Here is a 111,903-nt window from a genome sequence, read left to right as displayed (position 1 = left end):
CCTCGGGCCCAACGCGGGGCTGAGCCACCCGCACGCCGTGCTCGTCTCCCGCTCCCTCACCGGCATGGCGCAGACCGCCGCGGTGCACTGGATCCGCAACCCGGGCACCGGCGGCCGGGCCGAGGCCCAGCGCCAGATCTTCCGTTTAGCTTGGGGCGGAATCTCGATCATCGACGAGGACTGGCAGTAGCGCCCTCCTAGACTGGCCGGGACGCATCCCGCAGCCCCGACCAGGAGGAACCATGGAAATCAAGATCGGTGTTCAGCACGTCGCCCGGGAGATCGTCGTCGACTCCTCGCTCGAGGCGCCGGAGGCCGTGGAGCTGATCACCGCGGCCATGTCCTCCGGGTCCCCCCTGACCCTGACGGACACCAAGGGCAACGTGACGGTCGTCCCCGCGGGCGTCATCGGCTACGCCGCCGTCGGCGCGGAGCAGAAGCGGGCGGTCGGCTTCACCCCCTTCACCAAGGACGACTGAGACCCCGTCCGCCCGGCACGGCGGACCCGGCCCGGCGACCGCACGGAGCGTGCGCGGTCGTCGGGCTACACTGTTGAGTGCACTGGATGACCGGTCGTACCCGCGATCCCACGAACGACAGACACCTACTCGCCCCCGCTCCCCGCGAACAGGCCCCCACGGCGGCCTCGCGCAGGACCGGACCCGGGCGCCACGCTCCCGTGGCCCGCCCGGTCGAGGCGGCGCACGCTCACGATCGGCTTCCACCCAACGCACGCCCCCCGACGCCCGCCAGCACGGCGGCCCGGAGGCCGGACCCCGAGGTCCCCTCCCTTCAGCGGGCGTGCCCGAACGAAGGAAACCGACCGTGACCGACCACATCACCGACACCGCACCGGACGCCGCCGCGCCCGACGACGGGACCGTCCTCGACGGCACCCCCGCGGTGGTCGTCGAGACCACCGAGCACCCCGAGCCGCTGCCCCAGGACTTCGCCGAGTTCGGGGTGCGCCAGGACATCGTGGACTCCCTCGCCGCCGAGGGCATCGTCCACCCCTTCCCCATCCAGGCCATGACCCTGCCGGTGGCGCTGTCCGGGCAGGACATCATCGGGCAGGCCAAGACCGGCACGGGCAAGACCCTCGGCTTCGGCATCCCCGTGGTGCAGCGCGTCGTGGGCCGCGGCGACGCGGGGTGGGACCAGCTGAAGAAGCCGGGCGCCCCGCAGGCGCTCATCGTGGTGCCCACCCGAGAGCTCGCCGTCCAGGTCGGCCACGACCTGGCCACCGCCGCGCGGACCCGCGACGCCCGGGTGGCCACCATCTACGGCGGCCGCGCCTACGAGCCCCAGATCGAGCAGCTGCAGGCGGGCGTCGAGGTCGTCGTCGGCACCCCCGGCCGGCTCATCGACCTCAACCGGCAGCGCCACCTCGACCTGTCCGCGGTGCGGGCCGTGGTGCTCGACGAGGCCGACGAGATGCTCGACCTCGGCTTCCTGCCCGACGTCGAGAAGCTGCTCTCGGCCGTGCCCGAGGTCCGGCAGACGATGCTCTTCTCCGCGACGATGCCCGGGCCCGTGGTGGCGATGGCCCGCCGCTACATGACCAAGCCCATGCACATCCGGGCCGCCGCGCCGGACGAGGGCGCCACCAAGAAGGACATCCGCCAGGTCGTCTACCGGGCGCACCACCTCGACAAGGACGAGGTCGTGGCCCGGATCCTGCAGGCCGAGGGCCGGGGGCGCACGATCGTGTTCACCAAGACCAAGCGGGCCGCGGCCAAGCTCGCGGACGAGCTGATCACCCGCGGCTTCGCCGCCGCCCCGCTGCACGGCGACCTGGGCCAGGGCGCCCGCGAGCAGGCGCTGCGCGCGTTCCGCAACAACAAGGTCGACGTGCTCGTGGCCACGGACGTCGCCGCCCGCGGCATCGACGTCGAGGACGTCACGCACGTCATCAACTTCCAGTGCCCCGAGGACGAGAAGACCTACCTGCACCGCACCGGCCGCACCGGCCGCGCGGGCAACAAGGGCACGGCCGTGACGTTCGTGGACTGGGACGACATCCCGCGCTGGCGGCTGATCGACAAGGCCCTGGAGCTCGGAATCCCCGAGCCCCGCGAGACCTACTCCTCCTCCGAGCACCTGTACGAGGAGCTGAGCATCCCGAAGGGCACCAAGGGCCGGCTCCCCCGCTCCAGGCGCACCCACGAGGGGCTCGGCGCCGAGGTCCTCGAGGACCTCGGCGAGCCCGGCGGGCGCAAGAGCGGCCCGCGCGGCGAGGGCCGGGACGGGCGCTCGCGCGACCGCGGCGACGGGCGCGGCGACGGGCGCGGCGACGGGCGCGGCTCCGGTCGCGGCGACCGCGGCGGCTCCGGCCGCGGTGAGGGCCGCGGCGGTCGCGGCCGCCGCGACGACGCCGCGACGTCGTCCGCTCCGCGCGAGGACGCCCGGGCGCCCCGGGCGGCGACGCGCGAGACGGCTCCCGAGGCGCCCCGGGAGACCTCGGTGGAGCGCACCTCGGACGGCACCACCCGGCGCCGCCGGCGCCGCCGCAGCGGCGCGGCCTCGCCGGAGCAGAGCGGCACCGCCGGCGAGTGAGCCCCTTCGCCTTCGACGCCGAGGGCCCCGACGCGGTGGTCGCCGCGGAGAACCTGGATCTCCTGCGGCGGCTGCCCGGCGGGGCCTTCCGCATGATCTACGTGGACCCGCCCTTCAACACGGGCCGCACCCAGCGGCGGCGGGAGTCCACGGTGACCCCGGCCGCCGCCGGGGAGGGCGACCGCACCGGCTTCGCCGGCCGCTCCTACACGACCGTGCTGGGGGCCCTGCGCAGCTACGACGACGCGTTCGCCGACTACTGGGGGTTCCTGGAGCCCCGTCTGCGGGAGGCGTGGCGGGTGCTGGCCGACGACGGGACGCTGTACCTGCACCTGGACTACCGGGAGGTGCACTACGCGAAGGTGATGCTGGACGCGATCTTCGGGCGGGAGTGCTTCCTCAACGAGATCATCTGGGCCTACGACTACGGCGGGCGCTCCCGCCGCCGCTGGCCCGCCAAGCACGACAACGTCCTGGTGTACGTCAAGGACCCCGAGCGGTACCTGTTCGACAGCGCCGAGGTGGACCGGGAGCCGTACATGGCCCCGGGCCTGGTGACCCCGGAGAAGGTGCGGCTGGGCAAGCTGCCCACGGACGTGTGGTGGCACACCATCGTCTCCCCCACCGGCCGGGAGAAGACCGGCTACCCCACGCAGAAGCCCGTGGGCCTGGTGCGGCGGATGGTCGCCGCGAGCTCCGCCCCCGGGGACTGGGTCCTGGACTTCTTCGCCGGCTCCGGGACGCTCGGCGCCGCCGCCGGGCAGCTGGACCGGCGGTTCGTGTGCGTGGACCGCAACCCGGAGGCGATCGAGGTCATGCGCGCCCGCCTGCCGGGCGCGACCGTGTGGGACTGAGCACGGGTTCGCCCGGCGGCGGCGGGAGCCTCAGGGGTAGCGCACGGGGACCCCGGAGCCGGCCTGCTCCTCGATCCGCACGAGCGACTGGACGGACGTCAGGTTCTCCCCCAGCCGGTTGGGCTTGCCGGCCCCGTGGTAGTCGCTCGAGCCCGTGACCACCAGGTCGTGCTCGGAGGCCATCCGGACGAGCCGGGCCCGGGCGTCGTCGGGGTTGTCCCGGTGCGCGACCTCGAGCCCGCCGAGGCCGGCGTCGATCATGGCCTCGAAGACCTCCGGGCCGACCACCCGGCCGCGGGCCGCGGCGAGCGGGTGGGCGAACACGGGCACGCCGCCGGCGGCCCGGACGAGGCGCACCGCGTGCACCGGGTCCGGGGCGTAGTGGGGGACGTAGTAGCGGGAGCGGCTGTGCAGCACCGAGGCGAAGGCGGCGGTGCGGTTCTCCACGACCCCCACGGTGACGAGAGCGTCGGCGATGTGCGGGCGGCCCACGGTCGCGCCCTCGCGCACGTGGTCCAGGACCACGTCCCAGTCGATCGGGTAGTCCTCGGACAGCAGCTCGACCATGCGCTCGGCCCGGGTGCGCCGCGAGCAGCGGGAGGACTCGATCTCGGCGAGCAGCCGCGGCTCCCGCGGGTCGTGCAGGTAGCTCAGCAGGTGCACCGAGATCCCGTCCTCGGTGGTGCAGGAGATCTCCATGCCCGGGACGAAGGCGACCCCGAGCGCCACCGCGGCGTCCCCGGCCGCCTGCCACCCGGACGTGGTGTCGTGGTCGGTGAGGGCGAAGACGTCCAGGCCCGCCGCGTGCGCCGCGCGGGCCACGTCCGCCGGGCTCTCCGTGCCGTCGGAGTCGGACGAGTGGGTGTGCAGGTCGATCTTCACCCGCTCCACGATACCGGTCCGGGCCGGACGGCCCGCCGCCTCCCGTGGCACGATGAGACCGACGACGCGAGGAAAGGAATCATGACAGAGCACAGCACCACACCCCAGGACGCGACGCAGCCGCTCTCGGACCGGGTCGAGAACCGGTCCCAGCGCCCCGACTCCGCCGCCTTCCAGCAGTTCATGGCGTCCCAGTGGGCGGAGGCGGAGCCCACCGAGGTGGAGCGGGCGCCGGTCGCGGACTTCGCCGCCGAGCGGCGCCGGCGGATCTCCGAGCGGTTCCCCGGCGAGCGGCTCGTGCTCCCCGCCGGGCCGCTCAAGGTCCGCTCCAACGACACCGACTACCGCTTCCGGCCGCACTCCGCGTTCGCGCACCTCACGGGTCTGGGCGTGGACCACGAGCCCGACGCCGTGCTGGTGCTCGAGCCCGTCCAGGAGGGCGCTGGCGACGGCGGGGGCCACCACGAGGCCACCCTGTACTTCCACCCCATGGCCGGCCGGGACTCGAAGGAGTTCTACGCCGACGCCAAGAACGGCGAGTTCTGGGTGGGTCCCCGTCCCACCCTCGAGGAGCTGGGGTCCGCCTACGGGCTGCGCACCCGGGACCTCGGGGGCCTCGAGGACGCGGTCACCAAGAACGCCGGGCCCACCGCCCTGGGCGGCCTGCGGGTCCGGCTCGTGCGCGAGGTGGACCTGAACGTCGACGCCCTGGTGGACACCTCCCGGATCAACACCGGGGTGGACCTCGAGTCCTCGGACGCCCTCGACGGCGAGCTCGCCGAGGCGCTCTCGGAGCTGCGGCTCGTCAAGGACGCCCACGAGGTCGGGCAGCTGCGCGAGGCCGTGGACGCGACCATTGCGGGCTTCACCGACATCGTGCACGTGCTGCCGGCCGCCGCGGGCCACCGCCACCGCGGCGAGCGCATGGTCGAGGGCGCCTTCTTCGCCCGCGCCCGCACGGACGGCAACGATCTCGGCTACGACACCATCGCGGCGTGCGGCAACAACGCCACGGTCCTGCACTGGATCCGCAACACCGGGCGGGTGATCCCCGGGGAGCTGATCCTCGTGGACGCGGGCGTGGAGGCCGACTCCCTCTACACCGCGGACATCACCCGCACCCTGCCGGTGAACGGCCGCTACTCGGAGGTGCAGCGGCGGATCTACCAGGCGGTCCTGGACGCCGCCGACGCCGCGTTCGACGCCGCGGTGCCCGGCAACCGGTTCCGGGACGTGCACGCCGCCGCCATGGAGGTCCTGGCCCGGCGGCTGGAGAGCTGGGGCCTGTTGCCCGTGCCCGCGGAGGTCTCGCTCTCCGCGGCGGGCCAGCACCACCGGCGGTGGATGCCGCACGGCACGAGCCACCACCTGGGCCTCGACGTGCACGACTGCGCGCAGGCCAAGCGGAAGCTGTACGTGGACGGGGTCATCGAGCCCGGCATGGTGTTCACCATCGAGCCCGGCCTCTACTTCAAGGCGGAGGACCTCGCGGTGCCGGAGGAGTACCGCGGGATCGGCGTGCGGATCGAGGACGACGTCCTGATCACCGAGGACGGCAACGTCAATCTCTCGTCCGGGCTGCCCCGCACCCCGGACGAGGTCGAGGCGTGGATGACCGGTCTGTGGCACGCCCGGGAGGGCGTCGACCCCAGCTGAGCCGGCGGCCGCCGGCCGTCAGCGGGAGGCGTCGGTGGACGTGCTCCCGCCGGCCGGCGGCCCGGACCGGTCCGGGGCCGCGTCTCGACCGGAGGTGCCCTGCCCGGTGGTGCCCTGTCCGGAGGTGCCCTGTCCGGCGGCGTCCCCCTCGGGCTCCCCGGCGGGGAGCCTGATGCCGTACTGGGGCCGGCCGTCGGGCAGGTCCTGGAACATCGCGGAGCGGCCGGGCGCGTCGGCCTGCTCGCCCTGGCCCGCCCCGGGGACCGCCGGCGCGGGACCCGCGGGTCCGCCGGCCGGCTCCGGGGCGGCGCCGTGGGAGGGCCGCTGCCACGGGGCCCCCGCCGGGGGCCGCCCCGGCGTCCCGGGCTGCGGGGGGCCCTGCCGCATCCCCTGCGGGGGGCCCTGCTGCTGGCCCTGCTGCGGAGCGGGCCGCGGCGCGGGAGCCGTCCGCGGCAGGCTCTGCAGCCCGCGCAGCCCCTGGAGCACCTGCTGGGCGCGCTGGGCGACCTCGGGGGCGGCCACGACGTCGTAGGACGTGGCGACGATCTGGTTGGTCGAGGTGAAGTCCCGCTTCCCGCGCTGCATGGCGTAGGTGATGGTGGCGAGCAGCATCCAGAAGGCCCCGCCCATCAGCACCGACACGAGCAGCGTGGACAGCCACTGCTCCCCGCCCAGCAGCGACAGGATCATCCCGAGGAACGCGCCGAAGACCATGCCGTTGAGCGCGCCCTGGCCCGCGACCTTCGGGTAGCTCAGCCGGCCGGTCACCTGCTCCACGGACTTCAGGTCGTTGCCGACGATCGCGATCCGGTCCACCTCGAACTGCTCGTCCGCCAGGTGGTCCACGGCCTTCTGCGCGTCGGCGTACGTGGCGTAGCGCCCGATCACCTCCCCGCGGGGCAGACCGCGGACGGCGGGACTGGCGGGGGGCAGGGACCGTGGCGAGCTCATGCCCCCATTCTCCCCCATCCGCTCCCCCGCCGCGCTCCGACCCGGGCCGTGCCCCGGGCCCCGGCCCCGGGAGGGGGCCCGGGGAGCCGGTGGGTAGTCTTGTACGGTGAGCAGCCACATCGACAAGATCTTCATCGCGCGCCTGATCGGCCTCGACGTGTTCGACCCCCTGGGGGACCGTCTGGGGCGGTTGCGCGACGTCGTCGTGCTCATGCGCGGCAGTTCCCGGTACGGCCGCTCCTCCCGCCGGCCCCTCGTGGTCGGCCTCGTGGTGGAGGTCCTCGGCAAGAAGCGGGTGTTCGTGCCGATGACCCGCGTGACCAGCATCGACGCGGAGAAGATCATCAGCACGGGGCTCGTGAACCTGCGCCGCTTCGAGCAGCGCGGCGCGGAGACCCTCGCCGTCGGCGAGGTCTTCGACCGGACCGTGGTGCTGCGCGACGGCTCCGGCTCCGCCACGGTCGAGGACATGGCGATGGAGCGCAAGCGCAACACCGGGGACTGGCTGATCACCCAGCTCTTCGTGCGCCGCACCGGCACCGGCGGGGGCCTGATGCGCCGCCGCAACGAGACGCTGATCATCGACTGGGAGGACGCGGGGGACCCCTCCGCCGCGGGCCACCAGCCGGCCACCCAGTGGGTCGCCTCCCACGAGGAGCAGCAGCCCGCCGACCTCGCGGACGAGCTCCACGACATGTCGGCCAAACGCATGCTCGAGATCGCCCACGAGCTCCAGGACGACCGGCTCGCCGACGTCCTCGAGGAGCTCCCGGAGGAGGACCAGGTCTACATCCTCACCAACATGGAGCCGGACCGCGCGGCCACGGTGCTCGAGGAGATGGAGCCCGACGACGCCGCCGACCTGCTCAACGAGCTGCCCGAGGCCCAGGCCGAGGAGCTGCTCGCGCGGATGCAGCCCGAGGACGCCGAGGACGTCCGGCGCCTGCTGGAGTACGAGGAGGGCACGGCCGGCTCGCTCATGACCCCCGTGCCGATCATCCTGCCGCCGGAGGCCACGGTGGCCGAGGCGCTCGCGCACATCCGCCAGGAGGAGCTCAGCCCCGCGGTGGCGGCGGCCGTGATCGTCTCCCGCCCGCCCCTGGAGACGCCCACCGGCAAGTACCTCGGCATGGTGCACACCCAGAAGCTGCTGCGGTATCCCCCGCCCGAGGCGGTGGGCAACCTCATCGACCGCTCGTTCGAGCCGGTCTCCGACCTCGCCTCCCTGCAGGACGTCGCGCGCGAGCTCGCGACCTACGACCTCACGATCATCCCGGTGGTCAACGACCACGACCGGGTGGTCGGGGCGATCACGATCGACGACGTCCTCGACGCCCTGCTGCCCGAGGACTGGCGCACCGCCGACGACGGGACCCCGATCCGGAAGGTGGGCAAGCGGTATGAGTGAGCGCGAGCCCCGGCGCCCCCGCGTCGCCACCCGCGGCAACGCCCTCGACCAGCCGCGCGAGCACCGGCCCGGACTGCTGGACCGGTTCCGGCCGAACCCCGACGCCTTCGGGCGGATGACCGAGGGCTTCGCCCGGTTCATGGGCACCCCGCAGTTCCTGCTGTGGATGACGGTGTTCGTGGCCCTGTGGCTGGGCTGGAACACCATCGCCCCCCGGGAGCTGCAGTTCGACTCGAAGGACCTCAACTTCACGCTGCTCACGCTGATGCTGTCACTGCAGGCCTCCTACGCGGCGCCCCTGCTGCTGCTGGCGCAGAACCGGCAGGACGACCGGGACCGGGTGACCCAGGAGGAGGACCGCCGCCGGGCGCAGCAGAACCTCGCCGACACCGAGTACCTGACCCGGGAGATCGCCTCGCTGCGGATCGCGCTGCGCGACGTCGCCACCCGCGACTTCGTGCGCTCGGAGCTGCGCTCGGTGCTCGAGGAGATCCTGGAGTCCCAGGACGACGCCCCGGACGCCGACGAGCCGGGGGCCCCGCCGCGGCGGGGGCCCCGGCGCAGGAGCCGCAACCCCGACCGCCCCACCGCCCCCGAGACCCGAGGGATCCCCCGTGCCTGAGCCCCGCCCCGACGACGTCCTCACCCCCGAGACCCTCGACCCCGCCCTGCGCGCGGCGCTCGACCGCGTGCTCGACCCGGAGCTGCGCCGGCCCGTGACCGAGCTGGGGATGATCCGCTCCGCCCGCCTCGACGCCGCCGGCCACGCCGCGGTGCACGTGCTGCTGACCATCAGCGGCTGCCCCCTCCGCTCGACCATCGAGCGGGACGTCCGGGACGCCGTGGGGACCGTGGCCGGGGTGCGCACCGTGGACGTCGAGATCGGGGTGATGACCCCCGAGCAGCGCACCGCGCTGAAGGACCGGGTGGGCCACACCCGGACCGTCCCCTTCAACGACCCGTCCTCCCTGACGCGGGTGCACGCGGTGACCAGCGGCAAGGGCGGTGTCGGCAAGTCGACGGTCACCGTGAACCTCGCCGCCGCGCTCGCCGCGCGCGGCCGGTCGGTCGGCATCGTGGACGCCGACGTCCACGGGTTCTCCGTGCCCGGGCTGCTCGGCATCGACCGGGCGCCCACGCAGGTGGGGGACATGATCCTGCCCCCCGTCGTGGACGTCCCCGAGGAGGCGCGGGAGGACTCCGGGCGCCCCGGGGTGCTCAAGGTCATCTCGATCGGGATGTTCGTGGACCCGGACCAGCCGGTGGCCTGGCGCGGGCCGATGCTGCACCGCGCCGTGGAGCAGTTCCTCACGGACGTGCACTTCGGCGACCTGGACCACCTGTTCCTCGACCTCCCGCCGGGCACGGGCGACATCGCGATCTCCGTGGCCCAGCTGCTGCCCTCCGCGGAGGTGCTCGTGGTCTCCACGCCCCAGCAGGCGGCGGTCGAGGTCGCCGAGCGCTCCGGGGCGCTCGCGGTGCAGACCGGCCAGAGGGTGGCCGGGGTGGTGGAGAACATGGCGGGCATGCCGATGCCGGACGGCAGCGTGCTCGAGCTCTTCGGCGCCGGCGGGGGCACCCGGATCTCAGAGTCCCTGACCCGGCGGCTGGGCTACGACGTGCCGCTGCTGGGCGCCGTGCCCCTCGACGTCGCCCTGCGCGAGGGCGGGGACGCCGGCCGTCCGGTGGTGTGGTCCGCGCCGGGCTCGCCCGCTGCGGTCGCCCTGCGCGCGGTCGCCGACGCGATGGGCGCCCGCCCGCGCGGGCTCGCCGGACGGCCGCTGGGCCTGGGGCCGCGCTGACGCACCGCCGGCCCCGCGGGTGCGGGGGCCGGCTCAGGTGGCCTCGGTGTCGAAGGGGGCCCGTTCGCCGGGGGCCAGGCGGGTCAGCACCGGGCCGGGGCGCGGCCGGGGTGCGGCGGGCGCCGCCGGCTCGTCGTCCTCCAGGAGGGCCTGGCGCACGATGGTGCGGGGGTCGTACTGGCGGGGGTCGAGCCTGCGCCAGTCGACGTCGGCAATCTCCGGCCCGAGGGTCTCCTTGAGCTCCTCGGTGGCGCCGGTCGCGTAGCGCTTGGCGGCCTTGACCAGCTCCTTGAGCTTCTCCGCGTACTCCGGCAGCCGCTCCGGCCCGATGATGAACAGGGCCAGGAGCACCAGGATGATCGCTTCGCCGCCGTTGATGCCGAGCACAGGAAGTGATTTTACCAGTCCGGGAGCCGGTGGCCGGTCAGCCGAAGATCTCGCGCAGGCCGACCAGCACGGTTTCGACGACGCCGGGGTCCCCCGGGGACGGCTCCACCACGCGCCCCCGCTCGTCGGCCACGACGAGGCCCACGGTGTGGGCCATCGCGGACGGTCCGGAGTCCCCCGAGACGGTGTAGACGACCTCGTCCCCGACGAGCACCGCCCGCCACGGCGGCCCGGCGTCCACCCACAGCGGGACGCCCTCCACGGCGACGCGCTCGAGGCCCTCGGCGCTCACGGGCAGCCCGGTCAGCCCGTCCATGGGATTCTCGCGGTCGATCCCCCCGCGCTGCTCCACCACGACGACCTCGTCCTCGCCGCGGTGCAGCCTGACGGCCACGACCGGGTGCCCGGACAGGGTGCCGCGGGTCATCGAGCCCACCCGGTAGCCGTCCGCGGCCAGGGTGGGCAGCGTCCAGCCCTCCGTGCGCAGCAGGTCCGCGGACACCTCGTCCGCGTGCAGCACTCCGTGGGTGCCGTTCCAGGCCGAGACCGGCACCCGTTCCTCGGCGCTGTGCGCGGACTGCATCACGACCGTGCGCCCGACCGCGTAGCCGGAGCCCAGGACGAGGGTGAGCACCGCGCTCACGGTGGCCGCGGCCACGGGCACCGCGCTGCTTGGGCGAGCCGGCGCGGTGCGGTCCGGGCGGGGCATCGGTCCTCCTCGTGCGGTGGTCGGGGCGGCGCGCTCCGGGTGGGCCCGTGCCCGGCCCCGAGCCGCGGTCGGCGTCGGGAGCGGGTGCACGGACAGCTCCGTGAGGAGGCCCGCGGACAGGTCCGTGGAAGACGTCGTGATCGTCTCCATGATCGACCGGGAAGCTGGATGCCGACTGGACGGTGGCCGGACGGACGGGCCCAGCCGGTAGGATGGCGCGCATCCACTACAGCGACGAAGGGCGGACCATGGGCGCGGACAAGACGACGAGCTGGTCGTACGCCGAGGCGTTCGCCGCCGAGGACGAGCTCGCCTACCGCGCCCGGGAGCGGTCCCTCGCCCTGCGCATCCCCCCGGTGACCCCGGGGACGGCCGCCGCCCTGACGGTGCTCGCCGCGGCGGCCCGGCCCGCCACCGTGGTCGAGGTGGGCACGGGGGCCGGGGTATCCGGTCTCGCGCTGCTGCGCGGTCTGCCCGGCACGTCCGTGCTGACCACGATCGACACCGACATCCGGGCGCTGCGCGCGGCCCGCGACACGTTCCGGGAGGCCGGTATCCCGACGAGCCGGACCCGCACGATCCCCGGCCGCGCGTCCCTCGTGATGCCCCGGCTGAGCGCCGGCGCCTACGACCTCGTGTTCCTCGACGCCGACCCCGAGGGGACCCTCGACTACGCCGAGGAGGCCGTCCGGCTGCTGCGCCCGGGCGGGATGCTCGTGGTCAACGACGCCCTGTCCCAGGACAAGGTGGCGCAGCCGGCCAACCGCGAGGAGAACACCCGGACGATGCGGGCCGTGCACCGGCTGTTCCGGGAGGACGAGCGCTTCAGCACCGCCCTGCTGACGACCGGCTCCGGGCTGCTGCTGGCCGTCCGCCGCTGACCGGCCGGGTCCCGCCGTCCGCGCCGGTGGTCACTCGGTGACGCCGGCCAGGCACTCCTTGAGCTCCGCGGCCTCGGCCGGCTTCAGCTCGACCACCAGCCGTCCGCCGCCCTCGAGCGGCACCCGCATGATCAGGCTCCGCCCCTCCTTGGTGACCTCCATCGGTCCGTCACCGGTTCTCGGCTTCATGGCCGCCATGTGGGAACTCCTCTTCCTCGATTGGTGTGGCTCCCATCCTATCCGAGCCGCAACCGTGGACCCGGACCACCCCGGCGCCCGGGGGTCCGCGTCGGCGTGGCCGGCCCGGGGTGCGGACGGGATCAGGGCGGGTAGTCCCCGCCCCCGGGCAGCTGCTTCCAGTGCCACAGCCAGCCGACCCAGACGAGCTGGAGCAGCGCGCCGAACACCACGCAGGCCACCCGGTAGGCTCGCGAGTCCGAGACCGCGGCCAGCGGCAGGGCGAGGGGGAACAGCGGCAGCAGCAGCCGGAAGGTGCTGCTCTGGGGGTGCAGGAAGAGGAGCAGGTACACGGCGTAGCTCGCCAGCCACACGCGCGTGAGCAGGTCCAGCCGCTCCCGCACCACGCGGGTGCGCAGCAGCACCGTCCCGCCCGCGACCAGCAGCACGGGCGCGGCGAGCCCGAGCACGGGGCCGAACAGCCCGGCGGCGGCCTCGAACCAGGGCACCACCGGCTCCAGCCCGCCCCCGCCCCGCCACGCCGTCTCGGTGTCGGTGTACGCGGTCGGCTCGCCCGTGACGGCCCACGCGATCGCCGGCCAGGCGAGGGCCGCGCCGCACGCCAGGACCGCGAGGCCGAGCAGCCCGTCGACGGCGTCCGCCGCGCGGCGCAGCTCCCCGGCCCGGTGCCGGCGCACGGAGCGCACGAACCACGTGATCCCGAGGGCCGCCGCGAAGGGGACCCCCGCCGGGCGCGTCAGGCACATCAGGAGCACCACGGGGACGGCCGCCAGGTGGTTCCCTCGGGCCACCAGCAGCAGGGCGCCCGCGAGCAGCAGCAGGTGCAGCGACTCGGCGTAGGGGACCTGCAGCACCGGCGCGACCGGGCTGAACGCGACGAACGCGACACCCCACAGGGCGGTGGCCGGAGGGGCGAGCCGGAGGAACAGCCGGTGGACGAGCAGGACGGCGCCCAGGCTCGCGGCCAGGGACACGGCCGACGCGGCTGCGTCCCATCCCGCACCGGTGACCGCCGAGACCGCCCGCACGACCAGCGGGAAGACCGGGTAGAACGCCCAGGCGTTCTCCTGCACCTGCCCGGCCGCGTCCCGGGGCAGGGACGCGGGATAGCCCTCCCGGGCGATGCGCTCGTACCAGTCCGAGTCCCAGGTCCCGGTGAACTCGAGGTAGCCCAGGGCGCCGTCCCCCCACGGACCGGGGCCCTGCTGCCGGCCCACCGTGGTGAACACGGCCCAGGCCCAGAGCCGGGAGGCCGCCCAGACCAGCAGGGCCCGCGCCCACCAGGGGGCCCGGGCCCACCGGAGGGCCACGGCCGTCCGGCCGCTCACGCCCCCGGCACCGGGCGGGACGGCGGGTCCTCCGGCGGCGGCAGCCGGTCCGCGAGGTGGGCCAGCACGGCGTGGACCTCCGCGGGGTCGTAGCCGCGGCGCCGGACGGAGAACGCGATCCGCTCCACGTCCTCCGCCGTCGGGTGCTCGGGCAGCACGAGCGGCGCGCCGGGGGCGCGCGCCACGGCGATCCCGTCCCGGGCAGGCACGACCCGCTCGGCGAGCCGGTCGCGGCCGAGGACCACGACGCCCACGACCGTGAGCAGCAGCACGAGCCCGGACAGCACCACGAGGATCTCGGTCATGCCCTCCAGGCTATGCGCCGCCGGGCGGGCCGGGGCGCCGCAACATTTCTACGGACGGGTAAGCAATTAACACGATTGCAACGTGTTCGGCATCACGCAGAACGAATCTGGGATATCTTTCCGGTATGTCACACGCCACTCCGCCGGCCGCCGCCCCGGCCTCCTCCACCGCGGGGACGGCCGAGGCCCTGGTCCGCATGTCGCACGTCAACAAGCACTTCGGGGACCTGCACGTGCTGCGGGACATCAACCTGGAGGTGAAGCGCGGCGAGGTGGTGGTCGTGATCGGCCCCTCCGGCTCCGGCAAGTCCACCCTGTGCCGGGCCATCAACCGGCTCGAGAGCATCGACGACGGCGAGATCCTCATCGACGGGAAGCGGCTGCCCGAGGAGGGCAAGGCCCTCGCGAAGCTGCGCGCCGACGTCGGCATGGTCTTCCAGTCCTTCAACCTCTTCGCCCACAAGTCGGTCCTGCAGAACGTGACCCTGGGGCCCGTCAAGGTGCGGGGCAGGTCGGCGGCCGAGGCGAAGAAGCAGGCCATGGAGCTGCTGACCCGGGTGGGGGTCGACAACCAGGCCGAGAAGCTGCCCGCGCAGCTCTCCGGCGGCCAGCAGCAGCGCGTCGCCATCGCCCGCGCCCTGGCCATGGAGCCGAAGGTGATGCTCTTCGACGAGCCCACCTCCGCGCTGGACCCCGAGATGATCAACGAGGTCCTCGACACCATGGTGGCCCTCGCGAAGCAGGGCATGACGATGATCGTGGTCACCCACGAGATGGGCTTCGCCCGCAAGGCCGCCGACCGCGTGGTGTTCATGGCCGACGGCATGATCGTCGAGGAGAACACCCCCGAGGAGTTCTTCACGAACCCCCGCTCCGAGCGCGCCCAGGACTTCCTCGGCAAGATCCTCGGCCACTGACCGTCCCCCGTCCCTCCGACCCACGCCACCACCTCCACAGCAAGGAGCACACCATGCGCAGCAGCAAGCCCCTCGGACTGGCCGCGATGGCCGCGGCCGCGGCCCTGACCCTCACCGCGTGCGGAGGTGGCGACGACGGCGGGTCCGGTGCGGAAGGCGAGGGCGGCGGCTCGGGCGAGTCCGTGCGGATCGGCATCAAGTTCGACCAGCCGGGCCTCGGCTTCCGCGACGGCAGCGAGTACACCGGCTTCGACGTCGACGTCGCGAAGTACGTCGCCACCGAGCTCGGCTACTCCGAGGACCAGATCGAGTGGGTGGAGTCCCCCTCCGCCAACCGCGAGAACATGCTCGCCAACGACCAGGTGGACATGATCTTCGCGACCTACTCGATCACCGAGGAGCGCGACCAGACCGTGGACTTCGCCGGCCCCTACTTCGTGGCCGGGCAGGACCTGCTGGTGACCGCCGACGAGTCCACGATCGCCGGCCCGGAGGACCTCGAGGGCAAGAACCTGTGCTCGGTGACGGGCTCCACCTCGGCCGCGAACATCCAGGAGGAGGTCCCCGGGGTGAACCTCGTCGAGCAGCCCGGCTACGCCGACTGCCTCACGGCGCTCGAGTCCGGCCAGGTGAACGCCGTGACCACCGACGACATCATCCTCGCGGGCCTCGCCTCGACCGACGCCAACCAGGGCAAGTTCAAGGTGGTCGGCAACACCTTCTCCGAGGAGCGCTACGGCGTGGGCCTGCCCGACGGCTCCGACCAGTGCGAGGCGGTCAACGAGGCCATCACCAAGATGATCGACGAGGGCGCCTGGGAGGAGGCCGTCACGGCCAACACCGAGGGCGCCGACTACACCTACAACGCCGAGCTCAACCCGCCGGAGCCCGAGCCCTGCGGCGAGTGACCCCGGACGCGTGAGCACCCCGTGGCCGGCCGGCGACCGGCCGGCCACGGGACCGCGACCGCGCAGCACGCCGACCGATCCGCGACGAAGGGGCCTTCCGTGACCCAGGACCTGCCCGATCCCCGGGAGCTCCCGTGAACGACTACCTGACCGACTTCGCCAGTCTGTTCGCCCAGTACGACGTGCCGGGTGCGTTCTGGGTCAACCTGCAGCTGACCTTCTGGGCCGCGATCGGCTCGGCGGTCCTCGGCGCCCTGGTCGCCCTGATGCGCATCTCCCCCATCGCGTCCCTGCGGCTGCTCGGCACCACGTACGTGAACCTGTTCCGCAACACGCCGCTGACGATCATCCTCGTGTTCCTGGTCCTGGGCGTGTGGAGCCAGCTCGGCATCAACCTCTCCTCGGACTTCAACCGGAACTTCTTCCTCTACGCCGTGATCGGCCTGAGCCTCTACCACGCGGCCTTCGTCTGCGAGGCCATCCGCTCCGGCGTCAACACGGTGCTGGCCGGGCAGGCCGAGGCGGCCCGGGCCATCGGGCTGAGCTTCCTGCCCGCGGCCCGGCTGATCGTCTTCCCGCAGGCGCTGCGCGGGGCGATCACCCCGCTCGGCAACACCCTGATCGCCCTGACGAAGAACACGACGGTGGCCGCGGCCGCGTCGGTCACCGAGATCTCCTCCCTCATGAAGACCATGATCGAGTTCCGCCCGGACGTGATCATCGCGATCTTCCTGGTGGTGGCGCTCGGCTTCGTCCTCATCGTCGTCCCGGTGGGCCTGCTGACCACCTGGGCCTCCCGGAAGCTGGCGGTGAAGCGCTGATGGCCAAGACCCAGAACGTCCTCTTCGACGTGCAGGGGCCGCGTGCCCGCCGGCTCACGCTGCTCTTCAACGTGGCGGGAGTCCTGCTGATCGCCGCGCTCGCCTGGGTCGTGCTCGGCGCGCTCGCCGAGCAGGGCCAGCTCGACGCCGACCGGTGGACCCCGCTGCTCACCGCCCGGGCCTGGGAGAACTTCCTGCTCCCGGGGCTGTGGGAGACCCTGCGGGCCGCGCTGCTGGCGGTGGCCCTCTCGATCGCCTTCGGCCTGGTCTTCGGTCTCGGCCGGCTCTCCCAGCTGGCCCCGGTGCGCTTCGTCTGCACCGTGGTGGTCGAGTTCTTCCGGGCCGTGCCCGTGCTGGTGATGATGATCTTCTTCTACCTGGGCATCGGCCGCGCCGGCCTGGTGGAGCCCGCCAACGTGCCGTTCTGGGCCGTGGTGCTGGGCCTGATGTTCTACAACGGGTCGGTCATCGCCGAGCTCATCCGCTCCGGCGTGCACCAGCTGCCCAAGGGCCAGCGCGAGGCGGGCCTGGTCATCGGGCTCACGCCCTCCCGGTCCCTGCGGATGATCGAGCTCCCCCAGGCCCTCACGGCGATGCTGCCCTCGATGGTCAGCCAGTTCGTGGTGATCCTCAAGGACACCGCGCTGGGCTACATCATCACCTACCCGGAGCTGCTCGCGAGCGCCCGCCGCCTGGGCTCCGGGGACGGCAACATCCTGCAGACGCTGTTCGTCGTGGCGCTGGTCTTCGTGCTCATCAACTACCTGCTGACCCTGCTGGCCGCGTGGCTGTCGCGGTTCCTCAGCTTCCGCACCGCGGGCCGGACCAAGCCGGCCGAGGGGCCCATGGCCGCCGAGGAGACGACCGTCTGACGCCGCTCAGGCCGTGAGCCACGCGGCCAGGGCCCGGCAGCACTCCCGGACCGCGTCGGCGCTCACGTGCTCGTCGTCCGTGTGGGCCAGCAGGGCGTCGCCGGGGCCGAAGTTCACGGCGGGCACGCCCATCTGCGAGAAGCGGGCCACGTCCGTCCAGCCGTACTTGGGCTTGGGCTCCTGGCCCACCGCGGCCACGAACGCGGCGGCCGCAGGACGGTCCAGGCCGGGCCGCGCCGCCGGGGAGAGGTCCGTGAGCTCGATCTCGTAGCCGGCGAACACCTCCCGCACGTGCGCCACGGCGTCCTCGGGGCTCTTGTCCGGGGCGAAGCGGTAGTTGATCTCCACGTGGGCGGTGTCCGGGACCACGTTGCCGGCCACGCCGCCGCCGATCCGGATCGCGTTGAGCCCCTCGCGGTACTCGAGCCCCTCCACCGCCACGGTCCGCGGCTCGTAGGCCGCCAGACGGGCGAGGACGTCGGCCTGCTTGTGGATCGCGTTCTCCCCGATCCAGGACCGCCCCGAGTGGGCGGCACGGCCGGTGGTGGTGATGCGGAAGCGCATCGTGCCGTTGCACCCGCCCTCCACGGTCCCGTCGGTGGGCTCGAGCAGCACCGCGAAGTCCGCCTCGAGCAGCTCGGGGGCGTGGCGCTGGAGCCGGCCCAGCCCGCTCGCGTCGGCGTCGACCTCCTCGTGGTCGTAGAAGACGTAGGTGATGTCCCGGTTCGGCGCCGTCAGGGCCGCGGCCAGGACGAGCTGGACGGCCACGCCGCCCTTCATGTCGGTGGCGCCCCGGCCGTAGAGCACCCGGTCGCCGTCGGCCCCCGTCCACGTGGAGGGCACGGTCCCCCGGGCGCCGGGCGCGGTCGGCAGGGGCACGGTGTCGAGGTGGCCGGCGAGCACCACCCGCTCGGCGCGGCCGAGGTCGGTGCGCGCCACCACGGCGTCCCCGTCCCGGTGCACGGTGAGGTGCGGGAGCCGGCGCAGCGCGGCCTCGACGGCGTCGGCGAGGGGGCCCTCCGAGCCCGAGACGGACGCGATGTCGATGAGGGCGGCCGTCAGGTCGGCGGGGTCCGCGGCGAGGTCCAGCTCCGGTGCGATCATGGCTGCCAGCATAACGGGGCGGCCGCAGCCGCCCGTCGGCCCCGCCCCGGCGTCCCCCGTAGGATGGAGGCCATGACTTCTTCCACCTCTCGTCCCGCCTCCGGACTCGGCCTGGCCACCGTCGTGGCCTCGGGCCCCAAGGAGGGCACCGTCCTCGACGTCTGGTACCCCACCCCGTCCCTCTCCGACGCGGTCGACACCTCCCTCGACGCGGACCTGCGGCTCGCGGCCACCGCCGACCCCGACCGCAACGTCCGCAGCGAGATCGTCGAGACCTCGATCGACCTCGACGCCGCGCCCGCCGACGCCGCGGACGCCTACCTGCGCCTGCACCTGCTCTCCCACCGCCTCGTGCGCCCCAACACCCTGAACCTCGACGGCGTGTTCGGCCTGCTCGCCAACGTCGCCTGGACGGACCGCGGGCCCGTGCTCGCCGAGGAGCTGACCTTCGCGCTGCTCCGCATGAAGGCCTCCGGCGGGCACGTGACCGTGCACAGCGTGGACAAGTTCCCGCGGATGGTGGACTACGTGGTCCCCGCGGGCGTGCGGATCGGCGACGCCAGCCGGATCCGGCTCGGCGCCCACCTCGCCGAGGGCACCACGGTGATGCACGAGGGCTTCGTCAACTTCAACGCCGGCACCCTGGGCCAGTCCATGGTCGAGGGCAGGATCAGCGCCGGCGTGGTCGTGGGCGACGCCACGGACGTGGGCGGGGGCGCCTCCATCATGGGCACCCTCTCCGGCGGCGGCAAGGAGCGGATCACCGTGGGCGAGCGCGTGCTGCTCGGCGCCAACTCCGGTGTCGGCATCTCCCTCGGCGACGACTGCGTGGTCGAGGCCGGCCTCTACGTCACCGCCGGCACCCGGGTGAGCGTGCACTCCGACGGCGAGCGGTCCACGGCCAAGGCCTCGGAGCTCTCGGGCCTGTCCAACCTGCTGTTCCGCCGCAACTCCCTCACCGGCGCCGTCGAGGTGCTGCCCCGCGCCGGCGGGACCGTGGAGCTCAACGCGGCGCTGCACGCCAACTGAGCGCGGCGGGCCCCGACCCGCCCCCCGACGCCGCGCAGGACGGGCCCGCCCCGCCCCGCGCGGCGTCGCCCGTCCACCCACCTCTGCCCGCCCGTCGCCCCCGCCCGTCCTCCCGTCCGCCCAGGAGCGCCCGTGTCCTCCCCCGTCCCCGGCCGCCGCAGCAGGTCGCTGCGGCTGCCGCTGTTCGTGCTCCTGCTCGTCGGCGCCGTGCTCGCGGCGGGGGTCCTCGTGGCCGTCGAGCTGCGCGCGGGGCGGCCCTCGGCAGGGGAACCCCGGTGCGTGGTCGCGAGCACGGACGGGGACGGGCAGCGGCAGCGACACGCCCTGTCCGCGGAGCAGTCCGCCAACGCCGCCCTGATCACCGCGGAGTCCGTGGCGCGCGGCACCGACCCGTACGCGGCGGTCGTGGCCCTGGCGACCGCGATGCAGGAGTCGCAGCTGGTCAACATCGACTACGGGGACCGGGACTCCGTGGGGCTGTTCCAGCAGCGCCCCTCCCAGGGCTGGGGCACGGTCGAGCAGATCATGGACCCGGCCCACGCCACGGCCGCCTTCTACGACGGCCTCGCCGAGCTCGACTACCGGACGATGTCCGTCACCGACGCCGCCCAGGCGGTCCAGCGCTCCGGGCACCCCGAGGCGTACGCGCGGCACGAGGGCCTCGCCCGGGCCTTCGCCGGCAGCCTGACCGGCGCCACGGAGGGCTCGCTCAACTGCGTGCTCCACGACCCCGAGCACCCCGGGGACCCGCGCCGGGCGGCCGACGCCCTCCGCGGCGCGTTCCGCACGGCGGTGCCCGCCCCGCGCACGGACGGCGACCGGGTGGTCGTGCCGGCGCCCGCGGAGCCGGCGGGCTGGACCGCGGCGCACTGGGCGGTCGCGCGGGCGGACGCGCTGGGCGTCGCCGAGGTGTCCTTCGACGGGCGCAGCTGGGTCCGGGCGGACCAGCGCACCGCCCGTTTCGCGCCCGCCCCGGGGTGGGTGGACGCCGCCGAGGCGCACCCGGAGGGCGCTCCCCCGCCCGACGACGTCGTGGTGGTCCTCGCGAGCCGCTGACGGGACCGCCGCGGCCCGGCCGATACGCTGGGGCCATGAAGATTCTCGTCACCGGGGGAACCGGCTACATCGGCTCGCACACCGTCCTCGCCCTGCTGGGGGCCGGGCACGACGTCGTCGTGATGGACAACCTCGCGAACTCCTCGCGGACCTCGCTGGAGCGGGTCGAGGAGCTCGCGGGACGCTCCGTCGAGGCGTTCGCGGAGGTCGACCTCCTCGACCCCGCGGGACTCGACGCCCTGTTCGCGGAGCACCGCCCGGAGGCCGTGATCCACTTCGCCGGGCTCAAGGCCGTCGGCGAGTCGGCCGAGCTGCCCCTGTGGTACTACCGCACCAACGTGGCCGGCACCCTCAACCTGCTGGACGCCATGGGGGCCCACGGCTGCCGGTCCATCGTGTTCTCCTCCTCGGCCACGGTCTACGGCGCCCCCGAGGAGATGCCGCTGACCGAGAAGCAGCCCATGGACGCGCAGAACCCGTACGGGCGGACCAAGGAGCACATCGAGGACATGCTCGTGGACCTCGCCGCGTCGGACCCGTCATGGAACGTGGCCCTGCTGCGCTACTTCAACCCGGTGGGCGCCCACGAGTCCGGGCGGATCGGCGAGGACCCCACGGGCGTGCCGAACAACCTGCTGCCGTTCATCGCCCAGGTGGCCGTGGGCCGGCGCGAGACGCTGCGGGTCTTCGGCGCCGACTACCCGACCGCCGACGGGACGGGCGTGCGCGACTACATCCACGTGGTGGACCTCGCCGACGGGCACCTCCGGGCCCTCGACCACATCGCCGAGCACGGCGGGGTGCGCACCTGGAACCTGGGCACGGGCAAGGGCTACTCGGTGCTCGAGGTGCACGCCGCCTTCGAGCGGGCCTCCGGGCGCAGCATCCCCTACGAGATCGCGGACCGGCGGCCCGGCGACGCCGCGGTGTCCTACGCCGATCCGTCGACGGCCCTGGCCGAGCTGGGCTGGTCCGCCGACCGGGACCTCGACACGATGTGCCGGGACCACTGGAACTGGCAGCGGAGCAACCCCGAGGGCTACGCCGCGGGTGCCTGAGCGCCGGTCCGGCCCCCGGGGCTCACCAGCCCCGGGGCCGGACCACGTTGGGCGGGGCGTCGGCGAACAGGGCGGCCACCCGCCGCTCGTCGTGGCCGGCGATGCCCGTGCCCACGCGGGTGAGCCAGAACGTCAGCTCGGGGTGCTCCCGGGCGAAGGCCACGAACGCCGCCGCCTCCCGCTCGAGCGCCGGGAGCCCGCTCATGCTGTCGATCGCGTACGAGCGTCCCTGCAGGCCGTGCCCCCGGCCCGGGACGGCGCCGAAGCGCTCGACGGCCGTGCGCGCCGCGCCCGCGAGGTGGGCGCCCCGGGCGTTGGAGCCGAAGACGAAGACGTCGTCCGGGCCGAGCTCGGTGATCCGGTCCGGGGTGTGCCGCTGCTCGCTCATGCGACCACGCTACCGGGGCGGGGGCCGGCGCGGAACGGCGGACGCCGGGCCCGCGCCCCGCCAAGGGGACGGGCCCGGCGTCCGCCGGTGCCGGGACTGCTCAGCGCTGCGGGTAGTGCCGCTCGCCCTCGCCCACATAGAGCTGGCGCGGGCGGCCGATCTTGGTCTCCGGGTCCTCGATCATCTCCCGCCACTGGGCGATCCAGCCGGGCAGCCGGCCGATCGCGAAGAGGACGGTGAACATCTTCTCGGGGAAGCCCATCGCCTTGTAGATGAGGCCCGTGTAGAAGTCGACGTTCGGGTAGAGCTTGCGCTCCACGAAGTAGTCGTCGGCGAGGGCCTTCTCCTCGAGCCGCATGGCGATCTCGAGCTGCTGGTCGTTGCCGCCCAGCTTCTCGAGGATCTCGTGGGCGTAGTCCTTGACGATGCGGGCCCGGGGGTCGTAGTTCTTGTAGACCCGGTGGCCGAAGCCCATGAGCCGGGCGCCGGACTCCTTGTTCTTGACCTGCTCCATGAAGTCCTCGGGCGTGACGCCCTGCGTCTCGATCCGGTTGAGCATCGCGAGCACGGCCTCGTTGGCGCCGCCGTGCAGCGGGCCGTACAGGGCGTTGATGCCCGCGGAGACCGAGGCGAACATGTTGGCGTGGGAGGAGCCCACGAGCCGGACGGTGGAGGTGGAGCAGTTCTGCTCGTGGTCCGCGTGCAACATCAGCAGCACGTCCAGGGCCTTCGCCATGGCCGGGTCGATCTCGTAGTCCTCGGCGGGCACGCCGAAGCACATGCGCAGGAAGTTCTCCGTGTAGCTGAGGTCGTTCTGCGGGTAGAGCATCGGCTCGCCCTTGGACTTCTTGTACGCGTAGGCGGCCAGGGTGGGCACCTTCGCGAGCAGCCGGATGGTGGAGATCTCCACCTGCTCCTGGTCGAACGGGTCGAGGGAGTCCCCGTAGAACGTGGACAGCGCCGAGACGGCCGAGGACAGCACGGGCATCGGGTGGGCGTTGCGCGGGAACCCGTTGAAGAAGCTCTTGAGGTCCTCGTGGACCATGGTGTGCCGGCGGATCCGGGTGTCGAAGTCCTCGAGCTCGGACGGCGAGGGCAGCTGGCCGTAGATGAGCAGGTAGGCGGTCTCGATGAAGCTGGAGTGCTGGGCGAGCTCCTCGATCGGGTACCCCCGGTACCGGAGGATGCCGTTGTTGCCGTCGATGTAGGTGATGGCGGAGCGCGCGTTCGCCGTGTTCATGAACCCGGGGTCGAAGGCGACGTTGCCGGTCTCCTTGAGCATGTTCGTGATCGCGTAGCCGCGGTTGCCCTCGGTGGCGTCCTGGAGGGGCAGCTCGAGGGGGCTTCCGTTCCCGTAGTCGAGCCGGGCCGTCCCGGTCTTCTGTGCAGACTCAGTCATGTTCGTCCTCCGCGAGTGGATGTCGGTGTCCGGTGCCCGTGGTCGCCGCGCCGGGCGCCACCGTCGGCGCAGCACGGCCGTGTCCCGGGACACAGCGATCGTCAGGGTCCAACCTACCTGCTCCGTCCGCGCCGCGACCAATCCCGGCGCCGCCGGGGACCGTGTCAGGCGCGGCCGAGCCGCTCCGCGGCGGCGTCGATGCGCTCGTCGGTGGCGGTGAGGGCGAGACGAACGTACCCCTCGCCGGCCGTGCCGTAGAACACCCCGGGGCCCACCACGACGCCGCGCTCCGCGAAGCGCTGCACCGTGGTCCAGGTGTCCTCCCCCGCCGTGCACCACAGGTACAGCCCGGCCTCGGAGTGCTCGACCCGCAGCCCGAAGGCCTCGGCCGCGGGGACGAGCCGCTCGCGGCGGGACCGGTAGAGCGCCTTCTGGGCGGTGACGTGGGCGTCGTCGCCCAGGGCCGCCCGCATGGCCTCCTGGATCGGGGCGGGCACGATCATCCCGGCGTGCTTGCGGGAGTTGACGAGGCTCGCCATGAGCCGGGGGTCGCCGGCGAGGAACGCGGCCCGGTAGCCGGCGGCGTTGGACTGTTTCGACAGGGAGTACGCGGACAGCAGCAGGGAGTGGTCCCCGCCGCTGACCCGGGGGTCGAGCACCGACGGGACCGGGGTGCCGCCCTGCTGGACGTCCCAGGCGCCCCAGCCGAGCTCGGCGTAGCACTCGTCGGAGGCGACCACGGCCCCGAGGGCGCGGGCCTGGTCGACCACCCGCCGCAGCGACGCCGCGTCCCGGACGATGCCGGTGGGGTTGGCGGGCGAGTTCAGCCACACCATGCGCACGCGGGAGCGCACGTCGTCGTCGAGCTCGTCGAGGTCGTCCGCGGCCACGGCCTCGGCGCCCGCGAGCTGGGCCCCGATGTCGTAGGTCGGGTAGGCGACCGTGGGCCGCACGACGACGTCGCCGGGGCGCAGGCCGAGCAGCAGCGGCAGCCAGGCGACCAGCTCCTTGGAGCCGACCGTGGGCATGACCGCGGCGGGGTCCAGGCCGGTCACGCCGCGGCGCCGCGCGTACCAGGCGACGACGGCCTCGCGCAGGGCGGGGGTGCCGTGGGTGGTCGGGTAGCCGTGGGCGTCGGCGGCGGCGGCCAGCGCGTCCTGGACGACCAGGGGCGTGGGGTCCACGGGCGTGCCGATGGACAGGTCCACGACCCCGCCGGGGTGCTCCGCGGCGACGGCGCGGTACGGCGCCATCGTGTCCCACGGGTAGTCGGGCAGGGCGAGACCGAAGGACCGGTCCCCCTGCGTCACAGGGCGACGTCCTGGTTCTGCGGCGGCAGCGCCGCGATCATGGGGTGGTCCGTGTGCGTGTTGCCGAGCTTCGCGGCGCCGCCGGGCGAGCCGAGGTCGTCGAAGAACTCGACGTTCGCCTTGTAGTAGTCGGCCCACTCGTCGGGGGTGTCGTCCTCGTAGTAGATGGCCTCGACGGGGCACACCGGTTCGCACGCACCGCAGTCCACGCACTCGTCGGGGTGGATGTAGAGCGAGCGCTCCCCCTCGTAGATGCAGTCGACGGGGCACTCCTCGACGCAGGCCTTGTCCTTCACGTCGACACAGGGCTGGGCGATGACGTAGGTCACGGCGGTTCGAACCTTTCTCCTGGGATTGCTCCGACCAGTCTAGTCACGGCGCCCTGGCTAGGATGACAGCCATGGAGCATCCGACATCCGGCTCAACATCGCCGTCCGGGACGTCATCTTCGGCGCTGGGCCTGCTCACCGGCCTGCCCGCTGGTACGCGCGTGAGCGTACGCTACGCCCTGCCCGCCGACGACGCCTCCGGGCTGCCGCTCACCGACGCCCTGGGCGAGCTGCTGGCCGCGGACGAGGAGTCCGTCACGGTGCGGACCCGCCGGGGGGACGTGCTGATCGGCGCCGGCGGGATCCGGGCCGCCCGGGTGGTACCGCCCGCGCCGCCGCGGCGCCGGCCTCGGGGTGCCTGAGCACCGGGCACTGCGCCATCGGGCGCCGCGGGGCTCAGCCCGCGCCGGTCCTCCGCCGCCGGGCGCGCAGCCACCGGGCCGTGACGAGCACGGACAGCAGGGTCGTCGCGAAGACCAGCCCGAACCAGGCGAGGCCCAGGATCCCCACGGGCGTGCCGGGGTCCGTTACGACGATCACGGAGCCGTCCCCGCCGTAGGCGAAGAGCCAGGAGACGAGGTAGCCGGTCAGCCCCGGCACGGCGGCGGCCCACACGCGGCGGGTCGCGGTGCCGACCCACAGGGACACGCTGAGCAGCAGGGCGGTCGCGAAGAGCAGGCCCCACGGGAGCCACCACCCGGCGGGCGCGTACCAGACGGCGCTGTGCAGGACCGTGGCCACGGCCGCCGCCACGGCCCCGGCCGCGACGGACGTCACGAGGGCCGAGAGCACGGAGGCCCGGGCGTGACGGGGCGTCTCCTCCTCCGCGGCGACCGCGTCCGGGTCCCCGGCGAGCAGCCGGTAGGTCTCGAGGGCGCTGAAGGGCTGCCACACCCCGTTCGAGAGGGCGAAGCGCGAGCCGTCCCCGGAGAGCACCAGCTGGGTGGCGTGGGCGGCCATGGCGTCCCGCTTGCGCCCGGCGGAGCCGTGCACCGCGGCCTGCGGCCGCGGGTCCTCGGACTGCGCCTCGCCCTCGACGGCCCACACGAGGGGGGTGCGCCAGGGGTCGATGGGCTCCCCGTCGGCGTCCGCGCCCGGACGGGCGGCGAGCTCGGCGCCGCGCACCGCGACGGCGGAGGTGCGGACGTGGTCGGGGTGGCCGTAGCCGCCGTCGTCGTCGTAGGTGACGAGCACGTGCGGGCGCACGGCCCGGACCGCGGCGGCGACGTGGGCGGCGGCCTCGTCGGCCGCGGCCGCGGTGAGGCTGTGCGGCGAGGAGTCCTCGGCGGGGGCGGCCCGCCCGTCCGGGCCCCAGGACATGCCGGAGTCGTGGTAGTGGCCCGTGCCGCCGGCGAAGCCCACGGCGGGGTCCAGGGCCGGGGGCTCCCCCGCGAAGAAGCGCTCGGAGACGCCCAGGCGGGCCGCGGCGTCGTCGAGCTCGCCGACCCGGTGGCGGCCCAGGGCCGTGCCGTCGTCGGTGCACCCCGGCCGGCCGACCTCGAGGGTCTGCAGCGGCTCGGGGATGACCTCGCCGCGCTCGCCGCGGGTCATGGTGAGCAGCACGACCCGCGCGCCGAGCTCCGCGTAGCGGCCCATGGTGGCGCCGGTGGCGATGGACTCGTCGTCGGGGTGGGCGTGCACGAACAGGAGCCGGGCGTCCTCCGGGCGCAGGCCCGGGGGCAGCAGCCCCGGCAGGGCGTCCTCGCGCACGAGGACGCCCTGCTCGGGGTAGTACGGGACGGGCTGGGTCACGGCCGGGCCTGCTGCGCGGTGCTGCTGCGGTCCGGGGTCAGGCGCGGGCCCGGGCCCGGTGCGCCTTCATCCGCTCGTTGGCGTCGAGGATCACCTTGCGGATGCGGATGGCGTCCGGGGTGACCTCCACGCACTCGTCCTCGCGGGCGAACTCGAGGGACTCCTCGAGGGTCAGCTTGCGCGGGGGCGTGAGGTTCTCGAAGGTGTCGGAGGAGGCCGCACGCATGTTGGTGAGCTTCTTCTCCTTCGTGATGTTCACGTCCATGTCGTCGGCACGGGAGTTCTCGCCCACGATCATGCCCTGGTAGACCTCGGAGGTGGGCTCCACGAAGAAGGACCCGCGCTCCTGCAGGTTGATCATGGCGAACGGGGTGACCACGCCGGCGCGGTCGGCGATCATCGAGCCGTTGGTGCGGTACTCGATGTCCCCGGCCCACGGCTCGTAGCCGTCGGCGTAGGAGGACGCGATGCCGGCGCCGCGGGTCTCGGTGAGGAACCGGGTGCGGAAGCCGATCAGCCCGCGGGCGGGGACCTTGAACTCCATCCGCACCCAGCCGGTGCCGTGGTTGGCCATGGCCTCCATGCGGCCCTTGCGCCCGGCCATCAGCTGGGTCACGGCGCCGAGGAACTCGTCGGGGACGTCGATCGTCATGTGCTCGTAGGGCTCGTGCACCTTGCCGTCGACGGTCTTGGTCACGACCTGGGGCTTGCCCGCGGTCAGCTCGAAGCCCTCGCGGCGCATCTGCTCCACCAGGATCGCCAGGGCCAGCTCGCCGCGGCCCTGGACCTCCCAGGCGTCGGGGCGCTGGGTGGGGAGCACCTTGAGCGAGACGTTGCCGACGAGCTCCTTGTCGAGGCGGTCCTTGACCTGACGGGCCGTGACCTTGGTGCCCTTGGTGCGGCCGGCCAGCGGGGAGGTGTTGATGCCGATGGTCATGGAGATCGCGGGGTCGTCCACCGTGATCAGGGGCAGCGGCTGCGGGTTCTCCGGGTCGGTGAGGGTCTCGCCGATGGTGATGTCCTCGATCCCGGCCACGGCCACGATCTCGCCGGGGCCGGCGGAGTCGGCCGGGACGCGGTCCAGGCCCTTGGTGGCCAGCAGCTCGGAGATCCGCACGTTCTTGAGCTCGCCGTTCGCGCGCGCCCAGGCCACGGTCTGGCCCTTCTTGAGGGTGCCGTTGAAGATGCGCAGCAGGGCGAGACGGCCCAGGAACGGGGAGGCGTCCAGGTTGGTCACGTGCGCCTGGAGCACGCCCTCGGGGTCGTAGGAGGGCGCGGGGACGTGCTTGATGATCGTCGCGAACAGCGGCTCGAGGTCCTCGTTGTCCGGCAGGCCGCCGTTCTCGGGCTGCGTCAGGGAGGCCCGGCCGTCACGGCCCGCGGCGTAGACCACGGGCACGTCCAGGACGGCGTCCAGGTCGAGGTCCGGCTCGTCCTCGGAGATGTCCGAGGCCAGGCCCAGCAGCAGGTCCATGGACTCGTGCACGACCTCCTCGATCCGGGCGTCCGGGCGGTCGACCTTGTTGACCACGAGGATCACGGGCAGCTTGGCCTCGAGGGCCTTGCGCAGCACGAAGCGGGTCTGCGGCAGCGGGCCCTCGGAGGCGTCCACGAGCAGCACGACGCCGTCGACCATGGACAGGCCGCGCTCGACCTCGCCGCCGAAGTCGGCGTGGCCGGGGGTGTCGATGACGTTGATGGTGATGGTCTCCCCCTCGGCGGAGGGACCGTCGTAGAACACCGTGGTGTTCTTGGCGAGGATCGTGATCCCCTTCTCGCGCTCCAGGTCACCGGAGTCCATCACGCGCTCCTCGACCTCACCGTGGGCGGAGAACGCGTGCGTCTGCTGGAGCATCGCGTCCACGATGGTGGTCTTGCCGTGGTCGACGTGGGCCACGATGGCCACGTTGCGGAGGTCGGCGCGCTGGGCGGTGGTGGAGGTGACAGGCATACGCGTGGGTCTCTCTTCGGGTGGAGATGCGGGGGGAGGTGCAGCCCTCCCGATGGGTGCGGCCGGGGCGCCGCCGCGCACCCGGAGGGACCCGGGCGGGAGCGCCCGCTCAGCGGGCCGTAGACCATTCTACCCCGCGGCGCCGCCCCGGCGGCACCCCGGGCGGCTGTGACCCCGCCGACTCCCCCGTCCGCCCGTCCGGCGCGACCCCGGCTCCGCGCCGCGCACGGGGCGCCCGGTCACCAGGAGGGCAGCACCGGCAGCGGGCCGTCGGCCTCGACGTTCTCGCCGTCGCCGCGGGCCAGCCACTCGAGCAGGCCCTCCCGGTCGGACTCGACGCGCAGGGCGCCGTCGCCGATCACCCACTCGTCGCGCTCCTCCGTCACCAGCGTCATGCCGGGGGCGCCCTTGGCGCGCATGGTGCGCACGGCGGCCTCGAGGGCGTTGAGCAGCGAGTCGGGGTCGGCCTCCTCGATGGTCCAGGCGGTGTCGAGGTCGTGGTGGTGGACGACGACCTCGGCGATGCGCAGCGCCACGATCGAGGTCGCGGGGATCACCTTGCCGTGCAGGTGCACCTCCTCGACCGCGAGCTCCCCGGTCAGCCGCTGGGCCTGCTCGGCGAAGTAGGCGGCCGACTCGCGCGCCTTCCCGACCAGCTGCTGGCGGGGCAGGGCGGCCAGCTCGGCGATGTCCTGGTTCCGGGCCTCCATCGAGGCGTAGGGGGCCTGCTCCTGCCCGGTCACGGCCCAGTCGACGAGCTTGACGAGGGCGCGCCCGTTGGAGGCGAGGTGGGCGACGACGTCGGCGCGGCGCCATCCCTCGCACAGCGAGGGGGCGGCCAGCTCGTCGTCGGACAGGGACGCGGTGGTGGCCAGGAACATCTCGGTCTCGCGGCCGAGGCGGGAGAGGTCCGAGTGCAGGCGGGCGGGGTTGATCATGGCCTCACCCTATCGAGCGCCTGGTGAGCCGGACCACCTCCCGGGCCCCGGGACCCATACCGGCTTCGTCTCGGCTCAGAGCGCCGGCAGCCGCGCGAAGGCCCGCTCGGCGGCCTTGCGGCGGGTCGCCGAGAGCTCCTCGAACGGGTCGAGCACGAGCTCGGCTCCCCCGGCCCGGCGCACGCGCCCCCAGGTCCCCACGATCCGCCCGCCCGCCACGAGGGTGGGCTTGAAGACCCCGTTGCCGCCGGGGACGATCCGGGTCGCGTGGGCCGGGGCCAGCACGTGGGACCGGTCCCCGTAGCCCAGGACGTACTCGTCGAAGGGCGGCAGCAGGAAGACCCCGGCGGCGCGGTGCCCGCCGGGTGCGGGGCCCTCGAGCACCTCGGGGGCGCACCACAGCTCGCGGCCGGCGCGGTCGTGCACCGCCACGACACCGTCGGCCCCCGCCAGCGCGGCGCGCACCGCGGAGCGCGGCAGGGCCGCCCACCGGGCGGCGTCCGCGACGGAGGCCGGGCCGTGGCCGCGCAGGTACCGGCGCACCCAGCGGGCGACGACGGGCGGGGTGCCGCCGGCGGCCGCCCCGAGCACGGCCGCCTCCTCCCCCGCGGCGGGGACCCAGTCCGCGACGGGCACCACGAGCTGGTCCCGGCCGTCCGCGGTCAGCGGGCCCAGGCACAGGGTCGCGTCCAGGTGCAGGGCGAGCATCAGGTGGTAGGCCCGGCCCGGCTCGCCCAGCAGCCCGGCCTCCTCCCACGCGGCGTGCAGGCGCTCACGGGGCTGCGGGCCGCGGCGCAGCGCGGCGAGGGCGGTCTCCCGGGCCGCGTCGAGCCGCTCGTCGATGCCCAGGACCCGGCGCCGGGCGGCCGTCGAGGCGACGGTGCGGGGACCCAGGACCGCCAGCCACGCGCGCAGGTCCTCGGCGGGCACCAGGTGCAGGGTCCCGCGCATGGGCCACGTGCGCACGATCCGGCCGTCGTCGAAGGACTGCCGCAGGCCGTCGAAGCCGCCGGCCCGCCGCAGGGCGACCGACACCAGGGCGCCGGGCAGGTCCTGGGCCTGGACGGCGCCGAGGGCGCGCACCACGTCCTCGGGCGCCACGTCCTCCGGGCGCACGAGCCCGTGGGCCGCGAGCCGGGCGAGGCCGATCTCGCGGTCCGTCAGGACGGCCGGGGAGCTCACTGCAGAGCCCGTCCCCGCTGCTCGGGCAGGGCGAACGCGGAGAGGGCGGCCACGAGGAAGGCGGCGCCGAAGACGGCGAAGACGGTGACGACGTCGTAGCGCTCCCCGCCGAGCGCGAGCAGCGCCGGCACGGCCAGCGGGGCCAGGATCGAGGCGACGCGGCCGAACGCCGCCGCCGCCCCGGTCCCCGTCCCGCGCAGCGCGGTGGGGTAGAGCTCGGGGCCGATCGCGTACAGGGCCCCCCACGCGCCCAGGTTGAAGAAGGACAGCGCCATGCCGGAGCCGATCACCTGCCACGGGAGCACGATGCTGCCCATCGAGACGATGCCGAAGAGCAGGGCGCTCACCGCGGAGCCACCGAGGAACACGGCCAGCGTGATCCGGCGGCCCCAGACCTCGATGAGCCAGGCGGCCGCGGCGTAGCCGGGCAGCTGGGCGAGCGTGATGACCAGGACGTAGCCGAAGGAGGTCGTCAGCGTGAGGCCCTGCTGGAGCAGCAGGGTGGGCAGCCAGGTGAACGCCCCGTAGTAGGCGAAGTTGATGCAGAACCAGACGGTCCACAGCGCCGCCGTGCGCCGCCGCAGGGTCGGGGCCCAGATCCCGCCCGCGTCCTCCGCCGGGCGCGGGCCGGCCGCCTCCGCCGCCCGGGCCTGCTCGGGGGTCTCGGCCCGGGAGCGGCCCAGCGGCCGCGCCCGCTCGAACCGGCGCACCGCGGCCTCGGCCTCGTCCGTCCGGCCCCGGTGCTCGAGGAAGCGCACGGACTCCGGCAGGGCCCGGCGCACCACCACGGCGTAGAGGGCCGGCACGAGTCCGACGACGAGCGCCCAGCGCCAGCCGTCCGGGGAGGACGGCACCACGAAGTAGCCGACGAGGGCGGCGAGGATCCAGCCGACGGCCCAGAAGGACTCGAGGACCACCACCACGCGGCCGCGGATCCGCCGGGGCGCGTACTCGGAGACGAGGGTGGAGGCGACGGGCAGCTCGGCGCCGAGGCCGAGGCCCACCACGAACCGCAGGATCACGAGCGCGGCGAGGGACCCGACGAGCGCGGACGCGCCGGTGGCCGTGCCGTAGACCAGCAGGGTCAGGGCGAAGACCTGGCGCCGACCGAGCCGGTCGGCCAGGAGTCCGCCGAGGCTGGCGCCCACGGCCATCCCCACGAAGCCGATCGAGGCGAGCAGGGACAGCTCCCCGGAGCCCAGGCCCCACTCCTGGGCGAGCGCGGCCATCACGAACGAGATCAGGCCCACGTCCATGGCGTCCAGGGCCCAGCCGACGCCGGAGCCGACGAGCAGCTTCCTGTGCTCGGTGGTGAACGGCAGCCGGTCCAGCCGCTGGGAGCGCGTCGGGGCGGACGCGGCGGCGCCGGGCCGCTGGCTCTCGTGCATGCTCCGGTCCTTCCCTCGCTGCGCGGTGCTGCGACCACTGTAGGCGCTCGGGCCCGCGCCGGCCCCCGGAGGCCCCCGCCCTAGACTGGAGGGGTCCCACCACCGGCCGGCGAGGGAGCTGACTGTGTCCACGGTTGCCATCTATCTCGTCGTCGCCTTCGGGGCCGGTGCCCTGGCCGTCCTCGCGCGGCTGCCGCCCCTGATCGGGTTCCTCGCGGCCGGCTTCGTGCTCAACGGCCTGGGCGTGGAGCGGCTCCCCGCCCTCGACCAGCTGGCCGACGTCGGCGTGACCCTCATGCTGTTCGGCATCGGCCTCAAGCTCGACGCCCGGTCGCTGCTGCGCCGGGAGGTCTGGGGGACGGCCGGGATCCACATGGTCCTGAGCACGGCGCTCGGGGCGGGGCTCCTGGGCCTGCTGATGCTGGTGGGGCTGCAGCTGCCGGGCGAGAACCTCCGCGCGCTGCTGCTGGCCGGGTTCGCCCTGTCCTTCTCGAGCACGGTCCTGGTGTTCAAGGTCCTCGAGGAGCGCAGCGAGACGACGTCGCTCTACGGGCGCGTGGCGATCGGCATCCTCATCATCCAGGACGTCGCCGCCGTCGCGTTCATCACCGTCACCAGCGAGCACCCGCCGAGCCCGTGGGCCCTGGCCCTGGTGCTGCTGCTGCCGGCGGCGTGGGTGTTCCGCCGGATCTGGGACGGCATCGGCCACGGGGAGCTGCAGGCCCTGTTCGGCGTCGCCATGGCCCTGGTCCCCGGCTACATCGCCTTCTCGGCCGTGGGCCTGAAGGGGGACCTCGGGGCGCTGCTCGTCGGCATGCTCCTGGCCTCGCACGCCAACGCGGGCGAGCTGTCCCGCACCCTGTTCACGCTCAAGGACCTCCTGCTGGTCGCGTTCTTCGTCTCGATCGGCTTCCACGGGATGCCGACCCTCGAGATGCTCGCCATGAGCGTGCTGCTCCTGGGCCTCCTGCCGGTCCAGGCGATGCTGTTCGTGCTGCTGCTGTGGATGTTCGGGCTGCGCCGCCGCACGTCGCTGCGGACGGGCCTCGCGCTGGGCAACCACTCGGAGTTCGCCCTCATCGTGGGGGCCATCGGCGTCTCGGCCGGGATGTTCGACGGCGACTGGCTGGTGATGCTCTCCGTGGCGGTCGCCCTGAGCTTCGTGGTCTCGGCCCTGGTCAACCGGCGCGGCTCCTCCCTGACCAGCACCCTCGCCCGGCGGCTCCCGGAGCACCCGGACGACCGGCTGCACCCGGAGGACCGTCCCATCGACATCAGCCACGCCACGGTGCTCGTGCTCGGCATGGGCCGGGTGGGGCAGGCGGCCTACCGGGAGCTCTCCGAGGAGCACGGCTTCTCCGTGGTGGGCATCGAGAACGCCACGGACCGCGTGGAGCGGCTGCGGGCGCAGGGGATCGACGTCCAGGAGGCCGACGCGACCGACCAGGAGTTCTGGGAGCGGGTGATCGCGACCGGCCACGTGCAGGTCGCCGTGCTGGCGATGCCCTTCCACGGCTCCAACCTCGTGGCCCTCCAGCAGCTGAGCGCCACGGGCTTCGACGGGGTCGTGGCCGCCGTGGCGCAGTACGACGACGAGGTGCAGGAGCTGCGCGGGCACGGGGTCCGGACGGTCTTCAACCTCTACAGCGGCGCCGGCATCGCCCTGGCCGCCGAGACCGTCGAGGCCCTCGGCCGCCGGCCCGACTGACCGCGCCGGTGCCGGCGGGCGCCGGCCCCGTCAGCCCCGGCGCGCCAGGGCCCGGCGGACGAGCTTGTGCAGCTCCTCGACCCACAGGACGAGGGACGCCATGCCCACCGCGACGGCCCAGTGGGCGAGGTCCAGGGGTGCGGTGCCGAAGGCGACCTGAAGCACCGGAACGTGCACCACGAGCACCTGCAGGGCGGCGGCGAGGGCCAGGGCACCCCACAGCCAGGGGTTGACGAACAGCCGGTGGAAGGCGCTCGCGAGCTCGGAGCGGGAGTTCAGGGCGTTGAACAGCTGGGCGAGCACGAGCGTGGTGAACCCGGCGGTGCGGGCCACGTCGAGGGAGTCCTGGCCGGGCACCAGCCCGCCGGGGAGGAAGATGTCGATGGTGAGCAGGGTCGAGGCGCCCATCACCAGGCCGAGCAGCGCGATCCGTCCCCACATCGGCGCGTCGAGGATCCGTTCGTCGGGCCGGCGCGGCGGGCGAGCCATGACGTCCTCGATCTCGGGGTCCACGCCCATGGCCAGGGCCGGACCGGAATCGGTGACGAGGTTGATCCACAGGATCTGGGTGGCCAGCAGCGGCACGGCGATCGCGCCGTCGGCCGCGTCCGTCAGCCCCAGGGCGCCCGCGAGGAGCACGCCGAAGAACACGGTGGCCACCTCCCCCAGGTTCGAGGACAGCAGGTAGCGCAGGAACTTGGTGATGTTCTCGAAGATGACCCGGCCCTGCCGGATCGCCACCACGATGGTGGCGAAGTCGTCGTCGCCGAGGATCATCCGCCCGGCCTCCTTGGTGACCTCCGTGCCCGTGATGCCCATGGCCACGCCGATGTCGGCGGCCTTGAGGGCCGGCGCGTCGTTGACGCCGTCCCCGGTCATGGCGACGACGTGGCCCTGGGCCTGCAGGGCGTCGACGATCCGCAGCTTGTGGCCCGGGGCCACCCGGGCGAAGACCGAGACGTCCCGCACGGCGTCGAGGAAGCCGTCCCCGGTGAGCTCGTCCAGCTGCGCCCCGGTGAGCGCGGGCGCTCCCGGGGGCACGATCCCCAGGTCCGCGGCGATCCGGGCGGCCGTCACCGGGTGGTCGCCGGTGATCATGATCGTGCGCACCCCGGCGGCCCGGGCCTGCGCCACAGCCGCCGCGGCCTCCTCCCGCGGCGGGTCGAGGACGCCCACCACGCCGAGCCAGACCAGGTCCCGCTCCGCCGCCTCGCCGAGCTCCGCGGCCTCGCGCTCCCGGACCCGCCGGCCGGCGACCGCCAGGGTGCGGAACGCCTGCCCGGACAGCTCCTCGACGGCCGCGGCGGCGTCCCGGCGTCGCGCGGCGTCGAAGGGCTCGACGACGTCCCCGACGCGCACCCCGGTGCAGCGGTCCATGAGGACGTCCGGGGCGCCCTTGGTGAACAGGTAGCAGTGCCCGGAGTCCGTCTCGATCTCGAGGGTGGACATCATCCGGCGCTCGGAGGTGAACGGCATCTCCTGGGCCCGGGCGAAGTCGTCCGCCCGGTCGGCGGCGCCGTAGAGCTTGTGCACGGCGGTGAGGAACGCCGCCTCGGTGGGGTCGCCCTGCACGGTCCACACGCCGGCGGCCTCGTTGAGCTGGGCGTTGTTGGCGCGCGCCCCGCCCACCAGCACGCCCCGCGCCTCCTGCAGGACCTGCGCGGCGGGCGCGCCCCCGGTCACGACCCTGGCCTCGCCCTCCGGCGAGTACCCCGTGCCGGAGAGCTCCACCGTGCCGGACGGGGTCATGAGCACCTTGAGGGTCATCTCGTTGCGGGTGAGCGTGCCGGTCTTGTCGGAACAGATCACCGAGGCCGCGCCGAGCGTCTCCACGGAGTGCAGGTCCTTGACCACGGCCTGCCGGCGGGCCATCGCCCGCACCCCGATGGCCAGGACCAGGGACAGGATCGCGGGCAGGCCCTCCGGGACGGCCGCGACCGCGAGGGAGACGCCCAGCAGCAGGACGGTCACGAGGTCCTGCACGCCGCGCACTCCGTTCACCAGGACGACCGTGGCCATGACCACCACGGCGACGCCGACCACGATGAGGCCCAGCGACCGGGAGACGGCCGCGATCTCGCGCTGCAGCGGCGAGGGCTCGGCCTCCGTGCGCTCCAGCATCTCGGCGATGGCGCCCACCTGGGTGTCCATGCCCGTGGCCACGACCACGGCACGGCCCACCCCCGAGGCCACGGCCGTGCCCTTGTAGACCATGTTCCGCCGGTCCCCGAGCGGGGCCGGGGCGGGCAGCACGGCCGGGTCCTTGAGCTCCGCCTCCGACTCCCCGGTCAGGGACGCCTCCTGCACGCGCAGGGACGCGGCGGAGAGCAGGCGGGCGTCCGCGCCCACCGCGTCGCCCTCGGCGAGGGCCAGGACGTCGCCGGGCACCAGCTGGGCCGAGGGGAGCGTGGTCAGGCGCCCGTCCCGCACCACGGTCGAGTTCGCCGCCGTCAGCACGGCCAGCGCCGCGACCGCGTCCTCGGCGCGCCCCTCCTGGACGCGGCCCAGCACCGCGTTGGCCACCACGATCACGGCGATGACCACCGCGTCCACCGGCACCCCGCGGGCGCCCTCCGCGACCCAGGCGGCCACGGACACGGCGATCGCGGTCAGGAGCAGGTAGATCAGCGGGTCCTGGAACTGGGCGAGGACCTTGCGCCACCGCGGCACCCGCGGGGCGGTGCGCAGCTCGTTGGGCCCGTACCGGGCCAGCCGGGCCCCGGCCTGCTCCGCGCTCAGCCCGAGGGCGGGCTCCACGTCCAGCTCGGCGAGGAGCTCGCCCGCCGCGCGGAGGGACGGGTCCTGGTGCACGATCTCGGTGGCCACGCCCCCATTCTCGTCCCGCCGGCGGCAGCGCGGGCCCCGTGACGCCGCCCGGCGGGCTCCCCGGACTAGGCTCGCGGCATGAGGGCCCGGATCGACCGCTATCTGCTCAACGTCGCGGGACCCCGCCGCACGCCCGCGCTCAACCGGCACCTCGCCTACCTGCTCGCCCTGGTGGCCGGGGTGCTCAACTCCGTGGGCTTCGTGGCCGTGGCCGTGTACACCTCCCACATGACGGGGCTCACCGCGATGGTCGCCGACCACCTCGTGCTGGGCGACCTGCGGCTCGTGGCGGTCGGCGTCCTGGCCGTCCTCGCCTTCACGGCCGGGGCCGCGTGCTGCGCGCTGATGTTCAACTGGGCGCGGCGCCGCGGGCTGCACAGCCGCTACGCCAACGTCCTGCTGCTCGAGGGCCTGCTCATGCTCGTCTTCGGCCTGCTGGCCGAGAGCCTGACCTGGGCGCACCGGGACCTGCTGTTCGTCCCGGTGCTCGCGTTCACCATGGGCCTGCAGAACGCGGTGATCACCAAGATCTCGGGCGCCCAGATCCGCACGACCCACGTGACGGGCATGGTCACGGACATCGGCATCGAGCTCGGCAAGTTCCTCTACCGCAACCGGCTCGCGGACGCGGACCCCGTGACCGGCGACGCCGGGAAGCTCAGGCTGCTGGCCGCGCTCGTGGGGCTGTTCTTCGCCGGCGGGGTGCTCGGCGCCCTGGGCTACCTGGCCGCGGGCTTCCCGGTCCTCGTGCCCACCGCGCTCACCCTGCTCGTGGCGGCGTGGCGCCCGCTCGCCGCGGACCTGGGCTTCCGCCGCTCCCCCACCTCCTGAGCCCGGGCGCCAGGACGGTGCCTCAGGCGCCCCGCTGCACGGCCTTGCACAGCTGGACCAGCCGGCCGACCTCGCGGTGCGGGGCGCCGGTGGGGCGGCGCGCCTCGTCCCGGGCCGCCACGGCGCACCGGACGAGCGTCCAGGCCCGGAGGCGCTCCTCGTCGGCGCCGGCCGCCAGGGCGAGCGCCTCCATCCGGTCCGCCAGGGCCGCGGCCAGGGCCCCGCCGTGACCGGCCTCCTCCGTGCGGTGCCACAGGGCGGGGACCAGCGCGAACTCCGGGGTGCCGACCACCGCGTCGGCCCCGACGGCCAGCCACGGGGCGCGCACCGACGCACGGACGGCGCCGTGGTGCAGGTCCTGGTGCACGAGCGCCGCGTCCAGCTCGTCGCGCCGGAGCCGCTCGAGGCTCCTGACGGCCTGGAGCCGGAAGCGGCGCGGGAACCGGACGTCCAGGTCCACGGCCCCCTCCAGCTCCGCCTGCCACCGCCAGGCCGTCTCCGACAGGCGCGGGAACGGGGGCCGCGGCGGCCGGGCGAGGACCCGGGTCAGCTCGCCGAGCACGCGGCAGGCCTCGAGCACCGGCAGCTCGTGCAGGTCCCGGTCGGCGGTGCGCTCGAGCAGCAGCGCCCGGTCGGCCGGCTCCGCCCGGAGCAGCCGCACGGCCCCGCGCCCGGCCCACACGCGCAGGGCCAGGTGCTCGTGCTCGGCGCCGGGCCGCGGCGGGGAGAGCCGCAGCAGGGCCGGCTCCCCGGCGCGGGTGCGCACCGGCAGGACCAGGGCCCCGCCGTCGTCCCGCGCCCGCCCGTCGGGCACCAGCTCCCACGCGGCGGTGTACCGGTCGGCGAGCCCGGCGGGGACACCCGCCGGGCGGCCGCCGGCACCCGGGGCACGCGCGGAGGAGGTCGTCACCGGACCATTCTGGCGCACCCGCCGTTCGCTAGACTGCGAGCGCCCACCCCCGCCCAGGAACGGAGCCGACCCGGTCGTGAACGAGCTGCTGTTCGCCTTCGGCCTGACGCTGTTCGCGGGGCTGGCCACGGGTGTGGGCGCGTTCCTGGCCCTGGTCACCCGGCGGACCGATGCCAAGTTCCTCGCGGTGAGCCTCGGCTTCTCGGCCGGGGTGATGATCTACGTGTCCATGATCGAGATCTTCGTCAAGGCCCAGGTGGCCCTGGTCGCGGAGCTCGGGGAGCGCTCGGGGGCGTGGGCCACCGCCGGCGGGTTCTTCGCGGGGATCCTCCTGATCGCGGTGATCGACCGGCTGGTGCCCACGCGCGTCAACCCCCACGAGTACCCGCACGACGACGCCGGACGGCAGCGCCGGCTCCTGCGGATGGGGACGATGACCGCGGTGGCCATCGCGATCCACAACTTCCCGGAGGGCTTCGCGACCTTCGTGGCCGCGATGCAGGAGCCGTCCGTGGCGATCCCGGTGGTCGTGGCCATCGCGCTGCACAACATCCCGGAGGGGATCTCCGTGGCGGTGCCCATCCACCACGCCACGGGCAGCCGCCGGAGGGCGTTCCGCTGGGCGTTCCTCTCGGGTCTGGCGGAGCCCGTCGGCGGGGTGCTCGGCTACCTCGTCCTGCTGCCCTTCCTCGACGACGTCCTCTTCGGCGTCGTGTTCGCGGGCGTGGCCGGGATCATGGTCTTCATCTCCCTGGACAAGCTGCTGCCCACGGCCCAGGAGTACGGCGAGCACCACCTGTCGGTCTACGGGCTGGTCGCCGGGATGGCGGTCATGGCCGTGAGCCTGCTGCTGTTCGTCTGAGGCGGACGCGGCGCCCGGGCCGGGTCACGGCGGTGTCGGGGCGGCCGGGAGGCCCGCCGCCCGCCCGGCCTCGGCGAACGCGGCGGCGAGGCTCGCCCGGGACGCGTGGGCGTTGAGCCCGCTGGGGCTCGGCAGCGCCCACAGCTGCGCCCCGGCCAGTTCCCGGTCCTGGCGCCCGAGCCGGGCTCCCGGGTCCGCGAAGGCGTGCCGGTAGGCGGTGACCCCGGCGACCGCGACGACGGCGGGGCGCAGCCCGGCGACGAGCTCGGCCAGCCGCTCCCGGCCGGCCACGAACTCGGCGGGGTCCAGCTCGTCGGCCCGGGCGGTGGCCCGGGGGACCAGGTTCGTGATGCCGAGACCCCGGCCCAGGACGTGCTCCCGGTCCTCCGCGCTCATCCCGGCCGCGCAGTCCACGAGCCGGCCGGTGAGCCCGGCGTCGTGCAGGGCCGGCCAGAAACGGTTGCCGGGCCGGGCGAAGTGCGCCTGCGTGGCCGCGGCCCACAGGCTCGGGTTGATGCCGCAGATCAGCAGCCGCACGTCCGGGCCGAGCAGGTCGGGCAGGGTGGCGCCCCGGGCGGCCTCCAGGTCCGCCCGGCTCGGCCGGGCGCCGCCGGTCGCGTTCGGGGAGGCCATGACCTCATGCTAGGCCGCGCCCCCGCCGCTGGGCACCACGGGCCGGCCGCGGGCGCCCGCCGGGCTACCGTGGAGGCCATGCCCCGACCGACCGAGCTCACCGTGCCCACCGAGAGCGGGCCGGGACGCCTGCTGGTCTCCCCCGCCGAGCACCCCGTCGCGCTGCTGTGGCTCGGGCACGGCGCGGGCGGGGGCGCCGGCGCCCCGGACCTCACCGCCCTCGCCGACGACCTCCCCCTCCACGGCGTCACGGTCGTGCGCCACGAGCAGCCGTGGGTGCTCGCCGGCCGGAGGATCGCTCCCCGTCCGGCCGCCCTCGACACCGGGTGGCTGGCCGCCGCGCCGGCCGTGACCGGCCTCGCGGACGGACTGCCCCTGGTCGTCGGGGGCCGCAGCGCCGGGGCCCGGGTGGCGTGCCGGACGGCCGCCGCCGTGGGCGCGTCCGCCGTCGTCTGCCTGGCCTTCCCTCTGCACCCGCCGGGACGCCCGGAGCGCTCGCGCGCCGAGGAGCTGCTGCGGCCCACGGTCCCCGTGCTCGTGCTGCAGGGCACGCGGGACGCCTTCGGCTCCGCGGACGAGGTCGCGGTTGCCGCGGACGGCGCGCCGGCCGTCGACGTCGTCCCGGTGGAGGGCGCCGACCACGCCCTGGCGGTCCGCCGGTCCGGGCCCGTGAGCCAGGAGGACACGCTCGCGCTGGTCGCCGCCGAGGTGCGCCGCTTCCTCCGGCGGACGCGCACGACCCGCTGAGCACCGGCGGGACTTCAACGGCGCGCCGACCGGGACTACCGTGAGAAGCACAGGGTCACCGCGACCCGTCCGCGACCAGGGAGAGAACCGTCATGGCCCGCACCCCAGCATCCTCCGACCCGCTCCGGCCCGATCCCGCCCCCGGGGACGAGCCGCGGACCCCCGCCGCGGACGCGTCCGCCGCCGACGCGTCCGCCGCCGACGCGTCTGCCGCGGACCGGCCGGCGCCCGGCCGGGAGCCGGCCGTCCGGCCGCAGACGGCCACGGACCCCGCCCTGGACGGGCATCAGAAGCAGGGCGTCTCGGGCGCCGCGTGGACGGCCCTGATCCTCGGCCTGCTGATCCTGATCCTGCTGCTGGTCTTCATCCTGCAGAACAACGTCCCGGCGGACTTCAACTACCTGGGCTGGCAGTTCAGCCTCCCCCTCGGCGTCGCCATGCTGCTCGCGGCGGTCGCCGGCGCCCTCATCATGGGTCTCGTCGGCTCCGTCCGGCTCTTCAAGCTGGGCCACCGGGTGCGCAAGCTCGAGAAGGAGCGCGCCGACATCAAGCGCGCCCTGCGCTGACCCCCGCCGCCGCCTCGGCGGTCGCCGTCGGTCGCCGGCGGGTGTCTCATGACGTCAGTACCGGGTCGGCCCATTGCGCGGGCGGCAACAGGCAGTAGCCTGACAGCACCCCGAACGACAGGACGGTTCCCATGAGCTCCCCCGCACTCCCCGACGACCGCCCGGCCCCCGAGGCCCTCGAGGTGGTCGCCCCCGCGACCGTCGTCGACCTCACCAGCGGCACCGCCCAGATCACGCCCGTGCTGGTCGACGGCGAGGCGCGCTACGCCGTGGACCTGCCCGACCAGCCCCTGGACGACGACGACGTGGCGAGCCTCGCCGTCGCGCTGCAGGCGGCGCAGTCCGGCCCCGCCGTGCTCGTGGACGTCGAGGACTACCTCGAGGCGGCAGCACCGCCCGAGGACGCCGCCGAGACCCCGCGGTAAAGGCCCGGTTCGGTCCGCCGGCACGACGAAGACCTCCGACCGCGACGTCGAGAACGCCTCGACGTCGCGGTCGGAGGTCTTCTCCGCGACTGGAGGAATGACCTGCCGCACCGCGTGCGAGTCGCATCCGGGCGGACCGCTCCGCATTCCCTAAAGTGATGAACGGATCCCCCGCCCCCACCGGAGAGACGGCCATGTCACCGAACCCCCCGCAGAACGTCCGCCAGAAGTCGGCCTTCGGGCGCCTGGGACTGGTCGCCCTGTCCCTGGCCCTGGTCACCGGGTGCACCACCCCCGACAGCGGCGGGACCGACGAGCCCGACGCGCCGCCCACCGCCTCGTCCTCCCCGACGACCGGGGCCACCGGCACCGCGGAGGCGACGCAGCCGGCCTCGCCGACCCCGTCGACGACCCCCGGGGCCACCCCGCCGCCCATGCCCGGGGCGCTGCCGGACCAGGACTTCACCTACGACGAGGCCTACGCGGCCTGGCAGGACGGCATGCCCTACTACGACGCCTTCTGCATCCACTACGAACCCGTCACACCGGCCGGGGTGTCGCAGTGCGAGGGCATCGAGAACGGCACCGTCGACAGCATCACCGGTGAGCCCCTCGGGCAGTAGTCAGGACGTGCCGGGCCGCGTCGAGCAGCCCTCGCGCCTGAGGACAGCACCCGGCCACAGACCCCGCCCGAGCGGCCGAAGATCCCCCACCGAGACCGAACGGAATGTGTCGCGTCGCCGGTGCGGGACAATCGTCGTGTGGACGATCTGCACGTGCCCCCGGGCCCCGGCGCGCCCCGCGGCCTCAAGGTGCCGGCGGGTGAACTGGTCGAGCAGTTCTCCCACGCCTCCGGGCCGGGCGGCCAGGGCGTCAACACCACCGACTCCCGGGTGCAGCTCTCTCTCGACCTGGCCACGACGACGGCCCTGAGCGACGTGCAGCGCGCACGCGCCCTCGATCAGCTCGCCGGCAGGCTCTCGGGCACGGTGCTGACCGTCAGCGCCGCCGAGCACCGCTCCCAGCGGCAGAACAGGAGTGCGGCGAGACAGCGTCTCGCCGCACTCCTGCGCGGTGCCGTGGTTCCGCCGGTGGTCCGGCGAGCGACGCGACCCACCCACGGCTCGCGCCGTCGTCGGCTCGAAGGAAAACGCCGGCGCTCCGAGACCAAGCAGAACCGCAGGCGCCCCGGGCCGGAGTAGCCTGCGCCGGCGCGGAGCACCCGCCGGGCTCAGACGTTGAAGCGGAACTCCACCACGTCGCCGTCGCGCATGACGTAGTCCTTGCCCTCGATCCGGACCTTGCCGGCGGCCTTCGCGTCGGCCATGGAGCCGGCGGCGTCGAGGTCCTCGAAGGAGACGATCTCGGCCTTGATGAAGCCGCGCTCGAAGTCGGTGTGGATGACGCCGGCGGCCTGCGGGGCGGTGGCGCCCACGGGGATGGTCCAGGCGCGGGACTCCTTGGGCCCGGCGGTGAGATAGGTCTGCAGCCCGAGGGTGTGGAACCCCGTGCGGGCGAGCTTGTCGAGACCGGCCTCGTCCTGGCCGGACATCTCCAGCATCTCCTTGGCCTCCTCCTCGTCGAGCTCCACGAGTTCGGACTCGAGCTTCGCGTCGAGGAAGACGGCGTCGGCGGGCGCCACGAGCTCGCGCAGCTCCTGCTGCTTGGCCTCGTCGCCGAGCACCCCGTCGTCGGCGTTGAAGACGTAGATGAACGGCTTGGCGGTGAGCAGGCTGAGGTCGCGCAGCTGGTCGACGTCCAGCTTCTCCTTCTCGGCCGCCCCGAAGATGGTGTCCCCGCGCTCGAGGATCGTCTGCGCCTGCTGCATGGCGGCGAGCTTGGCGGGATCGGCCTTCTTGATCTTGACCTGCTTCTCGAGGCGCGGGATCGCGTTCTCGAGGGTCTGCAGGTCGGCCAGGATCAGCTCGGTGTTGATGGTCTCCATGTCCGAGGCGGGGTTGATCTCGCCGTCGACGTGGATGACGTCCGGGTCGTCGAAGGCGCGGACCACCTGGGCGATCGCGTGCGCCTCGCGGATGTTGGCGAGGAACTGGTTGCCCAGGCCCTCCCCCTCGGACGCGCCCTTGACGATGCCGGCGATGTCCACGAAGGACACGGTCGCGGGCAGGATCCGGTCCGAGCCGTGGATCTCCGCGAGCCGGTCCAGCCGCGGGTCCGGCAGGTTGACCACGCCGATGTTCGGCTCGATGGTCGCGAACGGGTAGTTCGCCGCCAGGACGGTGTTGCGGGTCAGCGCGTTGAACAGGGTGGACTTGCCGACGTTGGGCAGTCCGACGATTCCGATAGTAAGAGCCACGGGAGACCATCCTACCGGGCACGGGGCCGGCACGCCGTGCCGCCCCCGGGGCCCGTGGCCGAGGTCGTGGGCGTGTCGTGGCCCGAGGGGCTTCCGGGACGGCGCGCGGTGGAGCAGAGTCGGAGCATGACGTCCTCCCCGACCTCCCGCATCTCGCCGCACACGGGCCCCGCCGACCCGACGGCCGGTTCCCCGGCCGTCGACGTCTCCGGCGTCCACAAGGGCTTCGGGCGCGGCGAGCAGCGCGTCCGCGCCGTGGACGGCGTGAGCATGCGCATCGAGCGCGGCGAGGTCGTCGCGCTGCTCGGGCCCAACGGCGCCGGGAAGACCACCCTCCTCGACATGGTCCTGGGCTTCACCGACCCCGACGACGGCACCGTGCGCACCCTCGGCGCCGCCCCGCGCGAGAGCGTGCGGGCAGGGCGGATCGGCGCGGTCCTGCAGACCGGGGGGCTGCTCGACGACCTGTCCGTGCGCGAGACGGTCGCTATGGTCGCGACGCTGCACCGGGACCCGCTGCCCGTGGACGAGGCCCTGGGCCGGGCGGGGGCCGCCGGGTTCGCGCGGCGCAAGGTCTCCAAGTGCTCGGGCGGCGAGCAGCAGCGGCTGCGCTTCGCGCTCGCCCTGCTGCCCGAGCCGGACCTGCTGGTTCTCGACGAGCCGACCGCGGGCATGGACGTCGGCGCCCGGCGGGAGTTCTGGGCCGCGATGCACGCCGAGGCGGAGCGCGGCCGGACGGTCGTGTTCGCCACCCACTACCTCGACGAGGCCGAGGAGTTCGCCGCCCGCACCGTGGTGCTCAAGGGCGGGCGGGTGGTCGCCGATGCCCCCACCGCCGAGGTGCAGGCCCTGGCGGGCCACCGCGTGGTCAGCTTCCGTTGGGAGGGGCCCGGGCCCGTCGTCGTCCCGGGGGCGACCGCGCTGGAGCCCGCCGGCGGACGCCGGCGGCTCACGGGCCCCGACACGGACGCCATCGCCCGCCACCTGCTGACGACCACGGCCGCGAGCGAGCTCGAGATCACCCACGCCGGACTCGAGGAGGCCTTCCTGGGCCTCACCGCCGACTGACCGGCCCCGCCCGGCCCGTCCCGACTCCCCGTCCCTGCTCCCTCGTCCCCGGAGGACCAGCACCATGAGCATCGCCTACGCCGCCCACGACCTGCGCCGCAACGTGCGCATGGTCGAGAACACCTTCTTCATCGTGGTCCTGCCCGCCGTGCTCTACGTGATGTTCACGGCGCTGGGGGACTTCTCCGACCTCCCGGTGGGCCACGGCAACGCCGGCGGGTACAACATGATCTCGATGGCGGTCTACGGGGCGGTCACCGCGACCACCTCGATCGCCGGCTCCGCCGCCGTGGAGCAGGCCCGCGGCTGGGGCCGGCAGATCGGGCTCACCCCGGCGCCGCGGCACGGGTACGTGCTGTCCAAGGTGGCCGTGGCCCTGGCCATGGCCGTGCTGCCCGTCCTCGTGGTCTACGCCGTGGGCGCCCTGACCGGTGCCGAGCTGGGCGGCTGGCGCTGGCCGGCCACCGCGGCGATCGTCGTGGCCGGCTCCTCGGTGTTCGCCCTCTACGGCCTGGCGGCCGGGCTGCTGTTCCGCTCCGAGTCCGCCGTGGGGGCGGCCTCCGGGATGCTCGTGGTGCTCAGCTTCTTCGGCAACCTGTTCGTGCCGCTCACCGGGGTGATGCTCGACATCGCGCGCTTCACCCCGCTCTACGGTCTGGCCGGGCTCGCCCGCTATCCGCTCGTGGAGGGCGACGTCGTGGCGACCAGCGGACCGCCGGTGGAGTCCGACCCTCTCTGGGCGCTGCTGCTCAACACCGGGCTCTGGACGGTGGTCTTCGCGGCCGTGGTGCTGCTCGCCGTGCGCCGCACCACGGTCCGGCGCTGACCGGGCCACGTTCCGGAGAGCGGGGCGGTGAGCGCCGCTGCCGTGCGGTGTCCGGGTGGCGTGCCACACTGCTGGGCATGACCGTCAGCCTCGTCGTCGTCCTCGTCCTGCTCGCCCTGCTCGTGGGCGCCCTTCTGGGCGCCGCCGTGGCGCGGGCCCGAGCCGCCCGGGACGCCCGGGCGGCGGAGGAGGAGCAAGCCGGGCTCCAGGCTGAGCTCGCCGCCGTCCAGGACCGGCTCGTCGACCTGGCCTCCGAGCGGGCGGCGGCCGTCGAGGCGCGCGCCCAGCTCGAGGACCGGCTGCGGGACGCCGACGCCCGCTCCGTGCAGGACAACAACGTCCTGCGGGCCCTGGCGCCCGTGGCCCACCAGCTGCGCTCGGTCGAGGAGCACGTGACGGCGCTCGAGCGGGACCGCGCCGAGCAGTACGGGGGCATCACCCAGGCGCTCGCCCACACCCGCGAGGTGGGCGACCACCTGCGCACCGCGACCACCTCCCTGTCCTCCGCGCTGCGCTCGGGCTCCGCGCGCGGCCTGTGGGGCGAGGTGCAGCTGCGCCGCGTGGTCGAGTCCGCGGGCATGACCGCGCACGTCGACTTCCGGGAGCAGGTCGCCTCCAACGGCACCACCGCGGACGGCGAGCGCAGCGCGATCCGCCCGGACATGGTGGTGCACCTGCCGGGGGGCCGCGACATCGTCCTGGACGCCAAGGCGCCCATGACCGCCTACCTGCGTGCTCAGGACGCCGAGGACGACGCCGGGCGGCGGGCGCAGCTGGCCGGTCACGCGAAGGCCGTGCGCGGGCACGTGGACGCGCTGGCCTCGAAGAAGTACTGGGAGGCGCGGGACGCCTCCCCCGAGCTGGTGCTGTGCTTCCTGCCCGCCGAGTCGGCGCTCTCCGCGGCCCTGGACGCGGACCCGACCCTGCTGGACCACGCCGCGAGCCGCAACGTGGCGCTCGTGTCGCCGGTCTCGCTGCTCGCCTCGCTCAAGGCCGTGGCGTTCACGTGGCGGCAGAACGGGCTCACGGAGAACGCCAAGGAGCTCTTCGACCTCTCCCGCCAGCTCTACGAGCGGCTGGGCACGGTCGGCAAGCACCTCGACGACATGGGCCGGTCGTTGCAGAAGTCGGTGGAGACCTACAACCGGCTGACGGGCTCCGTGGAGACCCGGGTGTTCCCCACGGCCCGGCGGATCAACGACCTCGACCCCACGCTCGCGGAGGACGATCGGCTCACCACGCGTCCGCTCGTGGTGGCGCCGCGCCCGCTCACGGCGCCGGAGTTCACCGAGGCGGCGCAGCTGCCGGAGGCGGTGCAGCTCCCGGAGACGGCGGAGCGCCCGGGCCGCACCGACCCGGGCGGCGGCGTGCCGGGGCAGCTCGACGAGCGCGCGGCGGGCTGAGCGGACGGGTCCGCCCGCAGCTCAGCGGGTGGGGCGGGCCCTGCGGCTCAGCGGGTCGGGCGAGCCCCTCGGCCGCCGAGCCGGTGGGAGGTGTCCCCGGCCGCGGTGAGCCGGGCGCGCAGCTCCTTGGGGAGGGAGAACAGCACGTCCTCCTCGGCGGTGACGACCTCCTCGACCTCGCCGTAGCCGTAGTCCGCGAGCAGGCGCAGCACGTCCTTGACGAGGACCTCCGGCACGGAGGCGCCGCTGGTGACGCCCACGGTGGCGACGCCCTCGAACCAGGACTCGTCCACCTGGTTCGCGAAGTCCACGCGCTCGGCGCGGCGGGCGCCGTACTCGAGGGCGACCTCCTTGAGCCGCACGGAGTTCGAGGAGTTCGCCGAGCCCACGACGATCACGAGGTCCGCGTCCGGGGCGATCTTCTTGATCGCGGTCTGCCGGTTGGAGGTGGCGTAGCAGATGTCGTCGCTGGGCGGGTCCTGCAGGGAGGGGAAGCGCTCGCGCAGCTTCTGCACGGTCTCCAGGGTCTCGTCCACGCTGAGGGTGGTCTGGGAGAGCCAGACAACCTTGTCCGGGTCGCGGACCACGACCTGGCCGACCTCGTCGGGGCTGTTCACCACCTGGATGTGCTCGGGGGCCTCACCGGCGGTGCCCTCGACCTCCTCGTGGCCGTCGTGGCCGATCAGAAGGATGTCGTAGTCGCTCTTCGCGAAGCGCACGGCCTCGCGGTGGACCTTGGTCACCAGCGGGCACGTGGCGTCGATGGTGCGCAGCTCGCGGGACTTCGCGGACTCCACCACGGCCGGGGAGACGCCGTGGGCGGAGAAGATCAGCAGGGACCCCTCGGGGACCTCGTCGGTCTCCTCGACGAACACGGCGCCCTGCTCCTCGAGGGTGCTCACCACGAACTTGTTGTGCACGATCTCCTTGCGCACGTACACGGGGGCGCCGTAGTGCTCGAGCGCCTTCTCCACGGCGATGACCGCGCGGTCGACGCCGGCGCAGTAGCCGCGGGGGGACGCGAGCAGGACCTTCTTCGGTCCGGCCACGGGAACGGCGGCGGCCACGTCCTCCGGCGAGCGCCGGGAACGGGGGACGGTGGGCATGGAGAGCGCAACGGTGGTCGGCATGGCCTCCATGCTACGCGGTGGGGCGGGGCCCGCGCCGTGATCCGCCCGACACGAGGATGGCCCCGACGAGGCCCACGACGCCCGTGATCCCGGCGGCCCAGGCGGCCGTGACCATCTGCTCGCCGAGGGAGCCGGTGAGCAGGAGGACGGCCCGGTCGGCGGCGAGCCGGACCACGGGGTCGCCGCCGAGCATGCCGGAGGCCCGCTGCACGCCCTGCTCCACGAGCAGCCACACGACGCCCAGTCCGGCCAGGGTCCCCAGCCCCAGCACGGCGAGCACGGCGAAGCGGTGCCGGGTCACGAGCAGCGCGAGCACGGCGAGCACCGCGGCGGTCCACGTGAGCGGGACGGCCAGGTCGGTGACCCGGGTCCCCGCCTCGATCAGGCGCCCGGTGTTCGATCCCGGGACGGTGATCCGGCTCTCGCGCTCCGCCAGGCCGACGTCCACGCCGACGGCCCGCTGCACGGCGGCGTCGACCTCCTGGAGGACGGGGGCGATGTCCAGCACGAGGTCCTTCGGCGGCTCCTCCACCGTGCCGTCCACGGGGACGTTGGCCTCGTGGGTGCGGGTGAGCGCCTCCGTCCACGCGCGCTGGTAGGCGGGGTCGGAGGTGAGGTCCGCGGCGACGTCGGCGGCCCGGCGGGCGGCGTCCTCGAGCATCCGGTCGAGGAACCCGACGCCGGTGGCCCGCTCCCCCACGATCCGGTCGGCCACCTGCCCCACCGCGGTGCGGGCCAGCTCCTCCTGGAACGGCCGGTCCTCGGCGAGGGTGCCCACCACCCGGGTGAAGCCGTCGCGGGAGACCAGGGTGTCCTGGGCCCAGTGCAGGGGCACGAGCAGCGCCACGAGGGACGCGGCGGCGAGGCCGAGGACGGTGCCGAGGCCGGTGCGCAGGACGGTCGTGGCGCGTCGTCGGGGGCGATGCGCGGAACGGGGCGCGGAGCGGTGTCCGGGGGCGGGGGGTGCTGAGAGGCTCACGGAACCACTGTACGCACGGGCGGAGCGCGTGCACGGCTGTCCGCGTCGGGTGGTAAGCATGAGGCATGACGTATCTGGAGCCGCAGCAGGACGCCCCGGCGGGCGGCGAGCGGGAGCTGCCGCAGCGGGCGGACCGGACCACCCCGGAGAACCCGTGGCCGCTGCGGATGCTCTCCGAAAACCTGCACGCCTACATCGCCCGCTGCGCGCCCACGTGGGTCGAGGGACAGATCATCGAGCTCAACCGGCGCGCCCGCGTCACCTACGTGACCCTGCGGGACGTCGACGCCGAGATCTCCGTGCCCGTGACCCTCTTCGCCAACGAGACCGCCCACCTGGACCGTCCCCTGGAGAAGGGGATGCGGGTGGTCGCCCAGCTGAAACCGGACTTCTGGGCCAAGACCGGCCGGCTGTCCATGCTGGGCCGCGGCATCCGCCCGGTGGGCCTGGGCGACCTGCTGGAGCGGCTCGAGCGGCTGCGGCGCGCCCTCGCCGAGGAGGGGCTCTTCGACGCCGCCCGGAAGCACCCCCTGCCCCTGCTCCCCCGCCGGGTCGGCCTCGTCACGGGGCGCAACTCCGACGCCGAGAAGGACGTCATCCGCAACGCGTCCCTGCGCTGGCCGGCCGTGGACTTCGAGGTGCGGGAGGTCGCGGTCCAGGGCTCCGGCGCGGTGCGCGCCGTGACCCAGGCGCTGCGCGAGCTCGATGCCATGGCCGAGGTGGACGTCATCGTGATCGCCCGCGGCGGCGGCTCCTTCGAGGACCTCCTGGCCTTCAGCGACGAGTCCCTGATCCGCGCCGTGGCGGCCGCCCGCACCCCGGTGGTCAGCGCCATCGGGCACGAGAACGACCAGCCGCTGCTCGACTGGGTGGCCGACCTGCGGGCCTCGACCCCCACGGACGCCGGCAAGCGGATCGTCCCCGACGTCGTCGAGGAGCGCGCCGGGGTGGCCCGGGCCCGGGCGGGCCTGGACCGCGCCGTGCGGGGCTTCCTGGACCGGGAGGCCGCCGGTCTGACCGCCGTGCGCACCCGGCCCGTCCTGGCCCAGCCGGAGGACATGATCCTGCTCCGGGAGGAGGACGTGGACCGGTGGCGCACCCGGGCGCTGTCCGCCGTGGACTCCCGGACGCTGCGGGAGCGGGACGCCGTGCGCTCCCTGCGCGCCCGCGTGCGGGCGCTGTCCCCCCAGGAGACGCTGCAGCGCGGCTACTCCGTGGTCCTGGACGCCTCCGGCGCCGTGGTCACCGACGCCGCCGCCGTGCGCGCCGGGGACCTGCTGGGGGTGCGCCTGGCCGCGGGCGAGCTCGGCGTGCGCACCGAGACCGTCTCCGCCCGGCGCCCGGGCGAGCACCCCGGCTCCCCCTGACCCACCGCGGCACCGGCACCACCGCCGTCCCCGACCGTTCCGAACGAGAGGCGCCACCCATGGCGAGCACCGACCACCCCGCAGCACCCGACCTGTCCGACATCGCCGGCCTGGGCTACGAGCAGGCCCGCGAGGAGCTCGTGCAGGTCGTCTCCCGGCTCGAGGCCGGGGGCACGTCCCTCGAGGAGTCCCTCGCGCTCTGGGAGCGCGGCGAGGCCCTCGCCACCCGCTGCGAGCAGTGGCTCGACGGCGCCCGCGAGCGGCTCGACGCGGCCCGGAGCCGGCGCGCGGACGCCGACGGGGGCGACGGCGAGGAGGGCACCGGGCGCGGCTGAGCCGGCCCCGCCCGGCCCGCCGTGGCGCGGGTCAGAGCTCGGAGAGGCTCCGGCGCGCGTCCTCGACGTCGTAGCCGGGGTCCGGCCAGTCGAGCCGCAGGCCCGCGAGCGCGGAGATCAGCAGGTCCTGGACCACGGCCCGGGCGTACCACTTCCGGTCGGTGGGCACCACGTACCAGGGCGCGTGGTCGGCGTCGGTCGCGTCGATGGCCCGTTCGTAGGCGGCCATGTAGGTCTCCCACCGGCTGCGCGCCTCGAGGTCCGAGGGGTCGAACTTCCACTGCTTCGTCCGGTCGCTCATGCGGGCGAGGAGGTTCTCGCGCTGCTCGTCCAGGCCCAGGTGCAGGAAGACCTTGAGGACCACCACCCCGTCGTCGGCGAGCTCCTGCTCGAAGTGCCGGATCTCGGTGTAGCGCCGCTCGAGCTGCCGGTCGTCGAGCACGTCGTGCACCACGGGCACGAGCACGTCCTCGTAGTGGGACCGGTCGAACGCGCCGATCACCCCGGGCCGGGGCAGCTGGCGCCGCACCCGCTGGAGGAAGTGCTGGGCGGCCTCCTCCTCGGTGGGCCGGCCGAAGCCGTGGGTGTGCACGCCGTGCGGGCTGAGCCCGCCCAGGACGTGCTGGATGACGCCGCCCTTCCCGGAGGTGTCCATGCCCTGCAGCACGAGCAGCACCCGGTGCCGGGCGCCCACCGTGGCGTTGGCGTAGATCTGGCGCTGCAGCCGGGACAGCTCGGCGTCCCGGGCGGCCCGCAGCGCGGTGCCCTGCTGCTTCTTCCCCCGGAACCCGGGGGTGGAGCCGGTGTCCACCGCGTCCAGGGACAGGCCCGGCCGGGCGCGCAGCAGGGGCCGCACGTCCTGCTCGAACCCGGTGCCGGGGCTCTGGTCGGATGCGCTCATGCGGGACCTCCTGGGAGTGCGGGGCGGGCCGCGGGGCGCGGCCCGCCGGTCACTGGCGGTAGCTGCCGAGGAACTCCTCGATCCGGTCCAGCGCCGTGGCCAGCATCTCCACGGACGGCAGGGTGACGAGGCGGAAGTGGTCGGGCTCCGGCCAGTTGAACGCCCGGCCGTGGCTGACGAGGATCTTCTGCTCCTTGAGCAGGTCGAGGGCGAACTTCTCGTCGTCGACGATGTTGAACTTCTCCACGTCGAGCTTGGGGAACAGGTACAGGGCGCCGTCGGCCTGCCGGCAGGACACGCCGTCGATCTCGTTGAGCCGCCGGTGGGCCAGGTCGCGCTGGGCCTTGAGCCGCCCGCCCGGGAGGATGAGGTCGTTGATGGACTGGTAGCCGCCGAGCGCGGTCTGGATCGCGTGCTGGGCCGGGACGTTGGCGCACATGCGCATGTTGGCGAGCAGCTTGATGCCCTCGATGAAGCTCTCGGCCTTCCAGTTGGGCCCGGTGATCGCCAGCCACCCGGCGCGGTACCCGGCCACCCGGTAGGCCTTGGAGAGCCCGGAGAAGGTCAGGCACAGCACGTCCTCGCCGGTGAGGGTCGCGGTGTTGATCATCTCGGCGTCGTCGTAGGTGATCTTCTCGTAGATCTCGTCCGAGAACAGGATCAGCTCGTGCTCCGCGGCGAGGTCCACGATGGTCTGCAGCACCTCGCGGGAGTACACCGCGCCGGTGGGGTTGTTCGGGTTGATGATCACGATGCCCTTGGTGTTGGGGGTGATCTTCGCCGCGAGGTCCTCGAGGTCCGGGTTCCAGTCGTTGTCCTCGTCGCACCGGTAGTGCACGGGGGTGCCGCCGGACAGGGCCACCGACGCCGTCCACAGCGGGTAGTCGGGGGACGGGATGAGGATCTCGTCGCCCGGGTTGCACAGCGCCTGCAGCGTCATGGTGATGAGCTCGGAGACGCCGTTGCCCAGGTAGACGTCGTCGGTGTCGAGGTTCATGATCCCGCGCGTCTGGTAGTACTGCACCACGGCCGTGCGGGCCGAGTAGATGCCGCGGGAGTCCGAGTAGCCCTGCGCGTTGGGCAGGTTCTTGATCATGTCCACGAGGATCGCGTCGGGTGCCTCGAAGCCGAACGGCGCGGGGTTGCCGATGTTGAGCTTGAGGATCCGGTGGCCCTCCGCCTCCATGTGCTCCGCCTGCTCCAGCACGGGGCCGCGGATGTCGTAGAGGACGTTCTTGAGCTTGTCGGACTGCTTCACCACTGACATGCGGTACACCTTACCCCCGGGGTGCGCGCCGTCCGGGGCACCCGTCGGTGCGCCGATCAGGTGTCGTCGCCGCCCTCGAGCCAGTACCGCGCGGCCTCCTCGGGCGTGTACGGGTCGCGGGCGGAGGTCATCCGGGTCATCAGCACGAGGTCCTCGGTGCCGATCTGCGCGGAGACCCCGTCGACGACGTCCGCGGCGGCGTCCGGCAGGTCCTCGGCGGCCACGGGGACCACCCGCTGCGGGACGAAGTTGTTGAGCGGGTCGGCCAGGACCACGAGGGCGTTGTCCTCGATGGCGGGCGAGGCCGTGAACAGGGCCGCGGCCTGCACCCGGTCCTCGAGCAGCGCGTCCACGAGGTCGTCCTGGTCGCCGAACGGCACGAACCTGCCGGGCACGCACTCGTAGGCGTCCTCCAGTCCCTCCGGGCCGTAGGAGCGGCCCGCGAAGTCGAGGTCGGTGCCCAGCGCCAGCTCGTCGCACACCGGGCCCAGGTCCCCCAGGTCGGTGAGCTCGTGCTCCACGGCGGTCGGACGGGTCACGACGACCGCCACCGTGTTCTCCGCTGGGGCCGGCTCGAGGGTCCGCAGCCCCTCGGGCAGCACGTCCTGCACCCCGGCCAGCACGTCGTCGTCGTCCGCGCGTTCCTCCCCCAGTCCCAGCAGCTCGGAGAGGTCCTCGGCGAGCCCGCCGTCCTCGGCGTCCGGGGACGGCGTGGGGGTGGGCGTCGCCTCGCCCGTGGGCGCCGCGGAGGCCGGGCCCACCGGTGCCCGGCCGCGCAGGTGCAGGTAGAGGTTGCCGGAGTAGTCCGCCGCGACCTCCACCTCCCCCCGCTCGAGGGCCCCGAGGTAGTCGGCGCGCTCGGTCCCGGCGTCGACCACGCTCGCGTCGAAGCCCGCCTCCCGCAGCCGCCCGGCGTAGACGTGGGCGAGCACGGCCGTCTGCCCGGTGGGTCCCGCCGCGATCCGGACCGGCTCCGCGGCGGGGGACGCCGCGGTGGTCGGCGGCTGCTCCGGGGCCCCGCCGCCGCACCCGGTGAGCGCGGCGACGGCGAGCAGGCCCGCGGCGACGCGACGGCGGCTCACCGGCCCTCCCCCGGTCCCGCCGGGCCCGCGGCCACGAGCCCGGCCAGCTCGAGGCCCACGGGCACGAGGCTGACCAGGGGCAGCTGCGGCAGCGCCGCCAGGGGGAACCAGCGGGCCTCGTCGGAGGAGCCGTCCTGCTCCGACGTGAGCGTCCCGCCGGTGATGTGGGCGCGGTAGATCACGCGCAGGGCGTGGAAGGGCCGGTCCCGGCCGTCCAGCCGCTCGCCGGCGCCCATGTGGCGGCTGTGCACGCCGAGCAGCTGGTCGAGCTCCACGGTGAAGCCGGTCTCCTCGTGCACCTCCCGCAGCGCGGTCTGCGCGGGCTGCTCCCCGATCTCCATGCCGCCGCCGGGCAGGCTCCACGCCCCCCGCAGCGTGGGGTGGCGCGGGTTCCAGTGGCTGAGCAGCACCGCCCCGTCCTGGACGATCACGGCGTAGGCACCCACCCGGGTGTCCATGGGGAAACTCATGCCCCCCATTCTAGGAACGCCCGGGGCGGGGCGCCGACAGCGCGCGCGGCGGGCGGGCCGGTGGATCGGCTCCCGGGGATAATGGGCGCGTGAGCATCGTCGACAACGCCGTCTACCGGGGCGGGCAGCGCATCGCGTCCCCCGCCACGCTCGAGGAGACCTACCGGCTGCTCGCCCGGCTGCGGACCGAGGACCCCCGCTGCACCGAGGCCGGGGAGCACTGCGTCCTCGTCTGGATCGGCCTGTACCGGCCCTCCGCGGACGAGCTCGACTCCCTGGCCGAGCAGTTCGGCCTGCACGAGCTCGCCGTGGAGGACATCCGGCAGGCCGAGCAGCGGCCCAAGCTCGACCGCTACGGGAGCACCCTGTTCACGGTGCTGCGCCCCGCCGTCTACCAGGACGCCACCGAGACGGTCGACTTCGGGGAGATCCACATCGTCACGGGACCCGGCTTCGTGATCACCGTCCGGCAGTCCGAGCACGGGCGGGTCGGGCGGGTCCGGGCCCGGGTGGAGTCGCAGCCCGCCCTGCTGGTGACCGGCGCGGAGGCCGTCCTCTACGCGGTGCTCGACCAGACCGTGGACGACTACTACCCGGTGGTCGAGGGGCTCGAGAACGACATCGACGAGATCTCGGACGCCCTGTACTCCGGCTCCGGGGACGGCGTCGTCTCCCGGCGCATCTACCAGCTCACCCGGGAGGTCAGCGCGTTCCACCGGGCGGTCGCCCCGCTGGAGCTGGAGCTGCGGCAGTTCCTCGAGGAGCTCGCCGGAGCCGGCGCGCCCCGCGAGCTGCAGCACGGCCTGCGGGACGTCCTGGACCACCTGATCTTCGTCAACAACAAGGTCGAGTCCTTCCAGGCGTCCCTCACCAACGCCCTCATGCTGGACTCCACGCAGCTCGCCGCCCGGCAGAACGAGGCCGCGATCGAGCAGAACGAGCAGATGAAGCGGATCTCGTCCTGGGCGGCGATCCTGTTCGCGCCCTCGATCATCGGCTCCGTGTACGGGATGAACTTCCGGTTCATGCCGGAGCTGTCCTGGGTGTGGGGCTACCCCATGGCCCTGGGGCTGATGCTCGTGACGGGCGTGGTGCTGTACTTCGTGTTCCGGTTCAAACGGTGGCTGTGACCGCCGTGGTCACAGCTGTCCGCGCTCGCGGCGGGCCGAGTCGGACAGGCCCCGGCGGTTGCGCAGCACCCGCTTGAGCACCCACCACGCGAGGAGGACCGCCACGGTGACGACCACGATCCGGGAGAAGATCCCGGCGTACTGCTCGGCGACGTGCCAGTTCTCGCCGAGGTAGAACCCGGCGAGCACGAAGATGGTGTTCCAGATCAGGGAGCCCGCCGTGGTGAGCAGGACGAACGCGCCGAAGGACATCCGCTCGATGCCGGCGGGGACCGAGATCAGCGACCGGAATACGGGGATCATGCGCCCGAAGAAGACGGCGGCCTTCCCGTGCCGCTCGAACCACGCCTCGGTGCGGTCGAGGTCGTGCAGGTCGACCAGGGGCATCCGGTCCACGATCACCCGCAGCCGGCGGCGGCCGAGCGCGGCGCCGATCCAGTAGAGGGCCACGGCGCCGACCAGCGAGCCCAGGGTCGTCCAGAAGATCGCCCCGCCGAGCGAGAAGCTGCCCTGGCTCGCCGTGAACCCGGCCAGCGGGAGGATCACCTCGGACGGCAGCGGCGGGAAGAGGTTCTCGAGCGCGACGAGCAGCCCGGCGCCCGGGGCGCCGATGGCCTCCATGACGCCGACGGCCCAGTCGGCGACCCCGCCCAGCGTCTCGGCGCCGGAGTCCTGGGCCCCGGTGATCCGGGCGGCCAGGACGGCCGCGTCCGGGGCGGCGGTCAGGTCGGGGGCGGCGGTCAGAGCGGGGCTGGGTGCAGTCATGGGTCCTCGGCGGTGGGCGGTGGGCGGGGCGGGGGCCCGGCGGGTGCGACCACCATTGTGCCCGACGCACCTCCGGGTCGGCTGGACGGCTGACGGGTCGCGGACGTCGTTCGTTACGCTTCCTCCATGCTCCTCCCCGTCCCCCTCCTCCTGTCCACCCCCGTGCCGGCCCTGGACCCGGTGTGGGAGTTCTGGCTCGACAAGCCGCTGCGAATCCTGCTGGTGCTGCTCGGCGCCTCGATCCTGGCCGCCGTGGTGCGGCTGCTGATCCGCCGGGTCACCGGGGGGATCGCGAAGGGCACCCGGTCGCGGATCGTGCGCCGGATGGAGCGGGGCAGGCCGCGCTGGGTCGAGGACGCGGGCCTGGCCGGCGCCCGGCAGTCCCAGCGCGCCCACACCATCGGCTCGGTGCTCTCGTCCGTGGGGACCGTGGTGATCTGGGCCGTGGCCCTGGTGATGATCATCTCGGAGCTCGACTACGACATCGGCCCGGTCCTGGCCTCCGCCGGCATCGCCGGCGTGGCCCTGAGTTTTGGGGCGCAGTCCCTCGTGAAGGACTACCTGTCCGGGATCTTCATGGTCGCCGAGGACCAGCTCGGCATCGGGGACGTCGTCGACCTCGGCGAGGCGAGCGGGACCGTGGAGTCCGTGGGGCTGCGCGTGACCCAGGTCCGGGACGTCAACGGCACCCTGTGGCACGTGCGCAACGGGGAGATCCTGCGCGTGGGCAACCAGTCCCAGGGCTGGGCCCGCTGCGTGCTGGACCTGCCGGTGCCCTACGACACGAACATCGAGCTGGTCACGGAGCTGATCCTGCACGAGGCGGGGCTGCTGCGGGACGACCCGAAGGTCGGCGAGTACATCACCGAGGACCCGGAGGTGTGGGGCGTGGAGGCCGTGACCGGGGAGTCCGTCACCGTGCGCGTGGCCGTCCGCACGGTCCCCCTCAAGCAGTGGGACGTGGCCCGGGCGCTGCGGCTGCGGATCAAGAAGATGCTCGACCGCGAGGGCCTGCACGTGCCCCTGCTGAACCAGACCGTGATCCGGCAGGCCGGGGTCGCGGCGCCCGGTCCGCCGGAGACGGGACAGGTCCGGTCGGTCCGGCGCGATGTGCCAGGATCGGACGCATGAGCATCGTCAAGATCAACGCCATCACCGTCCCGGCCGACTCCGGCGACGAGCTGGGCCGGCGCTTCGCCGCCCACAGCGGCTCCATGGCCGGGGTCGCGGGCTTCGAGGGCTTCGAGCTGCTGCGGCCCACGGACGGGCGCACGCAGTGGCTCGTGCTCACCCGGTGGGCCGACGAGGACTCCTACGACGCCTGGCGGTCCTCGCAGGACTTCGCCCGGTCCCACGGCGGCCCCGCCGGGGAGGGCGAGCGCCCCCGGCCCGTGGGCACCGCCTCGGAGCTGTGGTCCTACACGGTGGCCGTCGAGCAGCAGGCCCCCGGACAGCGGTAGGCGCCCTCAGCGCCGGCCGCGGCCGCCGGACCGGCGGCCGCCCTTGGGCCCGCCGCGACCGGACCGCGCCCCGCCCCGGGGCGCGCCCGCCCGCCGAGCCCCCTGCGGGGGCTGTCCCCCACGGCGCGACGACGGCGCCCGGGCCGGTCCCGCCTTGGCGGCAGGCCGGTCCTCCGCGGCCGGGGACGCCGGTGCGGGAGCGCCCCGGGAGCTGTTGAGCCCCCTGCCGCGGACGACGCCCACGAAGTCCTGCACGAGCTCTTCCTGCTCCTCCGGCAGGTCCTGCGGCCACACCAGCGCCACGGGGACCGTGGCGGCATCGGGCACCACGCGGTGGACGAGGTCCTTGCGGTGGTGCAGCCGGGCGAGCGACATGGGCACGACGACCAGCCCGAGCCCCGCGGCGACGAGCTCGACGGCGTCCCGGGCGTGGCGCATCGGGGGCAGCGGCGCGTCCGCGGCGACCGCCTCCGGGGACCGCAGCCGGTGGCGCTCGGGCAGGGTCGCCGGCTCCTGCAGCAGCACCTCGTCCACGAGCTCCGCGACCGGCACCTCGTCGAGCAGGGTCAGCTCGTGGTCCCGGGGCAGCACCACGACCTGCTGCTCCGCGTAGAGCTCCACCGCCCGGTACTCCTCGCGCAGCGTGGCGAGGTCGTCGACCCCGGGGCGCGGGTGCGCAGGCAGCCGCACGAAGCACGCGTGGGCGCGCCCCGCTCCCAGCTCCTCCTGCCACGCGTCCGTCTCGAGCGGGCGCTCGGCGAGGACGCGGCCGGGGTTGCGGTCTCGCCACCGGAAGAACCACTTGCCGGGCATCACGCCGGGGACGAAGGCGACCGCCAGGTCTGCCGTCTCGCCGGCCTCGTCGGCTGCGGGGTCGTGGGGTCCGGGCGCGTCGTCCATGCCGGTCAATCTACCCACTGCCGGCCCTGCTCCCCGACCACCGGCGGGGACCGCCCCGGACGCGCCGGGCACCCGAGATGCGAAACCGGCGCGGGATGTATACGATGGAACGGTTGCTCCGGGGCTATAGCTCAGTTGGTAGAGCGTTTCGTTCGCAATGAAAAGGTCAGGGGTTCGATTCCCCTTAGCTCCACCGGAGACGAAGGCCCCCGCTCGGCAGGACGCCGGACGGGGGCCTTCGTCGTGCGCGGGCCGTCGTCGTGCGGACCGGTCCGGCCGACCCGTGGGTCCGCCGCGACGTCCCCGCGGCCCCCCGGGACCTCACCCGCACGGCGCCGGCGGACCGGGAGCCGCTCGCTAGTTCCCGTAGAGGACGTGCTCGAAGTTCCACCCGTTGCCGATCCTGCGCCCGGTGCCGCTGTTGGCCCAGCGCGGCGTGCCGTTGCTGCGCCCCTCGTGGCGGTACCAGAACAGGTCACCGTCGAACGCCACCGCGTAGACGATCCCGCCTCCACCGCCGAAGACGTGGGCGAAGTCCCACCCGTTGCCGACCTTGCGCCCGCGGCCGTTGTTGGCCCAGCGCGCCGTGCCGTCGCCGCGTCCCTCGTGGCGGTACCACAGCAGGTCCCCGTCGTGCTCCACCGCGTAGATGATCCCGTCGCCGCCGGAGAAGACGTGGGCGAAGTCCCACCCGCTGCCGATCTTGCGCCCGCGGCCGTTGTTGGCCCAGCGCGGCGTGCCGTTGCTGCGCCCCTCGTGGCGGTACCAGAACAGGTCACCGTTGCCCTGCACCGCGTAGAGGAATCCGCCGCCGCCGGAGAAGACGTGGGTGAAGTCCCACCCGCTGCCGACCTTGCGCCCGCGGCCCCGGTTGGCCCAGCGCGCCGTGCCGTCGGTCGCGCCCTCGTGGCGGTACCACAGGAGGTCCCCGTCGTGCTCGACCCCGTAGACGACCCCGGCGCCGCCGGCGAAGACGTGGGCGAAGTCCCACCCGCTGCCGACCTTGCGCCCGGTGCCGTTGTTGGCCCAGCGCGGCGTGCCGTTGCTGCGGCCCTCGTGGCGGTACCACAGCAGGTCCTTGTCGCCCTCGACCCCGTAGATGACGCCGTTGGTGCCGGGAGCGGCGGCAGCCGTCGTCGGAACGGCCCCGACGGCGACGGCGGAGGCCACGGCGGTGCCTGCCGTCAGCAGTCCGCGGCGGGACATCACCAGGGAGATCCCGGACGGGGTCGGTCCGTCCTGCTGGGTGTGCTCGGTCATCACGCACTCCTCGGGTGCTGGAAGCCGTCCCGGCGGCCGTCCTCACCGGCCGACCGGGCAGTCGACTCCGGGCCGGGCAACGCGCAAGAACGCGAACGGCCCCTCGACTGCGACCATCGTCCCCCTGTCCCCGTGACCCGGGCATGACTACTGCGACGGAACCGGACAGGCCCGCCCCGGCCGCCCGCCGCCTGCGGGTGCGGACGGGCCGGGACGGCTCCGGCGGATCGGGACGCTCCCCGGCCGAGCCCCTCGGGGGGCGTCCGCGCGGTGGCTTTCGCGCGATGGCGTCCGGAGCCCGCCGGGAGGCGTCCGCGCGGTGGCCTCCGGAGCACCGCTCAGGCGAGGTCCTCCCGCAGCTGGGACAGGAGCACTCCTACCACGTCCACCCCGCCGTCGGTTCCGGCGCGCAGCCGGAGGACCTCGGCGCCGTGCAGCGCCCCCACGGCGTAGCGGTCGGCACCGGAGCGCCCGAGGGCGGCCGCCGTGCCCGCGAGCCACCGCTCCACCACCGCGGCGTCCATGATCCGGCCCAGCTCGTCCTGGTAGTCCTCCGCGTCCCGGGCCGCACGCCGCAGCTGCTTGCCCGGCCGGTGCCCGGTCCGGCCGAGGACGGCGTCGACGTAGCGCACGCGCTTGACGGCCTTGCGGACGTCGTGCAGGTGCTCCAGCTGCCCCTCGCCGCCCGGTCCGCCGGCCTGCTCCGCCTCGGCCACGCGCACCACCTTCCGCAGGGCCCGGTGCACCAGTGCGTCGGCGACCTCTCGCCCCGAGAGCCGGGTGCACTCCTCGGTCAGCGGCGGATGGGCGGCGAAGTCCTGGACGTCCGCCAGGAGCCGCAGGTGCTCCCGGCCCGTGACGTGCCGGCGCACCTTCGCGGCCGCCGTCCGTGCCTGCTCCTCGGCCCGCTGCCGCAGGCTCTCCGCCGCGGCCGGCCCCACCCGGCCCTCGAGGGCCTCCACGCGCCCGGCCAGCAGCTCCGCCGTGACCTCCGCGTCCCGCGCCGCGGACAGCGTCCGGGCGAGCTCCCGCAGCCGGGCGTCCAGCTCCTCCGCCGCCGCGCCGTCGAAGAACGGCTCGGCCGCCCTGAGCACGCTGCGCAGGGAACGGGACGTCACGCGCATCTGGTGCACCGCGTCCGGGACGTCGAGGCGGACCCTGAAGTCCCAGAGCACCAGCTGGTCGGCGAGCTCCCCGAGCACCGCGCGCAGCACGTCCGGCCCGGCCGCCGGCTTCCCCTTCTTTCCCGCCTTCTTGTTCTTGTTCTTCTTGTTCTTCTTGTCCTTCGTGCCGTTCCCGGCCTTCTTCCCGCTCTTGCTCTCCGGCTGGTTCTCGTCCTGCTCCCGGCCGGACCCCGCCGCGGCGTCGTCGTCCTCGCCGAGCGCACGGGCGATCTTCGCCCGGGAGGTGGACGGCTTCCCGCCGGCCGCGAAGACCACGGCCTCGACCGCGCCGAAGATCTGCTCCTGGCGCTCCTCGGGCACCGTGCCGTCGAGGAGCTCGACCTCCCACTCCGACCAGGACCGCGCCGTGCCCGTGCGCTCGTCGACGGCGTCCACGACGTCCACGGCGAGCTCCGCGACCGCCGCCCCCGTGCTGTCGCTGATCCGGTGCACCTGCCGGACGGTGCGCAGGGTCGCCACCGGCCGCAGCTCCTGTTCCCCGGTCAGCCCGGCGAGGAGGTTCCGCACGGACGCGGGCATCCGGTCCGGGGTGCGCAGCAGCGGCACCTGCAGCTCGTGGCGTCCGTCCGCGCCCTGGAACTTCACGTGCCACCCGTCGTCGGCCCCGCCCCGGCGGCGGCGCAGCGCGACCAGGCGCCGCCCCAGGGCCATGTCCTCGGTGTCGTGGTAGACGGCCTCCATGCGGTGCTCCACGGGCTCCGCGGAGACGGTGCACCCCTTCAGCGTGCTCCAGTCCACCCGGGCCTCGGCGCCCTCCGGGAACTCGTACTTGCGCTCGACCTCGCGGTGGGCGACGGCGGTCATGGGTGTCCTCCTGGTCGGGGCCACCGGCCGCCGGAACCGGCGGCCGGCCGTTGCGGCGATGATACCGGGGCCGTGCACGGCCCCCGGGAACGCGAACCGCCGCGCGCCCCGGCGGGAGCGTGCGGCGGTGCGTGCGGCCCGGTCGACCGGGCCGGATGGCGCGTGCGCTCAGGCGCGGCGCCGCTTGAGGACGTCGTCGAGGTCGAGGGCGGCACGGCCCTGCTCCTCGCCCGTGCGCACGGCGTCCTTCAGGCTCGCGGAGCGGGCGGCTGGCTGCTCCGGCACCGGCAGCGGCTCCGGCTCCGGGCGCTGGACCACGGGGGCCTCGGCGTACGTCGGACGCGGCACGGGCACCGGCTCCCACGTCCGGGCCGCGGCGGCCGGCGCGGACTCGCGGGCCACGCGGAGCGCCTCGGCCCGCAGCTCCTCGACCGTGAAGGCGGCGGGTGCGGGCATCCGGGGCTGCTCCTCGGGGGTGGGCAGGTCGAGGTCCTCGGCCGCCCGGCGCGACTGCTCGCGGACCTCCTCCGCCACGGCGTGCTCGTTGTCGAACAGGGCGACGTCCTCGCGGGGGGCGTGCGGCTCCGCCTCCGCCTCCGGCGCCCGGACCGCGGGGCGCGACGCGCGGCGGGCGGCCCGGTCCTGGACGGCCAGGTAGCGCAGGGACAGGACGGAGCCGATGCCGAGCAGCAGCAGGAACACGGGCCACGGCCAGCTCACCGCGGCGGAGAAGGGTGCGACCACGGCGGTGACGAGTGCGGCCAGGAGGGCGGCGCACCCGGCGAGGAGGATCACGGCGCGGTCCCGCCTGATGCGCAGGTGCCCTCTGCCGGTGCGTCCGGGGTCGCCGTCGGCGGGCCGGGGGACGGTGTCGGTGGTCGCCATGCTGTTCCTTCGTCGGCGGGACGCGGGTGGGGGCTGCTCGATCGGCGCGGGGAGACCGTCGGGGCCGGCCGTCTCGGCCGGCGCCTCGACGGGGAGCTCACGGCGGCGCTGCAGTCGCGGCACGACCCAGAACAGCGACAGCGCGCACACCACGGCCAGCACGGCCGAGCTGCTCACCCAGATCATGGTCGCGGTCCTGCCTTCGTGGTCGCCGGATCGAGCGGACGGGAGACGCCGGCGCGCTGCGCCGGCGTGTCCGGGGCCCGGGCTCGGGCCGTGAGGAACAGCCTACTACCGCGGGGGCGCGCCTGTGGGTATCCCTGTGGACACGCCGGGCCGGGTCACTGCCACACGGCGGGGCGGTCCGATCCCGTGAACCGGCGGACGAGTCCCTCGGGCGCCTCCGGCGCGGTGAGCGCGAAGCTGCGGTGGTCCGTCCAGCGCCCGTCGATGTGCAGGAAGTCCTTGCGCAGCCCCTCGTCGCGGAACCCGAGCTTCTCCACCACCCGCAGGGACTTGGTGTTCTCCGGCCGGATGTTGATCTCGATCCGGTGCAGCCCGAGGCCCTGGAAGCAGTAGTCGGTGGCCATGGCCACCGCCATGGGGGCCACGCCGCGTCCCGCCTGGTCCCGGTCCACCCAGTACCCCAGGGTCGCGGACAGGAACGACCCCCACGAGATCCCGGAGACGGTCAGCTGGCCGACGAGACCGAACCGCTCCGTCCCCGGGACCCGCTCCGTGATGAGGAAGGGCAGGGCCGTGCCCTGCCGGGCCTGCTGGTCGAGGGTGCGCACGAACTGCCCGAACGTGGGCGGGGCCCCGCCGGGTGCGGGGTTCGTGGCCTCCCACGGGTCGAGCCAGTCCCGGTTGCGGGCACGCACGACGTCCCACTCCCGGCGGTCCCCCCGGGCCAGCGGACGCAGCCGGAGGTCCCCCCAGGAGACGGTGACGGGCCACCGGAACTGTCCGGCCACGGGAGCGCGGTCTCTCAGCCGACCGGCAGGGTCCGGGTGTACTCCCTGAGCCACTCGCACAGCTCGGGCCCGAGGTCCTCGCGCTCCGAGGCCAGGATGATGTTGGCCTTGAGATAGCTGAGCTTGTCGCCGGTGTCGTAGCGACGGCCCTTGAAGACCACCCCGTACACCCCGCCGCCCTCGCCCTCGCGCTGGGCGAGGGTCTGCAGCGCGTCGGTGAGCTGGATCTCGTTGCCGCGCCCGGGGGCGGTGTTCTCCAGCACCTCGAACACCTCCGGCACCAGCACGTAGCGGCCGATCACGGCCAGGTTGGAGGGAGCCTCCTCCGGGGCCGGCTTCTCCACCAGCCCGTTGATCCGCACGTAGTCCTCCCCCGCCACCGCGGTGACGTCCGCGCAGCCGTAGGCGCTGATCTGCTCCTGCGGGACCTCCATCAGCGCGACCACGGAGCCGCCGGTGCGCTCCTGCACGGCGATCATCTCGGTGAGCAGCTCGTCCCGGGCGTCGATCAGGTCGTCGCCCAGCAGCACCGCGAAGGGCTCGTCACCGATGTGGATCTTCGCCCGCAGCACCGCGTGCCCCAGTCCCTTGGGGTCCGCCTGGCGCAGGTAGTGGATCTCACCGAGCTCGGAGGCGTGCTCCACCGCCCGCAGCAGCTCGGTCTTGCCCGACTCCTCGAGCTGGTGCTCCAGGGCCGGGACCCGGTCGAAGTGGTCCTCCAGCGCCCGCTTCGAGCGCCCGGTGATCATGAGGACGTCCTGGAGGCCGGCGTCGACCGCCTCCTGGACCACGTACTGGATGGCCGGTCGGTCCACGACCGGCAGCATCTCCTTGGGCATGGCCTTCGTCGCGGGGAGGAACCGGGTGCCGAGCCCGGCGGCAGGAATGACGGCCTTCCGGACCGTCCGGGGGTTGCTGTTTCCACTCATGCGCTCAGGCTAACGGATCGGGGGCTCCCACCAGCGGATTCCCGCCCGGGCACGCTTGCCCGCCGCGGTGGGGCGCGGCTAGCCTCGCACCACCGGCCCGACAGGGCCGGCGCGTCCGGGCGCCTCCCGGGCGGAGCGTCGGACGAGGAGCGGACACGACGATGACCGACCCCCGCGGTCCCGCCGAGGCCAAGGCCCGGTTGCGCCGGCAGCTGGTGGCGGCCCGCGCGCGGCGCTCCCGGGCCGCCCGGGAGCACGCCGCCGTGGCGTTCGACCGGCACCTGGCGGAGCTGCTGACCGACCGCCCGCACCTCGACGTCGCCGCGTACCTGCCGCTGGCCACGGAGCCGCCCCTCGAGCCCGCCCTCGTCACGGCCCACCACCGCGGCCACCGGATCTGGGTGCCCGTGTGCGAGCCCGGGCGCCGGCTCTCCTGGGCGCGGTGGACGCCGGACACCCCCGAGCGGTCCGGCGGCGCGGGCGGACTGCGCGAGCCCGTGGGCGCCCGCCACGGCGCGGAGGTGATGCACGCGGTGGGTCTGCTGCTGGTGCCCGCGCTCGCCGTGGCGCCCGGCGGCGCGCGGCTGGGCTTCGGCGGCGGCTACTACGACCGTTTCCTCGCCACGCTGCCGCGCACGGCGCACCCGGAGCTGCGCGCCGTGGTGTGCGTCTTCGCCGACGAGGTCCTCCCGGCCGGTTCCGTGCCGGTCGAGGAGCTCGACGCCCCCGTGCCGCTGGCCCTCACGGAGAACGGGACCGTGCGGCTGGACGGGCCCGCCGGTCCGGCGCGGGGAACACGGTAGAATCGGCAGTCGACCCCTTCGAGTGCCAGCGAGCGCGCTCGTCGACCCTTCCCAGGAGGACCCATGCCCGTCTACGCCTACGCCTGCAAGGACTGCGGCCACGCGTTCGACATCCGCCAGTCGTTCAGCGAGGACGCCCTGACCGTCTGCCCGGAGTGCGACGGGGGCCTGCGCAAGAAGTTCAACACGGTGGGCGTGGTGTTCAAGGGCTCCGGCTTCTACCGCAACGACTCGCGCTCCGGCGGCGCGGACTCGGGCGCCTCCACGTCCTCCACCGCCGAGCCGGCGGCGGCCCCTGCAAAGACCGCGACCCCGGCGACCGCCGGCGCGGGCGCGTCCTCCTCGTCCGCCTCCGCGACCGCGGGCGGGTCCTCCGACTGAGCCGGTCCCCGGACGCCGCCCCGGCGTCCGCACTGCACGGGAGGCTCCTCCCGGGCGGCGCCGCCCGCCCCTCCCCAGGCGGCTCCGGAACGGCGGGCTCCCGGGCACCCGCCCCGTAGCGTGCCCGGCATGAGCCGCCGCCCCCGGACCGTCCGACGCCGCTACCCGCTGTCCCTGCACCTGCGCTCGGCGCTGTCCCGGCGCCGCCGGCTGGTGGCCGCGCTGCTCCTCGGGCTCGCGGTGGGCCTGGTGGTCCTGCGGCTCGGCCCGCCCCAGACCAGGACGGTGCCGGTGGTCACCGCTGCCGAGGCGCTGCCCGCGGGCACGGTGGTCTCCCCGGAGCGGCTCGCGGTGGCCGCCTATCCCCACGGGCTGGCGCCGGAGGGCGCCGTGGCCGACCCCGCGGAGCTGTCCGGGCGCGTCCTGGCGGGCGCCGCGGGCCCCGGGCAGCCGCTGACGGAGACCGCGCTCGTGGGCCCGGGCCTGCTGACGGGACAGGGCGGGGGCGTCACGGCGGTGACGCTGCGCATCGACGACCCCGGTGTGCTGCGGCACGTGCGCGCGGGCGACCACGTGGACGTCGTCCACCTGCCCGACGGTGCCGCGCCGGGCGGGCGTCAGGTCCTGGGCCGGGGCCTGCCCGTGCTGTGGGTCTCCTCCGCGGGCCCCGGCGGGGACGGCGGTCTGCTCGCCGGGCCCGGCGCCTCCGAGGAGGAGGGACTGCTGGTGGTGGGGGCCCCGCACGAGGGCGCCGCGCAGCTCGCGGGGGCGGGCGGCACCGGGCGCACCACCGTGGTCCTCGTCCCGGCGCCGGTCAGTCCCAGTGCGGAGGCCTCTGGGCCCTGAGCCAGTCCTCGTGGGCCCGATCGGAGGCCTCGTCCGCCCGGTCCTCGTCCGTCCCGGGCGCCCGCCCGTCCAGGCCGGGCAGGCGCGGCTCCGCCCCGGTGGACGTGCCGTCGGTGAACGTGCCCCCGGTGGCACGCCGCGGCCCGCGCCTGCGGGGGCGCGGGGCGTCGGGCACGTCCCGCCCGGGGGCGCGGTCCGGCCCGGCGGGCCCGCGGGCCCCGCCGGGCGCCGGGCCCGGCTCAGCCGGCACGGTCACCTCGCTGCGGGGCGGCGGGCAGGCCGAGATAGCGCCGGATCAGCTCGGCGACGGTGTCCGGGTCGGTGAAGACCTCGATGGTCCACAGCGTGAGGTAGTTCCAGCCGGTGCGCTCGAGCTGCTGGGGCCGCAGCCGCGAGCGCTCCCGCACGGACAGGGCGGCGTTCTCCGGCGAGCCGTCGGACTGCCCGGCCACGGGGATCCGCAGCGGCCGGTCCTCGGCACGGGCGCGGCCCGGGACCACGGCCCCCGCGGACAGCGACTCCGTGCCGGCCCAGGCGACCAGGTCGAGGACGCCCGCGTAGTCCAGCCGCACCGTAGCCCCGCGCTCCGCCAGCCGGCGGGCGAGGTCGACCACCAGGGCGTCGTCGTGGGTGTCCCGGGCCTCCTCCTCCCCCGGCGGCGGGCCGCCGAGGTGCGCGGCGAGCACACGGGCGAAGTCCCGCGCACCGTGCTGGAGGCCCTTGCCCTCCATCTCCCCCGGGTGCAGGGAGGTCACGATGCGGGTGCTGTGGCGGGCCCGGGTCATGCCGAGCACGAAGTGCTGGCGGCCGTGCCGCTCCGACAGCGCCCCGAGGTACGGCACGGTGCGCCCGTTGGCCGTCTTGCCGAAGCCCAGCGAGAAGATGACGGTGTCCCGCACGATGCCCGCCGCCCGGTGCAGGTCGACCACCCGGAAGGGCTCGGGGCCGGGGGCGAAGAAGGCCGCGGCCGCGGGCTCCTCGCGCATCCGCTGCCGGACGGCCTGCGCGATCCGCGCGGCGTGCACCGCGCTGGCCGTGACCACGGCCAGGGACCGGCGCGGGTGGCGCGCGGCGTGCTCGAAGACGAGCTCCACGACGCGCCGCACCTCGGCGGCGGGCGCCTGGATGCCCTCGATCCCGGCGGTCAGGGCGCCCACGCCGTCCGGGACGTACTCGACGTCGAGGACGGGGGTGGCCCCGGTGACGGACTCGCCGTGCGGGAGCCTGCTCAGGCGCCCGCCGTAGAACTGCTCGTTGAGGTGGCGGAAGACCTGCTCGTCCATGGACCGGTACACGGTCCGCAGCGTCCGCTCCGGCACCACGCGGGAGAGGGCGTCGAAGGCGCTGTCCACCTCGACCACCGGCTGGGCGCCCGGGGCGGGCACCGCGGTGGGCGCCACCGTGAACGGCTGCGGGCGGCCCAGGTGCGGGTCCCCGAACGCGATGACCTGCCGGCACCGGGTCAGCGCCGGCAGCACCGCCGCGAGCGGGGAGCTCTCGGCGTCCAGCACCACCACGGCGTCGAAGTCGTGGTCCTCGGGCAGCGCCGCGGAGAGCACCAGGGGGCTGGCCGTCCAGACGGGCACCAGCGAGCCGATCAGCTCGCCCGCCGAGGCGCTGACCTCCTCGAGCGGGGCGGCCCCGTCCCGGAGCATGCGGCGCAGGGCGGCCGCCGCGCGCGGGGAGCGCCGGACGGTGCGCTGCCAGCGGTCGGCGAGCTCCCAGAGGAGCCGGCCGGCCCCGGAGGCCACGTGCGCCGCGTCGGCGCGGCGGAACACGGACTCCACCTTGCGCAGGGTGTGCCCCTCCGGCATCGCCAGGAAGTCGTCGCCGGTGATCATGGCCTCGAGCGTGGACTGCCACCACGCGAGGTCGAACTCCCCGGGGACCTCCGCGCGGGGCACGGTGCGCCGGACGAGGTCGTCCACGAGCTCGCCGAGGCCCTGGCCGCGCAGCTCGTCGAGCAGGACGGTGCGCTCGGGCAGCACGGCGAGGTTCTCCTCGTCGTTGATGAGCCCGTCCAGGGTCTCGCGCAGCCGGTCGATCGGCAGCCCCAGGAGGTCGGCGCCGGTGGACGAGCCCTCGAGGGCGATGGCCAGTCCCTCGAGGTCCTCCACGAAGCGGGCCTGCACGGCCGCGAGCTCCTCGACCCGCTCGGAGACGACCGGGTGCGTGGACGAGGTGGCCCACTCCCGCCACCGCTCCCGCTCCGACTGCACGCGCAGCAGGGCGGCATGCAGGTCCGAGAGGTGCACCCCGTGCCGGATGTACTCCTTCGCGGCCTTGCGCAGCCGTGAGCGCTGCAGCCCGGTCATCTCGATCCCGTGCTCCCGCCGCCAGCCGGACCCGGCGGTCGCCGCGACCAGGTCCGTCACGGGCCGGTCGTAGATGTCGGGAGTGAAGCGGGTCAGGGAGTCCTGGACCTCCTGCAGCAGCCGCAGCTGCCGGCCCCACTCGGGCACGGTCGTGCCGCCGCGCAGCCCGCTGGTGGCCAGGACGTGCCGCATCCCGGTCTCGAGGGTGGTGAGCTCCAGGAGGAGGGACTGGGCCAGCCGGTGCGCCTGCCGGGCCTCGTCCTCGTTGACCAGGCGCGCCCCGGTCCAGGGCCCGGCCAGGGTCCCGGCGTCGAACGCCCCGAGCTCGGCGGCGCGCTCGAGCCGGGCGACGGCGTCGCCGCGCTCCGTGACGGCGTCGAGCACGGAGCGCGGGAACCGCACGGCCGTGGCGGGCGCCGGCCGGCGGGAGGTCAGCTCGGCGAGCGCCTGCACGGCCCGGTACGGGGAGACGGACCACCGGGGCCGCACGGTGTGCAGGGACCGCACGTGCTCGGCGAGCTGGTCCCGGCTGGTGCGCAGCGTCTCGTGCAGCTCGGCGAGGTCCGGGCGCTCGGCACGCTCGTTGCGGGCCACCGCCCGGACGAGCTGCTGGGCCACGTCGGCGTCGCTGAGCTGGGAGGACAGCGGCAGGACGGCGGTGCCCAGGCCCAGCCCGTCCATCCGCCGCCCGAACGCGGCGAGCGTGGTGCGCCGCTCGCCCAGGACCAGGACGGTCCGGCCGGCGGCCACGAGGGTGCCCACCGTGTTGACGGCGGTGTCGAGCTGCCCGGTGCCGGGGGCCGCGGTCACCACGAAGGAGTGGCCCTGGGCGGCGAGGTCGAGGACCTCCTGCTGGGGGCCGTCGGCGTCGAGCAGCAGGAGCTCGTCGGCGGGGTCGCGCTGGTCCAGCGGGGGCGCGTCGTCCGTGATCTCCTCGACCTGGGGGATCCGTCCGACCGCGGAGTCCTTGAGCCGGGCGAGGTCCCGGACCACCGCGGTGCGGGCCACGACCGACAGGTCGGCGGGCCGGTCGTGCAGATCGGCGAACGTGGAGACGAGCAGCTTGTGCTCGACGTGCATCCCGGGCACCGCCCCGGCGAGGGTGCGCAGGGTCTCGAGGGCGGGGGCCGGGTCGAGCCGCCGGGTGCCGTAGGCGAGGCGGGCGAGCTCGCCGGAGGTCAGGTCCACGCCGTGGTCCGCGGCCAGCCGGCGGACCATGGCGGGGTTGAGCCGGGCGGGGCCGACGAGCTGGAGCTCGAAGTCGTCGAGGTCAGGGCGCGGCTTCAGGGCGAGGGGCGCGAGCAGGACGGGGGCGATCCAGCGGCGCTGTCCGGCGCCGGTCGGGTCGGAGCCCCGGGGCCGGGCGAGCCAGGACGCGGTGCCGGCGGCGAGGTACGCGGCGTCCAGCCCGTGGTTGACCGACAGCTCGTGGGTCTTGGTGCGCAGGGACCGGGCCGCGCGCACGGCGTGCCCGTAGGCCTCGGGGTCGTGCACGATCGTGGACAGGCGGGTGGGGCGGCCCATGAGCAGCTGCGCCTGCCCCGAGGAGTTCGCCTCGGTGAGGTCGATGCAGACGTTGTCGACCTGGTTGAAGTCCAGCAGCGTGTCCGGGCCGGTGTAGGCGTCCATCTGGCGGGTCCAGGGCTGCAGCGAGACGCGCGGGGGCTGCGCCCGGGAGGTGTCCGACTCCTGGGGGGTGCGGTCGGATCCGATCGACATGGTTCTCCTCCTGCGCCTCGACCCGGGGGCCGGGCACCGCTCACGCACGGGTCGAGCGGTCCGTGCGGACCGCTCGACCCCGGCTGCTCGTGTACCGCCCGTGCGGGGCGGGCCCTGGGCCCGCCCCCGGGCCTACTCCCACTCGATGGTGCCCGGGGGCTTGGACGTGACGTCCAGGACCACCCGGTTGACCTCTTCGACCTCGTTGGTGATGCGGTTGGAGACGCGGGCCAGCAGGTCGTAGGGCAGGCGGGACCAGTCGGCGGTCATCGCGTCCTCGCTGGAGACGGGACGCAGCACGATGGGGTGCCCGTACGTGCGGCCGTCGCCCTGCACGCCCACCGAGCGCACGTCCGCCAGGAGCACGACCGGCATCTGCCACACCTCGTCGTCGAGCCCGGCGCGGGTCAGCTCCTCGCGGGCGATGGCGTCGGCGCGGCGCAGGACCGCGAGGTTGGCCTCGGTGACCTCCCCGATGATGCGGATGCCCAGCCCGGGGCCGGGGAACGGCTGGCGGCCCACGATCTCGTGGGGCAGGCCGAGCTCGCGCCCCACGGCGCGGACCTCGTCCTTGAACAGTGTGCGCAGCGGCTCCACGAGCTCGAACTGCAGGTCCTCGGGCAGCCCGCCCACGTTGTGGTGGCTCTTGATGTTGGCGGCGCCCTCCCCGCCGCCGGACTCCACGACGTCGGGGTAGAGGGTGCCCTGGACGAGGAAGCGCACGGGCTCGCCCTCCTGGGCGGCGGTCTTGGCGACCTCCTCGGCGGCGGCCTCGAAGGAGCGGATGAACTCCCGGCCGATGATCTTGCGCTTCTGCTCGGGGTCGGTGACGCCGGCGAGCGCGGTGAGGAAGCGCTCCTTCTCCTCGGCCACGTAGAGGTTGACGCCGGTCGCGGCCACGAAGTCCTGCTCGACCTGCTCGGCCTCGCCCTCGCGCAGCAGCCCGTGGTCCACGAACACGCAGGTGAGCTGGTCGCCCACGGCCCGCTGGACCAGGGCGGCGGCGACGGCGGAGTCCACGCCGCCGGAGAGACCGCAGATCACGGACGCGGAGCCGACCTGCGCGCGGATCCGCTGGACGTGCTCCTCGATGATGTTGCCGGTCGACCAGGTGGGCTCGACCTGGGCGCCGTCGAAGAGGAAGTGCTCGAGCACCTGCTGCCCGTGCACGGAGTGCTTGACCTCCGGGTGCCACTGCACGCCGTAGAGCCGGCGGGCGTCGTCGGCGAACGCGGCCACCGGGGTGGTCTCCGTGGAGGCGAGCACCTCGAAGCCTGCGGGGGCCTCGACGACCGAGTCGCCGTGGCTCATCCACACGGTCTGGGTGCCCGGGGAGCCCTCCAGGATGGAGGCCGTGGGGCCGCCGACGGCGGTGGCGGTGGTGGCCCCGTACTCGCGGGCGCCGGTGTGCGCGACGGTCCCGCCGAGGGCCTGCGCCATGGCCTGGAAGCCGTAGCAGATGCCCAGGACGGGCACCCCGGCCTCGAAGAGCGCCGCGTCCTGCTGCGGCGCGTCCTCGGCGTAGACGGAGGAGGGGCCGCCCGAGAGGATGATCGCCGCCGGGTTCTTGGCGAGGATCTGCTCGGTCGACCAGGTGTGGGGGACGATCTCGGAATAGACACTGGCCTCGCGGACCCGGCGGGCGATCAGCTGCGCGTACTGCGCGCCGTAGTCGACCACCAGGACCGGGCGCTGCTCCAGATCGGTGCGGGTCTCAGCTGTTTCGGTCACGCCCTCCATCCTAGGCCAGGCGCGGGGAGGGCTCAGTACCGCTTCGCGGCCTTCGGGTTGGCGCGCAGCTCGGCGGTGGTGGAGGCGTGGATCTTGCGCTCCACCACGAAGGACAGGAACGGCACCACGCCGCCCAGGGCCATCACCACGAGCTGCGGGAAGGGCCAGCGCATGAGCGTCCAGATCCGGAAGCAGGAGATGAGGTAGACCACGTAGAACCAGCCGTGCACGATGAGGATCCACGTGGAGATGTTGACCCCGCCCGCGAGGTTCTCGAGCTCGAGGTCCTGCCAGCCGAGGGCCACGGTCTCCCCCGTGGCCCGGTCGGTGCCGCCCGCGACGAGGTCGTAGCCCAGTCCGTAGCGGGTGATCATCTCGGCCACGAGCAGCAGCAGGAAGGTCCCGGAGATCCACGCGCAGACCATGTAGAAGCCCAGGGCCCCGCGGATCTGGGCCTCGGTGCCCCCGAAGCGGCGGCGCGGCTGCAGGGCGGCCGCCCGGCGCGGGACGCGGCCCGGGGACGCCGCCTCCGCGGGGCGGGCGTCCGGCGGGAGGGAGACCCGCACCCCGTCGGTGCGGTCCTTCGGGGCGGGGGTCGGCTGCGTGGGTTCAGTCATGGTGGGCTCCGGTCCTGTCCTGGGTCCTGTCGTGGGTGCTGGGCTCGCCCGCCCGGGCGCCGGGCTGGTCGTCGAACCAGTAGTACTCCCCCGCCTCGGGGTCGTAGTAGTAGTAGCGCCCGGCCGCCTCGTCGTAGTAGTACTCGCCCTCGAAGTAGAAGTACTCCTCGGGGTTCTGCTCGCGCTGCCACTCGTCGCGCACGAACCGCCACCAGATGTAGAGGGCGAACCCGGCGAAGACCACCCACTCGACCGCGTAGAAGAGGTTGAGCAGGTTCACGGACTCGTCCGTGGGCTGCTGGTCGATGTCGAGCCGGGACAGCCCCGGGTCCAGCAGCGCGGCGTCCGGGGCAAGGGCCCCGTCCGCGGCGAGCTGGAACGGCGCGGACGCGGGGTTCTCGGCGAAGGCGGCCAGGTACCCGGACCACAGCGGGGCGTCCCAGCGGTTGGTGAGCTGCGCCGGGGACACCGTGCCCACCTGCCCCGCGGGCAGGTCGGCGCCGGGCACCGGGCCCTCGGCGGGCAGGTACCGGCCGACGACGTCGACGGCGCCCGCCGGCTCCTCCGGCACGGTGGCGGGGTCGGCGGTCCAGCCGCGGGCCACCGCGAGGGTGAGCTCCCCGCCGGCGTCCGGCCACAGCTGCCGGGTGTCCGGGACGTCGAGGGCGGTGACGGCCCACCAGCCCTCCGTCCCGTCCTGCAGCCGGCCCGGGACCAGGACGGTGGACCCGTCCTGGTAGTCGCCGGTGACGGTGACGAGCTGGTCGGCCTGCGCGGCGGTCACGGGGGCGCCGGCCTCGGCGGCCTCGGTGAGCGGGACGGCCACGTCCTTCGCGGGGTCCGCGACCGTGCGGGACTGCTCGCTGGACTCCAGCTGCCACTGGCTCAGCAGCACGAAGCCCACGGCCAGCCCGAGGCTCACGATCAGGGCGAGGATCGAGCGGGGGCGCAGGGCGGTCGTGAGCACCCGTCAAGGCTAGTGCGCCTTCCTGGGCGTTCGCCAGTTGCGGCGGGGGCCCGTGCCGGGCCGGCGGGGCGCGGCACGGGCCCCGCGGGGCGGTCGCGGGTCAGCCGCGGATGACCACCTCGGCGCGCTGGAACTCCTTGAGCTCCAGGTACCCGGTGGTGGCCATCGAGCGGCGCAGCGCGCCCACGAGGTTGGAGGTGCCGTCCACGTGGCGGGACGGCCCGAAGAGCACCTCCTCGAGGGGGCCCACGGTGCCCACGCGGGTGCGGAGCCCGCGCGGCAGCTGCCCGTGGTGCGCCTCCGCGCCCCAGTGCCAGCCCTGCCCGGGCGCCTCCTCCGTGCGGGCCAGCGCGGTGCCGAGCATCACGGCGTCCGCCCCCATGGCGAGCGCCTTCACGATGTCCCCGGAGACCCCCACGCCGCCGTCGGCGATGACGTGGACGTAGCGCCCGCCGGACTCGTCGAGGTAGTCGCGGCGGGCGGCCGCGACGTCGGAGATCGCCGTGGCCATGGCCGCGTGGATTCCCAGGGTGTTCTGGATGCGCATGGACGCGCCGCCGCCGAAGCCCACGAGCACGCCGGCCGCGCCCGTGCGCATGAGGTGCAGCGCCGGCGTGTAGCCCGCGGCGCCGCCCACGATGACCGGGACGTCGAGGTCGTAGATGAACTTCTTGAGGTCCAGCGGCTCCTGGTTGCGGGAGACGTGCTCCGCGGAGACCGTGGTCCCGCGGATCACGAAGACGTCCACGCCGGCGTCCAGGACGGTGCGGTAGTGCTCCACCGTGCGCTGCGGCGTCAGGGACCCCGCGACGATGACGCCCGCCTCGCGGATCTGCGCCAGCCGGGCCGTGATCAGCTCCGGCTGGACGGGCGCCTCGTAGAGCTCCTGCATCCGGCGCGTGGACGCCGGGGCGTCCTCGCCGGAGAGCGCCGCGATCTCGTCGAGCACCGGCTGCGGGTCCTCGTAGCGGGTCCACAGCCCCTCGAGGTCCAGCACGCCCAGTCCCCCGGCGCGGCCGAGGGCGATGGCCGTCTCCGGGGACGTCGCCGAGTCCATCGGGGCGCCCAGGAACGGGATGGAGAACCGGTAGGCGTCGATCTGCCAGTCCGTGGACACGTCCCGGGGGTCGCGGGTGCGGCGGGAGGGGACGAGGGCGATCTCGTCCAGGGAGAAGGTGCGGCGGGCGCGTTTGGAGCGGCCGATCTCGATGTCGTAGCTCATGGTGTCCTTTCCGAACGGTGCTGCGGACGGTCGCTCAGCGCTGGTAGTTGGGTGCCTCGACGGTCATCGTGATGTCGTGCGGGTGGGACTCCTTGAGCCCGGCCGGCGTGATCCGCACGAACCGGCCCTGGTGCTTGAGCTCCTCGACGGTGTGGGCGCCCACGTAGAACATCGTCTGGCGCAGGCCGCCGTCGAGCTGGTGGACCACGGCCGAGAGCGGGCCGCGGTACGGGACCTGGCCCTCGATGCCCTCGGGGATGAGCTTCTCGTCGCTGGCGACGTCGGCCTGGAAGTAGCGGTCCTTGGAGTAGGAGGTGTTCTTGCCGCGGGACTGCATGGCCCCCAGCGAGCCCATCCCCCGGTAGGTCTTGAACTGCTTGCCGTTGACGAAGATCAGCTCGCCCGGGGACTCGTCGCAGCCCGCGAGCAGGGACCCGACCATCACGGAGTCCGCGCCGGCCACGAGCGCCTTGCCGATGTCGCCGGAGTACTGCAGGCCGCCGTCGGCGATCAGGGGCACGCCCGCCGGGATCGCCGCCTTCGCCGCCTCGTTGACGGCGGTGATCTGGGGGACGCCCACACCGGCGATGATGCGGGTGGTGCAGATCGAGCCGGGGCCCACGCCCACCTTCACGGCGTCCGCGCCGGCGTCCACGATGGCCTGCGCGCCGTGGCGGGTGGCCGCCTGCCCGCCGATGACGTCCACGTGCGCGGCGGCGGTCTCCGCCTTGAGCCGGGCGATCATGTCCAGCACGCCCTGGGAGTGCCCGTTGGCGGTGTCGATGAACAGGGCGTCCACGCCGGCCTCGACGAGGGTCATGGCCCGCTCGAAGCCGTCGCCGAAGAAGCCGACGGCGGCGCCGACGCGCAGCCGGCCCTCGTCGTCCTTGGTCGCGTAGGGGTACTGCTCGGCCTTGGTGAAGTCCTTGATCGTGATCAGGCCGGTGAGCCGGCCGGCGTCGTCGACGAGCGGCAGCTTCTCGATCTTGTTGGTCGCCAGGAGCCGGTGCGCGTCGTCCTTCGCCATCCCGACCTTGCCGGTGATCAGCGGCATGGGCGTCATGATCTCGTGCACCCGGCGCCGCGGGAACTCGCTCTCCGGCAGGTACCGGGTGTCGCGGTTGGTGATGATCCCCAGCAGCTTCTGCTCGGCGTCCACGACGGGCAGCCCGGAGACCCGGTAGTAGCCGCAGAGCCGGTCCAGCTCCTCGAGGGTCGCCTCCGGGGAGATGGTGACGGGGTCGGTGATCATCCCGGACTCGCTGCGCTTCACCCGGTCCACGTGCTCGGCCTGGTCCTGGACCGAGAGGTTGCGGTGGATCACGCCGATGCCGCCCTGGCGGGCCATCGCGATGGCCATCGAGGACTCGGTGACGGTGTCCATGGCGGCGGAGAGCAGCGGCACCTCCAGGTCGATGCGCCGGGACAGGCGGGTGCGCGTCGACGCCTCGGACGGGATGACGTCCGTGTTGCCGGGCAGCAGCAGCACGTCGTCGTAGGTCAGCCCGGTGAACCCGAACGGGTCCTCGGACAGGGCGGTGGGGACGGCGGTATCCGACACGGTGGGGCCTTTCAGCTTCGAGGGAGTCGCGATCATTCTACGGGCCGGGTCCCGGCCGGCGGACGGCTGTGGCCGCTCTCACGACCCGGCGGGGAACCCGGCCCCGTCCGCGCGCAGGGCCTCCTCGACGCGCTCCGCGAACAGGGGCGCCAGGCTCCGCACGTACTCGACGGTGAGGTGGTTGTTGTCCCAGTACGTGAACACGTTGCCGATGACCGGGACGCAGGTGCCGTCCGGGCAGATGAGGTCCCCCATGTCGACCATCGTGACCCGCGGCAGCTCGGCCACCGGGGCCAGCGGGCTGTCCGGGCCCAGGATCACGTGGGAGGCGGCGCACTCGGGGGCGTCGGCCCCGTGGTCCGCGGCGCAGCGCGCGGGGACGAAGTCGAACCGGGCGTTGTCGCGCAGGCCGAGGACCTGGATGCCGCGCTCCGCCAGCCCGCGGATGCGCTGCTCCATCCCGGGGGTGAACTGCTCCTGGTCCTCGTCCGTGCTGCGGGTGCCCTGCACCAGCACCAGGTCCGGGTCCACGGCCTCCACCACGGGGTCGGCGCCCTCGAGCCAGCGCGCGCACGCCTCGTGGTCGGCCACCTGCTCCTCGGGCAGGGCGTACAGGCAGTTGCCGCGGATGTAGGTGACCACCCGCCAGTCGTTGCGCTCGGCCAGGAGCTCGACGGCCGGGATCCACTGGTGCACGTGGCTGTTGCCGATCACCAGCATCGTGGCGGCGGGCTCGGGGTTCGGGACGGTGTCGAAGCACCACTGCCGGAAGCGCTCGCCGACCCCCGTGCCGGGCGGGCAGGGCTCGCCGAGCGACGGCTTGGCGTACGGCTCCCCGGTGATCACGGGGACGGTCTCGGCATCCGGGTCGCCCTCGTACCGGAAGCCCGGCAGCAGGGCCGCCGCCCCGGGGTTGTTGCGGTCGGCCGACGCCGCGATCTCCACCGCCCGCCGCTCCTCGGCCACCCGGGCCGCGGTCACCGGGACCGCGACCACCGCCAGGCACACCACGATCACCGCGGCCAGCCGCAGCCGGGACCGCTCGGGCCAGGCCCAGCGCTTGAGCGGGTCCTCGACCAGCCGGGTGGCCAGCACCGCGAGCACCAGGCAGACCACCACGATCGCGACCCCCGACCGCGGACCGGCCATGGGCCGGTCCCGCAGCACGAGGTAGGTGATCAGCACGGGCCAGTGGATCAGGTAGAGCGCGTAGGCGGAGTCCCCCAGCCGCACCAGCGGCGCCGAGGCCAGGATCCGGTCCAGCCCGAAGCGCGACCCGGAGCGGCCGGCCACGATGATCGCCGCCGCCGAGAGCAGCGGCCACAGCGCGATCCACCCGGGGAACGCCCCCTCCACGTCGACCAGCACCCCCACCGAGACCATGCTCGCCAGCCCGGCCCAGCCCAGGACCACCCGCAGCCTGCGGCCGGGCCGCAGCCAGGGCACCGCGAGGGCCAGCAGGGACCCGAGGGCGAACTCCCACAGCCGGGTGCGGGTGTCGAAGTAGGCGAACTCCTGCTGGACGGCGGTGCTGTGCACCGACCACGCCAGGGAGGCCGCGAAGACCACGCCGAAGACGACCGCCAGCACCGGCACGGGGCTCCACCGGGTCCGCCGGGAGATCAGCCAGGCCGCGGCAAAGACCAGCGGCCACAGCAGGAACACCTGCCCCTGCACCGACAGGGACCAGAAGTGCTGGAACGGCGAGGCGGTCGAGTGGTCGGCGGCGTAGTAGTCCACCGCGTTGAGCGCCAGCGCCCAGTTCTCCGCGTAGAACACCGAGGCCAGCGCCTCGGCGCGCCACTGCCCGGCGTCGTAGCCCGGGTAGAACAGCTCCACCAGCACCAGGGTGCCCAGGATCGTGAGCACCGCCAGAGGCAGCAGCCGCTTGAACACGTGCAGCCAGTACCGCCCCAGCGCCAGAGGCCTCCCCGCCTCGAGCTTGCGCACGAAGGACAGCGTGAGGAAGAAGGCGGAGATCAGCAGGAAGACGTCCACTCCCCCGGAGACCCGCCCGAGGAACACGTGGTAGACCACCACGAGCAGCACCGCCACCGCGCGCAGGCCCTGCACCTCGGGCCGGAAGCCCGAGTACCGTCCTGCCCGCCGCCGGGCCGCGTCCCCGCGGTCGGCGGTCCCGGCGGACGGCTGCGGAGCGGCGGCGTGCACGGTGGCCACGGGGGCACCTCCAGGAGGGAGCGTCCCGGACGCGGCCGCGGGGCGGCGCCGGGAGGGGGAGCGGGGGGATGCGGAGCAAGGGGATGCGGAGCAAGGGGGCGGGGCCGGGGGCGCCCGTCGCGACCTTATCGCACGCCCGGCGCCGCGCGCGGCACCCGGCGCCGGGCGCCCGGCGCCCCGTCACCGGGCGGCGCCCCGCGCCGGGGAGCCGGCGGCCGGGGACGGGCGGTCGTCAGGGACGGAGGCCGTCGGTGGCGAGGGCCTCCCGGAACCGCTCGCCGAAGACCGGGGCGGCGCTCTCGGAGTAGACCCGGCTGAGGTGGTCGTCGTCCCAGTACACGTAGACGTTGCCGACGACCGGCGGGCACCGCCCGGCCGGGCAGATCAGGTCGGTGAGGTCCAGGGTCGAGTAGAGCGGCAGCTCGCGGGCGAGCGGGAGCGCGGGATCGGGCGTGCCCACCATGGGGTGCTCGAAGGTGCACCGGGGGTCGTCCTCCCCGTTCGCCACCGCGCACTCGGCCGGCGCCTCCGGGAAGCGGGGGGTGTCGCGGATCCCGACCACGGGGATCCCGCGGTCGGTGAGCTCGCGGATCCGCTGCTCCAGCCCGGGCCGGAGGAACTCCCCCTCCAGGTCGGTGAAGGTCGACTGGACGACGACGAGGCCGGGGTCGGCGGTGCCGATCATCTGCTCGGCGCCCTCGAACCACGCCCGGCAGCTCTCCGAGCCCGGCTGGTCCTCGGCGGCGGCGTAGAAGCAGCCCGGCTGGATCCAGGTCAGCACCCGCCACCGCTCGGCCTCCGCCAGGGGCCGCAGCGCGGGGAGCCAGTGCTGCAGGTGGCTGTTGCCGAGCACGAGCACCGTCCGCTCGGGGGCCTCCTGCGCCACGCTCTCGTGGCAGAAGCGGAGGAGCTCCTCCGGCAGGTCGAGGTCCTCGGGGCAGGCCTCGCCGAGGGAGGCCGGCTGCCTCGGCAGGTCCTCCGGCAGGGGCAGGGTCGGGGCGTCCGGGTCGCCGCGGAACTCGAAGCCGGGCTCGAGGACGGCGGCCCCGGGGTTGTTCCGGACGGCCTCGGCCTGGATCCGCTCGGCACGCCGGTCCTCGACCTGCTGCCAGGCGAGCACGGGGGCTGCGACCAGGGCGAGGCAGAGCACCACGACCCCGGCGAGGCGCCGCTTGTTCTGCTCGGGCCAGGCCCACTTCTTGAACCGGTCCTCGACCAGCCGGGTGGCCAGCACGGCGAGCACCAAGGAGACGACGATGATCACCACCCCCGACCGCGGCCCGGCCATGGGCCGGTCCCGCAGCACCAGGTAGGTGATCAGCACGGGCCAGTGGATCAGGTACAGCGCGTAGGCCGAGTCCCCCAGCCGCACCAGGGGCCGCGAGGCGAGGATCCGGTCCAGTCCGAACGGGGACCCGGAGCGGCCGGCCACGATGATCGCCGCCGCCGAGAGCAGCGGCCACAGCGCGATCCACCCGGGGAACGCCCCCTGCACGTCGACCAGAACCCCCACCGAGACCATGCTGAGCAGCCCGGCCCAGCCCAGGGCCACGCGCGCGGTCCGCGGCGGCTTCAGGTAGGGCAGGGCGAGGGCGAGCAGCGACCCGAGGGCGAACTCCCACAGCCGGGTGCGGGTGTCGAAGTAGGCGAACTCCTGCTGGACGGCGGTGCTGTGCACCGACCACACCAGGGAGGCCAGGAACACGGTGCCGAACATCGCGACCAGGACGGGAACCGGCCGGAGGCGCCCCCGCCGCGTGAGCAGCCAGGCGGCGGCGAAGATCAGCGGCCACAGCAGGAACACCTGCCCCTGGACCGACAGGGACCAGAAGTGCTGGAACGGCGAGGCGGTGGAGTGGTCGGCGGCGTAGTAGTCGACGGAGCTCAGCGCGAGCGCCCAGTTCTCCGCGTAGAGCACCGAGGCCAGCGCCTCGGTGCGCCACTGCCCGGCGTCGGAGCCGGGGTAGACGGCGGCCACCAGGAGGAGGGTGCCGAGGATGGTGAGCACCGCCAGCGGCAGCAGCCGCTTGAACACGTGCAGCCAGTACCGCCCCAGCGCCAGCGGCCTCCCCGCCTCGAGCTTGCGCACGAAGGACAGCGTGAGGAAGAAGGCGGAGATCAGCAGGAACACGTCCACGCCCCCGGAGACCCGGCCGAGGAACACGTGGTAGACCACCACGAGCAGCACCGCGACGAACCGCAGTCCCTGCACCTCGGGGCGGAACCCCGAGTACCGGGCCACCCGCCGGGCCGTGTCCGGCTCGACGCCCCCGGGGCCGTCCGGGGAGGTGGCCCCCGGGTCCGGGCGCGGGGCACCGGCCTGCACCGTGCTCACGAGGACACCTCCTGGAGGAGCGTGCCGGGGAGCCGGGTCTCGAGGGCCGGAGCCATCGTCCGCGCGTAGGTCCACGTGAGGTGGTGCGGGTCGAAGAAGACGTGCACGTTGCCCACCACGGGACGGCACAGTCCCTCCGGGCAGATGAGATCGGTGAGGTCGAGCGAGGAGAAGCCGTTCCGGTCCAGGAGGGCGTCGGCCGGGTTGACGGGCGCCAGGACCTGCTCGACGGGCACGCGGCACCGGTCGGCGTCCTGGCCGTGGCGCACGGCGCACTCGTAGGGGTTGAAGTCGAACCGGGGGTTGTCCCGGAAGCCGACGACGTCGATGCCCTGGCCCGTGAGGCGGTCGACCAGCTCCGGGAACCCCCCGACGAGGGCCTCGGCGGGACCGTCCATCCGGGCCGCGTAGGTCGAGGTCGTCATGACCGCGTCCGGTGCGAGCCGCTCCACGTACTCGATCGCCGCGTCGTTGCCCTCGTGGCACGCGTCCCCCTCCGGGCGCACCGCGAAGGCGCAGCCCGGCTGCAGCACGGCGACGAGCTGCCAGTTGCGCTCCTCCGCGAGGGGGATCACCGCGCCCATGAACTGCTCCATGTGGGAGTTGCCGACCACCGCGATCGTCCGCTCGGGGTCCGGCAGGGCCGGGGTCTGGCGGCAGTACTGCTCAAGGACCTCCTGCTCGGGGGCGAACGCCCCCGAGCAGGGCTCGGGCAGCCCGACCCACTCGTCGCCCAGCGCGGAGGCCAGGGGCAGGGTGGGGGCGTCCGGGTCGCCCCGGAACTCGAAGCCCGGGTCCAGCACCGCCGCCCCGGGGTTGTTGCGGGCGGCGTCCTCCGCCAGCGCGGCCGCCCGCCGTGCGTCGGCCTGCTGCCACACCAGCACCGGCACCGCCACGAGCGCCAGGCTCACCGCCACCGACGCGGCCAGCCGCCGCTTGTCCCGCTCCGGCCACGCCCACCGCTGGAACGGGCGCTCCACCAGCTTCGTGGCGGCCACCGCCAGCAGCAGGGAGACCAGGATGATCGCGACCCCCGACCGCGGCCCGGCCACGGGCCGGTCCCGCAGCACCAGGTAGGTGATCAGCAGCGGCCAGTGCACCAGGTACAGCGCGTAGGAGGCGTCCCCCAGCTGCACCAGGGGGCGGGAGGCGAGGATCCGGTCCAGGCCGAGGGGCGAGCCGGAGTGCCCGGCCACGATGATCGCCGCCGCCGAGAGCAGCGGCCACAGGGCGATCCAGCCGGGGAAGGCGCCCTGCACGTCGATCAGCACCCCGACCGAGACCATGCTGAGCATCCCGGCCCAGCCCAGCACCACCCGCGCCGCCCGCGGCGGGTGCAGGTACGGCACCGCGAGGGCCAGCAGGGACCCGAGGGCGAACTCCCACAGCCGGGCCCGGGTGTCGAAGTAGGCGAACGCCTGGTCCGTGGCGGTCGTGTGCACCGACCAGGCGAGGGAGGCCGCGAAGACCAGCCCGAAGAGCACCGCCAGCACCGGCACCGGCCGCCACCGCCCGCCCCGGCACACGAGCCACGCCGCCCCGAACACCAGCGGCCACAGCAGGAACACCTGCCCCTGCACCGACAGGGACCAGAAGTGCTGGAACGGGGACGCCGTGGAGTCGTCGGCGGCGTAGTAGTCCACCTCGGCCAGCGCCAGCGCCCAGTTCTCCACGTAGAGGACCGAGGCCAGCGCCTCCGTGCGCACCCGGTCGATCCGCGCCTCCGGGAAGAACCACCACGCCAGCACCAGGGTGCCCAGGATCGTGAGCACCGCCAGGGGCAGCAGCCGCTTGAACACGTGCAGCCAGTACCGCCCCAGCGCCAGCGGCCTCCCCGCCTCGAGCTTGCGCACGAAGGACAGGGTCAGGAAGAACGCCGAGATCAGCAGGAAGATGTCCACTCCCCCGGACACCCGGTCCAGGAACACGTGGTAGACCACCACGAGCAGCACCGCGACGAAGCGCAGCCCCTGCACCTCCGGACGGAACCCGGCGTAGCGGGCCACCCGCCGTGCCGTGTCCGGCTCGACGCCGGTGGGCGTGCTCTGCGCACCGAGGGTCGTCATGGGCATCTCCTGGGAACACCGTGCCGCCGGGGGCGCGGCAGTGGTCGTGCGGACCCCCGCACTCTACCGGAGGCGCCGGGGCGGCCCCCGGAGACGGCGACGGACCCGCCCCACCGGTGGTGGGACGGGTCCGCGGGGCGAGCCGGCTCGGCGCCGGCCGTCAGTGCCGGCCGTCAGTGCTGGTGGCCGTGGCCGTGCCCCTCGTCGTCGGCGGGCTTGTCCGTCACGAGCGTCTCGGTGGTCAGCACGAGCGCCGCGATGGACGCGGCGTTCTGCAGCGCCGAGCGGGTGACCTTGACGGGGTCGATGATGCCCGCGCCGACCATCTCGACGTACTCGCCGGTGGCGGCGTCGTAGCCGTGCCCGGCCTCGAGCTCGGCGACGCGGGAGGCGACCACGGCCCCGTCCTGACCGGCGTTCTGGGCGATCCAGTACAGCGGCTGCCGCAGCGCGCGGCGGACGATGCCGAGCGCGGTCGCGGCGTCCCCGGTGAGCCCGAGGTCGGACTCGTCGAGGACCTTCGCGGCCTGCACGAGGGCGGTGCCGCCGCCGGCGACGATGCCCTCCTCGAGGGCCGCGCGGGTCGCGGAGACGGCGTCCTCGATGCGGTGCTTGCGCTCCTTGGCCTCGACCTCGGTGGCGGCGCCGACCTTGATCACGGAGACCCCGCCGGCCAGGCGGGCGAGCCGCTCCTGGAGCTTCTCGCGGTCCCACTCGGAGTCGGTGCGCTCCACCTCGGCGCGGATCGTCGCGACCCGGTCCTGGATCTCGGCCGGGGTGCCCCCGCCGTCGACCAGAGTGGTGGTGTTCTTGGTGACCGTGACGCGCCGGGCGGTGCCCAGCTGCTCCAGGGTGACCTGGTCGAGGCTGATGCCCAGCTCGCTGGTGATGAGCTGGCCGCCGGTGAGGACGGCGAGGTCCTGCATGATCGCCTTGCGGCGGTCGCCGAAGCCGGGGGCCTTGAGGGCCACGACGTCGAGGGTGCCGCGCAGCCGGTTGACCACGAGGGTGGACAGGGCCTCGCCCTCGACGTCCTCCGCGATGATGGTCAGCGGCTTCTTGGCCTGGAGGACCTTCTCCAGCACGGGCATGAGCTCCGGCACCGAGGAGATCTTGCCCTGGTACAGCAGCACCAGGGAGTTCTCCATGACCGCTTCCTGGCGCTCGGCGTCGGTCACGAAGGACGGGGACAGGTAGCCCTTGTCGAACTGCATGCCCTCGGTGACGTCGAGCTCGACCTCGGTGCTCGAGCCGTCCTCGATCGTGATGACGCCGTCCTTGCCGACGGTCTCGAAGGCCCGGGCGATGAGCTCGCCGATCGCCGGGTCCTGCGCCGAGATGGTCGCCACGTGGGCGACGTTGGTGCCCTCCACCGGGCGGGCGTTCTCGAGCAGGCGCTCGGAGACGGCCTCGACGGCCTTCTCGATGCCGCGCTTGAGGCTCAGCGGGTCGGCGCCGGCGGCCACGTTGCGCAGGCCCTCCTTGACGAGCGCCTGGGCGAGCACGGTGGCGGTGGTGGTGCCGTCGCCGGCGACGTCGTTGGTCTTGGTCGCCACCTCCTTGGCGAGCTGGGCGCCGAGGTTCTCGTACGGGTCGTCGAGCTCGACCTCGCGGGCGATGGTCACGCCGTCGTTGGTGATCGTGGGGGCGCCCCACTTCTTGTCGAGCACCACGTTGCGCCCGCGCGGGCCGAGGGTGACCTTGACGGTGTCGGCGAGCTTGTTGACGCCGTTCTCGAGGGACTTGCGGGCGGCGTCGTCGAACGCCAGCTGCTTGGCCATGGGCGAAGAGCTCCTTCTGGGGTGGCTGGGGTCGCCAGCGGGTTTCGGGGTCTGGATCGGCGAAGGGTGCCCGTCGCGGGCCCGCCGGAACAGCGGGGCGTGCGGCGGGCACCCTTCGTCAGGACTGCGCGGTCTGCGCCGGGTCGGTGCGGCCCGGTCTACTTGACGACGACGGCGAGCACGTCGCGGGCCGGGAGGACCAGGTACTCCTCGCCGTTGTACTTGACCTCGGTGCCGCCGTACTTCGAGAAGATCACGACGTCGCCCTCCTGGACGTCGACCGGGATGCGGTTGCCGGAGTCGTCGACACGACCGGGGCCGACCGCCAGGACCTTGCCCTCCTGGGGCTTCTCCTTGGCGGTGTCCGGGATGACGAGACCGGACGCGGTGGTCTGCTCAGCGGCGAGCGGCTGGACGACGATGCGATCCTCGAGAGGCTTGATGGAGACCGACACGATCTCTCCTTGTCTGTAGGGGTGGAAAACGGTGGGCGACCGCGGGCGGAGCCCGCCGTCGAGCTTCGGGCCGATCGGCGCACCGACCGTCGTCGCGGTGCCGGTCGATCGCCTGGCCCTTAGCACCCTCACCCGGAGAGTGCCAAGGCCAACTGTAGGAGCGGGCTGGCAGTCGGTCAAGGCGAGTGCCAGCGCGCCGACCCCCGCGGGAACCTCCGGCGGGAATTAGGTCACGCCGGTGTTCGCCAATGATTTGCCTCACGCCCGCCCGACCCTCTAGGTTGAGCGGTAAGGCAACCCTTACCTCGGCCGAGCAGCGGTGCCCTCCTCGACGTCCCCGCGCATCCGTGCGCAGGTCCGTCGCGCCCATCGGATCCCGCCGGCGTCCTCCACCCCGGAGCACGCCGGCGTCCTCTGCACGAAGGAAGACCATGAACCGCACCCAGCACCCGGCTGCCCTCCTGGCCGTCGCCGGTGTCCTCGCCCTCACCGCCTGCGGCACGGCCCAGGGCGACGAGGCCGCCTCCGCGGAGTCGTCCGCCCCCTCCGCCGCCACGGTCGAGGTCGAGGACAACTACGGCACGCAGACGGTCGAGGCCCCGCCGGCGTCCGTCGTCGCCACCGACAACCGCACCTTCGAGACGCTCGCCGAGTGGGACGTCGAACTGGCGGCGGCCCCGCGCGCCCTCATGCCGGACACCATCGCCTACGCCGACGACGAGTCCGTCGTCGACCTCGGCAACCACCGCGAGCCCGACCTCGAGGCCGTCGTCGCCGCGGACCCCGACCTCATCGTCAACGGCCAGCGCTTCGCCGACTACCGCGAGGACTTCGCCGACCTGGTGCCGGAGGCCACCATCGTCGAGCTCGACCCGCGGGAGGACGAGCCCTTCGACGAGGAGCTGAAGCGGCAGACCTCCGTCCTGGGCCAGATCTTCGACCGCGAGGACGAGGCCGAGCAGATCAACGGCGACTTCGACGCGGCGATGCAGCGCGTCGTCGACGGCTACCGGCCCGGCGACACGGTCATGGCCGTCACCGTCTCCGGCGGCGAGATCGGCTTCATCGCCCCGGGCAACGGACGCACCCTGGGCCCGCTGTTCGAGATCTTCGACTTCGCACCGGCCCTCGAGGTCGAGGGCGCCAGCGACGACCACCAGGGCGACGACATCTCCGTCGAGGCGATCGCCGACTCGAACCCCGACTGGATCCTCGTGCTGGACCGCGACGCCGCGATCTCCGCCGAGGACCCGGAGTACACCCCGGCGCAGGAGGTCATCGAGAACGCCGCGGCCCTGCAGAACGTCACCGCGGTGCAGGAGGGCCAGGTCGTCTACATGCCCCGGGACACCTACACCAACGAGGGCATCCAGACCTACACCGAGTTCTTCGACACCCTGGCCGACGCCATGGGCGCGCAGGACTGACCCATCGTCCGGACGGCGGTGGCGGGGTCCGCCCCACCACCGCCGTCCGCCGGGCACGAGGCCGGAGGAAGGACTGACCCCATGTCGACGATCGTGTCGAGACCCCCCGCGGCGAGCAAGGGCTCGCTGTTCGACTGGAAGCTGCTGCTCGGTGCGCTCGGCGTCCTCGCGCTGCTGGCCGCGTCCCTCCTCACGGGGGTCTACGACGTCTTCGGCGCCGAGGACGGCGACGAGATGTTCGCGATCACGCGGATCCCCCGCACCATCGCCCTGGTGCTCGCCGGCGCCGCCATGTCCATGTCCGGCCTGGTGATGCAGCTGCTCACGCAGAACCGCTTCGTGGAGCCCACCACGACGGGCACCACCGAGTGGGCGGGGCTCGGGCTGCTGCTCGTCATGCTCCTCGTGCCCACCGCCACGGTCCTCACCCGGATGCTCGGCGCCGTGACCGCGGCCTTCATCGGGACCATGGTCTTCTTCCTCTTCCTGCGCCGCGTCTCCCTGCGCTCCTCCCTCATCGTGCCCATCGTCGGCATCATGCTGGGCGCGGTGGTCGGGTCCGTCTCGACGTTCCTGGCGCTGCAGACGGACATGCTGCAGAACCTCGGCGTCTGGTTCGCCGGCAGCTTCACCTCGGTGCTGCGCGGTCAGTACGAGGTGCTGTGGATCGTGCTCCTGGTCGGGATCGCGGTGTTCCTCGTGGCGGACCGGCTCACCGTCGCCGGGCTCGGCGAGGACGTCGCCACCAATGTCGGGCTGAACTACCACCGCACCGTCCTGCTCGGGACCGGGCTGATCGCGGTGGCCACCGGCGTCGTCACCGTCGTCGTCGGCAACCTGCCCTTCCTGGGCCTCATCGTGCCGAACATCGTCTCGATGGTCCGCGGCGACGACCTGCGCAGCAACCTGCCGTGGGTGTGCCTGCTCGGCATCGCCATCGTGACGCTGTGCGACCTCATCGGAAGGATCATCATCATGCCGTTCGAGATCCCCGTGTCCGTGATCCTCGGGATCGTCGGCGCCGTGGTGTTCGTCTGCCTGCTCCTGAGGCAGCGTCGTCGTGTCTGAGGCCGTGCTCAGCACTCCCGCCCCCGCACCGGCCGCGGCGCCGGCGGCCCCCGCCGCACGGGGCCGCGCCGGGGCCTTCCCCACCCCGCGGGCCCGGCGGCGGTACTGGACGGTCGTCGCGGTGCTGGCCCTCGCCTCCGCGGGCTTCGCCTTCGGCCTGCTGGCCTGGGACAACCCGATGCCGGTCGGCTCGGACGGCTTCTGGCGCATCGCCGACCGCCGGGTGACGAGCGTGGTCATCATGGCGGTCGTGGCCTTCTGCCAGGCGATCGCGACCGTGAGCTTCCAGACGGCCACGAACAACCGGATCATCACCCCGTCGATCATGGGCTTCGAGTCCCTCTACGTGGCGATCCAGACGTCCACGGTCTACTTCATGGGCGCCGCAGGGATCCTCGTCCTGCAGGGCGTGCCCCAGTTCCTGCTGCAGGTGGCCCTCATGGTCGCGCTCTCCCTCGCGCTCTACGGCTGGCTGCTCTCCGGCCGGTACGGGAACCTGCAGGTGATGCTGCTCGTGGGCATCATCATCGGCGGGGGCCTCGGCTCCGTCTCGACCTTCATGCAGCGCCTGCTGTCCCCCAGCGAGTTCGACGTGCTCTCCGCCCGGCTGTTCGGCTCCGTGACGAACGCCCAGGCCGACTACCTGCCGGTGGCGGTCCCGCTGTGCCTGCTGGCCGGCGGCGCCCTGTGGCTGAGGTCCTCGCGCCTGAACGTGGTCGCCCTCGGACGGGACGTGAGCCTGAACCTCGGCCTGCGGCACCGCGCCGAGATCATGGGCACCCTCTTCCTCGTCTCCGTCCTGATGGCCGTCTCCACCGCCCTGGTGGGCCCCATGACGTTCCTCGGCTTCCTGGTGGCGACGCTCGCCTACCAGTTCGCCGACACGTACGACCACCGCCACCTCTTCCCCGTGGCGGTCCTCACCGGGTTCCTCGTCCTGACGGGCGCCTACTTCGTCCTGAACCACGTCTTCTACGCCCAGGGCGTCGTCTCGATCATCATCGAGCTCGTCGGCGGCTCCGTCTTCCTCTACGTCATCCTCCGAAAGGGCCGGCTGTGATCACCCTGACCAACGTGCGCAAGGACTACGGCGGTGAGGTCACGGTCGGGCCCGTCGACCTCGAGATCCCGTCGGCCGGCATGACCGCCCTGGTCGGCCCCAACGGTGCGGGCAAGTCCACGCTGCTGACGATGATCGGACGCCTGCTCGGCCTCGACGACGGCAGCATCGACATCGCCGGCTACGACGTGGCCCGGACCCGGTCCAAGGACCTCGCCCGGATCGTCTCCGTCCTGCGCCAGGAGAACCACTACATCACCCGGCTCACCGTGCGGCAGCTGGTGGGCTTCGGCCGCTTCCCCCACAGCCGCGGCCGGCTCACCGCCGTGGACGACGAGATCATCGGCAGGTACATCGACTTCCTCGGCCTGGCGCCGCTGGAGCACCGCTATCTCGACCAGCTGTCGGGCGGCCAGCGCCAGCGCGCGTACGTCGCCATGGTCCTCGCCCAGGAGACCGACCACGTGCTGCTGGACGAGCCCCTCAACAACCTCGACATGCGGCACGCCGTGTCGATGATGCAGCACCTGCGGCGGGCCTGCGACGAGATGGGGCGCACCATCGTCATCGTGCTCCACGACATCAACTTCGCCAGCCACTACGCGGACCGGATCTGCGCAGTCAAGGACGGCCGGGTCGCCGAGTTCGGCGAGCCGCACGAGATCATGGACGGCGCGGTCCTCACCCGGGTCTTCGAGACCCCGGTGACCGTCATCGACGGCCCCCGGGGCCGTCTCGCCGCGTTCTACTGACCGGTGCCCGCCCGCACGGGCGGGCCGGATAGGGTGGACCGATGCAGAACGAGGCGACCGACATCGCACCCCTGCTCACCGCCGAGGGGAGTCGCCTGCTGGAGGCCGTGGGCCCCTACGACGCCGACGACGCCCTGGGGGCCGCGACCCGCCTGCGCGCCGCGGGGCACGATCCCCGGCTCGTCTCCGCGGTGCTCACCCAGGCCCGGCTCCGCGCCAGGGCGCGGGAGAAGTTCGGCGACTTCGCCGACCGCATGCTCTTCACCCGGACCGGCCTCGAGCAGGCCACCCGGCTGCGGGTGGCCGCCCTGCACGCCCGGCGGTTCGCCGACGCGGACCTGGAGCACGTGGCCGACCTCGGCTGCGGCATCGGCGCGGACGCGCTCGCGCTGGCCTCCCTGGACCGCCGGGTCACCGCCGTGGAGCTCGACGAGACCACGGCCGCGGTGGCCACGCTCAACCTCCTCCCCTTCCCCGAGGCCACGGTGCTGCAGGCCGACGTCGAGCGGCTGGACCTCACCGCCCTGCCCGGCGGGCCCCCGGACGGGGTGTGGCTGGACCCGGCCCGGCGCACCACGTCGTCGTCGGGCACCCGCCGGATCTTCGACCCCGAGGCGTTCTCCCCGCCCCTGTCCTTCGTCGAGGCGCTGGCCGGGCGCGGCCTGCCCGTCGGAGTGAAGCTGGGGCCGGGCATCCCGCACGAGGCGGTCCCCGCCGGGTGCGAGGCGCAGTGGGTCTCCGACCGGGGCGACGTGGTCGAGGCCGTGCTGTGGTTCAACGCGGTGGCCCGCCCCGGCGTGCGGCGGGCGGCGCTCGTGCTCTCCGAGCACGGGTCCGCGGAGCTCACCAGCCCCGAGGACCACGACCCCGCCCACGCCGACGCCGTGGTCGGGCCCGTGGGCGCGTACCTCTACGAACCGGACGGCGCGGTGATCCGGGCGGGGCTCGTCACGGACCTCGCCCGGCAGCTGGGCGCGCGGCTGATCCACCCCCGGATCGCCTACCTCACCTCCTACGAGCTCGTGCGCACCCCGCTGGCCCGTGCGTACCGCGTGCGGGAGGTGCTGCCGCACACCGTCAAGGTGCTCAAGCGGTGGGTCCGGGAGCACGAGGTCGGCACGCTCGAGATCAAGAAGCGCGGCACGGACGTCACCCCGGAGGAGCTGCGCCGCCGGCTCGCGCCGAAGGGCCCCGGACGGGCCACGCTCGTGGTCACCCGGACGGCCCCGGGCCCCGGTCCGGGGGGCCCGGGACGGGGCGGCGCGGGCCCCGCGGAGCAGCGCGTCGTGATCGTCGTGGAAACCGTAGACTGATGGCTCCGCGGGCCGACCGGCCCGCCCCCAGAGCACGGAGGACCTGCCGCGTGGAGATCTCGTTCGCCCGCTCCCACCAGTCGACGCTGGGCGTCGAGTGGGAGATCGCCCTCGTGGACGGCACCACCGGGGATCTCGTCCCCCGGGGCCGGGAGACGTTCGAGGCGGTCCTGGACGCCCACCCCGCCTGGGGCACGGACGGCGACCACCCGCACCTGACCGGGGAGTTCCTGCTCAACACCGTCGAGCTGGTCACCGGGGTGTGCCGGGACGTCGCCCACTCCACCGAGCAGCTGTCCACCATGCTGGACGAGATCCGCAAGGTCACCGACCCGCAGGGCCTCGAGGTCTTCGCCGCCGGCACCCACCCGTTCGCCCGCTGGCAGGACCAGCAGGTCACCGACAAGCAGCGCTACCACAAGCTCGTGGACCGCACCCAGTACTGGGGCCGGCAGATGGTCATCTACGGGGTGCACGTGCACGTGGGCCTCGACTCCCGGGCGAAGGCGCTGCCCGTGCTCGACGGGCTGCTGACCTACTACCCGCACCTGCTGGCGCTGTCCGCGAACTCGCCCTTCTGGGCGGGCGAGGACACCGGCTACGCGTCCCAGCGCTCCATGATCTTCCAGCAGCTGTCCACGGCGGGGCTGCCGTACCACTTCCCGTCCTGGGACGCGTACGAGCAGTGCATCACGGACATGATCGCCACCGGCATCATCGAGGAGATGAGCGAGGCCCGCTGGGACGTGCGCCCCGTGCCGCGGCTGGGCACCGACGAGGTGCGCTTCTGCGACGGGCTCTCGACCCTGTGGGAGGTCGGGGCGCTCACGGCGCTCACCCAGTGCCTCGCGGAGTCCATCTCCCGGGACGTGGAGGCGGGCCGGCCCCCCGCCCGTCTGAAGCCCTGGCACATCCAGGAGAACAAGTGGCGCGCCGCCCGCTACGGCCTCGACGCCGAGGTCATCACCGACCCGCGCAACATCGAGCGGGACCTGCGCACGGACCTGACCGCGCTGCTCGACCGGCTGGAGCCCGTGGCCGCGCAGCTGGGCTGCTCCCGGGAGCTCGCCGACGTGGAGCGGATCCTGGAGCAGGGCGCCGGCTACCAGCGCCAGCGCGCGGTCGCCCGGGCCCACGACGGGGACCTGCACGCCGTCGCCCTCGACATCGTCCGCCGCACCCGGGAGAACGACTGACCCGCCCGCCCGGCACGCCCCGCTGGACGCGGGGACCTGTTCGTCCCTAGGTTGCAGGCATGACGAACACGACCGGCACCGGCCCGGACCCCTCCGCCCGCCACGCCCCGCAGGACCACGGGGTGCTGCAGCTCGGCGCCCTGCACCCCCTGCTGGAGGAGGCGCTGGCCGCCGAGTTCTCCGCCCTGCGCCTGCCCGAGGACCCCGCCGAGCAGGACCGCTTCCTCGAGCGGCACGCCGGCGACGTCAGGGTGGCGGTCGGCTCCGGGCGCACCGGCGTGGGCGCGGACCTGATGCGGCGGCTGCCCCGGCTCGAGGCCGTCGTCCACTTCGGCGTGGGCTACGACGGCACGGACGCCGCCGGGGCCGCCGAGCGCGGCATCGTGATGAGCAACACCCCCGACGTCCTGACCGACGCCGTGGCGGACACCGCGCTGGCCCTCTACCTGGACGTGCTGCGCCGCTTCTCCGCGGCGGACCGCTACGTCCGGCGCGGGCAGTGGGAGAGCACGGGGAACTTCCCGCTGGGCCGGCACGCCTCCGGACGGCGGGTGGGCGTGCTGGGCCTCGGCAGGATCGGCCGGGCGGTCGCCGTCCGGCTGGAGGCGCTGGGCTGCCAGATCCACTACCACAACCGGCGCCCCGCCACCGGCAGCGGGTACGCCTACCACGGGTCCGCGGCGGAGCTGGCGGCCGCCGTCGACGTGCTCGTGGTCGCCGTCCCCGGCGGCCCGGACTCCGCCGGGACGGTCGACGCGGAGGTGCTGGACGCCCTCGGCCCGGACGGGTTCCTCGTCAACGTCGCCCGTGGCTCGGTCGTCGACGAGCGGGCCCTGGTGGCGGCGCTGCAGGAGGGCCGGCTCGGCGGGGCCGGCCTGGACGTCTTCGCCGACGAGCCCCGGGTGCCGGCCGCCCTGCGCGAGCTCGACACGGTGGTGCTCCTGCCGCACGTGGGCAGCGCGACCGTGGAGACCCGCCGGGAGATGGCCGAGCTCGCCCTGCGCAACCTCCGCAGCTGGCTGGCCGACGGCACCCTGGTCACCCCCGTGCCGTGAGCGGCCCCGGCCGGCTCAGACGGAGACGGTGGTGACCGGCAGCGAGGAGTCGGCGGCGAAGTCCAGCCCGGAGGGCGCACGGCCCTCGGCCACGACCCGGGCGGCCAGCGCGGCGACCATCGCCCCGTTGTCCGTGCACAGCGGCAGCCGGGGGATCACCAGCTCGATCCCGTGCGCGGCGCAGCGCTCGGCGGTGAGCTCGCGCAGCCGGGAGTTCGCGGCCACTCCCCCGCCGAGCATCAGCGTCCCGAGCCCCTGCTCGGTGCACGCGAGCACGGCCTTGCGGGTGACCACGTCGGCCACCGACTCCTGGAAGGACGCCGCGACGTCGGCGACCGGCACCGGCTCGCCCCGCGCCTCGTAGCCCTCGACGACCCGGGCCACGGCGGTCTTGAGCCCGGAGAAGGAGAAGTCGTAGCGGTGCGGGCCGGGCCGCTCGGCGGAGCCCATGTACTTGCCCGCGCTCAGCCCGCGGGGCAGGCGGAAGGCGGTGGGGTCCCCGTCCCGGGCGGCGGCGTCGATGGCCGGGCCGCCGGGGTAGTCGAGGCCCAGGACGCGGGCCACCTTGTCGTAGGCCTCACCGGCCGCGTCGTCGATCGTGGCCCCGAGCAGGCGCACGTCCCGGGAGAGGTCCTCGACGGCGAGGATCTCGGTGTGCCCCCCGGAGACCAGCAGCGCCCCGAGGCCGGGCGGCAGCCCGCCGTCGACGTCGCCCTGGAAGCCCTCGACCCCGGAGTCCTCGAGCAGGCCCACGCTGACGTGCGCCACGAGGTGGTTGATCGCGTAGAGGGGCTTGCCCGTGGCCACGGCGAGGGCCTTCGCGACGGCCGTGCCCACCATGAGGGCCCCGGCCAGGCCGGGCCCGGAGGTGACCGCGAGCGCGTCGAGGTCCGCCAGGCCCACGCCCGCCCGGTCGAGGGCCTCGCGCAGGGCGGGGACGATCGCGTCGAGGTGGGCGCGGGAGGCGATCTCGGGGATCACGCCGCCGAAGCGCACGTGCTCGTCCATCGAGGAGGACACCACGTTGGCGAGCAGGGTGCGTCCCCGGACGATCCCCACGCCGGTCTCGTCGCACGAGGACTCGATGCCCAGCACGAGGGGTCCGTCGGTCATGGGGTCTCCTCCGTCGGGGCGGCCGGGGTGTCGGTGGCGGTGAGGTCCAGGCGCATGATCAGCGCGTCGGCGCCGTCCCGGTAGTACCGGGGGCGGGTGTGGATCTGCTCGTAGCCGAAGCGGCGGTAGAGCTGCTGGGCGCGCGGGTTGTCGGCGCGGACCTCGAGCAGCACCTCGGTGGCCCCGAGCTCCCGGGCCTGCGCGTGCAGGGTGCGCAGCAGGGCGGAGCCGATCCCGCGTCCCTCGTGCTCGGGGACCACGGCGATGGTCTGCACGTCGCCCACGGGGCGGATACACATGAGCCCCGCGTAGCCGACGATCACGCCCTCCTGCTCGGCGACCCAGTACCAGCACACGGGCTGGGCGAGCTCCGCGAAGAACATCTCGAGCGGCCAGGCGTCGACCGGGAAGAGCCGCCGCTCGAGCGCGTGCACCGCCGCGACGTCCGCGGGGACCATCCGGCGCAGCGTCCAGGAGTCGGGGGCGGGGCTCACGCGCCCGCCCGCTTCCGGGGACCGGGGACCTTCGCGTCGGACTCGCGCAGGTACAGGGGGGTCGTGTCCGGGGACAGCGCCTCCCCGCGGGCCGTGCGGCGCGCGGCGGCGAGGCCCAGGGACGACGCCGTGGGCTGGGCCGCGGCGAACTCCGGCACGGGCCGGGCCAGCCGGTCCGCGTAGATCCCCGCCCCGCGGCCGTAGGCGGGCAGCTCCGGGAGCTGCTCGGCGGCGGCCACGCCGGGCCCCCCGGTGCGCCGCGGGCCGTCCTCGGTCGCGGCGAAGCGGGCCCAGTAGACCTCCCGGCGCCGGGCGTCGGTGAGCACGAGGAACTCCTCGTGACCGGCAACCCGGGCGGGCCCTGCCGCGTCCTGGGCGAGGGCCTCGAGGCTCATGAGACCGTGCAGCGGCACGTCCCACGCGAAGGCGAGCGCCCGCGCCGTCGCGATCCCCGCGCGCAGGCCGGTGAAGGGCCCGGGGCCGGTGCCGACGAGGACCCCGTCGAGGTCGGCGCCGGTGACGCCGCGGCCGGCCAGCAGGTCGCGGACCGCGGGGGCCAGGACCTCGGCGTGGGAGCGGGTGTCCGGGCTCGCGTAGGAGCCGAGGACCTCGCCCGCACCGGTGACGAGGGCGGCGGAGGCGACGGCGGAGGAGTCCAGGCACAGGAGGAGCACCCGACCAGTGTAGTGCCCGCCCCCGGGGGCGCCTCCCGGCTCAGTCGAGCCGCGGGGGCCCGTCCGCCCAGCGCGGGCCGATCCCCGTGAGGGTGATGCGGCGGGGCTCGTCGTCCTCGTCCGGGTCCTCGTCCCCGGCCGTACCGGGGACGAGGGGGTCGGCGCCCACGGCGCGCTCCAGCACGATCTCGAGGCGGGAGTCGGCCAGGTGCTCGACCTTCCCGGCCCCCCACTCGACCACGGTTACGGCGGTGTCCGCCGTGTCCTCCAGGTCGATGTCGTCGACCTCCGCCGCGGAGCCCAGCCGGTAGGCGTCGACGTGCACCAGGTCCGGGCCGCCGGGCCGGGGACCGTCCGGGACGTTGGGGTGCCGGCGGACCAGCACGAACGTGGGCGAGATGATCCCCGCGCGCACCCCCAGGCCCCGGCCCAGCCCCTGGGTGAACGTGGTCTTGCCCGCGCCGAGCTCGCCGGTGAGGACCAGCAGGTCCCCGGCGCGCAGCTGGGCGCCCAGCCGCTCGGCCAGGGCCTGGGTGCGCCCGGGCCCGTCCACGGTCACGGTCCGGGTCCACTCGCTCATGCCCGCTCCTCCGCCGCGCCCGCCGGGTCCTCCGCGGCGTGCAGGTGCACCCGGGGCACGCGGGGCGAGACGCGGGTGACGATCTCGTAGTTGATGGTGCCGGCGGCGTCCGCCCACGCGCTCGCCGAGGGGTTCTCCCCCGCCCCGAACAGCACGGCCTCCGCCCCGAGCAGCCCGTGCTCGGGGGCGGAGCGTCCCGGCGCGCCGAGGTCGACCACGATCTGGTCCATCGCGACCCGGCCGACCTCCGGGTAGGTGCGGCCCTGGATCCGCACGGGACCACCGGTGCCGGAGCGCGGGACGCCGTCCGCGTAGCCGAGCGGGACGAGCGCCAGGGTGGTGGGGCGGTCGGTGACGTAGCCCAGCCCGTAGGAGACGCCCTGGCCCGCCGGCACCTCCTTGACCGCGCTGACCGTGCTCCGCAGCGTCATGGCGGGCACGAGACCGAGCTGCTGCGGGGTGCGGTCCGCGAACGGGGAGAGCCCGTAGAGGGACACCCCCACCCGGACCATGTCCAGGAGCATGTCCCCGGGGCGATCGAGCCCGGCGGCGGAGAGCAGACCGGGCGAGTTCGCCGCGTGCCGCAGCCCGGGCCGGAGCCCGGCGGCCCGCGCCGTGGCCACGGCCGCGCGGAAGCGCTCGAGCTGCTCCCGGGTCTCGGGCCGGGACGGCTCGTCGGCGACAGCGAGGTGGGTGAAGACGCCGACCACCCGCACGAGCCCCTCGGTCTCGGCCTGCGCGGCGGCCCGCACGAGCTCGGGCCAGAGGGCCTCCGGCGCGCCGTTGCGGCCCAGACCGGTGTCGATCTTGAGGTGGATCCGGGCGGTGGTCCCGAGCGCGCGGGCGGCCGCGGCGATCGGGGCGAGCTCCCATCCGCTGACGCCCAGCTCGACGTCGGCGGCGAGCGCCGACCGGAAGTCGGTGTCGACGGTGTGCAGCCACGCGAGCACGGGCGCCCCGATCCCCGCGGCCCGCAGGGCGAGGGCCTCGCCGACGTGGGCGACGCCCAGGGCGTGGGCGCCGGCCTCGAGGGCCGCCCGAGCCACGGGCACCGCACCGTGGCCGTAGGCGTCGGCCTTGACCACGGCCATGAGCCGGGCGGGGGCGGCGAGGGCCCGGAGCCGGCGCACGTTGGCGCGGACGGCGGCGAGGTCGACCACGGCGCTGCGCTCGCAGCGGGGCGGAGGGCGGAGGGCGGATCCGGACGGGGCGGCCGGGACGGGGTCTGGACGGTTCACGGCTCCCATTGTGGCACCGCCGCCCCCGGGCCCGGACCGGGGCCCCGGGCCCGGCGGCTAGAGTTGAGCCGTGTCCGCCGCGCCCCGCCACGTCCTGCTGATCAGCCTGCACACCTGTCCCCTCGAGCAACCGGGGTCGGGGGATGCGGGCGGGATGAACGTCTACGTGCGCCACCTCGCCGAGGCCCTCGTGGACGCCGGCCACACCGTGGACATGGCCACCCTCGACCGGGGCGACGGCGCCCCGGCCGTCGCCGGCGTGCGGGGCACCCGCATCCGGGAGGGGCTGCGGCTGCTCACCGTCTCGCTGCCGGGTGCCGCCGGGGCGAGCAAGGAGGACCTGCCCGGGTTCACCGCGGCCTTCGCGGAGGTGCTCCGCGCGGAAGCCGACCGGCCCGACGTCGTGCACGCCCACTACTGGCTCTCCGGCGCCGCGGGACGGGAGCTCGCCGACGGCTGGGGCGTCCCGCTCGTCCTGACCCTGCACACCACGGCGCTCGGGAAGAACCTGCGCGCCCGGACCGGGGAGGGCCTCGAGCCGGCCTCCCGCGCCGAGGCCGAGGCCGAGCTGATCGCCCGGGCCGAGGCCACGGTGGTGAACACCCGGACCGAGGCGCTGCAGATGATCGAGCTCTACGACGCGGACGCGGGGCGCCTGACCGTGATCACCCCCGGCGTCGACCTCTCGGCCTTCTCCCCGGACCCCGCCCCCGGCGAGCCGCGCCGCGCCGACGAGCCGCCCCCCGGCTCACCGGGGCGCCCGCTGCGGATCCTGTTCGCCGGGCGCCTGCAGGCGCTCAAGGGCCCGCACGTCCTCGTCGACGCGCTCGCGCGGATCCGGCGAACCGACCCGGGCCTGCCCGTGGAGCTGGATGTCGTGGGGGTGGGCACCCGGGGCTTCACGGCCGCGCTCCGGGAGCGCGTGCGGGAGCTGGGGCTGGAGGACGTCGTGCGCTTCGGACCCGCCCTGCCGGCACCGCAGCTCGCCGCCCGGATGCGCCGGGCCGACGTCGTGGCCGTCCCCTCCTCCTCCGAGACGTTCGGCCTCGTGGCCCTGGAGGCGCAGGCCTGCGGCACGCCGGTGCTCGCCACGGACGTGGACGGGCTGCGCACCGCGGTGCTCGACGGGCTCACCGGCCGGCTCGTGCCCGACCGCGACCCCGGCTCGTGGGCGCGGGCCGTGGTCGCGCTCGCCGGCGACCCGGCCGCCCTGGAGCGCATGGGCCGGGCCGCCGCCCGGCGCGCCGAGGGCCACTCCTGGGAACGCACGGCCCTGGCCACGGCGGAGGTCTACGCCCGGGTCCGCGCCCGGGCGGGGGTACGCGACGGTAGCGGCCGGCGCCTGAATACACTCGAACGGTGACGACCTCCCCCCTCTCCCCAGCAGACCTCGCCCGCCACCTCGACGACCACCGCATCACCGGAGCGGTGGCGACCCCCCGGGAGGCGAACCTGCGCAACATCCAGGGCTTCCTCGACGGCGACCAGCACCAGCACATGGGCGTGGTGCGCACCCGGGAGTGGAGCTTCGACGACGTGTTCGCGCTGATGCGCGACCGCGTCGGCATCTCCCCCGACCGGGCGCACGCGGAGGGCCAGGACACGATCTCCGCGGAGCTGGCCGTCGCCGGGCTGGAGCGCTACGCGCGGGTCCTCGGCGAGGTGGTCGCCGCCGGCGGGCGCGTGCTCTTCGCCACCGGCCACCCGGCCGGCCTGTTCCCGGTCTACGCGCAGCTGGCCCGGGTGGCCCGCCGCGCCGGCGCGCACGTGGTGCAGGTCCCGGACGGCTTCCCGTTCGAGGACGGCGACGTCCGGCAGATCGAGAGCGTCGTGATGGTCGAGCAGTACGGCGGGCTGCGGCACACCCACTTCCCCGGGCCGATGTCCCTGACCCTGGAGAAGCTGCGCCGGGACGGGCAGAACCCGCCCGACCTCGTGGTCGCCGACCACGGCCTCGCCGGGGCCGCCGGGTCGCGGGGGCTGCGGACCATCGCGGTCGCCGACTGCAACGACCCGGGCGTGTTCGTGGCGGAGGCGCAGGGCCAGGTCGAGGTCGCCGTGCCGCTCGACGACAACCTCCCGCCGCGCGTCTACGAACCGGTCACGGCGTTCGTCCTCCACCGCGCCGGTCTGGCGGACTACCTCTGAGGGTCCCGGGGGCGGGAGCGGCGGGCTCAGCGCTCGCGCTCGCCGCGGATGAAGGCCTCCAGGTCCGCCCTCGCCACGTCGTCGGGCAGCTGCTCGGCCGGGGACTTCATGAAGTACGCCGACGCGGAGGTCAGCGGGCCCCCCACGCCGCGGTCCAGGCCGATCTTCGCGGCGCGGATCGCGTCGATGATCACCCCGGCCGAGTTCGGCGAGTCCCACACCTCCAGCTTGTACTCCAGGGAGATCGGGGCGTTGCCGAAGCCGTGGCCCTCCAGGCGCACGAAGGCGAACTTGCGGTCCTCGAGCCACGGGACGTGGTCCGAGGGCCCGATGTGCACGTCCTTCGTCCCGAACTCCTTCTCCACGTTGGAGGTCACCGCCTGGGTCTTGGAGATCTTCTTCGACTCCAGCCGGGTGCGCTCGAGCATGTTCATGAAGTCCATGTTCCCGCCCACGTTGAGCTGGTAGGTCCGGTCCAGCACGTAGCCGCGGTCCTCCATGAGCTTCGCCAGCACCCGGTGGGTGATCGTCGCCCCGATCTGGGACTTGATGTCGTCGCCCACGATCGGCACCCCGGCGTCCGTGAACTTCTGCGCCCACCCGGGGTCGGAGGCGATGAACACGGGCAGCGCGTTGACGAAGGCCACCCCGGCGTCGATCGCGGCCTGGGCGTAGAAGCGGTCGGCCTCCTCGGAGCCCACGGGCAGGTAGGACACCAGCACGTCCACCTGCGCGTCCTTCAGGGCCTGGACCACGTCCACCGGCGCCTCGGCCGACTCCTCGACCACCTCCCGGTAGTAGGACCCGAGTCCGTCCAGGGTCGGCCCGCGCTGCACGGTGACCCCGGAGTGCGGGACGTCGGCGAAGACCAGGGTGTTGTTCTCCCCGGCGCCGATCGCCTCGGAGAGGTCCAGGCCGACCTTGGCGGCGTCGACGTCGAAGGCGGCCACGAACTGCACGTCGCCCACGTGGTAGTCGCCGAAGACCACGTGCATCAGCCCCGGCACGGTGGCGGCCGGGTCGGCGTCGGCGTAGAAGTGCACGCCCTGGATCAGCGAGGAGGCGCAGTTGCCGACACCGGCGACGGCCACGCGAATGGGATGGTGGGACACGGGACTCCTTTGTCTGGTCGTCTGGGTCCCGTCCCCGGCGCCAGGCCGGGCAGGACCCAGCGCTCCAGTCTAGTGCCCGCCGGGGGTGCGCCCGCCCCGGGGGCCGGCCGGCGGGCTCACAGCGCGCTGAGCAGCAGGCCCAGGGCGAGCACGAGGAACAGCACGCCGGCGGCGAGCTCCACGGCCGCCCCTTGCCGCCGGAAGCCCGCGGCCAGCCGCTCGACCGAGCCGACCCACGCGACCGCGGTGAACCAGGCGAGGCCCACGGCCACGAGCAGTGCGAAGACCAGGGCCGTCTCCCACCACAGCGCGCCCGCGGGGACCACGTTGGCGAACAGCGCCACGAAGAAGATGATGGCCTTCGCGTTCGAGAGGTTCGTCACGAGCCCGAGGACGAAGGCCCGGCCGGGGGTGACGGAGCGCCCCGGCGGGGCCTGCGGCTCCCCCGGGACGCTGCCGGGCCCGCCGCCCCCCGCGCTCGGCACCCGGTCCGGCACGGCCCGGGCGGCGAGACCCGCCCGGATCCCGCTCACCCCCAGCCAGCCGAGGAACAGCGCCCCGGCCACCTGGATGAGCCGCTGGAGCGTGTCCGCCTGGCCGATCAGGACGGTCACCCCGGTGAGGGAGAGCGTGATCCACACGAGGTTGCCGGTCATCACCCCCACCGCGGTGAGCACGCCGGCCGCCCGGGAGCCCAGCGACGCGTTGCGCAGGATCACCAGGACGTCGGGGCCGGGGGCGACGATCCCGGCGATCCACAGCCCGAGCAGGGCGAGGTACTGCGAGGCCTCCACGGCTACCGGGCCCTGCCGCTCACGCGGTCTTGGAGTCGCGGGCGCCCGCCCAGATGTTGATGTCGGAGTCCGTGGCCAGCCGGTCGATCGACTCCAGCTCCTCCGGGGTGAAGGCGAGGTGGTGCACGGCGCCCACGCTGTCCTCGAGCTGCTGCGGCGAGGACGCGCCGACGAGCGCGGTGCTGACCTGGCCGTCCGCCTGCTCGCGCAGCACCCACGCGATCGCCATCTGGGCCAGGCTCTGCCCGCGGGCGGCGGCGATCTCGTGCAGACCGCGGACCTTCTCCAGGGTCGTGCCGGTCAGCCACTCCGGGTTCAGGGACTTCTCCGCGGCGGCCCGGGAGCCCTCCGGGACGCCGTCCAGGTACCGGTCCGTGAGCATGCCCTGGGCCAGGGGGGAGAACACGATCGAGCCCATTCCCGCCTCCGTCAGGGCGCCCAGCAGGGAGGTCCCCGACGGTCCCGGGGACTCGATCCACCGGTTGAGCATCGAGTAGGACGGCTGGTGGATCAGCAGCGGCGTGCCCAGCTCCCGCATGATCTGCTGGGCGCGCAGGGTCAGCTCGGCGTTGTAGGAGGAGATCCCCACGTACAGGGCCCGCCCGGAGCGCACGATGTGGTCGAGGGCCCGCATCGTCTCCTCGAGCGGGGTGTCCGGGTCCGGGCGGTGGTGGTAGAAGATGTCCACGTGGTCCAGGCCCATCCGCTGCAGGGACTGGTCCAGGGAGGACACGAGGTACTTCCGGGAGCCGCCGAAGTGGTACGGGCCCGGGCCCATGGTCCAGCCGGCCTTGGAGGAGATCACGAGCTCGTCCCGGTACGGCGCGAGGTCCTGCGCCAGGATCCGCCCGAAGTTCAGCTCCGCGGCGCCGGCCGGCGGGCCGTAGTTGTTGGCGAGGTCGAAGTGGGTCACGCCGAGGTCGAAGGCCCGGCGCAGCGTGGCGCGCTGGGTGGCGAGCGGCTTGTCGTCGCCGAAGTTGTGCCACAGCCCGAGCGAGATCACGGGCAGCTTCAGCCCGGAGTCGCCCACGCGGCGGAAGGGCATGGTCTCGTAGCGGTCGTCGGCCGGGAGGTAGGGGACGTCGGGTCCGTAGGTGCGCACGGGGGCCTTTCGAGGGTCGGGGAGGTCGTTCGGGGGACGGCGGAGGGGGCTCAGTAGCGCACCACGGCGGCGCCGTGGGCGGGCAGCGCGGCGACGCCGCCGCCGCCGGAGCCCGCGGTCAGCGACACGTCGCCGGAGCGGTAGAGCACCTCGGCGTCCGGGCGGCCGGGGAAGGGGACCTGCGCGGGCCCGGCGCCGAAGTTCAGCAGCACCGCGACCCCGTGGTCGGAGCCCGGGGCCGTGGCACGGCGCAGCACGAACCAGCGGGCGTCCTCGTCCAGGTCGGTGCCGATCGTGTCGAAGCGCGGGTCGGTGAGCTCGGGCACGGCGCGCCGCAGCGCGATGAGCTCGCGGTAGGCGCTCAGCACCCGGGCGTGGTCGTCCTGGCCGAGCTCGTCCCAGTCGAGCTTCGAGTTCGTGAACGTGCTGGGCTCCTGGGGGTCCGGGACCGTGTCCTCGTCCCAGCCCATGGACGCGAACTCCGCCTTGCGGCCCTTCGCCACGGCCTCCCCGAGCTCGGGCTCGGGGTGTGCGGTGAAGAACTGCCACGGCGTGGACGCGCCCCACTCCTCCCCCATGAACAGCATGGGGGTGAACGGCTGGGTGAGGAGCAGTGCGGCGCCCAGCACGAGCTGGTCCGGAGTGAGGCTCGCGCTGATCCGGTCCCCCGCGGCGCGGTTGCCGATCTGGTCGTGGTTCTGGATGCACGTGACGAACTGCCACGGGCGCACCCGCTGCTTGTCGACCGGCCGCCCGTGGTGGCGGCCGCGGAACACCGACATGGTGCCGTCGTGGTAGAACGCGTCCCGCATCACCTTGTCGAGGGTCCCGAGGGCGGCGAAGTCGGCGTAGTAGCCCTGCGTCTCCCCGGTGAGGGCGACGTGCGCGGCGTGGTGGAAGTCGTCGAGCCACTGCCCGGTCATGCCGAGGCCGTGGGCCGTGGTCGGCGTGATCATCCGGTGGTCGTTGAGGTCGGACTCCGCGACGGTGAACAGGGGCTTGCCGGTCTCCACGCCCACGCGCTCCACGAGCTCGGCGATCTCCTCGAGGATGTGGACGGCCCGGTGGTCCTGCAGGGCGTGCACCGCGTCGAGGCGGAACCCGTCCACGTGGTAGTCGCGCAGCCACATCTCGACGTTGTCGAGGATGTAGTCCCGCACGCCGTCCGAGCCCCAGCCGTCGAGGTTGATGAGGTCGCCCCAGGTGCTGGAGCCGGGCTTGAAGTAGTCGGCGAACAGGGGCAGGTAGTTCCCGGACGGGCCCAGGTGGTTGTAGACGACGTCCTGGATCACGCCGATCCCGCGCTGGTGGCACGCGTCCACGAAGCGCTGGTAGGCCGCGGGCCCGCCGTAGGACTCGTCCACGGTGTACCAGAGGACACCGTCGTAGCCCCAGTTGTGCTCGCCGTTGAAGCCGTTGACGGGCAGCAGCTCCACGAAGTCCACGCCGAGCTCCACGAGGTGGTCGAGCCGCTCGACCGCCGAGTCGAGGGTGCCCTCCGGGGTGAACGTGCCGGGGTGCAGCTCGTAGACGACGGACCCGGCCAGGGTCCGCCCGGTCCACGCGGCATCCCCCCACCGGTGCGCGGAGGGCTCGAACGTGCAGGAGAGGTCGTGCACGCCCTGCGGCTGGCGGCGGGAGCGCGGGTCCGGCAGGACCTCGGAGACCTGCGAGCGCTCCTGCGCCGTGCCCTCGTCGAAGGTCTTGCCCAGGAGGTAGCCGTAGCGCACGGTGCCCTCGGGGACGTCCGCGCCGTCGGGCAGGGTCCACCAGCCGTCGCGGCGCGCCGCCGTGCCCGCCGGAGAGTCCTCGGGCAGGTCCGCGGCGGGGATCATGTCGTGGTCGTCGCCCTCGATCCGCACGGTCACCGTCCTGGCGTGCGGGGCCCAGACGTCGAAGCGGTTCAGGTGCTCGCGGGTGTTCATGGAGGTCAGGAGTCCTTCCGGCGCAGCAGCGCCACGGGGTAGTCGGCGAGCAGCCGGGACAGCGCCACGGTGCCCGAGTGCGTGCGGCGGGTCAGCAGGTCCTCGAACCCGCCCGCGGGCAGCTCGAGGGTCTCGCCGTCGAAGCCGCCCGCGGCGGCGAGGCCGAGGGGCAGGCGGGTGGCCACGGTCACGGCGCCGCCGCGGTCGAACGCGAACACGTGCCCGGCCAGCGGGCCGGACGCGGTCAGCGGGGTGTAGCCGGTGAACAGCTCGGGACGGTCCCGGCGCAGCCGCAGGGCGCGGCTGGTGACGAGCAGCTTGGCCGCGCCGTCCGGTCCCACGGCGGGGATCCCGTCGGCGGTGCCGCCCACGGGGGTGTCCAGCCGGGCGAGCCCGGCGGCCCGGGCCCCGAAGTCGACGGGACGGCGGTTGTCGGGGTCCACGAGGGACTCCGCCCACAGCTCGGAGCCCTGGTAGACGTCCGGGACGCCGGGCATCGTGAGCTGGACGAGCTTGGCGGCGAGCCCGTTCGCCCAGCCGGCCGCGGTGACGTGCTCGGCGAAACCCTCGACGACGGCCCGCATCTGCGGGTCGTGGTGGACGAGCTCGACGAACCGGGTGAGCCGCTGCTCGAACCCGGCGTCCCCGTCGACCCAGGCGGTGGAGTTGCCGGCCTCCCGGGCGGCCTTGAGGGCGTAGTCCAGCACGCGCTCCTGCGAGATGGGCCAGGCGCCCACCACGGCCTGGAGCACGAGGTTCACGAGCGGGCCGTCGCCCACGAGGGCCCCGGCCTGCTCGGCGAGCTTCTTGACGGTGCCGACCACGCCGGCCCACTGCTCCCCCGCCTCGGCGAGCACGGTGATCCGCGCCCGCACCGCCTCGGAGCGCTTGGTGTCGTGCGTGGACAGCGTCGTCATTGCGAGGGGCTCCTCGGCGGCCCGGCGGGCGAGCTCGGCGTGCGCCTCCTCGGGGGTCACAGCGAAGTGCGACGGGTCGCCGCCCACCTCGGTCAGCGAGGTCAGGCGGGGGAAGCGGTAGAACGCGGTGTCCTCGACGCCCTTGGCCATGATCATCCCGGAGGTCTGCTGGAAGCGGCGGGCGAGCTCCCCGAGCCCGGCCTCGTCCGTGGCGTCGACCCCGAGCAGCCCGCCCAGGGTCCCGATCGCGCCGGCGAGGTCCGGGCGCTGCTCCCGGGCGGCGTCGAGGGCCGCCCGCAGGTGCTCGGCGCCCTCGGGCAGGTAGCTGCGGTACACGGGGAAGTTCGCGAGGATCTCCGCCAGGGCGTCCTCGGCGACGGCCCGGTCCAGGCCGGCGTCCTCCGGCACGAGGCGGGCGAGGCGCCGGACCTCGGCCAGCAGCGCGCCGTCGGCCATGGCGCGCTTGGTGCCGTGGATCATCTCGTCCCAGTGCACGGGCTCCCCGCCCCGCAGCCGGGCGTCCAGGCTGGTGAGCGCGTACTCCCCGGCCGGGTCGGTGAGCAGCCGGTCGATCACGCCGAGGGCGTCGTAGCCCGTGGTGCCCGCGGTGGCCCAGTCGCGGGGCAGCCGCTCGCCGGGCTCGAGGATCTTCTCGACGACGACGTAGGCGCCGCCCGTGAGCTCCTTCAGCTGCTCGAGGTACTGCCGCGGGTCGCGCAGCCCGTCGGGGTGGTCGATGCGCAGGCCGTCGACGAGTCCCTCGTCGATCCACCGCTTGATCTCCGCGTGGGACTCCTCGAAGACCGCCGGGTCCTCGACGCGCACGCCCGCGAGCGTGGCGACGGTGAAGAACCGGCGGTAGTTGAGCTCGGCGTCGCCGCGGCGCCAATTCACGAGCTCGTAGTGCTGCCGGTCGTGGACGCCCTGCGGGTCGTCGCCCTCCGCCCAGGTGCCCTCGGCCAGCGGGTAGACGTTGTCGTAGTAGCGCAGCGTGCCGTCCTCGATCCGCAGCTGCGCGAGCTCGTCGTCGCCGTCGCCCAGCACGGGGATCAGCACCCGGCCACCGCCGGACGCCCACTCGACGTCGAAGGCCTTCGCGTACGGCGAGTCCTGGCCCTGCGCGAGCAGCGACCACCACCAGGGGTTCTGCTCCGGGGCGGCGACGCCCTGGTGGTTGGGGACGATGTCCACCAGCACGCCCATGCCGCGGGCGTGGGCGGCGTCGGCGAGCGTCTTGAGCCCGGCGGCGCCGCCCCGGACGGGGTCCACCTCGGCGGGGGACGCGACGTCGTAGCCGTGGTCGGAGCCGTCGACGGCCCGGAGGATCGGCGACAGGTAGACCCAGTCGGCGCCGAGGTCGTGGAGGTAGTCCACGAGCCCCGCGGCGCGGTCGAGCGTCAGGTCGGAGGTGATCTGGAGTCGGTAGGTCGAGATAGGTGTGCGCACCGCACCAGTCTGTCGGCCCGGCCCCGGAAACACCAGCAGGCTGTCGACCCGTGTCCGGGTCGACAGCCTGCCGGGGCCGTCAGCTCACTGGTCCTGCGGCGTCTTCGCGTACGCGGCCACGGAGGCGGCGACCGACGCGTCGGGCTCCTCCTCGGGGGCCTCGTAGGCGCGCAGCACGACCATCGACTTGCCCTCGAGGACGATCGAGGTGCGGGCCTTGCGGATCTGGCCGTCGGCGTACTTGCCCGCGGTGTCGATGACCTCCTCCCACTGCCGGCCGTAGCGCACCGGCGGGAGCTTGCACTTCACGGCTTCCGGGTTGGAGTTGAAGTACACGATGAAGTTCACGTCCGTGATGGGCCGCCCGCGCATGTCCACGCCGGCGATGCCGTTGCCGTTGAGCCACATCCCGAAGGAGCGGGACAGGGGCTCGTCCCAGTCGGCGGGCTTCAGCGGCGCCCCGTCCGTGTTCAGCCACGCGATGTCGGGCATCGGGCGGCCGGTGTCGTCCGCGTCCATCTCGACGGGCCGGCCGTCGAAGAACTCGGAGCGGCGGAACGTCGGGTGGTCGTGGCGCAGGTGGGTCACGGCGGCGACGAACTCGGTGAGCGGGCCGTCCAAGGTGTCCCAGTTGATCCACGACAGCTCGTTGTCCTGGCAGTACGTGTTGTTGTTGCCGTCCTGCGTGCGGCCCAGCTCGTCGCCGTGCAGCACCATGGGCGTGCCCTGGGACAGCAGCAGCGTCGCCAGGAAGTTGCGCTGCTGGCGGGAGCGCAGGGCGAGGACCTCGGGGTCGTCGGTGGGTCCCTCCACGCCGCAGTTCCAGGAGCGGTTGTGGGACTCGCCGTCGTTGTTGCCCTCGCCGTTGGCCTCGTTGTGCTTCTCGTTGTAGGAGACCAGGTCCCGCAGCGTGAAGCCGTCGTGGGCGGTGACGAAGTTGATCGAGGCGAACGGCCGGCGGCCGCTGTGCTCGTAGAGGTCCGCCGAGCCGGTGATCCGGGAGGCGAACTCGCCGAGGGTCGCGGGCTCCCCGCGCCAGAAGTCGCGCACGGTGTCCCGGTACTTCCCGTTCCACTCCGTCCACTGGGGCGGGAAGTTGCCCACCTGGTAGCCGCCGGGGCCGACGTCCCACGGCTCCGCGATGAGCTTCACCTGGGACACGACCGGGTCCTGCTGGACGAGCTCGAAGAACGTGGCCAGCTTGTCCACGTCGTAGAACTCGCGGGCCAGGGCGGAGGCGAGGTCGAAGCGGAAGCCGTCCACGTGCATCTCGGTCACCCAGTAGCGCAGGGAGTCCATGATGAGCTGCAGCGAGTGGGGGTGGCGGACGTTGAGGGTGTTGCCGGTGCCCGTGTAGTCCATGTAGAACTTCTGGTCGCCCTCCACCGTCCGGTAGTAGGCCTGGTTGTCGATGCCCTTCATGGACAGCGTGGGGCCCATGTGGTTGCCCTCGGCCGTGTGGTTGTACACCACGTCGAGGATGACCTCGATGTCGGCCTGGTGCAGGGCCCGCACCATGGCCTTGAACTCCTGGACCTGGCCGCCGAGGTCGTTCGTGGAGTGGTACTCGTTGTGCGGGGCGAAGAAGCCGATGGTGTTGTAGCCCCAGTAGTTGCGCAGCTCCTGGTCGAGCAGGGTGCTGTCCTGCACGAACTGGTGCACGGGCATGAGCTCGATGGCCGTGACTCCCAGCTTCTGCAGGTGCGTGATCACCGCGGGGTGGGCCACGCCGGCGTACGTGCCGCGCTGCTCCTCCGGCACCTCGGGGTGCTGCTGGGTGAGGCCCTTGACGTGGGCCTCGTAGATCACGGACTTGTGGTACGGCGTGCGGGGCGTGCGGTCGCCCTCCCAGTTGAAGAACGGGTTGATCACCACGCCCATCATCATGTGGGGGGCGGAGTCCTCGTCGTTGAACGAGTCCTCGTCGCCGAAGTCGTAGGAGAACAGCGCCTGGTCCCAGTCGATCTGGCCGGAGACGGCCTTCGCGTAGGGGTCGAGCAGCAGCTTGGCGGAGTTGAAGCGCTGGCCCTCGGCGGGGTTCCACGGTCCGTGCACGCGGTAGCCGTAGCGCTGCCCGGGCTGGACGGTCGGGAGGTAGCAGTGCCAGACGTAGCTGTCCTGGGCCGCGACGTCGATGCGGGTCTCGGTGCCGAGCTCGTCGAACAAGCACAGCTCGACCTTCTCGGCGCCCTCGCTGAAGAGGGCGAAGTTCGTGCCGGTCCCGTCGAAGGTGGCTCCGAGGGGATAGGGCTGACCTGGCCAGACTTCCATGGGGGATCTCCTGTCGTACCGCCGGGCAGGGGTCACCGTCAGCGGGCTGGGTTTTGGGGCAAGTGGGATCGATCTTAGCCCGGACCGGAGGCGCCCGTGTCCCGGGGGCGGTCCGCCGGGGACGGGACCGCCGGCTCAGCGGTCCCGGCGCAGGACCGCCCGCACGTTCGCGGACAGCGCCGTGGGGGGCACGGGGCCGAGGCCCTCGAGCCGGGAGGCGTAGCCGTGCACGGCCACGGCGAGGGCGGCGGCAACCGCGCGGCGGGCGTCCCCGCGGGCCCACTCCCCCGCGGCGGCGAACGCGTCCGGGTCCTCGGCGCTGCCCGCGAGCGCTGCGCCCATGATGCCCGCGAGGGTGTCCCCGCTGCCGGCGGTCGCCAGCCACGGGCTGCCGTCGGCCTGGGAGAGCAGCGTCCCGTCGGGGGACGCCACCAGGGTGGTGGCGCCCTTGAGGACGACGACGGCGCCGGTCGCCTCCGCGGCCGCGCGCGCCCACCGGGCGGGCTCGGCCTCGATCGCCGCCCGGTCCGGCGCCTGCCCGCCGCCGCCGAGGGCGGCGAGCCAGGCGAGCACCTGCTCGAGCTCCCCGGCGTGCGGGGTGAGGACCTTGCCGGGGCCGAGGACGCCGTCGGCTGCCGCCCGGGCCGCCGCGTCGAGGGCGCCGGCGTCGACGACGGCGGAGATCGGGCCCGCCAGCACGGCGCCGATCCGGGACTCCTGGGCCGCGTCGCCCACGGCGCCGGGGCCCACGACCCACGCCTGGACGTGGACGTCGTCGGGGTGGTCCTCGGAGGCGACCACCTCGGGGCTGGTCAGGCACACGAGGGAGCGGGTGGCGGCGTCGCCGAGGTGGCGGACCATGCCGGCGCCGGCGTCCACGGCGGCGCGCGTGCACATCAGCGCCGCCCCGGGGTAGGTCGGGGAGCCGGCCACGACCCCCACCACGCCCCGGGAGTACTTGTGGGAGGCCGCCCCCGGCCGCGGCCACAGCGCCGCGACGTCGTCGGGCTCCAGGCGCCGCAGCGCGGGGGCGGGCAGGGCGTGCTCGATCCCGAGGGGCACGGTCCGCACCTCGCCGCACCACCGGTCCCCCGGCGGCAGGAACAGCCCGGCCTTGGCCCCGCCGAACGTCACGGTGACGTCCGCGGCCAGGACCGGCCCGGCCACCGCGCCTGTGTCCGCCGAGACGCCCGAGGGGACGTCGCACGCCACGACCGCGGGGCCCCCGTCCGGGGGCCACCGGTCCAGGACCGCGCGGACGAGCTCCGCCGCCGGCCCGCGCAGCCCGCCCCGGGCGCCGGTGCCCAGCACGGCGTCGAGCACGAGGTCGGCGTGGAGCACCTGCTCGGCCGCCTCCTCGAGGGCGGGCCCGCCGTCCCCGGCGCGCAGCACCCGTCCCCCCGCGGCCTCGAGGGCGGCCCCGCCCTCGGGGTGCAGCCGGTCGCCGACCGCCACGGCGAGCACGGAGGCGCCGCGGCCCGCCAGCTCCGCCCCCGCCCACAGCCCGTCCCCGCCGTTGTTGCCGGTGCCGGCGAGCACGACCACGCGCGCCCCGGCGATCCGTCCCCGGCGCCCGCGCAGGCGCTGCGCGCCGACGAGGGCCAGGCCGTGGGCGGCGCGCCGCATCAGCGCGGGACCCTCCCCGCGTTCGAGGAAGGGCGTCTCGGCCGCGCGCACCTGCGCCCCGGTCCAGGCGGCGATCACGCCGGCCCCCCGTCCCCGGTGCGCTCCGCGATGACCATGGCCATGGCGATCCCGCCGTCGTGCGTCATGGTGAGGTGCCACCGGTCGATGCCCTGCCGGCGCGCCTCCTCCGCCACCGTCCCCTCGGTGCACAGCAGCGGGGCGCCGGAGGGGTCCTTCTCGATCCAGCAGTGCTGCCAGATCATCCCGGGCGGCGCCTTGAGCGCCTTCGCCGCCGCCTCCTTGGCGGCGAAGCGCGCGGCGAGCGAGCGCACGTGCAGGTCGCGCTCGAGCG

104 protein-coding genes and 1 tRNA gene (2 of these 105 running past the window's edge) are annotated in these 111,903 nt (G+C 74.2%); 46 read left to right on the top strand and 59 right to left on the bottom strand.

From position 1 onward, the window contains the following. The 4 genes from AC6CH6_RS01835 to AC6CH6_RS01820 all read left to right on the top strand — a co-directional run. Positions 1–190, top strand: the final stretch of a protein-coding gene (locus tag AC6CH6_RS01835; protein WP_017833430.1) for a TetR/AcrR family transcriptional regulator. 428 nt of this gene lie to the left of the window's left edge; the window shows 190 of its 618 coding nt (coding positions 429–618); the start codon falls outside the window, past its left edge; it ends in the stop codon at positions 188–190. Positions 191–242: 52 nt separating this feature from the next. Beyond that, positions 243–479 carry a DUF3107 domain-containing protein gene (locus AC6CH6_RS01830; RefSeq protein ID WP_498253828.1) on the top strand — a complete coding sequence of 79 codons (237 nt, stop codon included), beginning with the start codon at positions 243–245 and terminating at the stop codon, positions 477–479. A 346-nt stretch (positions 480–825) separates the two neighbouring features. Next, positions 826–2,556 carry a DEAD/DEAH box helicase gene (locus tag AC6CH6_RS01825; protein ID WP_498253827.1) on the top strand — a complete coding sequence of 577 codons (1,731 nt, stop codon included), beginning with the start codon at positions 826–828 and terminating at the stop codon, positions 2,554–2,556. Further along, positions 2,553–3,410, top strand: a complete 858-nt coding sequence (locus AC6CH6_RS01820) for a DNA-methyltransferase (RefSeq protein WP_017833427.1) — start codon at positions 2,553–2,555, stop codon at positions 3,408–3,410. Before AC6CH6_RS01825 ends, AC6CH6_RS01820 begins: the two co-directional genes overlap by 4 nt. Positions 3,411–3,440: 30 nt before the next feature. On the opposite strand, the gene AC6CH6_RS01815 is transcribed toward AC6CH6_RS01820, so the two are convergent. Next, a complete protein-coding gene (locus tag AC6CH6_RS01815; RefSeq protein ID WP_498253826.1) occupies positions 3,441–4,292 on the bottom strand; it encodes a PHP domain-containing protein in 852 nt (283 codons plus the stop codon). Between the two features lie 81 nt (positions 4,293–4,373). Here AC6CH6_RS01815 and AC6CH6_RS01810 point away from each other — a divergent pair, with 81 nt between their 5' ends. After that, positions 4,374–5,948, top strand: a complete 1,575-nt coding sequence (locus tag AC6CH6_RS01810) for an aminopeptidase P family protein (protein WP_498253825.1) — start codon at positions 4,374–4,376, stop codon at positions 5,946–5,948. Positions 5,949–5,966: 18 nt separating this feature from the next. Here AC6CH6_RS01810 and AC6CH6_RS01805 read toward each other — a convergent pair whose 3' ends face one another. Further along, a complete protein-coding gene (locus AC6CH6_RS01805; RefSeq protein WP_498253824.1) occupies positions 5,967–6,899 on the bottom strand; it encodes a YflT domain-containing protein in 933 nt (310 codons plus the stop codon). Between the two features lie 106 nt (positions 6,900–7,005). Here AC6CH6_RS01805 and AC6CH6_RS01800 point away from each other — a divergent pair, with 106 nt between their 5' ends. The 3 genes from AC6CH6_RS01800 to AC6CH6_RS01790 are packed head-to-tail and all read left to right on the top strand — an operon-like array spanning position 7,006 to position 10,109. Beyond that, on the top strand, positions 7,006–8,307 hold the full coding sequence (locus AC6CH6_RS01800) for a magnesium transporter MgtE N-terminal domain-containing protein (protein WP_368811491.1): 1,302 nt from the start codon (positions 7,006–7,008) through the stop codon (positions 8,305–8,307). Beyond that, entirely contained in the window at positions 8,300–8,929 is a 630-nt protein-coding gene (locus AC6CH6_RS01795; RefSeq protein ID WP_498253823.1) for a DUF1003 domain-containing protein, read from the top strand. Before AC6CH6_RS01800 ends, AC6CH6_RS01795 begins: the two co-directional genes overlap by 8 nt. Continuing rightward, complete coding sequence (locus AC6CH6_RS01790) at positions 8,922–10,109, top strand: Mrp/NBP35 family ATP-binding protein (protein WP_498253822.1); 1,188 nt, start codon at positions 8,922–8,924, stop codon at positions 10,107–10,109. The genes AC6CH6_RS01795 and AC6CH6_RS01790 overlap by 8 nt, the downstream gene beginning before the upstream one ends. Positions 10,110–10,142: 33 nt before the next feature. Here AC6CH6_RS01790 and AC6CH6_RS01785 read toward each other — a convergent pair whose 3' ends face one another. Then, entirely contained in the window at positions 10,143–10,496 is a 354-nt protein-coding gene (locus AC6CH6_RS01785; RefSeq protein ID WP_017833419.1) for a twin-arginine translocase TatA/TatE family subunit, read from the bottom strand. A gap of 37 nt (positions 10,497–10,533) precedes the next feature. Beyond that, positions 10,534–11,205 carry a hypothetical protein gene (locus AC6CH6_RS01780; protein WP_133411324.1) on the bottom strand — a complete coding sequence of 224 codons (672 nt, stop codon included), beginning with the start codon at positions 11,203–11,205 and terminating at the stop codon, positions 10,534–10,536. A gap of 248 nt (positions 11,206–11,453) precedes the next feature. On the opposite strand from AC6CH6_RS01780, the gene AC6CH6_RS01775 reads away from it, so the two are divergent. Next, positions 11,454–12,086: an O-methyltransferase gene (locus tag AC6CH6_RS01775; protein WP_031283004.1), complete on the top strand. Its 633-nt coding sequence runs from the start codon at positions 11,454–11,456 to the stop codon at positions 12,084–12,086. A gap of 30 nt (positions 12,087–12,116) precedes the next feature. On the opposite strand, the gene AC6CH6_RS01770 is transcribed toward AC6CH6_RS01775, so the two are convergent. The 3 genes from AC6CH6_RS01770 to AC6CH6_RS01760 form a co-directional block, all read right to left on the bottom strand. Next, the gene (locus AC6CH6_RS01770) at positions 12,117–12,284 is read right to left on the bottom strand and encodes a DUF3117 domain-containing protein (RefSeq protein WP_017833415.1); all 168 of its coding nucleotides are present in this window, start codon (positions 12,282–12,284) and stop codon (positions 12,117–12,119) included. 122 nt (positions 12,285–12,406) lie between these two features. Then, the gene (locus tag AC6CH6_RS01765) at positions 12,407–13,612 is read right to left on the bottom strand and encodes a putative hexosyltransferase (RefSeq protein WP_498253821.1); all 1,206 of its coding nucleotides are present in this window, start codon (positions 13,610–13,612) and stop codon (positions 12,407–12,409) included. Further along, positions 13,609–13,917: a DivIVA domain-containing protein gene (locus tag AC6CH6_RS01760; RefSeq protein ID WP_035927412.1), complete on the bottom strand. Its 309-nt coding sequence runs from the start codon at positions 13,915–13,917 to the stop codon at positions 13,609–13,611. Before AC6CH6_RS01760 ends, AC6CH6_RS01765 begins: the two co-directional genes overlap by 4 nt. A gap of 197 nt (positions 13,918–14,114) precedes the next feature. Between AC6CH6_RS01760 and AC6CH6_RS01755 the strand changes: the two genes are divergently transcribed. From AC6CH6_RS01755 to AC6CH6_RS01740, 4 genes are all read left to right on the top strand, one after another. Continuing rightward, complete coding sequence (locus AC6CH6_RS01755; protein ID WP_165979765.1) at positions 14,115–14,834, top strand: amino acid ABC transporter ATP-binding protein; 720 nt, start codon at positions 14,115–14,117, stop codon at positions 14,832–14,834. A gap of 53 nt (positions 14,835–14,887) precedes the next feature. After that, positions 14,888–15,742, top strand: coding sequence for a glutamate ABC transporter substrate-binding protein (locus AC6CH6_RS01750; RefSeq protein WP_133411328.1), 855 nt, complete (start codon positions 14,888–14,890; stop codon positions 15,740–15,742). Between the two features lie 134 nt (positions 15,743–15,876). Next, positions 15,877–16,563 carry an amino acid ABC transporter permease gene (locus tag AC6CH6_RS01745; RefSeq protein WP_498253820.1) on the top strand — a complete coding sequence of 229 codons (687 nt, stop codon included), beginning with the start codon at positions 15,877–15,879 and terminating at the stop codon, positions 16,561–16,563. Then, positions 16,563–17,435, top strand: a complete 873-nt coding sequence (locus tag AC6CH6_RS01740; RefSeq protein ID WP_017833409.1) for an amino acid ABC transporter permease — start codon at positions 16,563–16,565, stop codon at positions 17,433–17,435. Before AC6CH6_RS01745 ends, AC6CH6_RS01740 begins: the two co-directional genes overlap by 1 nt. A gap of 6 nt (positions 17,436–17,441) precedes the next feature. Here AC6CH6_RS01740 and dapE read toward each other — a convergent pair whose 3' ends face one another. Next, positions 17,442–18,551 carry a succinyl-diaminopimelate desuccinylase gene (gene dapE / locus AC6CH6_RS01735; protein ID WP_133411329.1) on the bottom strand — a complete coding sequence of 370 codons (1,110 nt, stop codon included), beginning with the start codon at positions 18,549–18,551 and terminating at the stop codon, positions 17,442–17,444. A gap of 51 nt (positions 18,552–18,602) precedes the next feature. Here dapE and dapD point away from each other — a divergent pair, with 51 nt between their 5' ends. From dapD to galE, 3 genes are all read left to right on the top strand, one after another. Then, the gene (gene dapD / locus AC6CH6_RS01730) at positions 18,603–19,568 is read left to right on the top strand and encodes a 2,3,4,5-tetrahydropyridine-2,6-dicarboxylate N-succinyltransferase (RefSeq protein WP_133411330.1); all 966 of its coding nucleotides are present in this window, start codon (positions 18,603–18,605) and stop codon (positions 19,566–19,568) included. A gap of 132 nt (positions 19,569–19,700) precedes the next feature. Continuing rightward, positions 19,701–20,624 (top strand): hypothetical protein, encoded by a 924-nt coding sequence (locus AC6CH6_RS01725; RefSeq protein ID WP_498253819.1) that lies wholly within the window; start codon positions 19,701–19,703, stop codon positions 20,622–20,624. 35 nt (positions 20,625–20,659) lie between these two features. Next, complete coding sequence (gene galE, locus AC6CH6_RS01720; RefSeq protein ID WP_498253818.1) at positions 20,660–21,682, top strand: UDP-glucose 4-epimerase GalE; 1,023 nt, start codon at positions 20,660–20,662, stop codon at positions 21,680–21,682. 22 nt (positions 21,683–21,704) lie between these two features. On the opposite strand, the gene AC6CH6_RS01715 is transcribed toward galE, so the two are convergent. The 4 genes from AC6CH6_RS01715 to fdxA form a co-directional block, all read right to left on the bottom strand. Further along, positions 21,705–22,070 (bottom strand): A1S_2505 family phage non-structural protein, encoded by a 366-nt coding sequence (locus tag AC6CH6_RS01715; RefSeq protein WP_133411333.1) that lies wholly within the window; start codon positions 22,068–22,070, stop codon positions 21,705–21,707. A 100-nt stretch (positions 22,071–22,170) separates the two neighbouring features. Further along, positions 22,171–23,469: a citrate synthase gene (locus AC6CH6_RS01710; protein ID WP_498253817.1), complete on the bottom strand. Its 1,299-nt coding sequence runs from the start codon at positions 23,467–23,469 to the stop codon at positions 22,171–22,173. A 164-nt stretch (positions 23,470–23,633) separates the two neighbouring features. Then, complete coding sequence (gene dapC / locus AC6CH6_RS01705) at positions 23,634–24,779, bottom strand: succinyldiaminopimelate transaminase (protein ID WP_498253816.1); 1,146 nt, start codon at positions 24,777–24,779, stop codon at positions 23,634–23,636. Next, on the bottom strand, positions 24,776–25,108 hold the full coding sequence (gene fdxA / locus AC6CH6_RS01700) for a ferredoxin (protein WP_058872613.1): 333 nt from the start codon (positions 25,106–25,108) through the stop codon (positions 24,776–24,778). The genes dapC and fdxA overlap by 4 nt, the downstream gene beginning before the upstream one ends. Before the next feature lie 71 nt (positions 25,109–25,179). Here fdxA and AC6CH6_RS01695 point away from each other — a divergent pair, with 71 nt between their 5' ends. Continuing rightward, positions 25,180–25,470 (top strand): putative acetyltransferase, encoded by a 291-nt coding sequence (locus tag AC6CH6_RS01695; RefSeq protein WP_229588650.1) that lies wholly within the window; start codon positions 25,180–25,182, stop codon positions 25,468–25,470. Between the two features lie 34 nt (positions 25,471–25,504). Here AC6CH6_RS01695 and AC6CH6_RS01690 read toward each other — a convergent pair whose 3' ends face one another. The 5 genes from AC6CH6_RS01690 to AC6CH6_RS01670 all read right to left on the bottom strand — a co-directional run bounded on the left by AC6CH6_RS01690 (position 25,505) and on the right by AC6CH6_RS01670 (position 32,319). Beyond that, positions 25,505–26,860 carry a PIG-L family deacetylase gene (locus AC6CH6_RS01690; RefSeq protein ID WP_498253815.1) on the bottom strand — a complete coding sequence of 452 codons (1,356 nt, stop codon included), beginning with the start codon at positions 26,858–26,860 and terminating at the stop codon, positions 25,505–25,507. 37 nt (positions 26,861–26,897) lie between these two features. Beyond that, a complete protein-coding gene (typA, locus tag AC6CH6_RS01685) occupies positions 26,898–28,811 on the bottom strand; it encodes a translational GTPase TypA (RefSeq protein ID WP_017833398.1) in 1,914 nt (637 codons plus the stop codon). A 239-nt stretch (positions 28,812–29,050) separates the two neighbouring features. Then, positions 29,051–29,749, bottom strand: a complete 699-nt coding sequence (locus AC6CH6_RS01680) for a maleylpyruvate isomerase family mycothiol-dependent enzyme (RefSeq protein ID WP_498253814.1) — start codon at positions 29,747–29,749, stop codon at positions 29,051–29,053. Between the two features lie 75 nt (positions 29,750–29,824). Continuing rightward, on the bottom strand, positions 29,825–30,931 hold the full coding sequence (locus tag AC6CH6_RS01675) for a winged helix DNA-binding domain-containing protein (RefSeq protein ID WP_498253813.1): 1,107 nt from the start codon (positions 30,929–30,931) through the stop codon (positions 29,825–29,827). Beyond that, a complete protein-coding gene (locus AC6CH6_RS01670; protein ID WP_336649707.1) occupies positions 30,928–32,319 on the bottom strand; it encodes an MFS transporter in 1,392 nt (463 codons plus the stop codon). The genes AC6CH6_RS01675 and AC6CH6_RS01670 overlap by 4 nt, the downstream gene beginning before the upstream one ends. 124 nt (positions 32,320–32,443) lie before the next feature. Here AC6CH6_RS01670 and AC6CH6_RS01665 point away from each other — a divergent pair, with 124 nt between their 5' ends. Then, positions 32,444–34,027 carry a cation:proton antiporter domain-containing protein gene (locus AC6CH6_RS01665; protein WP_133411337.1) on the top strand — a complete coding sequence of 528 codons (1,584 nt, stop codon included), beginning with the start codon at positions 32,444–32,446 and terminating at the stop codon, positions 34,025–34,027. 30 nt (positions 34,028–34,057) lie between these two features. Here AC6CH6_RS01665 and AC6CH6_RS01660 read toward each other — a convergent pair whose 3' ends face one another. Beyond that, the gene (locus tag AC6CH6_RS01660; protein WP_498253812.1) at positions 34,058–36,853 is read right to left on the bottom strand and encodes a cation-translocating P-type ATPase; all 2,796 of its coding nucleotides are present in this window, start codon (positions 36,851–36,853) and stop codon (positions 34,058–34,060) included. Between the two features lie 78 nt (positions 36,854–36,931). Here AC6CH6_RS01660 and AC6CH6_RS01655 point away from each other — a divergent pair, with 78 nt between their 5' ends. Continuing rightward, positions 36,932–37,684 carry a YoaK family protein gene (locus tag AC6CH6_RS01655; protein WP_017833390.1) on the top strand — a complete coding sequence of 251 codons (753 nt, stop codon included), beginning with the start codon at positions 36,932–36,934 and terminating at the stop codon, positions 37,682–37,684. A gap of 22 nt (positions 37,685–37,706) precedes the next feature. On the opposite strand, the gene AC6CH6_RS01650 is transcribed toward AC6CH6_RS01655, so the two are convergent. Beyond that, positions 37,707–38,594: an aminoglycoside phosphotransferase family protein gene (locus AC6CH6_RS01650; RefSeq protein WP_498253811.1), complete on the bottom strand. Its 888-nt coding sequence runs from the start codon at positions 38,592–38,594 to the stop codon at positions 37,707–37,709. 76 nt (positions 38,595–38,670) lie between these two features. Between AC6CH6_RS01650 and zupT the strand changes: the two genes are divergently transcribed. Then, positions 38,671–39,456 carry a zinc transporter ZupT gene (gene zupT, locus AC6CH6_RS01645; protein WP_017833388.1) on the top strand — a complete coding sequence of 262 codons (786 nt, stop codon included), beginning with the start codon at positions 38,671–38,673 and terminating at the stop codon, positions 39,454–39,456. 24 nt (positions 39,457–39,480) lie between these two features. Here zupT and AC6CH6_RS01640 read toward each other — a convergent pair whose 3' ends face one another. Next, positions 39,481–40,089 (bottom strand): mismatch-specific DNA-glycosylase, encoded by a 609-nt coding sequence (locus tag AC6CH6_RS01640; protein WP_498253810.1) that lies wholly within the window; start codon positions 40,087–40,089, stop codon positions 39,481–39,483. 78 nt (positions 40,090–40,167) lie between these two features. Between AC6CH6_RS01640 and AC6CH6_RS01635 the strand changes: the two genes are divergently transcribed. From AC6CH6_RS01635 to arfB, 5 genes are all read left to right on the top strand, one after another. After that, positions 40,168–40,836: an alpha/beta hydrolase family protein gene (locus tag AC6CH6_RS01635; protein ID WP_498253809.1), complete on the top strand. Its 669-nt coding sequence runs from the start codon at positions 40,168–40,170 to the stop codon at positions 40,834–40,836. Between the two features lie 92 nt (positions 40,837–40,928). Next, positions 40,929–41,402: a LapA family protein gene (locus AC6CH6_RS01630; RefSeq protein WP_498253808.1), complete on the top strand. Its 474-nt coding sequence runs from the start codon at positions 40,929–40,931 to the stop codon at positions 41,400–41,402. A 131-nt stretch (positions 41,403–41,533) separates the two neighbouring features. Beyond that, positions 41,534–41,827 carry a hypothetical protein gene (locus AC6CH6_RS01625; RefSeq protein ID WP_498253807.1) on the top strand — a complete coding sequence of 98 codons (294 nt, stop codon included), beginning with the start codon at positions 41,534–41,536 and terminating at the stop codon, positions 41,825–41,827. A 194-nt stretch (positions 41,828–42,021) separates the two neighbouring features. Continuing rightward, complete coding sequence (locus AC6CH6_RS01620; RefSeq protein WP_498253806.1) at positions 42,022–42,450, top strand: hypothetical protein; 429 nt, start codon at positions 42,022–42,024, stop codon at positions 42,448–42,450. 138 nt (positions 42,451–42,588) lie between these two features. Beyond that, positions 42,589–43,029, top strand: coding sequence for an alternative ribosome rescue aminoacyl-tRNA hydrolase ArfB (arfB, locus tag AC6CH6_RS01615; protein WP_498253805.1), 441 nt, complete (start codon positions 42,589–42,591; stop codon positions 43,027–43,029). Positions 43,030–43,058: 29 nt separating this feature from the next. On the opposite strand, the gene ychF is transcribed toward arfB, so the two are convergent. Beyond that, positions 43,059–44,144 (bottom strand): redox-regulated ATPase YchF, encoded by a 1,086-nt coding sequence (gene ychF / locus AC6CH6_RS01610; protein ID WP_144836049.1) that lies wholly within the window; start codon positions 44,142–44,144, stop codon positions 43,059–43,061. Between the two features lie 126 nt (positions 44,145–44,270). On the opposite strand from ychF, the gene AC6CH6_RS01605 reads away from it, so the two are divergent. The 3 genes from AC6CH6_RS01605 (at position 44,271) to AC6CH6_RS01595 (ending at position 47,441) form a co-directional block, all read left to right on the top strand. Further along, positions 44,271–45,212: an ABC transporter ATP-binding protein gene (locus tag AC6CH6_RS01605; protein ID WP_498253804.1), complete on the top strand. Its 942-nt coding sequence runs from the start codon at positions 44,271–44,273 to the stop codon at positions 45,210–45,212. A gap of 64 nt (positions 45,213–45,276) precedes the next feature. Next, entirely contained in the window at positions 45,277–46,038 is a 762-nt protein-coding gene (locus tag AC6CH6_RS01600) for an ABC transporter permease (RefSeq protein ID WP_095651605.1), read from the top strand. Between the two features lie 77 nt (positions 46,039–46,115). Next, on the top strand, positions 46,116–47,441 hold the full coding sequence (locus AC6CH6_RS01595) for a DNA recombination protein RmuC (RefSeq protein WP_498253803.1): 1,326 nt from the start codon (positions 46,116–46,118) through the stop codon (positions 47,439–47,441). 47 nt (positions 47,442–47,488) lie between these two features. On the opposite strand, the gene AC6CH6_RS01590 is transcribed toward AC6CH6_RS01595, so the two are convergent. Together AC6CH6_RS01590 and AC6CH6_RS01585 are read right to left on the bottom strand one after the other, a co-directional pair. After that, positions 47,489–48,571, bottom strand: a complete 1,083-nt coding sequence (locus AC6CH6_RS01590; protein WP_498253802.1) for a 4-hydroxy-3-methylbut-2-enyl diphosphate reductase — start codon at positions 48,569–48,571, stop codon at positions 47,489–47,491. Positions 48,572–48,581: 10 nt separating this feature from the next. Further along, on the bottom strand, positions 48,582–49,550 hold the full coding sequence (locus tag AC6CH6_RS01585) for a hypothetical protein (RefSeq protein WP_498253801.1): 969 nt from the start codon (positions 49,548–49,550) through the stop codon (positions 48,582–48,584). A 65-nt stretch (positions 49,551–49,615) separates the two neighbouring features. On the opposite strand from AC6CH6_RS01585, the gene xseA reads away from it, so the two are divergent. Together xseA and AC6CH6_RS01575 are read left to right on the top strand one after the other, a co-directional pair. Further along, entirely contained in the window at positions 49,616–50,917 is a 1,302-nt protein-coding gene (gene xseA, locus AC6CH6_RS01580; protein WP_498253800.1) for an exodeoxyribonuclease VII large subunit, read from the top strand. Positions 50,918–50,976: 59 nt separating this feature from the next. After that, the gene (locus tag AC6CH6_RS01575; protein ID WP_419968327.1) at positions 50,977–51,252 is read left to right on the top strand and encodes an exodeoxyribonuclease VII small subunit; all 276 of its coding nucleotides are present in this window, start codon (positions 50,977–50,979) and stop codon (positions 51,250–51,252) included. A 31-nt stretch (positions 51,253–51,283) separates the two neighbouring features. Here the strand turns inward: AC6CH6_RS01575 and AC6CH6_RS01570 are convergent, their stop codons facing one another. From AC6CH6_RS01570 to AC6CH6_RS01555, 4 genes are read right to left on the bottom strand one after another with little or no spacing between them, the layout of a single operon-like run. Beyond that, entirely contained in the window at positions 51,284–52,153 is an 870-nt protein-coding gene (locus tag AC6CH6_RS01570) for a PPK2 family polyphosphate kinase (RefSeq protein ID WP_419968328.1), read from the bottom strand. A gap of 49 nt (positions 52,154–52,202) precedes the next feature. Beyond that, positions 52,203–53,420, bottom strand: a complete 1,218-nt coding sequence (locus AC6CH6_RS01565; RefSeq protein WP_115162875.1) for a pyridoxal phosphate-dependent aminotransferase — start codon at positions 53,418–53,420, stop codon at positions 52,203–52,205. Between the two features lie 56 nt (positions 53,421–53,476). After that, positions 53,477–54,502, bottom strand: coding sequence for a glycine betaine ABC transporter substrate-binding protein (locus AC6CH6_RS01560; protein ID WP_498253799.1), 1,026 nt, complete (start codon positions 54,500–54,502; stop codon positions 53,477–53,479). Next, positions 54,499–54,972: an NUDIX domain-containing protein gene (locus AC6CH6_RS01555; RefSeq protein ID WP_419968330.1), complete on the bottom strand. Its 474-nt coding sequence runs from the start codon at positions 54,970–54,972 to the stop codon at positions 54,499–54,501. Before AC6CH6_RS01555 ends, AC6CH6_RS01560 begins: the two co-directional genes overlap by 4 nt. Positions 54,973–55,061: 89 nt before the next feature. Between AC6CH6_RS01555 and AC6CH6_RS01550 the strand changes: the two genes are divergently transcribed. Next, on the top strand, positions 55,062–56,102 hold the full coding sequence (locus AC6CH6_RS01550) for a magnesium and cobalt transport protein CorA (RefSeq protein ID WP_133411356.1): 1,041 nt from the start codon (positions 55,062–55,064) through the stop codon (positions 56,100–56,102). A 9-nt stretch (positions 56,103–56,111) separates the two neighbouring features. Here AC6CH6_RS01550 and AC6CH6_RS01545 read toward each other — a convergent pair whose 3' ends face one another. After that, positions 56,112–56,867 carry a DedA family protein gene (locus AC6CH6_RS01545; protein WP_498253798.1) on the bottom strand — a complete coding sequence of 252 codons (756 nt, stop codon included), beginning with the start codon at positions 56,865–56,867 and terminating at the stop codon, positions 56,112–56,114. A gap of 126 nt (positions 56,868–56,993) precedes the next feature. Here AC6CH6_RS01545 and AC6CH6_RS01540 point away from each other — a divergent pair, with 126 nt between their 5' ends. Both AC6CH6_RS01540 and AC6CH6_RS01535 read left to right on the top strand, forming a co-directional pair. Next, positions 56,994–57,998 carry a mechanosensitive ion channel family protein gene (locus AC6CH6_RS01540; protein WP_498253797.1) on the top strand — a complete coding sequence of 335 codons (1,005 nt, stop codon included), beginning with the start codon at positions 56,994–56,996 and terminating at the stop codon, positions 57,996–57,998. Next, entirely contained in the window at positions 57,995–58,327 is a 333-nt protein-coding gene (locus AC6CH6_RS01535) for an antibiotic biosynthesis monooxygenase family protein (protein ID WP_498253796.1), read from the top strand. Before AC6CH6_RS01540 ends, AC6CH6_RS01535 begins: the two co-directional genes overlap by 4 nt. A 6-nt stretch (positions 58,328–58,333) precedes the next feature. Here AC6CH6_RS01535 and AC6CH6_RS01530 read toward each other — a convergent pair whose 3' ends face one another. Next, a complete protein-coding gene (locus tag AC6CH6_RS01530; protein ID WP_498253795.1) occupies positions 58,334–59,227 on the bottom strand; it encodes a LysR family transcriptional regulator substrate-binding protein in 894 nt (297 codons plus the stop codon). Positions 59,228–59,347: 120 nt separating this feature from the next. Here AC6CH6_RS01530 and AC6CH6_RS01525 point away from each other — a divergent pair. Then, positions 59,348–59,420 (top strand) — tRNA-Ala (locus AC6CH6_RS01525). 164 nt (positions 59,421–59,584) lie between these two features. On the opposite strand, the gene AC6CH6_RS01520 is transcribed toward AC6CH6_RS01525, so the two are convergent. From AC6CH6_RS01520 to galU, 5 genes are all read right to left on the bottom strand, one after another. Further along, positions 59,585–60,487: a tachylectin-related carbohydrate-binding protein gene (locus AC6CH6_RS01520; RefSeq protein ID WP_498253794.1), complete on the bottom strand. Its 903-nt coding sequence runs from the start codon at positions 60,485–60,487 to the stop codon at positions 59,585–59,587. A gap of 338 nt (positions 60,488–60,825) precedes the next feature. Further along, positions 60,826–62,475, bottom strand: a complete 1,650-nt coding sequence (locus AC6CH6_RS01515; protein ID WP_498253793.1) for a CYTH and CHAD domain-containing protein — start codon at positions 62,473–62,475, stop codon at positions 60,826–60,828. Between the two features lie 168 nt (positions 62,476–62,643). Further along, positions 62,644–63,546, bottom strand: a complete 903-nt coding sequence (locus tag AC6CH6_RS01510) for a hypothetical protein (RefSeq protein WP_498253792.1) — start codon at positions 63,544–63,546, stop codon at positions 62,644–62,646. 155 nt (positions 63,547–63,701) lie between these two features. After that, positions 63,702–64,334 carry a GNAT family N-acetyltransferase gene (locus AC6CH6_RS01505; protein WP_017833362.1) on the bottom strand — a complete coding sequence of 211 codons (633 nt, stop codon included), beginning with the start codon at positions 64,332–64,334 and terminating at the stop codon, positions 63,702–63,704. Positions 64,335–64,348: 14 nt separating this feature from the next. After that, positions 64,349–65,263 carry a UTP--glucose-1-phosphate uridylyltransferase GalU gene (gene galU / locus AC6CH6_RS01500; protein WP_419968337.1) on the bottom strand — a complete coding sequence of 305 codons (915 nt, stop codon included), beginning with the start codon at positions 65,261–65,263 and terminating at the stop codon, positions 64,349–64,351. Positions 65,264–65,424: 161 nt separating this feature from the next. Between galU and AC6CH6_RS01495 the strand changes: the two genes are divergently transcribed. The 3 genes from AC6CH6_RS01495 (at position 65,425) to AC6CH6_RS01485 (ending at position 67,293) form a co-directional block, all read left to right on the top strand. After that, positions 65,425–66,066, top strand: coding sequence for a 5-formyltetrahydrofolate cyclo-ligase (locus AC6CH6_RS01495; protein WP_498253791.1), 642 nt, complete (start codon positions 65,425–65,427; stop codon positions 66,064–66,066). Between the two features lie 63 nt (positions 66,067–66,129). After that, positions 66,130–66,447 carry an FmdB family zinc ribbon protein gene (locus AC6CH6_RS01490; protein ID WP_498253790.1) on the top strand — a complete coding sequence of 106 codons (318 nt, stop codon included), beginning with the start codon at positions 66,130–66,132 and terminating at the stop codon, positions 66,445–66,447. A 129-nt stretch (positions 66,448–66,576) separates the two neighbouring features. After that, complete coding sequence (locus AC6CH6_RS01485) at positions 66,577–67,293, top strand: SAF domain-containing protein (RefSeq protein ID WP_498253789.1); 717 nt, start codon at positions 66,577–66,579, stop codon at positions 67,291–67,293. Here AC6CH6_RS01485 and AC6CH6_RS01480 read toward each other — a convergent pair. The 12 genes from AC6CH6_RS01480 to groES all read right to left on the bottom strand — a co-directional run bounded on the left by AC6CH6_RS01480 (position 67,262) and on the right by groES (position 86,240). Beyond that, positions 67,262–67,543: a hypothetical protein gene (locus AC6CH6_RS01480; protein WP_498253788.1), complete on the bottom strand. Its 282-nt coding sequence runs from the start codon at positions 67,541–67,543 to the stop codon at positions 67,262–67,264. The two genes, AC6CH6_RS01485 and AC6CH6_RS01480, sit on opposite strands and share 32 nt — an antisense overlap. After that, positions 67,533–71,327 (bottom strand): hypothetical protein, encoded by a 3,795-nt coding sequence (locus tag AC6CH6_RS01475; RefSeq protein WP_498253787.1) that lies wholly within the window; start codon positions 71,325–71,327, stop codon positions 67,533–67,535. Before AC6CH6_RS01475 ends, AC6CH6_RS01480 begins: the two co-directional genes overlap by 11 nt. A gap of 132 nt (positions 71,328–71,459) precedes the next feature. Continuing rightward, positions 71,460–73,067, bottom strand: a complete 1,608-nt coding sequence (gene guaA / locus AC6CH6_RS01470) for a glutamine-hydrolyzing GMP synthase (protein WP_133409373.1) — start codon at positions 73,065–73,067, stop codon at positions 71,460–71,462. A 23-nt stretch (positions 73,068–73,090) separates the two neighbouring features. Beyond that, entirely contained in the window at positions 73,091–73,675 is a 585-nt protein-coding gene (locus AC6CH6_RS01465) for a DUF3817 domain-containing protein (RefSeq protein WP_017833355.1), read from the bottom strand. Then, positions 73,668–74,642: an SURF1 family protein gene (locus tag AC6CH6_RS01460; RefSeq protein WP_498253786.1), complete on the bottom strand. Its 975-nt coding sequence runs from the start codon at positions 74,640–74,642 to the stop codon at positions 73,668–73,670. Before AC6CH6_RS01460 ends, AC6CH6_RS01465 begins: the two co-directional genes overlap by 8 nt. 100 nt (positions 74,643–74,742) lie before the next feature. Continuing rightward, positions 74,743–75,864, bottom strand: coding sequence for a GuaB3 family IMP dehydrogenase-related protein (locus tag AC6CH6_RS01455; RefSeq protein WP_017833353.1), 1,122 nt, complete (start codon positions 75,862–75,864; stop codon positions 74,743–74,745). A 34-nt stretch (positions 75,865–75,898) separates the two neighbouring features. Beyond that, positions 75,899–77,461, bottom strand: a complete 1,563-nt coding sequence (guaB, locus tag AC6CH6_RS01450) for an IMP dehydrogenase (protein WP_498253785.1) — start codon at positions 77,459–77,461, stop codon at positions 75,899–75,901. A 42-nt stretch (positions 77,462–77,503) separates the two neighbouring features. Further along, positions 77,504–79,603: an acyltransferase family protein gene (locus tag AC6CH6_RS01445; RefSeq protein WP_498253784.1), complete on the bottom strand. Its 2,100-nt coding sequence runs from the start codon at positions 79,601–79,603 to the stop codon at positions 77,504–77,506. A 232-nt stretch (positions 79,604–79,835) separates the two neighbouring features. Next, entirely contained in the window at positions 79,836–81,938 is a 2,103-nt protein-coding gene (locus AC6CH6_RS01440) for an acyltransferase family protein (RefSeq protein ID WP_498253783.1), read from the bottom strand. Then, positions 81,935–84,004: an acyltransferase family protein gene (locus AC6CH6_RS01435; protein WP_498253782.1), complete on the bottom strand. Its 2,070-nt coding sequence runs from the start codon at positions 84,002–84,004 to the stop codon at positions 81,935–81,937. Before AC6CH6_RS01435 ends, AC6CH6_RS01440 begins: the two co-directional genes overlap by 4 nt. Positions 84,005–84,177: 173 nt before the next feature. Beyond that, positions 84,178–85,785 (bottom strand): chaperonin GroEL, encoded by a 1,608-nt coding sequence (gene groL, locus AC6CH6_RS01430; RefSeq protein ID WP_498253781.1) that lies wholly within the window; start codon positions 85,783–85,785, stop codon positions 84,178–84,180. Between the two features lie 158 nt (positions 85,786–85,943). Further along, positions 85,944–86,240, bottom strand: coding sequence for a co-chaperone GroES (gene groES, locus AC6CH6_RS01425; protein ID WP_017834525.1), 297 nt, complete (start codon positions 86,238–86,240; stop codon positions 85,944–85,946). Positions 86,241–86,671: 431 nt separating this feature from the next. Here groES and AC6CH6_RS01420 point away from each other — a divergent pair, with 431 nt between their 5' ends. The 7 genes from AC6CH6_RS01420 to AC6CH6_RS01390 all read left to right on the top strand — a co-directional run bounded on the left by AC6CH6_RS01420 (position 86,672) and on the right by AC6CH6_RS01390 (position 94,111). Then, positions 86,672–87,667 carry a siderophore ABC transporter substrate-binding protein gene (locus tag AC6CH6_RS01420; protein ID WP_498253780.1) on the top strand — a complete coding sequence of 332 codons (996 nt, stop codon included), beginning with the start codon at positions 86,672–86,674 and terminating at the stop codon, positions 87,665–87,667. An 81-nt stretch (positions 87,668–87,748) separates the two neighbouring features. Then, positions 87,749–88,735, top strand: coding sequence for an ABC transporter permease (locus tag AC6CH6_RS01415; RefSeq protein WP_017834523.1), 987 nt, complete (start codon positions 87,749–87,751; stop codon positions 88,733–88,735). Further along, positions 88,728–89,795 carry an iron chelate uptake ABC transporter family permease subunit gene (locus tag AC6CH6_RS01410; protein ID WP_419968350.1) on the top strand — a complete coding sequence of 356 codons (1,068 nt, stop codon included), beginning with the start codon at positions 88,728–88,730 and terminating at the stop codon, positions 89,793–89,795. The genes AC6CH6_RS01415 and AC6CH6_RS01410 overlap by 8 nt, the downstream gene beginning before the upstream one ends. Then, the gene (locus tag AC6CH6_RS01405; RefSeq protein ID WP_017834521.1) at positions 89,792–90,547 is read left to right on the top strand and encodes an iron ABC transporter ATP-binding protein; all 756 of its coding nucleotides are present in this window, start codon (positions 89,792–89,794) and stop codon (positions 90,545–90,547) included. The genes AC6CH6_RS01410 and AC6CH6_RS01405 overlap by 4 nt, the downstream gene beginning before the upstream one ends. A 41-nt stretch (positions 90,548–90,588) precedes the next feature. Then, positions 90,589–91,860 carry a THUMP-like domain-containing protein gene (locus AC6CH6_RS01400; protein WP_498253779.1) on the top strand — a complete coding sequence of 424 codons (1,272 nt, stop codon included), beginning with the start codon at positions 90,589–90,591 and terminating at the stop codon, positions 91,858–91,860. Between the two features lie 50 nt (positions 91,861–91,910). Beyond that, positions 91,911–93,056: a glutamate--cysteine ligase gene (locus AC6CH6_RS01395; protein ID WP_133409362.1), complete on the top strand. Its 1,146-nt coding sequence runs from the start codon at positions 91,911–91,913 to the stop codon at positions 93,054–93,056. 59 nt (positions 93,057–93,115) lie between these two features. Next, positions 93,116–94,111 carry a 2-hydroxyacid dehydrogenase gene (locus tag AC6CH6_RS01390; RefSeq protein ID WP_498253778.1) on the top strand — a complete coding sequence of 332 codons (996 nt, stop codon included), beginning with the start codon at positions 93,116–93,118 and terminating at the stop codon, positions 94,109–94,111. A 15-nt stretch (positions 94,112–94,126) separates the two neighbouring features. On the opposite strand, the gene tsaD is transcribed toward AC6CH6_RS01390, so the two are convergent. The 5 genes from tsaD to alr are packed head-to-tail and all read right to left on the bottom strand — an operon-like array spanning position 94,127 to position 98,210. Beyond that, positions 94,127–95,224: a tRNA (adenosine(37)-N6)-threonylcarbamoyltransferase complex transferase subunit TsaD gene (gene tsaD / locus AC6CH6_RS01385; protein ID WP_498253777.1), complete on the bottom strand. Its 1,098-nt coding sequence runs from the start codon at positions 95,222–95,224 to the stop codon at positions 94,127–94,129. Further along, a complete protein-coding gene (rimI, locus tag AC6CH6_RS01380; RefSeq protein WP_498254348.1) occupies positions 95,221–95,682 on the bottom strand; it encodes a ribosomal protein S18-alanine N-acetyltransferase in 462 nt (153 codons plus the stop codon). The genes tsaD and rimI overlap by 4 nt, the downstream gene beginning before the upstream one ends. Positions 95,683–95,714: 32 nt before the next feature. After that, complete coding sequence (gene tsaB, locus AC6CH6_RS01375; protein ID WP_498253776.1) at positions 95,715–96,392, bottom strand: tRNA (adenosine(37)-N6)-threonylcarbamoyltransferase complex dimerization subunit type 1 TsaB; 678 nt, start codon at positions 96,390–96,392, stop codon at positions 95,715–95,717. Between the two features lie 40 nt (positions 96,393–96,432). After that, positions 96,433–96,972 carry a tRNA (adenosine(37)-N6)-threonylcarbamoyltransferase complex ATPase subunit type 1 TsaE gene (gene tsaE / locus AC6CH6_RS01370; RefSeq protein WP_133409358.1) on the bottom strand — a complete coding sequence of 180 codons (540 nt, stop codon included), beginning with the start codon at positions 96,970–96,972 and terminating at the stop codon, positions 96,433–96,435. After that, on the bottom strand, positions 96,969–98,210 hold the full coding sequence (gene alr / locus AC6CH6_RS01365; RefSeq protein ID WP_498253775.1) for an alanine racemase: 1,242 nt from the start codon (positions 98,208–98,210) through the stop codon (positions 96,969–96,971). The genes tsaE and alr overlap by 4 nt, the downstream gene beginning before the upstream one ends. A gap of 70 nt (positions 98,211–98,280) precedes the next feature. On the opposite strand from alr, the gene AC6CH6_RS01360 reads away from it, so the two are divergent. Both AC6CH6_RS01360 and AC6CH6_RS01355 read left to right on the top strand, forming a co-directional pair. Next, on the top strand, positions 98,281–99,573 hold the full coding sequence (locus AC6CH6_RS01360) for a glycosyltransferase (protein ID WP_498253774.1): 1,293 nt from the start codon (positions 98,281–98,283) through the stop codon (positions 99,571–99,573). Then, the gene (locus AC6CH6_RS01355; RefSeq protein WP_498253773.1) at positions 99,570–100,358 is read left to right on the top strand and encodes a phosphatase; all 789 of its coding nucleotides are present in this window, start codon (positions 99,570–99,572) and stop codon (positions 100,356–100,358) included. The genes AC6CH6_RS01360 and AC6CH6_RS01355 overlap by 4 nt, the downstream gene beginning before the upstream one ends. Positions 100,359–100,384: 26 nt before the next feature. On the opposite strand, the gene AC6CH6_RS01350 is transcribed toward AC6CH6_RS01355, so the two are convergent. The 8 genes from AC6CH6_RS01350 to AC6CH6_RS01315 all read right to left on the bottom strand — a co-directional run. Beyond that, positions 100,385–101,470, bottom strand: a complete 1,086-nt coding sequence (locus tag AC6CH6_RS01350; protein ID WP_498253772.1) for an inositol-3-phosphate synthase — start codon at positions 101,468–101,470, stop codon at positions 100,385–100,387. A gap of 116 nt (positions 101,471–101,586) precedes the next feature. Further along, complete coding sequence (locus tag AC6CH6_RS01345; protein WP_498253771.1) at positions 101,587–102,264, bottom strand: LysE family translocator; 678 nt, start codon at positions 102,262–102,264, stop codon at positions 101,587–101,589. 19 nt (positions 102,265–102,283) lie between these two features. Then, positions 102,284–103,309, bottom strand: coding sequence for an aldo/keto reductase (locus tag AC6CH6_RS01340; RefSeq protein WP_498254347.1), 1,026 nt, complete (start codon positions 103,307–103,309; stop codon positions 102,284–102,286). 107 nt (positions 103,310–103,416) lie between these two features. Continuing rightward, a complete protein-coding gene (gene treZ / locus AC6CH6_RS01335) occupies positions 103,417–105,291 on the bottom strand; it encodes a malto-oligosyltrehalose trehalohydrolase (RefSeq protein ID WP_498253770.1) in 1,875 nt (624 codons plus the stop codon). A gap of 5 nt (positions 105,292–105,296) precedes the next feature. Then, positions 105,297–107,654 (bottom strand): malto-oligosyltrehalose synthase, encoded by a 2,358-nt coding sequence (gene treY / locus AC6CH6_RS01330; protein ID WP_498253769.1) that lies wholly within the window; start codon positions 107,652–107,654, stop codon positions 105,297–105,299. Between the two features lie 84 nt (positions 107,655–107,738). Next, positions 107,739–109,925, bottom strand: a complete 2,187-nt coding sequence (gene glgX / locus AC6CH6_RS01325) for a glycogen debranching protein GlgX (RefSeq protein WP_498253768.1) — start codon at positions 109,923–109,925, stop codon at positions 107,739–107,741. Positions 109,926–110,060: 135 nt separating this feature from the next. Further along, a complete protein-coding gene (locus tag AC6CH6_RS01320) occupies positions 110,061–111,629 on the bottom strand; it encodes an NAD(P)H-hydrate epimerase (RefSeq protein WP_498253767.1) in 1,569 nt (522 codons plus the stop codon). Further along, positions 111,626–111,903: the 3' portion of a holo-ACP synthase gene (locus AC6CH6_RS01315; protein WP_368796615.1), read on the bottom strand. It continues 94 nt past the right edge of the window; 278 of the gene's 372 nt are visible here — the last part of the coding sequence; its start codon lies off the right edge, out of view; it ends in the stop codon at positions 111,626–111,628. Before AC6CH6_RS01315 ends, AC6CH6_RS01320 begins: the two co-directional genes overlap by 4 nt.

The sequence above is a fragment of the Kocuria sp. GQ42 genome, from assembly GCF_059758435.1.
The sequence above is the reverse complement of the archived record's forward strand: the minus strand, read 5'-3'. Positions and strand labels throughout refer to the sequence as shown.

Coding starts and splice junctions, on each gene's coding strand:
- AC6CH6_RS01780 (WP_133411324.1), bottom strand. CDS start 11,205: ATGCCCCGCCCGGACCGCACCGCGCCGGCTCGCCCAAGCAGCGCGGTG.
- AC6CH6_RS01640 (WP_498253810.1), bottom strand. CDS start 40,089: ATGGCCTCCCCGAACGCGACCGGCGGCGCCCGGCCGAGCCGGGCGGAC.
- AC6CH6_RS01635 (WP_498253809.1), top strand. CDS start 40,168: ATGCCCCGACCGACCGAGCTCACCGTGCCCACCGAGAGCGGGCCGGGA.
- AC6CH6_RS01620 (WP_498253806.1), top strand. CDS start 42,022: ATGTCACCGAACCCCCCGCAGAACGTCCGCCAGAAGTCGGCCTTCGGG.
- AC6CH6_RS01770 (WP_017833415.1), bottom strand. CDS start 12,284: ATGGCGGCCATGAAGCCGAGAACCGGTGACGGACCGATGGAGGTCACC.
- AC6CH6_RS01710 (WP_498253817.1), bottom strand. CDS start 23,469: ATGACTGAGTCTGCACAGAAGACCGGGACGGCCCGGCTCGACTACGGG.
- AC6CH6_RS01760 (WP_035927412.1), bottom strand. CDS start 13,917: ATGACCGAGATCCTCGTGGTGCTGTCCGGGCTCGTGCTGCTGCTCACG.
- tsaE (WP_133409358.1), bottom strand. CDS start 96,972: ATGAGCGAGTGGACCCGGACCGTGACCGTGGACGGGCCCGGGCGCACC.
- AC6CH6_RS01390 (WP_498253778.1), top strand. CDS start 93,116: ATGACGAACACGACCGGCACCGGCCCGGACCCCTCCGCCCGCCACGCC.
- xseA (WP_498253800.1), top strand. CDS start 49,616: ATGACGTATCTGGAGCCGCAGCAGGACGCCCCGGCGGGCGGCGAGCGG.
- AC6CH6_RS01475 (WP_498253787.1), bottom strand. CDS start 71,327: ATGTCGATCGGATCCGACCGCACCCCCCAGGAGTCGGACACCTCCCGG.
- AC6CH6_RS01775 (WP_031283004.1), top strand. CDS start 11,454: ATGGGCGCGGACAAGACGACGAGCTGGTCGTACGCCGAGGCGTTCGCC.
- AC6CH6_RS01490 (WP_498253790.1), top strand. CDS start 66,130: ATGCCCGTCTACGCCTACGCCTGCAAGGACTGCGGCCACGCGTTCGAC.
- AC6CH6_RS01495 (WP_498253791.1), top strand. CDS start 65,425: ATGACCGACCCCCGCGGTCCCGCCGAGGCCAAGGCCCGGTTGCGCCGG.
- AC6CH6_RS01830 (WP_498253828.1), top strand. CDS start 243: ATGGAAATCAAGATCGGTGTTCAGCACGTCGCCCGGGAGATCGTCGTC.
- guaA (WP_133409373.1), bottom strand. CDS start 73,067: ATGGAGGGCGTGACCGAAACAGCTGAGACCCGCACCGATCTGGAGCAG.
- AC6CH6_RS01415 (WP_017834523.1), top strand. CDS start 87,749: ATGTCGACGATCGTGTCGAGACCCCCCGCGGCGAGCAAGGGCTCGCTG.
- dapD (WP_133411330.1), top strand. CDS start 18,603: ATGGAGGCCATGACTTCTTCCACCTCTCGTCCCGCCTCCGGACTCGGC.
- tsaD (WP_498253777.1), bottom strand. CDS start 95,224: ATGACCGACGGACCCCTCGTGCTGGGCATCGAGTCCTCGTGCGACGAG.
- AC6CH6_RS01655 (WP_017833390.1), top strand. CDS start 36,932: ATGAGGGCCCGGATCGACCGCTATCTGCTCAACGTCGCGGGACCCCGC.
- AC6CH6_RS01485 (WP_498253789.1), top strand. CDS start 66,577: ATGAGCCGCCGCCCCCGGACCGTCCGACGCCGCTACCCGCTGTCCCTG.
- AC6CH6_RS01590 (WP_498253802.1), bottom strand. CDS start 48,571: ATGCCGACCACCGTTGCGCTCTCCATGCCCACCGTCCCCCGTTCCCGG.
- rimI (WP_498254348.1), bottom strand. CDS start 95,682: ATGGTCCCCGCGGACGTCGCGGCGGTGCACGCGCTCGAGCGGCGGCTC.
- AC6CH6_RS01340 (WP_498254347.1), bottom strand. CDS start 103,309: ATGCCCTTCCGCCGCGTGGGCGACTCCGGGCTGAAGCTGCCCGTGATC.
- AC6CH6_RS01435 (WP_498253782.1), bottom strand. CDS start 84,004: ATGACGACCCTCGGTGCGCAGAGCACGCCCACCGGCGTCGAGCCGGAC.
- AC6CH6_RS01515 (WP_498253793.1), bottom strand. CDS start 62,475: ATGACCGCCGTCGCCCACCGCGAGGTCGAGCGCAAGTACGAGTTCCCG.
- AC6CH6_RS01575 (WP_419968327.1), top strand. CDS start 50,977: ATGGCGAGCACCGACCACCCCGCAGCACCCGACCTGTCCGACATCGCC.
- AC6CH6_RS01545 (WP_498253798.1), bottom strand. CDS start 56,867: ATGACTGCACCCAGCCCCGCTCTGACCGCCGCCCCCGACCTGACCGCC.
- AC6CH6_RS01755 (WP_165979765.1), top strand. CDS start 14,115: ATGTCGCACGTCAACAAGCACTTCGGGGACCTGCACGTGCTGCGGGAC.
- typA (WP_017833398.1), bottom strand. CDS start 28,811: ATGCCTGTCACCTCCACCACCGCCCAGCGCGCCGACCTCCGCAACGTG.
- AC6CH6_RS01535 (WP_498253796.1), top strand. CDS start 57,995: ATGAGCATCGTCAAGATCAACGCCATCACCGTCCCGGCCGACTCCGGC.
- AC6CH6_RS01420 (WP_498253780.1), top strand. CDS start 86,672: ATGAACCGCACCCAGCACCCGGCTGCCCTCCTGGCCGTCGCCGGTGTC.
- AC6CH6_RS01530 (WP_498253795.1), bottom strand. CDS start 59,227: ATGGACGACGCGCCCGGACCCCACGACCCCGCAGCCGACGAGGCCGGC.
- AC6CH6_RS01605 (WP_498253804.1), top strand. CDS start 44,271: ATGACGTCCTCCCCGACCTCCCGCATCTCGCCGCACACGGGCCCCGCC.
- galU (WP_419968337.1), bottom strand. CDS start 65,263: ATGAGTGGAAACAGCAACCCCCGGACGGTCCGGAAGGCCGTCATTCCT.
- AC6CH6_RS01810 (WP_498253825.1), top strand. CDS start 4,374: ATGACAGAGCACAGCACCACACCCCAGGACGCGACGCAGCCGCTCTCG.
- AC6CH6_RS01465 (WP_017833355.1), bottom strand. CDS start 73,675: ATGACTGAACCCACGCAGCCGACCCCCGCCCCGAAGGACCGCACCGAC.
- AC6CH6_RS01750 (WP_133411328.1), top strand. CDS start 14,888: ATGCGCAGCAGCAAGCCCCTCGGACTGGCCGCGATGGCCGCGGCCGCG.
- AC6CH6_RS01740 (WP_017833409.1), top strand. CDS start 16,563: ATGGCCAAGACCCAGAACGTCCTCTTCGACGTGCAGGGGCCGCGTGCC.
- AC6CH6_RS01680 (WP_498253814.1), bottom strand. CDS start 29,749: ATGATCAACCCCGCCCGCCTGCACTCGGACCTCTCCCGCCTCGGCCGC.
- AC6CH6_RS01600 (WP_095651605.1), top strand. CDS start 45,277: ATGAGCATCGCCTACGCCGCCCACGACCTGCGCCGCAACGTGCGCATG.
- guaB (WP_498253785.1), bottom strand. CDS start 77,461: ATGATCGCGACTCCCTCGAAGCTGAAAGGCCCCACCGTGTCGGATACC.
- AC6CH6_RS01595 (WP_498253803.1), top strand. CDS start 46,116: ATGACCGTCAGCCTCGTCGTCGTCCTCGTCCTGCTCGCCCTGCTCGTG.
- AC6CH6_RS01570 (WP_419968328.1), bottom strand. CDS start 52,153: ATGAGCGCATCCGACCAGAGCCCCGGCACCGGGTTCGAGCAGGACGTG.
- glgX (WP_498253768.1), bottom strand. CDS start 109,925: ATGGAAGTCTGGCCAGGTCAGCCCTATCCCCTCGGAGCCACCTTCGAC.
- AC6CH6_RS01510 (WP_498253792.1), bottom strand. CDS start 63,546: ATGATCTGGGTGAGCAGCTCGGCCGTGCTGGCCGTGGTGTGCGCGCTG.
- AC6CH6_RS01455 (WP_017833353.1), bottom strand. CDS start 75,864: ATGAGCTACGACATCGAGATCGGCCGCTCCAAACGCGCCCGCCGCACC.
- AC6CH6_RS01670 (WP_336649707.1), bottom strand. CDS start 32,319: ATGCACGAGAGCCAGCGGCCCGGCGCCGCCGCGTCCGCCCCGACGCGC.
- AC6CH6_RS01520 (WP_498253794.1), bottom strand. CDS start 60,487: ATGACCGAGCACACCCAGCAGGACGGACCGACCCCGTCCGGGATCTCC.
- AC6CH6_RS01565 (WP_115162875.1), bottom strand. CDS start 53,420: ATGTCAGTGGTGAAGCAGTCCGACAAGCTCAAGAACGTCCTCTACGAC.
- AC6CH6_RS01795 (WP_498253823.1), top strand. CDS start 8,300: ATGAGTGAGCGCGAGCCCCGGCGCCCCCGCGTCGCCACCCGCGGCAAC.
- AC6CH6_RS01805 (WP_498253824.1), bottom strand. CDS start 6,899: ATGAGCTCGCCACGGTCCCTGCCCCCCGCCAGTCCCGCCGTCCGCGGT.
- AC6CH6_RS01695 (WP_229588650.1), top strand. CDS start 25,180: ATGGAGCATCCGACATCCGGCTCAACATCGCCGTCCGGGACGTCATCT.
- galE (WP_498253818.1), top strand. CDS start 20,660: ATGAAGATTCTCGTCACCGGGGGAACCGGCTACATCGGCTCGCACACC.
- dapE (WP_133411329.1), bottom strand. CDS start 18,551: ATGCTGGCAGCCATGATCGCACCGGAGCTGGACCTCGCCGCGGACCCC.
- AC6CH6_RS01400 (WP_498253779.1), top strand. CDS start 90,589: ATGCAGAACGAGGCGACCGACATCGCACCCCTGCTCACCGCCGAGGGG.
- AC6CH6_RS01715 (WP_133411333.1), bottom strand. CDS start 22,070: ATGAGCGAGCAGCGGCACACCCCGGACCGGATCACCGAGCTCGGCCCG.
- AC6CH6_RS01625 (WP_498253807.1), top strand. CDS start 41,534: ATGAGCTCCCCCGCACTCCCCGACGACCGCCCGGCCCCCGAGGCCCTC.
- AC6CH6_RS01555 (WP_419968330.1), bottom strand. CDS start 54,972: ATGAGTTTCCCCATGGACACCCGGGTGGGTGCCTACGCCGTGATCGTC.
- treZ (WP_498253770.1), bottom strand. CDS start 105,291: ATGAACACCCGCGAGCACCTGAACCGCTTCGACGTCTGGGCCCCGCAC.
- groL (WP_498253781.1), bottom strand. CDS start 85,785: ATGGCCAAGCAGCTGGCGTTCGACGACGCCGCCCGCAAGTCCCTCGAG.
- AC6CH6_RS01630 (WP_498253808.1), top strand. CDS start 40,929: ATGGCCCGCACCCCAGCATCCTCCGACCCGCTCCGGCCCGATCCCGCC.
- AC6CH6_RS01540 (WP_498253797.1), top strand. CDS start 56,994: ATGCTCCTCCCCGTCCCCCTCCTCCTGTCCACCCCCGTGCCGGCCCTG.